Origin of the sequence: Brevibacillus soli (assembly GCF_044759095.2) — a bacterium.
Classification (GTDB): Bacteria; Bacillota; Bacilli; order Brevibacillales; family Brevibacillaceae; genus JBIYSM02.
The window spans coordinates 1-112,742 of sequence record NZ_JBIYSM020000008.1 but is presented as its reverse complement, the minus strand read 5'-3'; the positions used below and the strand labels follow the sequence as shown (position 1 = coordinate 112,742).

The window sequence follows — 112,742 nt, the reverse complement described above, 5'->3', positions numbered from 1 at the left end:
GAGTGAGGGCGTGACGCAGGAGGATAGGGTGAGCGGCCTACTGGATGGCCGTCCAAGCAGCAAGTGTGATGCGTAGGCAAATCCGCGCATCGTCAAGCACAAGCTGTGATGGCGAGGGAAATTAAGTACCGAAGTCCCTGATTTCACACTGCCAAGAAAAGCGTCTAGCGAGGAATGAGGTGCCCGTACCGCAAACCGACACAGGTAGGCGAGGAGAGAATCCTAAGGTGCGCGGGATAACTCTTGCTAAGGAACTCGGCAAAATGGCCCCGTAACTTCGGGAGAAGGGGCGCCCCGGTAGCGTGATGAGCGCGAGGGGGCCGCAGTGAAAAGGCCCAAGCGACTGTTTAGCAAAAACACAGGTCTCTGCGAAGCCGCAAGGCGAAGTATAGGGGCTGACGCCTGCCCGGTGCTGGAAGGTTAAGGGGATGGGTTAGCGCAAGCGAAGCTTTGAACCGAAGCCCCAGTAAACGGCGGCCGTAACTATAACGGTCCTAAGGTAGCGAAATTCCTTGTCGGGTAAGTTCCGACCCGCACGAAAGGCGTAACGACTTGGGCGCTGTCTCGGCAAGAGACCCGGTGAAATCATAATACCTGTGAAGATGCAGGTTACCCGCGACAAGACGGAAAGACCCCATGGAGCTTTACTGTAGCCTGGTATTGGAACTTTGTGCATCATGTACAGGATAGGTGGGAAGCTGAGAAGCAGGGGCGCCAGCCTCTGTGGAGCTGTCGGTGGGATACCACCCTTGATGTACGGAGTTTCTAACTCGTCGCCCTGATCGGGTGAGAGGACCATGCCAGGTGGGCAGTTTGACTGGGGCGGTCGCCTCCTAAAAGGTAACGGAGGCGCCCAAAGGTTCCCTCAGAATGGTCGGAAATCATTCGCAGAGTGTAAAGGCAGAAGGGAGCTTGACTGCGAGACCTACAAGTCGAGCAGGGACGAAAGTCGGGCTTAGTGATCCGGTGGTTCCGCATGGAAGGGCCATCGCTCAACGGATAAAAGCTACCCTGGGGATAACAGGCTTATCTCCCCCAAGAGTCCACATCGACGGGGAGGTTTGGCACCTCGATGTCGGCTCATCGCATCCTGGGGCTGAAGTAGGTCCCAAGGGTTGGGCTGTTCGCCCATTAAAGCGGTACGCGAGCTGGGTTCAGAACGTCGTGAGACAGTTCGGTCCCTATCTGTCGCGGGCGCAGGAAGTTTGAGGAGAGCTGTCCTTAGTACGAGAGGACCGGGATGGACGCACCGCTGGTGCACCAGTTGTTCCGCCAGGAGCACAGCTGGGTAGCTATGTGCGGACGGGATAAGCGCTGAAAGCATCTAAGCGTGAAGCCCCCTCCAAGATGAGACTTCCCACAGCGTCAAGCTGGTAAGACCCCTCATAGACGATGAGGTTGATAGGTTCGGTGTGGAAGCGCGGCAACGCGTGGAGCTGACGAATACTAATCGGTCGAGGACTTATCCACATTCCTTGTGCAAAACTTGCGTATCCAGTTTTGAAGGTTCAATTTCACTATTGCGGAGAGTTACCCAAGAGGCCGAAGGGGACGGTTTGCTAAACCGTTAGTATGCGCAAGCGTAGCGAGGGTTCGAATCCCTCACTCTCCGCCATTCATTGTGGCGGTGTAGCTCAGCTGGCTAGAGCGTTCGGTTCATACCCGAAAGGTCGGGGGTTCGATCCCCTCCACCGCTACCATAGGGGCATAGTTTAACGGTAGAACGAAGGTCTCCAAAACCTTTGGCGTGGGTTCGATTCCTACTGCCCCTGCCATTGTTTCAACTTGCATGTGGCGGTCGTGGCGAAGTGGTTAACGCATCGGATTGTGGCTCCGACATTCGTGGGTTCGATTCCCATCGATCGCCCCATTTATATGGGAGTATAGCCAAGTGGTAAGGCACGGGTCTGCAAAACCTTCACCCCCGGTTCGAATCCGGGTACTCCCTCCATTCTTGTCCCAGTAGCTCAGCTGGATAGAGCAACGGCCTTCTAAGCCGTCGGTCGGGAGTTCGAATCTCTCCTGGGACGCCATTTGTTACTTCATAAGCGGTCGTGGTGGAATTGGCAGACACACCATCTTGAGGGGGTGGCGGGGCGACCCGTGCGAGTTCGAGTCTCGCCGACCGCACCAGGAGAAATACGGCCCGTTGGTGAAGCGGTTTAACACAGCAGCCTTTCACGCTGTCATTCAGGGGTTCGAATCCCCTACGGGTCACCATTTTTGCCCCACAGCCAAACCAAGTGAAGCCTTTTAGAGAGAAAGGCTTTTTTTTCTGCTTATCGGTCGTTCAATCGAATAGAACCGATTAAAGGTGGGAAAGGTGATAGAAGCGCCTCATTTTTTTTCCCACTTTTGGATGATTGCGATAAGGCTTGCTTTGAGGTAAACTCACCAATGAGAGAGAAATAAGAGAGAAATTTTGGAAAATCACTAACCTGCCTCAATCATGCAAGATCGGGGATGCAGGTCGAGGAGAAGAACCCATGATTGCATTAAAAGAAGTCATTGAGGGATTATTCATCGGATTTAGTTCTACAGTAGGGATTGTGAGTACTTACCAAACACTGGTATCCTGTGGAGGGCTTTTCCGGAAAAAAGAAGAAATTACTCACCCACCACAGAAAACATTCGCTGTGCTGGTGGCAGCTCACAATGAAAGCGCCGTAATTGCGCCCCTGATTGAAAACCTGAAACAACTTGATTATCCACGCGAAATGTACGACATTTATGTCATATGCGATAATTGTACGGACAACACGGCTGAAATTGTCCGAGCCCACGGTGCATACGCATGCGAACGTTTTGATGCCTCCAAGCGAGGAAAGGGCTATGGAATCGAGTGGATGCTGGAAAACCTTTGGGCCATGCCGAAGCAGTATGATGCGGTGGTTATGTTTGACGCAGACAACCTGGTCGAGAAAAACTTTTTGCAAGTCATGAACGACCGACTTTGCAAGGGAGCACGTGTCATTCAAGCATACCTGGATTCAAAAAACCCGTTTGACTCCTGGATTACACTCTCCTACGCAGTCACCTACTGGTTCACCAACCGCATGTGGCAGCTGGCCCGCCACAATTTGGGACTGCCCAACACTCTGGGAGGTACCGGGCTGTGCATTGAAAGCAAGCTGTTGAAAGAGATGGGCTGGGGAGCAACCAGTTTGACGGAGGACCTGGAATTTGCCACGCGCTGCATTGAGCGGGGAATTTATCCGACCTGGGCTCACGATACCAAAGTATGGGATGAAAAGCCGATTGATCTGAAATCTTCCATGCGGCAGCGCTTGCGGTGGATGCAGGGACATTACGATGTAGCAGGGCGTTACGTCGGCTCGGTGTTGAAAAATGGTCTGAAGCAGCGTCGTCTCGGCATGCTCGACGCGGCGTTTTACCTGTTCCAGCCGATGTATGTCCTGATCGTGACCATGATGTCGCTCTTGTTCCTGGGACGTTTCTTTGAGTTTGAAGCCTTCATGCCGGCCGCTCAGATCCTTCCTTCCTGGCTGGTGTACAGTTCTACGGCGCTCTTTTATCTGTTGCCCGTGCTGGCGCTGTTCCTGGAGAAGGTGCCGCTCAAGGCGTATCTGGGACTCTTGCTGCTGCCCGTCTTTTTCCTCACCTGGCTGCCGATCTTCTTCTACGCGTTCTTTACCAAGAAGAATCAGGAGTGGAGCCACACGGTACACACGCGGGCTATTCGCATCGAGGAGATCCAACAGTAAAGTGGATGGAAAGCCACAGGAAAAGTCCTGTGGTTTTCTTGGTGTATAAGAATTTATAAATTTGGACATCCCATACAGCCGCTAGAAAAGTGTTCGGGGCCCCGCCCGGCGAAGAAAGGGACCCCACTCGGCACAGCGATAGCTAACGCCGAGTGGGTCGAGGATAGCTAAAGTCGGCTGGGTTTTCTTATTTTTTACGTTTGGCAATGCAGCAGGAAAACCTGTTATAATAGAATGATGCAAGAAAGGAGTTGAGTATTTCAATGAATCTTTCTGTGAAAGCACCATCCGCTGAGACCCCGCTCTTGTGGGGCGACAAGCGTTATCATACATGGAACTACCATCTGCGTCAGATGTTTCAGGAGAAAATCTTCAAAGTCCCGCTGGATGGCGGCTTTACCTGCCCCAACCGGGACGGGAAAGTAGCCATTGGCGGCTGCACCTTCTGCAGCGCGCGCGGTTCCGGTGATTTTGCCGGTGATCGTCGCATGGAACTGGAAAAGCAGTTCCACGACGTGAAGAACCGCATGCACCAAAAATGGCCGGAAGCCAAGTACATCGGATTCTTCCAGGCCTTTAGCAACACCTACGCACCGGTGGAAGAGCTGCGGGAGATGTATGAAGTCATCCTGAAGCAGGAGGGAGTCGTCGGCCTTTCCATTGCGACACGTCCGGACTGTTTGCCGGATGACGTCGTGGAATACCTCGCCGAACTGAACGAGCGGACCTATCTTTGGGTAGAATTGGGGCTGCAGACCATCCATGAGCGCACGGCACAGCTGATCAACCGCGCACACGACTACCAGTGCTACCTGGATGCGGTGGAAAAACTGCGCAAGCACAATATTCGCGTTTGTTCCCATATCATTTACGGCTTGCCGGGTGAGACGCATGAGGATATGATGGAAACGGCCAAAGCCGTCGCGCATCTGGACGTACAGGGCATCAAAATTCACTTGCTGCACCTGCTGCGCAAAACGCCTATGGTAAAGCAGTATGAAGCGGGCCTGCTGGAATTTTTGACCCAGGAAGAGTACACCAAGCTGGTGGTGGATACGCTGGAGATCCTCCCGCCGGAAATGATTGTTCACCGCGTGACAGGGGATGGTCCGCCGGATTTGCTCATGGGTCCGATGTGGAGCCGGAAGAAGTGGGAAGTACTGAACGGCATTGACGCCGAACTGGTGAAAAGGAACAGCTGGCAGGGCAAGTTTTATGTGCCCCAGGCATAAATCAACACAAAAGAAGGAGCCTTCTTCGGAGGCTCCTTTTGTCGTTTAGCTGTCGGAGAGGGAAGTGATGACAAATCCGCGTTGTTCCAGCTCTTTGCGGATGACATCCCGGCTGTCGTCGGATGTGTATTTGGTTAAGATACGCCGCACTCCGTGATGTTCCGAATCAAAGGAGACACAAGAGATGACGTTCGCATTGTGTGCGGAAAGGATGGACATGATCTCCTTTAAGAGCCCCTTTCCTTCATAGTGGGTGAGGATCATCCTCGTGCCCTTCACTCCCATGCCGAACGCCGATTCCAGCACCAGTTCCATGTCCTTCCGTTTGATGATGCCGATGAACTTTTGGTCGTGGTCCACAATGGGAACGAACGGGTAGCGAACGATAATCGGCAGGGCATCCTCATACAGGTTCTCCACGGTAAGCTTGGGAATGGTCCGATCTACCCCTTCCGCCAGTGGAAGTTCGATAAAATCCTGATAGGAACCGCGAAAGATTCCCTTTTCAAACAGCTCGAAAAGGCTGCGTTTGCTGAGCGCACCGTAAAACGAGCCGTCGTGATCCATGACGGGGATGCTGTACAGCTTTTTCTCCTTCATTAGTTCGAGGGCTTTGCTGATTTTATCGCTGGGATAAACGGTAGAAATGGCAGAAAGCGGCGAAAGACATTCCTTCAGAAACATAGGATACCCCCATTTGCTTGTCGTATCCCTATTATACGAAATGCAAACAATATATGGCAATTGAGACAATTCTATCTTCTGACAAGCTGTTTGCGGGCTCGCAGCGGATAGTTGGTGATAATGCCGTCCACTCCCATCCGGCGGCACTCTCTGATTCGTTCGGGATCGTCTACGGTCCAGACCATGACCTGAAGGCCGTTCGCCTTTGCCTGTTTGACCAATGAGGGAGTCAGTTCCTCATTCGGCACGTGCAATTGGTCGGCTTCATAGCGAATGGCCACCTCCCAGGGACGGCGCAGTGGACCCATGTACAAAAGACCAGTCTTTTGACGGGGATTCAGTTGCTTGATACGCCGCAGGCTGTCAAAGTTGAACGACGAGATGACTGTACGTCGGGTGAGGCGGTGTTTTCGCACGAGTGTTACCACCTTTTCTTCCAGCCCTGGTTGGGGGACGAACAAGTTCTTCAGCTCGATGTTGAAGCGGAGCGGGGTCAAAGCCAGCTCTTGCAGAACATCTGCCAGGGAGGGAATGCGCGCCTCGCTGAAGCGTTGACCAAATGGTTTGCCGGCATGAAACTGCCGCAATTCGTCAAGCGTAAAATCCTGAACCGAACCTCGGCCGTCAGTGGTTCGCTCCAGCCGATGATCATGAATCACGACCGCTTCTTCGTCCTGGGACAGCTGCACATCCAGTTCAATGCCGTCAGCCCGCTGACGCAATGCCCCGTGAAATGCTTCCATCGTGTTCTCCGGATAGTGGCCAGATGCGCCGCGATGGGCGTAAATGAGAGGGATCACGTGGGCTTCCTCCTTCCATATCGAAATGGCCTCTGAGAAGCCAGTTCCAAAGTCTGATTTGCTCGTTCGTTTTTGCCCTATTACATGAATATGTAATGAGCCCCTTTGTACGACCACGAAGAGGGGCTTCTCGTGAGCAGAGTTCCCTCTAACTTATGTGCCGAGGGGTGAATGGCTCTCGACGAATACCAGCTGATCTTTATACATTCTGGCAGATGACGCAGAGGAACAGCGTGCTACAATGGGAAAAAAGGCGCGGAAGGATGGAAAGAAGAATGACAGATGTGACAAGCATGTTGGAGGCGGGAGATCTGGTCGTCGACGAACGGAACCTGCGCGTAAAGCTGCATCAGTACGATCGGAACCAAATCCCTCGTTGGGACAAAGAAATGAGGCGTCTGGCGATAAAGTCAAATGCGACAAAGCTGATCGTCTACGCCAAAAAGCCGGACGTAGAGGCGTGGGCTTCACTTGGCTATCATCAGGAAGGAAAAATTGACGGATTCTTTAACGGGGAAAACGCACAGATGCTCTCCTGTTTCCTGACGGAAGAACGGGCAACATCGGCAGCCCCTCAACTCGCGGATGAAATTTTGCAAGTGAGTCTTGACAAGGCATCTTATCGACAGGAGAAAAGCCTGCCGGACGGCTGCGTCATGCGCCCGGCGACAGAAGCGGACGCAGAGGCCTTGGCTCGTTTGTACAAGCTTGTTTTTGCCACGTACCCCACGCCGATGGACGATCCCGCGTACGTGCGAAAGACCATGCTGGAAAGCACCCATTACTTCGTGATCGAAAACGGCGGAAACATCATTTGCGCCGCATCGGCGGAGGTTTCCGAACGGTTCGGTTCAGCGGAGTTGACAGATTGCGCCACCCATCCCGACCATTTGGGCAAAGGGCTGCTCCAGCCTTTGTTTGCCGCTCTGGAGGAAAAGATGGAGCAGTTGGGCATATACTACCTGTACACGTTGACGCGGGCGCAATCGGCGGGAATGAACGTTACCGCCGCCAAACAGGGGTATCAGTACCGGGGAAGGTTGATCAACAATTGCAGCATTTTCTCCGGGTATGAAGACATGAATATCTGGGTGAAGCCGCTGCGGTTGACCTGGGAATAGCAGAGGCATCAAGACGGGTACAACAATCGATGAAGACGAAACGCCATCAGGGCAAGCTGCAGCTGCCAACGCTGATGGGCGTCTTCCAGATTGCAGCCCGTCTTTTCTTCTATTTGTTCCAAACGGTATTTTAGCGTATGGCGATGAATATATAACGCTTGGGACGCCTTCAGTCCGTTGCAATTGTGTTCGAGGTAGGCATGAAGCGTCTCCAGCAGCTGTTGATTATGCTTCCGATCGTACTCGAGGAGCCTGTCCAATAGCGGATGCCACAGCGCCTGCAGGGTTTCCTGCTGTCGATGGTACGGATACAAAAATTGATACCCCTGCATCTCGGTGTAGGGAAGAAGAGCTGGAGCCCGGGTCAACAGCGGATAGGCTTGCAGGGCGTAAACGGCTTCGTCGGCGGCATCCGCCAACTGAGACAACAGGGAGCGGGGGCTGCTGATCCCGAGGTGCAAAGGCGCGTCCGGATAGAGCTTCAGCCACTGCGCCGCCAGCTGCTCCAACAGGGATTGGCTTCGTTTGTCCGCCGGCAGGACAAGTAACAGGGATTGTGCCCGCTCACGCAGGAGATATGGGTGATGGTGCCGGTCGCACAGACGTTTCAGGAGGGTGATGCAGGTCTGGTGCAGGACGGAAAGATTGGCATCTTCTTTGGCTGCGACGCGAACGGCAGCAATCAAATGACGGCCCGCAAGCGGATACCCGAGCAAGCGGCTCCGTGTTTCCAACTCGGAGTCGCTTATGCTTCGTCCGCTCAGGAGTTCTTCAACGAAGTCCCCTTTCAAGCGCCATTCCGTCGCGGCTACTGCCCGTTCCTTTGCGTATTCCAGCGCGCACAGAGTAGCGGCGTGCTGCAGGGCGACGTTGTCCAGCTCTTTCCACGAGCATTCAGGCTTGGTAAGCATCAGTGATCCGTAGTGCTCTCGAGCGGCGCGAATCGCGGCGGTCTGGGTGGACAGTTTTCCGCGGTCAAGGAGTTCTGCTCCCAATTGGATCGCTTCAAACCCGAGGGCATCCGTTATCGTGACGGCACCTCCGGTAAGCTGGGCCAGTTCGGAAGCGATGGCGGGAAGTCCCCCTTTTGACAGGGCTGCCTCAATCATCCGGTCGTGAATCGCTTGAGAATAGGCAAGCGTCTCGAACTGTCGATTGACGATCGGCTGCAGGATTGCTTTTGTAATGGTGGAAAAGTTCATCTCCAGCGGAATTTCGATGAGCGGCAGATTGTACCGGTTGGCCGCCTCGATACATGCTGACGGGATCTCCCGCAGGTAAAAGCCGGTATGCAGCGCCACCCCGCTCAGTTTGCGTTCGACGAGCGAGGGGATAAACTGCGACAGCTTTTGTTCGTCATCAGCCAGACCGAAGCCGGTGGTGATGAGGAACTCTCCCTCCTGCAGACGGGAGGTGTCCTCCAATACCTCCACGATGGTTACCCAGCGGATTTGATTGTCCAATCCGCTTTCCCCGGCGACCAGTCGCGTCTGTACCATATCGGGCAGCTGCAGGGCTTCGCGTATCGTGATCGTCATACCGTTCCTCCCCATGTCCAATCTCTTTTATACAAAATGTACAAAAGATTATGTCTCTTTTCCATCTTTTTTTGCCAGCCGGTCGAATGGCGCGGGAAACAAGGTCAGCTAGGATGGAGGTATAGAACAGGGTGAGGTGGCTGTCATGCAGAGAAGCTATGTCATAAAACCGGAATTGGGCAAAACATATCCGTTTGTCTCCCATGGAAAAGGGGTCTATCTCTATGACCAGGAGGGGAGACGGTACATCGACGGCTGCTCCGGCGCTGTTACGGCAAGCATCGGCCATGCTGTCGAGGAAGTGGCGGAGGCGATGTACGAGCAGGCAAAGCAGGTTTCCTTTGCCTATCGTTCCCAGTTCAGCAGTCAAGCGGTTGAGGAACTGGGCGCAAAACTGGCCGAGTGGGCACCGGGTTCGCTCAACTGGAGCTTTTTTGTCAGCAGCGGCTCGGAAGCGACAGAGACCGCACAGAAAATCGCCATTCAATACTGGCAGGAGCGGGGATTCCAGGGCAAAAACCGGATCATCTCCCGCTGGATGAGTTATCACGGCATTACCATGGGGGCTCTTTCCATGTCCGGACACGTGCTGCGCCGCAAGCGCTTCGTCCCGCTTCTGGAAGACTATCCGTCCATCTCCGCGCCGTATCCGTACCGCAGACCTGAGGGAATGGCGCTGGAGACGTATGCGATGCACTGTGCCAATGAGTTGGAGACAGCCCTCTTGCGGGTAGGTCCCGAGAACGTGGCGGCCTTTATTGCCGAACCGGTGATTGGTGCTTCGGGCGGGGCGGTCGTTCCGCCGGACGGATACTTTCAGCGCATTCGGGAAATCTGCGACAAGTATCAGGTGCTGTTTATCGCAGACGAAGTGATGACAGGCGTGGGGCGTACGGGCAAGCGATTCGGGGTCGACCACTGGGGCGTTCAGCCAGATCTGATGGCACTCGGAAAAGGGATGAGCGCCGGGTATACCCCGATGGCAGCCACGTTGGCGACAGAAGAAATCATCGACACCATCACGCGCGGCTCCGGACTGATCATGGCCGGACACACTTACAGCGCCAACCCGCAATCAGCGGCCACGTCTCTGGCCGTGCTGCGCTACGTCGAAAAGCACAATCTGGTGGAGCAGGCGGCGAAACACGGTGACTATCTGCTGCAGCAGCTGAAGAAACTGGCGGATGAGCTGCCGTTGATCGGGGAAGCGCGCGGCCTCGGGCTGTTGTGCGGCCTTGAATTTGTCAGAGACAAGCAGACGAAAGAACCGTACCCGCTGTCTATGGGGATCAGCAGCCGCGTCATCAAGCGCGCTTTTGAAAAAGGGCTCCTGGTCTACCCGGCGGTGGGCGGCCTGGAAGGAGTCGCGGGCGACGCCATCATCATCTCTCCGCCGCTTACCATCACCATCGCGGAGATTGACGAGCTGGTAGGGCTGCTGCGGGAAGCGGTACAGACCGTACAATCGGAGTTACATCAGGCACAGTCGCTGGCATAGAGGAGGGTTCAGGTTTGAGGAATCGGTTTGAAAAAGTCATATCACTGGAAGAAGCGCTTGACCACTTTCATGACGGCATGACATTGGCTGCCGGTGGATTCGGCGGGGTAGGAAATCCGCCTACGCTGATCCAGGGCATTCTCGACAAGGGCGTAAGGAACATTACCCTGATCAGCAATGACACGGCCTTTCCCCATATCGGCGTAGGCAAACTGGTCACAGAGCGGCGCGTGAAAAAGGTAATCGCCTCGCACATCGGATCAAACCCCAACGCAGGGGCGCAAATGACGGCCGGAGAGCTGGAAGTGGAGTTCTGTCCCCAGGGGATTCTCGCGGAGCGGGTACGCGCCGGCGGGGTAGGTCTGGGCGGCATCCTGTCCGACATCGGCCTTGGGACCATCGCGGAAAAAGGAAAGCAAAAGGTAACGGTGGACGGCAAGGAGTATTTGCTGGAAACACCGCTTACTGCCGATGTGGCCATCGTTCACGCGAAAAAGGCGGATCGCTTCGGAAACCTGGTATACGATACGAGCGGACGCAACTTTAATCCGCTTGTGGCGATGGCCGGCGACATCACCATCGTGGAGGCGGATGAAATCGTCGAGATCGGCGAGCTGAATCCCGAGGAGATCGTGACGCCAGGGGTTTTTGTCAACTATATCGTCCAAAGCGAAGGGGTGAACTGGCGATGGGCTTGGGAGAAGTAAGGGAGAGCGAGAACTACCGCGAGCGGATCGCCCGCCGAGCGGCACAGGAAATTGAAGACGGCATGATCATCAACCTGGGGATCGGCATCCCGACATTGGTGGCCGATTATATCCCCAAAGAAAAGCGGGTGATGTTTCACGCGGAAAACGGCATACTCGGAACAGGCCCAAGCCCGGCCAAAGGGGAAGAAAACCCGATGCTGTGCAATGCAGGCGGATTTCCGGTGACGCTGGCCACAGGCGCTTCCTTCTTTGACAGTGCGACCGCGTTTGCCATCATTCGCCGCGGGTTGCTGGACATGACCATCCTCGGTGTGCTGGAAGTCAGCCAGACGGGTGACATTGCCAACTGGATCGTACCAGGCAAACGCGTTCCGGGCATGGGCGGCGCGATGGAACTGGCGCAAAAAGCGAAGAAGGTAATGGTGCTGACCACCCATCTGGACAAAAACGGACGCTCCAAAATTGTGCGGGAGTGTTCCCTTCCGCTGACGGCCCATAAAGCGGCTGACCTGATCATCACCGACATGGCGGTGATGGAGGTAAAACCGGACGGACTGTACCTAAGAGAAGTGATGTACCCGTACACAGTGGGTGACGTGATCGGGGCAACGGAAGCAGAGCTTAGGATCGACGGCCAAGTCGCTGTTTTTGAATAATCACGAAGGAGGGGATGTCTTGATGACCGGCTGGAAGGAAAAGATCCAAGCGCAGATCAAAAAGGAAAGGGAAGCTGCTGTCGAACTGCTGCAGGCCTGGGTGAGAGAGAAAAGCGTGCAGGGGGAAGAACGCTCCATTCAGGAGAGTATTGCCAAAAGATTGGACGCGATGGGCATGGAGGTAGACTTGTGGGTGATGGAAGGCGAGGAGTTGACCCGGCATCCGTATTTCGTGTCCCCGCGAACCTCATTTGAGAACAGTCCGAATGTAGTAGGCGTGTGGAAAGGAACCGGAGGCGGCCGCTCCCTGATCCTCAACGGTCATGTGGACGTGGTGCCCGCCGGCGACCGCGCCCAATGGGAGCATGATCCGTTCAGTGGAGAAATTGTGGACGGCAAGCTGTACGGCCGGGGTGCGACCGACATGAAGGGAGGGAACCTCGCTTCCCTGTTGGCGATCCAAACGCTGCAGGCCCTTGGAGTTCGCCTGCAGGGCGACGTGATTTTTCAAAGCGTCGTAGAGGAAGAGAGCGGTGGGGCCGGCACGCTTGCGACGATTTTACGCGGATACAAGGCAGACGCGGCGCTGATTCCCGAACCCACCAACATGAAAATCTTCCCCAAGCAGCAAGGCTCGATGTGGTTCCGGCTGACCGTCAAGGGTCGTTCCGCACATGGCGGCACCCGCTACGAAGGCGTAAGCGCGATTGAAAAGAGCATGCTCGTCGTACAGGAAATCGCCCGTCTGGAGAAAGAGCGCAATGATCGAATCACCGACCCGCTCTATGCCAAGCTGCCCATCCCCATCCCGATCAACATCGGCGTGATTGAAGGAGGCAAGTGGCCGTCATCGGTGGCGGATCTGGTGAAGCTGGAGGGACGCATGGGAGTGGCGCCGGGGGAAGCGATGGACGACGCCAAAGCCGAGATGGATGCGGCTCTGAAACGCTTGGCGGAGCGGGATCCCTGGTTTGCCGAACACCCGGTGGAGCTGGAGTGGTTTGGTGCCAGGTGGGTACCAGGAGCGGTGGCGGAAGATCATCCGCTCATGGAGCTTTTGCAAAAGAGCTTTGAAAGCGTGACGGGCAAGCAGGCCGTCGTGGAGGCATCGCCATGGGGGACGGATGGGGGCTTGCTGACGGTGCTCGCCGACACCCCGGCGATCGTAGTGGGACCGGGTGTCACTCAGGTAGCTCACTACCCGAATGAATATATTGAACTGGACACTGTGTTTCAATGTGCCGAAATATTCGCACTTACCATGCTGGAGTGGTGCGGAATAGCGCAAGAGGGAGGCGTATCATCATGAGTCAAATGACAACCAGGTTCATCCAATTGAAAACGGCCGTACCCGGCCCGAAAGCCCAGGAGCTTTTGGCCCGCAAGGAAGAAAACGTACCGCGCGGACCTTTCAACACAGCGCCTACCTTTGTTGTCAAGGCACAGGGAGCGCTCCTGACCGACGTGGACGGCAACACCTTCATTGATTTCGCCGGTGCCATCGGTTCGATGAACGCCGGTCACTGCCCGCCAGCCGTCGTGGAAGCGCTGAAAGAGCAGCTTGATCAGTACATTCACACCTGCTTCCACGTCATGATGTACGAACCTTATGTGCAGTTGGCGGAGAAACTGAACCAAATCACGCCGGGTACGCATGCGAAAAAGACGTTTTTCCTCAACAGCGGAGCGGAAGCGGTAGAAAATGCGATCAAAATCGCCCGAAAGCACACCGGCCGGAAGGCGATCATCTCCTTTGAGCGGGGTTATCACGGCCGAACGCTTTTGGCGATGACGCTGACCAGCAAGGTCCGCCCGTACAAGTACCAGTTTGGCCCGTTCGCTCCGGAAGTGTACAAAATGAGTTATCCGTACTACTACCGCGCGCCGTACGGAGCGACTCCGGAAGAAGTGGACAGGGAAACGCTGCGTCGCTTTGAAGACTTTTTCCTCGGGGAAGTTGCGCCGGACGATGTCGCCGCTGTCATCATGGAGCCGGTACAAGGGGAAGGCGGTTTTGTCGTTCCGTCCAAACGCTTCGTACAAGGGGTCAAGGCGATTTGCGAGAAGCACGGCATCCTGTTTATCGCCGACGAGGTACAGACCGGATTCGGCCGCACCGGTAAAATGTTCGCCATCGAGCACTTTGACGTCGTGCCTGACTTGATCGTGATGTCCAAATCGATTGCGGCAGGGCTGCCGATCAGTGCCGTTACGGGGCGGGCGGAAATAATGGACGCGCCCAACCCGGGTGAAATCGGCGGTACCTACGGTGGAAGTCCGCTCGGCTGCGTGGCCGCACTGAAAGTGATTGAGATGATGGAACAACAGAATCTGCCGGAGCGCGGCCGGATCATCGGGGAGAGAATCCTGCAGCGTTTCCAGCAGTTCCGCGAAAAGTATGCGCAGGTGGGAGATGCCCGCGGTCTGGGGGCGATGTGCGCGATGGAGATCGTCAAGGACAAGACGACCAAGGAACCGGATAAGGAATTGACGGCCAAAATCGTGCAAGCCTGCAACCGCCGCGGTCTTGTCCTGCTCTCTGCCGGATTGCACAGCAACGTGATCCGCATCCTCTCTCCGCTGGTGATTACGGATGATCAACTGGAGGAAGGTTTGGCCGTCATGGAGAATGTGTTAGAAGAGCTGTGCACATCCAACCGATAAGGGGGAGGACTATTATGAAAAAAGCGTGCTACATTGGCGGAGAGTGGGTAGAAACGGCGGAGTACGCACCGCTGTATGCCCCGTTTAGCGGCGAGCAGATCGCCGAGATCCCGCTGGCTGATGCAAAGACGGTGGAAAAGGCCATCACAGCAGCCGAGGAAGCCGCTTCTGTCATGCGTCGCATGCCTGCACACCAACGGGCGAACATTTTGGAAAAAATATCCACCCTCTTGAACGAACGTCTGGAAGAGGCGGCAAAAATCATCGCGCTGGAGGCGGGCAAACCGATCAAAACGGCTCGCGGCGAGGTAATTCGGACCATACAGACGTACAAGTTTGCCGCAGAAGAGGCGAAGCGCATTCACGGCGAGACGCTTCCGCTTGATGCGGCCATCGGCGGAGAAGGACGGCTGGCTTACACGGTACGGGAACCGCTGGGCGTCATCGGAGCGATCACACCGTTCAACTTCCCGATGAATCTCGTCGCCCACAAAGTGGGACCGGCGCTTGCGGCAGGCAATACGATTGTGTTAAAACCGGCTTCCCAGACGCCGCTTTCCGCCTTTTTCCTGGCTGAAATTGCGGAACAGGCGGGACTGCCGGCTGGCGCGCTGAACGTGATCACCGGCAGCGGCGGCAAGGTCGGCGATCTTCTGGTGACGGATCCGCGGATCAAGGCGATCACCTTTACCGGCAGCCCTGCAGTCGGCATCGATATTCGCAATCGAGCCGGACTGAAGCGGGTAACCCTGGAGCTTGGCTCCAACTCTGCGGTGATTGTCGACCGTGACGTCAACCTGGAGGAGGTCATTCCGCGCTGCATTTTCGGCGCATTTGCGTACTCCGGTCAGGTGTGCATATCCGTCCAGCGCATCTATGTCGTGAAGGAACTGTACGAGACATTTGTGGAGCAATTTGTGGCGGAGACCCGCAAATTGCAGGGCGGTGATTCCCTGTCCGAGTCAACGGACTACTCCGCCATGATCAGTCCGAAAGAAACGGAGCGGGCTTTGGCCTGGATTGAAGAAGCGAAACAGCGCGGTGCCCGCGTCGAGTGCGGCGGAGAGACAGTGGGGCGCGTTCTGCAGCCTACCGTGCTGACCGGTGTTCCTGCGGATGCGAAGGTTTCCTGCCAGGAAGTATTCGGTCCGGTCGTATTGATAAATCCCGTTGACACGGTTGACGAAGCAATTGCACTGGTCAACGACTCCCGCTACGGTTTGCAGGCGGGTCTGTACACCAATAATCTCGCACTTGCGCTGCAGGCGGCGGAACAGCTGCACGTAGGCGGCGTGATGATCAACGACGTGCCGACGTTCCGGGTCGACCACATGCCGTACGGTGGGGTAAAAGAGAGCGGTATGGGACGGGAAGGCGTCAAATACGCTGTCGAAGAAATGACGGAGTTAAAGCTGGTTGTGATCAAACGCTAAGACACAAACAGGCCCGGTCTGCAGGAAAGGCCGGGCATCTTTTCTGTTACAGGTGAATTTTTTTAGCAAAAACCATTGCACAAGTAAGGGTTTTTATGCTATAGTAATTCTTGTCTGATACGCGGAGGGATACCGAAGTGGTCATAACGGGGCGGTCTTGAAAACCGTTAGGCGGCAACGTCACGGGGGTTCGAATCCCTCTCCCTCCGCCATACATAGAAGAGGCAAGCAGGTAGATGATCCTACCTGCTTTTTTGGTGTATATGAATTTATAAATTTGGACATCCCATACAGCCGCTAGAAAAGTGTTCGGGGCCCCCGCCCGGCGAAGAAAGGGACCCCACTCGGCACAGCGATAGCTAACGCCGAGTGGGTCGAGGATAGCTCATGCCGGGTGGGTTTTCTTGGTGTATAAGAATTTATAAATTTGGACATTCCATACAGCCGCTAGAAAAGTGTTCGGGGCCCCAGCCGACACCAGCGTTAGCTAAAATCGGCTGGGTTTTCTTATTTTCCAAGCTGTACGTATCAGGTGACAGTACGCTCAAAAAAGGAGTGATATCGCCGACGCAGCAGATGTGCAATTCATGCATGGCCCGGGTGCATGCCGTGTAGAAGAGTTTCCGCTCCCTCTCTCTCCCGTATTGGTATTGCGAAGCATTGTAGATGATAACCGCGTCGAATTCCACACCTTTTGCGAGATAGGAGGGAATGACCAGCGTACCAGCCTCGAACGAGACCGCCTCCTTTCCGATCAGTCGAAGCGGCGAATCGCCCCGCAATGCTTGGTATGCTTCTTGGCTTTCTGCAAAGGTTTTGCCGATGACGGCTATCGTTCGATGGCCGTCCGCTTGAAGAGAGCGGATGCGTTCTTTGATCCGGGCGGCGAGTTCCGTCATGTCTGCTGCTTGCGTTACGGTTGGTTTCCGCCCCTCCCGGTTAAAAGGCTCAATAGCGTCTCCTCCCGCAATCAGTCCACGCGTGAATACCACAATCGGCCGCGTGGAGCGATAGCTTCGCGTCAGGACGATTTTTTCTGTCTGTTCCTCCGGGTAAAGCGAGGATAGTTTTGCAAAATGGTTGCTGCTGGAATGGACGTATATCCCCTGATTAAGGTCGCCGAGCATCGTCATTTTACCGTTCGGAAACATCCGTCTGAGGAAAGCGATCTGAAAAGGCGAATAATCCTGCGCCTCATCGATAAAGACGTGACGCACGGAATGGTTGGTCCGGAATCCTTCCATCCGTTCTTTTAGGTAGAGATACGGTGTGGCATCTTCATACGCCAGCTCAGAGCGGTCCAGCCGTGCCACTGTCTGTTCGCAGATCTCCTCCCATGAGTCAGGCAAGTCGGTACGGTCGTTCGATGGATAAAGGCGATGGGCATCAGTGAACAGCTGCCGGTATAGGGCCGGGACGTCAATAAACTGAAGGCGCTTTACAACTGCTCTCAGCGGTTCGAAGTGCCTGTTTACGACAAGGGCGGCGAGCAGCTTTTGTTCGAGCGCAAAGTCGTCGAATGTATTTCCCCCAAGCCGTTTTCTTCTTCTCAGTTCCTCATACGCCTCCCGGTAGTCATCCTGGTCGAGCAGCTCGATTTCATCTTCAACCCATGGTTTTTTTCGCTCCAGGCTTGCCTGTTCCTCCAGTTGCGCAAGCAGCCATTTGGCCAGAAGGATCAATCGGTTGGGGATTCGCATGGAAGGATCCAGGGAATAGAACTGTTCTGCCATGCGTTCAGCTGAAAGGATGATTCTTCCGCGGAACGTTACGTCCCGAAAACGCATGCCTTCCCGTCCAAGCCATTCGATGTACCGATCGACCATCTGCATGAATGCAAGGGACGCCTTGAAGCGAATGCCTTCGATGCGTGGTGCATAACCGGATTCGTTTGCGGCGGTGAGCACATATTCGAGCTGCATGAACGGATCTTCGAGTCGGAAGGTTTTCCCCAGCCGCCGTTCCAGGTACTCCTGAAAGGTGGTCTGCTGCATGTTCTCTTCGCCAAGCTCTGGGAGAACGGTAGAGATGTAGCTGTTAAACAGCGGATTGGGGGAAAACAGCACGATCTGCTCCGCGTTCAGAGTTTTCCGGTAGCGGTACAGCAAATAGGCGACCCTCTGAAGCGCTGCGGATGTCTTGCCGCTTCCCGCCGCCCCCTCTACGATCAGCAAGTGACTTCGTTCGTTCCGAATGATGCGGTTTTGCTCTTTTTGTATCGTAGCCACAATACTTTTCATCTGCGAGCTGGCATGTCTGCCGAGCATCTCCTGCAGCAGTTCGTCGCCAATCGTTACGCCTGTGTCAAACATGCTTCGAATGCGGCCGTCACGGATGAGATACTGGCGCTTTAATTCCAATGTGCCGGTAACAGTGCCGCCGGGTGTTTCGTACTTCGCCGCTCCGGGCGGGCAGTCATAATACAGACTTGAAACCGGTGCGCGCCAGTCATGGATGAGGAAGTGTTCGTCGTTTTCATCGAGGAGAGAAGCGATTCCCAGATAGATGCGCTCGCTTTGTTTTTCGCCGGATTCCATGAAGTCAATTCGCCCAAAGTACGGGGACTGTTGTAGTTTGAACAGGGTTTTTAGCTGCTTCTCGGCATGCTGATGGCTGCGTTCCCGCTCCGACAGCACCTCCGCCTGCTGTTTGATGCTTGTGTATGTTTCGGTCGCTTCGTGTGCGTCGTCAAAATTGACAGTTACATCGTCCCAGAAATTTTTGCGTATTTCCACGATATCCGCTTGCAACCCGCCTGCCTGCTGCTGTAAAGACACAATTCGTCTGGCGATTACGTCCATCACCCGATCCACCCGTTGTTGCTCCTCAAGCCGATCCTGCTCGACTGCACTCATGGAATCGCTCCTTTTTCGCAAAAATCTTTTTTGGTTCAAAAGGTTTGACAACGCAAGAGAAATGTTATACAATTAAAATGGAATAAATATGTTTATTTGAAAACAATTGTAAAATCCACTTCTCATTGTAGCACAGGTATTGCCGGGATCACAACCTGCATAACGAAAAAAGAGGCCGATGGACATGGTTCATCGGCTTGTTTTTTGGCAGCAAGTCCTATTGGAAAAAAATTGATGCATTGGTATATTGATGGTAAGCGGGAAGAGAATCACAGACAGACTGGAGGCAACAAGTTTTTTAAAAATCTTGTTGGAGGGGTGTCTGATGAGCAAGCCTCGTTTTGCAACGTACCAACCTCACGAAGAATGTCTGGACATAAGCATGCCGGATCAACCGGATCTAAGCAATCTCCAGGAGTGTGTCGAGGAAGTGAAGATAGCTGCACTGGAGAAAAGTTCCGGCCCTGAAGACCCGACGGATTTCCATCTTTTGCGCGGCCGATTGGAAGCAGCGAGGGCCAAGCTTCCCCCGCTGTACCGGGAAGCTGTGTATCAACCGTACGTTCAAAAATTGGACGAGTTGGGTGAAGAGGGCTTCCAGCAAATCCTCCGGCGAGATCCCGGACGGCAAGGGATGGCACTGCTGATGCTCGATATTGCCCAGGCCATTTTGCAAAATGGCGAAGGATATGAAGATCGGGCTACGGATGGATATCAAGAAGTGGTAAGCGACCTGTATGACGGATTTTTGAGCGCGGAGGACAGATGGGGAGTAAAGCGTCCCGACAAGAGCGGCATTCCACCGCTCGTGAAGTGGGGTTACCCGGATTATGGTCCGTACACCTGGACCATCGAGGCCACTGAAGTCTTCGGTCTGCAGACAGCGATCGTAAACCTTCCGCCGGCACATGCCAAGCACGGACTTCTTGCCTGGGCCGCTCTTGGACATGAAACAACGGGACATGACATTTTACATGCCGACACCGGTCTGATCCAGGAGCTGGCGAAGAATGTCCGGGCGGCGTTAACGGAGCAAAACGCCAAGTACGGCTTGCCTGATTATTGGGCGTCACGGATTGACGAGACAGCTTCCGATATTTTGGGAATATTGAACATGGGCCCTGCGGCCGGCATCGGCCTGATCGGCTATTTTCGCGGTTTGCGGGCCGCTTACTCGGGAAGTCCTACTCTGAGCAACGTCGGTCCGGAGGATGCCCCTCATCCGGCCGATATCCTGAGGGGATATCTGGCTGCCGCAACGGTTCGGCTGCTGGAATTTGACGGAGCCGATGTCTGGGCTGACTTGATTGAAGCGGAGACGGACAAGGATCTTTCCGTGATTCGTTTGGGCCGGAAAATCGTAACTCCGGAAGAGGCGCGGCGATCGGCCAGTATCGTCGCCTCCGTCGTGGTACACGCCAAAATGCAAAGCCTGGACAACCATGCGCTCGGCGAGATACAAAACTGGTGCAACCAGGATGAGTCCATCGTTGCCCAACTGCGCGCACTGCTGAGTTCCGAGGGACCACTCTCGACTGACGACTACACACGCGGTTTTTACGCCGCGCACGTGGTGGCGGCCGCCGTGGTGGAGGCGGTCAGCAAAGGTGCTAGGATTCCGGTTATCTTTGAACGGATGCTTGCAGTTTTAAAATCGATGCACGACGCCAACCCATCCTGGGGTCCCCTGTACGTCGTCCATCCCGGAAACCTTTTGCCGGACACGGTATATTCGAAGATCGGCTAGTCTGGGCCGGAGCATGCGGATAACCCATCCGGTGCAGACGGTGCTTCCGGATGGGGGTCGCGAGAATGTTACTCTTAGGGTTCGCTCTTTAAGGACTCGAGCCAATCAGCGTAACACACATCGCAAAGAAGTTCGTCACGCTCCTGTTTTCCTTGGAAAAACGTGATCATGTGAGCGCTGTCCGTCTCGTGTTCACAGTAATGGCAGCGGTATTTTCCCATCCCGTTCCCTCCTTGAAGAGCCTAAATCAAGAGTAACGGTGAATATTCTCTCCCATTCGATCGGGAACATGCAAACACACCAACCACCTGTTCAGGAAGTTGGTGTGTTTGGCATTCGTTCAACGGACGGCGGCGACGGTCGGCCGTTCCTTTTTCAGCACGTCAAAGCGGTAGCCTTCTGCCTTCAAATACTCGATGATGGCCGGCAATGCTTTTGCCGTCGCCAGTTTGGTAGCGGAGTCGTGCATCAGGATGACGAGCTCCCGTTGATCGTTAGCCTGCCGTTTCACGTTGTCAATCGCGGCCGACGCTGTGTACTGGTTGCTTTTGGCATCGCCGTTGTCCACGTTCCAATCGATAAAGGTGTAGCCTCGTCGTTTTACTTCCGCCTTGATCTTTCGCATGATCGGTTCATGCTGGCTGTAGATGAGCGGATCCTGGTACTTTTTACTGATCGTGTTGGTGCTGCCCCCTGGAAAGCGGAATACGGTCGGTTTGATTCCCGTTGCCTTCTCGATGATTCGGTTGCCCTGTTCCAAATCTGTAAAAAATGAATCCATGTCCTTGTAGATGATCCGGTAGTCGTGCGAATAAGAATGACCGCCGATCACGTGCCCTTCAGCAACGGCTCGCTTCAAGACGGCTTCGTTTCCCGGCACGTTTTTGCCGACGACAAAAAAGGTTGCTTTTACTCCATGCTGTTTCAGTGTGTCCAACACCAGCCTGGTGACCGGGGAAGGACCGTCGTCGAACGTGAGGTAGGCTACTTTGTCCGTTGTCTTGTGAGGCGGTTTCGCTGCTGGAACGGGAGCAGGAACCGGTATCGCCACTGGGGCAGGATTCACTGCCTTGTCCGGTTTTCTCGGGGCCGTCTCGGTCGAAGCATGGACGGCCGGTTTCGGGTCATTCCGTGGTGTCAAGTTCGATGCGACAGCCGGTTTGTCGCGAATCGGCTGCGATGCCCGGTACGGCGTTTCCCCGTAAATCAGGTATGGTTTGCGCCGTTCCTTGAAAGCGGACAGTTCCTCAGCGTACAAAAGCTCCATCTGCTGCAGGGTGAGTCCGTTCGCCAATGCATTCCCGATCTTCCTTGTGCCCATGATCTTGTCGAACATCGCGAAGGTCTTGCCGCTTTGCGGGACAGGAAAACGGTTTAGCTTGTGAGCGTAGAAAAGAGCGTAGATGCCCGTCTTGGCCGGATTAAACGTATGCGGATTGACAATTTTCAGGCGGACGCCACCCAGGGCGCCTCGTTTTTCCGGAGTGAAGACAACGCCGGGTAAACCAGCCTGATTCAACAGCTCGGCGTATCGTTCGGGGTCAATCTCTTTGCCGCCGATCCACTTGAAATGGTCTGCCTGGACGACTCCCGTTCCTTCTCCCAGTCCCGTCGCCATGTAGCCAAATACGGACTCCATGTCAGGGATATCGGGTGAGACAGGAACCCAGGGCAGGCCGGTGTCTTCAAAGATCATGCTGCGCGTGTAGCCCTCCATCGGGATGACGGTTAGATCTGCTCCGATCTTGCGGTTGAAGAACAGGGACAGCTCCCCGATCGTCATTCCGTGAGCCATGGGCAGGGTATCCACTCCGACGAAGGAGCGGTACCCCTCTTCGAGAACGGGGCCTTCGACGATGTTCCCGCCAAGCGGATTGGGTCGATCCAGCACCAGGATCGGCTTGTGGTAATGTTTCGCTGCAATCATGCAGTCCTGAAGCGCGGAAAGGTAGGGGGAATTGCGTGCGCCGATGTCCTGGACGTCAAACAGGAGCAGGTCAATTTGCTGCAGCATATCTTTCGTTGGCATTCGCGTACCGTGTTCCGGAGCAAACAACGCTGTCAGATGGAACTTTTTGTTCTGGCGAAGCAGGTCCATTACAGGAATCCCTTGACTGTTCACCCCTGTTTGATTGGTTACGAGACCTACTTTTTTTCCTTCGAGGAGAGATAGAAAATGGCTGACAAGTACATCGTTTCCTGGTTGGATCATGGTTGAGTCGGCAAAGCTTCCAAACGGCGGAATAACGGTTAAGACAGCTGCGAGGACGAGGAGTGTAAGTAGCTTCTTCATGGGATTGTCAGGCCTCTTTCGTGCGTAGAATTTCATCGTAGTAAGTCTATTGTAACGATTTTGACTGTCAAAATGGTCATCTTTTTTTAAAAGGATCAATTCTTCGGAAACGGCTTGAAACAGGCAACATAGTATAGTAGATTAGTAGTCGTTGCCAAACTGTATGGAATGGAGTTGACGACATGTTCAAGAAATGGGCCGCTCTTGTTCTTGCGATTGCGCTCGTGCCGTCGGCAGCGACGGCTGCACCCGCAGCGACTGTTCAAGCGAACATCAAGGTGGTGTATCATCAAAAAGCGATTGCTTTCCCGGATCAAAAACCGGTTATTCGCGATCAACGCACCCTGGTACCGATCCGTCCGATCGCTGAAGGACTTGGCTTTGACGTGGATTGGAACACGCAAACCCGCACGGTTACCATTGTAAAGGGAGCCAACTCCGTAAAGCTGGTCGTTTCCCAAAAGATCGCCAAGCGCAACGGTGAGACCATCACACTGGACGTGCCTGCGCAAATCATTAACCAGCGTACCATGGTTCCGGTTCGCTTTATCGCAGAAGCGCTGAACTACGATGTAAACTGGGAGGCCGCTACGCAAACTGTCCTGATTACGGACAAGGCGGCTGCGACCAATCCAGGCACGGAACAATCAAGCGAACAAAAGCCGTCCGACAAACCTGCTGTTGCCCATCTGATTGACAAGGAATCTGTTTCTGCCAAAGCGGCCAGTTTTGCAGGTATCGGATTTATGGTGATTTCCGGGAAAGTTGATGCGGGTTCCAGCCTGGTGGTCGAGATCGACGATAAAAATTACGAAGCCAACGTCAAATCAGACGGTTCATTTGCCTTTGAGCTGGTGGAAAAAACCAGTGCGGAAACCTTTACGCTGAAAGCGACCAAAGGCAATGAAACGGATGTTTTTGAAGGAACATTCACGTTCAAGAACTAGTAGGAAAAACGTAACTCGAGTAAGGACACCTTCTTCACTCCAAAATAAGGGGTAAAGGAGGTGTTTTTCTTGAAAGGACTCGGAAGAAGCGCTCTTGCAGGAGCACTCGTTTTGGCGCTGGCGGCGGGGTGTGTACCCAACAAGCAGCAGGGGGCGGAAGACAGGGCGCCTAACAATCCAGCCAAGTTTGACACGTACGGAATCAATCTGAAAAACGACAACGTCGGTATGGACAAAGGCCCCGTTGCCATGTTGCGGCGAAAACAGCTGCAAAACCGGGAACCTCATCTGGTAGCTCAATTGGAACGACACGCAGAGCGAATTCCCGGGGTGGTCGACATCAAGGTGATTGCCTTTAAAGACAACCTGTTGATCGGTGTGCTTCCGTCTGAAACGCCCAAAGCGGATACCATCGATCCTACTCCCCGTATTCCTTATACACCCGGAAAGCCCAGCAGAATCTATAACGGACACACAGACAGACTGCAGATGCTGGTTGCAGGGGAAATGCGCAGCCGTTTGCAGGCGGAAACGGGGTACAATATTATGTATGTGTGCACCAACCGCGCCATATACGATCGCATTGCCGACCTGCACGAGCGGATCGTGCGTGGCGAAGCGGTGGCAGACGGAGAGTTTCAAAGCTTGCTGAACGATATCGGATACACCGTCAAGGGATTCGATTTGGTCGGATAAGAAGAGACCACCTGTAACAGGTGGGCTTTTTTTGGGTGTATAAGAATTTATAAAATTGGACATCCCATACAGCCGCTAGAAAAATGTTCGGGGCCCCGGCCGACACCAGCAATCGCTTAAGTCGGCTGGGTTTTCTTGTCATGCGTCAAAGGCAGGAATTTCAAGCGGAGAAATGGAATAGGGATGGGTGTGGATACCAACGAACAGGAGGGTAGGCGATGAGCGCAACCCGGATATACCTTTCCAAAATACAACCGCCGCGACAAAAATCGCATGTGCTTCGTCGTCCTTCTTTGGCTAAAAAATTTCGCCTGATGCTGTCTGCTCCCTTGTCCTTGCTGCATGCCGGACCAGGGTACGGCAAGTCCACCGCGTTCGCCACCTTCTTGGCTGACGAACACATGGATGCATGTTGGTATCAGATTGACGAACAGGACACAGAATTGTCTGTGTTTTTGCAATACATTGCAGAGAGCATACGCCGCCAGCACGCGGGATTCGGTTCGGAACTGCTGGCGGATCTGCAAACGATCAGGCAGGTGCCGACCCCCGAGGAAGTGGAGATGCTGGCCGAACGGTTTGCCCATGAGTGTTTGCGGGTAAACGGGGAACTCCTTCTCGTTCTCGATAATTACCAGTATGTTCAGTCATCTTTTTTTATCGATCAATGGATGCAGCTTGCCGTCCGGATTTTGCCCAACCACGTGAAGATGGTCGTCCTTTCCCGCTATCTGCCGCCTTGGCCGTGGCTTCCGCTGATGAAGGCGCGGGGGGAGTGCTTTGAATTGACTGTCGCCGACTTCGCCTTCACCAAGGAAGAGATGGAAGCGCTGTTTGCAGATGAGTACGATTTGGCGCTGTCGTCAGAAGAATGTGACATCATCGAAGAAGCGACGCTCGGATGGATCATGGCTGTTCGCGGGATCGGCGAAAAGCTCTCGCTGGGTGTCGAGCTGCCCAGGACCCTGATCGAACTGTCCCATCTGATCCACCTGCTGGAGGCGGAGGTGTTCGAAAAGCAGGAGCCGTTCATGCGCCAGTTCCTGCAGTCGACGGCCGTTTTCCAGAGCATTTCTTCTGACCACTGCCGCCATGTAGCGGGCAGCGAGGGAGAGTTTTGGCTGGAGGAGGCGGTACGGCGCAACCTGTTTCTCATCTCAATCGGTGATGGGATGTATCGGTATCACCCGCTGTTTCGCCGCTTGCTGTTAAGCAAACTGGCGGGCGATTCGGAGCGTTATGTGAAGCTGCATCAGATGGCGGCGCAGTTTTACTATCAGCACGGTGAAGAACAGCGGGCGTTCGAGCATTTGCGCTTGATTGAAAACTGGGAGCAGCTTGGAGAATGGCTCTTCCACGTGGCCGAACGACTCCTTCATACGGGAAAGCTCGACTTCTTGTATGAATGGAGTCAACAGCTGCCGGATGAGGTAAAAGAGAAGTTTCACTGGCTGTGGTTTTACCAGGCGGAAGTGGAGCGGTACCGCTGCCTGTATCCCAAAGCGTTCGCGTCCTACAGACGGTTTCACACCCTATCCGTACAAAAGCAGGACGTTATCGGACAGTGTCGCGGTTTGGAGGGACTGGCCAGGGTGCACCTGGACAGCGTGCAAGGATTGAAGGCGGAGGAGCTCTTAAAACAAGCGATCCAGCTGCTGGAGCCGCAAGACCATGAAATCGCGCCGCGGCTGTACCGGCTGCTTGCGGAAATTTACACCAACCGCGGCGACGCCAAGCAGGCAGCGTACTGGTACCAACGGAGCCAGGAACTGGAGCAGCTGACGGAAGTGGAACTGGAATCTCGCCTGCTGTTCCGCACAGGCCGATTGCAATCGGCGATCCACTTGTTGGAAAGCAAGTGGCAATCGGAGCAGCAGCAATCGATCCCGACGCTGACGCGCTCTTACCGGGAGACCACGCTCCTGTTGGCCTGGATTTACGGGATGAACGGAGAGTGGGAAAAAGGAATCGCTGCCGCAGAGACAGCGATCAGACAAGGGCAAGCGGCGCATTCGCCGTTTGTGGAGGCGTGCGGCTACGTTCGCAAGGCACATGCCGCTTTGATGAGCCAGGAGTACGCCCCTGAACAGATTCGCCTGAACTATCTGAAGGGGCTGCGCATGATGGAAGAGCTGCAGTCCACGCGGGGAAAAGCGGAAACTCTGCTGGGACTCACTCTTCTTCACGGCAGGGAAAAAGCGCTGGATCTGGCGCTCGCCTACGGACAGCGGGGGCTTCAGGAGACGGAAGCGATTCGCGACGATTGGCTGAACAGCCTCGTTCGCTTGGGAGTAGGCATCGCTTACGCATACAGCGGAAAAGACGAGCTTGCTCGCGTTGCATTCACGGAATGCGTGGAACGGCTGAGCCGCTGCGGTGACAGCTATGCCGTGGCGATCTGCCATCTCTGGTTGAGCTTTCTTGCCTATCGGCAGAAGCAGTGGGAGGAGTTTGTTCCCGCGGTGACGCATGCGCTGTCTGCCATTCAATCGGGCGAGTACAATTTCCTGCTGCAGCGTCCGACGATGTTGACGCCAAATGACGTCCAGAGGCTCATGCCCATTTTAATTGAGGCCCAAAAGCGTCAGATTCACCCCGATTACGTTTCGCAGCTGTTGACAGAGCTTGGCTTGCAAAACGTTTCCTTTCATCCCGGGTACACCCTCCGCATCCAGGCGCTCGGTCAGTTCCGCGTCTGGCTGGGTGAGCGGGAATTGAGCGACAAGGCGTGGCAACGGGGAAAAGCCAAACAGCTGTTACAGCTTCTGCTGACGAAGCGGCAGCACTTGTTGGCTCGTGAAGAGATCTTTTCCTATTTATGGGCGGAGAGCGACGAGGAGGCGGCCTCGCGTGATTTCAAAGTGGCGCTAAACGCGTTGAACAAGGCTTTGGAGCCCAACCGGGAGGCGAGAGCCAGTGCCTTTTTCATCCAGCGGCACGGCTCTTCCTACGGGTTTAACCTGGCCTCAGGCTATCATATTGACGTGGAGGAGTTTGAAAAACTGCTGACACTCGGCATGGCGGAGACGGAGCCGCGCCAGGCAGTTTCCCTCCTGGAAAAAGGGTTGGCTTACTACCAAGGGGAGTACCTGCCGGATTGCCGTTACGAGGACTGGTGCATGGAGGAACGTGAGCGCCTGCACATGATGTTTTTGCGCGGTGCAGAGAGATTGGCGCAAGCGTATCTCGACCTCGAGGAGTATGATGCAGCGATCCGCTGGTGTGAGGGAATCGTCCGCATAGATGACTGTTGGGAAGAAGCATACCGGATGCTGATGATCGCCTACTACCGGAAAAACAACCGCGCTCAGGCGATTCGCTGGTACGAAAAATGCGCAGCCAAGCTGCAGGAGCAATTGGGTGTCGAGCCTCTGCCGACAACGCTGGAGACCTACAGGCAGATCAAAGGCGACACGCCATGAAGAAAGATCGCTACGGCGATCTTTCTTTTTTTGCGATGTTGACGGAACGAGGGAGAAGGAGTAGACTTATTTTGTGCTGACCAGTCAGTATAAAAATGTTAAGGAGGACGGGAGTGATGGCTCGATCGAAAAAGGATCTGATTGCACAGGGAGCTTTGACCGCTTTTGCCCAGTATGGCTACAGTGACACGACGATGGACACGATTGCCGAGGTGGCGCAGGTGGCCAAGGGGACGCTGTATTACCACTTTTCCACCAAGGAGGAGCTGTTTTTATTTGTGATTGAAAAAGGCGTGAAGATGCTGATCGATTCCGTAAACAGCGCCATGCAGGACAGCAATCTCTCTGCAGATGAGCGTATGGTATGTGTACTGGATGAGCATCTTCGCTTCTTTTCCGAACACCAGGAGCTTTGCTTGCTTCTGCTGAGCTTTTTTACCGGCGACGAACAGCGTGATCAGGCAATCAGTACGCTTTTAGCCGGTTATTTTTCGACGATGGAAAAGTACCTGGCTGAACTCAAGGGACAAGGACACCTCAAACCGGATGCGGATGTCCGCACGCTGGCGTCGGCCATGTTCGGCATGACCGGCTTTACCGTATTGCGGAAACAGTTTCGTAAAGAGCCGGTAGACACAGAAGAGACGAGACAAACGCTGCGCAGCTTGCTGCACGGAGTATTGGGACGGAAAGAATGGTAAAAAAAGAGGAGGGAAAATCCATCATGAAACAACGCGCTTGGATGGGAGTAGCCGGATTTGTGGCGAGCATTGCGGTGCTGGGTACTTACTTGATGGGACCGGGAGCGGGAAGTGTGGCCGGGCAAAACACGGATCGCCTCTTTGGGGTAGTGGAAGGAACGGAAGTGGACCTGTCGTTCAAGATGGGTGGTTCCATCGCTGAGCTCAAGGTAAAAGAAGGTGACGAAGTAAAAGCGGGTCAGCTTGTGGCTACGCTGAACAACGAAGAGCTGCTGGCCAAGCGGGAACAGGCTCAGGCAGCGTATAAACTGGCTGTAGTTCGCATGGAACAGGCGAAAAAAGGAGTAGCGGTGACCGACCATTCGTCAAGCGCGCAGGTGGATCAGGCGCTGGCGGCAGTCAATGCCGCGCAGGCTCAATATGAAGCAAACAAGAACGGAGCACGCATGGAGGAAGTGGCGCAGCTGAAGGCCAAGCTGGAGGCGGCCCTGTCCGCAAAAGAGATCGCCCAAACCCAACTGGACCGGATGAAGACACTCTACCAGGAAGGAGCGGTTCCGCAGGTCAAAGTGGAAGAGGCCCAAATGCAATATGAAAAGGCGTTGGCCGAGTATACCGCGGCCGAGGAACAGTTGAAAATGGCGAAGACCGGCGCCCGGAAAGAACAACTGGACGCTGCCCAAGCGCAGCTGCAGCAGGCGACCGCCGCATACAAACAAGCTGTGGCAGCGCGCGGACAGGTCGGTTTGAAACAGCTGGACGTAAAATCGGCGGAAGCGGGTGTGCAGCAGGCAAAAGGGGCGCTGGACGAAATCGACGCCTACCTGAACAACACCAAACTGTTTTCACCTGTTGACGGGATTGTCAAGTCGGTGGCAGTGCAAAAAGGGGAACTGGTATCACAGGGCTTTACTGTGGTAACGATTCAAGCCAAAGCGGATCTCTTTGTGAAGTTCTACGTAAGTGAATTCGCCATTTCCCATCTAAAGGCGGGCGATAAGGTTTCCCTGTATGTACCGGCATTGAATCGCAATGTAGAAGCGCAGATCGCTTCCATCGCTCCGGCCGCCGATTTTGCCGTAAAAAAAGCGACGCAAGAGCTGGGCGATCGCGATATTCGCTCCTTTCAGGTGAAATTGAACCTGTCGGAGGGGGAACTTCGTCCGGGGCTTACCGTTGAATGGCCATTAGAGGGAGCTGGTGACGGTGAGTAATTTCACCCGGCTGTTTTGGCAGGAGTGGCACAGCATTTTTCGCAACAAAACGATTCGGATGGTGCTGTTGGTCGTCCCGGTTCTGTATTTTACCCTGTTCGGGTTTCTCTACAGCGAAAAAAAGGTGATGGAAATTCCCACGGTACTGGTAGACGCTGACCAGACGGAGTTAAGCCGGGAACTGCATCGTGCGTTTGAAGCGGATCAGACGTTTCACATCTCCGAGATTGTGGGAACAGAAGCGGAAGCCATGCGACTGATTGATGAGGGAAAAGCATACGTCGGCGTGATTATTCCTGCCAATCTGGAAAAAGACGTCAAGGCGGGACGGGAGGCAGAGGTGCTGACGATCATCGACGGCAGCAACATGATGATCTCCAACACGTCGGTTCGGGCAGCCAATACGGTCATCAAATCGGTATCCGCCGGCGTCACATTGAAGAAACTGGAAGCGCGGGGAGATTGGGGAGAAGAAGGAAAAACCCTGTTTACCGGAATCGATTACCGCTACCGGGTTCTGTACAATCCCGCTTTCAGCTACCTGTCCTTCATGGTTTTCGGTTTGGGTGGAACTGTCCTGCAGCAGGTGCTGTTTCTTGGAGTCGCCTTGTCCGTCACTCGGCAGAAAGAGGAGGGCACGTGGCTGGGATTGCTCTCCCAAAACGGCTTTGCCGTCCTCGCAGCAGGCAAACTGCTGCCCTATCTGCTGGTGGCCACGTTTAATCTGGTACTAACATTTACCTTGCTGTTAAAAGGTTTCGGGGTTCCGTATTACGGCAATCCTGCTCACGTGCTGCTGATCGGAACGGCTTTTAACATAGCGGTGCTGGCGATTGGCTTTGCCATCTCGTTCTTCTCCAAAGATCAGCTGCAGGCGACGCAGATCGCGATGCTGATCGCGGTGCCGTCCTTTATGTTGTCGGGCTTCACCTGGCCGTTCATGTCAATGCCGGACGGGATTGCGGCGATCGGTCAGTCTCTTCCGTTGACCTACTTCCTGCACGCTGTACGGGAAATTCTGTCAAAAGGCCACGGGCTATCCTTTATCGCGCATGACTTCGCGGTCCTGGGCTTCATGACCCTGCTTGGCTTGTTCGCAGCCTACCTCGCTTATCTGTCGCAGGCGAAGAAACGGACTGACCTGAGAGTGCATGAATCGACAAGCGTGTAGGGGATTTGCTGAAAAGAAAAGCTGAAAAGAAAAGCCTTGTTTTGCAGGAGAGCATTGCTTATACTAATCGGAAAAGGCGGATTCTTTTCAACTCAAGGGGGACATTATGTCAGGTACTCATCTGAAGCAGTTGTGTGAAGACACGTACACGAAGCTGAAAAAGGTAAGTATGGAGCTTGAGCGATTCTTGAATCAGGTGACGCTGTCCGGTCTGGTGGAGCAGTCGGGAGATCCTGAGGAGTACGAGGCGTATTACCGCAGCTACCTGTCTGATTTTCGGCACTTGCTGGTATACTGTGAGAACGCCTATGAAAAGCTGGGGGTTGCCCTGAGAAGGGCGCGTTTCAACGAAGAGTTTGCTGAAGAAGTGCTGTATCAGGTGTATCACATGTGCGTCAACAACTTCTACTATCCCAAAGGGGAAGTGTATGACGAGGATGGACGTTATTCCTACACCGGACAGGATGCGATTCTCTTCCGCAAAGAGGTTACCCCGGAACTCAAGCAACTGACCATTTCCCTGTCAAAGGTGTTTGAACAATTGCGCGATGATCTGCAATACTACGAGACCGATTACATTACGAAAAAACGGATGCATAAGGAACGAGCACAGGCGTAAAGCCTGTGCTCAATTTGTTGAGAAACCAAAGGTTTGTAGAGGGACCGATTTCTCCAGCTACCCGCGAGCTGTGACGACCTGCTAGCGCAGGGACGTGGGCGCGGGGATCAAGCAGTAGATTACACTCCGACTGGCTGACGGAGAAGGGCGGCCATTGTTGTTTCAACATCGAGCAACATGCTGTCTCGCTCGGCCTCGCTCACGTACGGCACACCGGCATAGTTTTTGTACGTTACGTCGTAGCCGATAAAGGACAGAGTCCCGTCCGCAATTTGCTTCTGTATCACTTGATCAAGTCCTTTTTCCCGCATTTTTGCATCGGATTCGCGGGTCGTGGTGAATACCACGGCCTGTTTGCCGGAAAGCAGGCCTATCGGTCCATTCGCTTCATAGCGGAAGGCGAAGTTGTTCGTAAACACTCGGTCAATGTATCCCTTCAGGATTGCCGGCGGAGCCCACCACCACACAGGGTAGATCATCACCAGCAGGTCCGCTTCCGTCAGCAGCTCCTGTTCTTCTGCGATGTCGGCAGAGACGTTTTTTTGTTCCACGTTTCGCATCTCTTCTGCGTCAAACACCGCTTTAAAATTCATCTTGTACAAGTCGCGAACCTTGTATTCGATTCCTGCCTGCTCGCAGGCTGTCGTCACGCGGTTCAGGATTTCATGATTGAAGCTGCTGGTGCCTTCATGGGCAAAAACGATGCAGGCTTTCATGGCTGTTCCTCCCTCTTAGTGTCTTACTGGAGTCCGAACCGAAGTCGGAGCAGGAACTTGTTTATCAATCCGCCAAGTCCTTTCGGCTGTTGATCGGGCAGATTGCGTGTTGCCGGGCTTGCCTGGCGCAATGCGCTGTTTACGTTAATCATGCCGTAACCGTAGTAGTTATCCCGGCCGGGATTCCCCAAATCGGTCGCAGACCGACGGATCAGCTGCATCACATCCGTGTTTTTCATGCCCGGCTGCACGGATCGGATGAGCGAGGCCAGCGCTGCCACGTGGGGGCAAGCCATGGATGTGCCGGACAGCGCGGCGTAGTCGCTGTAGATATAGGTACTGGGGATATCCACACCAGGCGCGGCTACATCCACGTATTCACCAAAGTTGGAGAAGTCAGCCCTTCGTCTCTCGTGATCGACGGCGGCGATCGACAGCACTTCCTTGTAAGCGGCTGGATAGCTTGGCTGGTTGGTGGCGTCGTTGCCGGATGCAGCCACCAGCACCACGTTTCGGTCAAATGCGTATCGGCACGCTTCCTGCAGCGCGGCGGAGGAGGTGTAGTTGCCGACACTGAGGTTGATTACCGCTGCGCCGTGATCTGTCGCCCAGTGAATCCCTTGGGCGATGTCGAAGGCGGTGCCGGAACCGTCCGCCCCGATTGCCTTGATCGGCATCAGCTTGCTGTACCACGACATACCGGCAATACCGTCGCCGTTGTTCGTTTTGGCGGCGATGACCCCGGCCACATGAGTCCCGTGGCCGTTGTCGTCTTGCGGAATCTTGTTGTCTGCAATCACGTTATACCCGCCCACCAGCTTTCCCTGGAATTCTGGGTGGTTAAGGTCAATACCCGTATCGACTACGGCGACGATTACATCACTTCGGCCTTGGGTTACCTCCCAGCTCTGCTCCATTCCGATCAGGGGCAGGTTCCACTGGTACACCTTGTAATAGGTGTCATTCGGCACCCGATTGGGAAGCAGGAGGAAGTTGGGTTCCGCATAGACGGAATCGGGATGCTCGGCAAAGCGTTTCATCAACTGCTTCGTGGTCAGGGACTTTGACTTGATCATCATCGCGTTGCCAAAATCCCGCTTGATTTTCCCGTCGACCTCCTTCAGGAGTTTGGCGACCTCCGCCGGAGCGGGACGGGGCGAGAAGCGTACCACCACCTCATGCTCCACGTAATGACTGCGATCGCGCTGATTGTGGCGAAGAGTCATGATGTGCGGGCGGCGTTCCAGGTTGCGTCGGGTGTCTTTTACCTGTTCCATAAAGTTGATGCGGGGGAGCTTTGCGTCCAAAGATGTAACGGAGGGATGAGGTTCCGGCCTTTCTTGCCGGTTGAGACGCTGTATGGGAATGACGACGAGACTCACCAAGACAACGGCGAGCACGATAGCGGAGAAGGTCTTCAAAACAACTCACTCCCTGCATGCTGATTAGCTATAGCGTGCTGCACGCAGGGAGTGTTTATGAAGGAAAAAGCTACTATTCGGTTGAAATGGTTGCCGGCTTCAACGAACGGCGGGGAAGCTTCCAGCGGTAAAACACGGAAAGCATGCGGAAAACCACAATGGCACAGAACAGAAAGTACAGGTGAAAAGGAGTCTGGATCCATTTCATTCCCACTGCCAGCCCTGCCACCATTGCCCAGACAGCGTAAATCTCTTCTTTCAATACGAGCGGTTTCCGTCCGGCCAGCACATCGCGAATGATCCCCCCGCCGATTCCTGTCATCACGGCGGCCACGATGGTCGCGCTGAGCGGGTATTTCATCTGAGTAGCGAAGATGGCTCCCTGGATCGCAAATGCGGAGAGCCCGACAGCGTCAAAAAACAGACCCCAGCGGTTCCAGTAGTGAATGTACTTGTAAGGCAGTACGAAAACAATCAGCATCGTCGCCAGTGCAATGGTAAACAGCGTCCCCTGTTCCCAGATGGTGGTCATGGGAATCCCCAGCAGGAGGTTGCGTACAACCCCTCCGCCAAAAGCGGTAGTCAGCCCCAAAACGATTACACCCAACAAGTCGTATTCCTCTTCCATGGCAACGACCGCGCCGCTGATCACGAACGCCACCGTGCCGATTACGTTAAACCAGTCCCACGACATAAAAAACAATCGTCCTCCTAACGAATCAGTCCAAGTTGTTGCAAACCGTAGCGGATTCCGCCTTCATTTACGTGAAGGGTCGTCATGTTGGCGACAGGCTTCACAGCATCGTGTGCATTGCCCATCGCCACGCCCATCCCGACAAAAGCAAGCATTTCGCGATCGTTCAGCCCGTCTCCGAAGGCTACCGCTTCTTCGGGAGCCAACCCGCAATGGCGAAGCAGCGCTTCGATACCGGATGCCTTTGAACCGCCCTGCGGCAAAATGTCCATCACCAGTCGATGCCAGCGTACGTAGGAGACGTCTTGGAATTGGTCCACGTACTGTGCTTCCTCCTGCTCTTCACAGTAAAGGAACGCCTGATGGATCGGCTGTTCATCCCAGTAACGGGGATGAAAGGCCGGAGGTTCCAGACGCAAATACTGGAACGATTCAATCACGTATGGATGTCGATCGACATTGGCATAGCAGGTGTCTCTGCTGAGATAAACCATCGGGTGTCCGTTTGCTGCAGCCATCTTCTCAAGCGCGGCGAGGCATTCCTTCGCCAGCGTCCTCTCGTAAATCAACTTGCCCTCATGGACGACGTAAGAGCCGTTAAATCCGACATAGGTGGTAATTCCCAATTGTTCGGCGATTGGCTGCAGATGAAACGGTGCCCGTCCGGTAGCAATGGCGACTTGAATGCCTCTCTCCTGCAGCTCACGGACCGCTGCAACCGTGTCGGCCGGTATGCGATGATCCGTGTTGAGCAAGGTGCCGTCGATGTCAAAAAAGACGATTTTGTAGCCCATGATTTCTCTTCTCCCATCTGTTTGTGAACAAAACAAAAGGAATGTCAGGGTGGCGACATTCCTCGTTTTCTCTCTGTGATTAGAATACAGCCTCTTCTGTTTCGCTGTCAAATACGTGGCATTTGTTCAAATCCATCCCGAGGGGCACCGACATTTTCGGTTTCAGGCCTTCACGGGCGTCGACGCGGGCAACCATTTGCGTATCGCCAATGTTGTTGAAGTAGACAAACAGCTCGGAGCCCATGTTTTCCACCACATCGATCTCGGCCGAAATGGTGCTCTTGTACGGGTTTGCCTCAATAAACTGATTGTCGCTGTAAATATCTTCCGGGCGAATGCCAAACGTAACCGGCTTGCCGACGTAGCCTTTTTCACGCAGAAGCTTTGCCTTGTCCTCGGGGAATTGAATCTCTATTCCTTTCCCCTCGAAGAGAAGCTTGCCGCCCTGTTCCACCACGCGGCCTTTGATGAAGTTCATCGCGGGGGAACCGATAAAGCTGGCAACAAACTGGTTGACCGGATGGTTGTAAATATCGGTCGGGGTGGCCACTTGTTGAATCACACCGTCTTTCATGACTACGATACGGTCACCCATGGTCATCGCTTCCGTCTGGTCGTGGGTTACGTAAATGACCGTGGTATTCAGGCGCTGGTGCAGTTTGGAGATTTCCGTACGCATCTGAACCCGCAGTTTCGCGTCCAGGTTGGACAACGGTTCGTCCATCAGGAACACCTGCGGTTCACGGACGATGGCGCGGCCAAGTGCGACGCGTTGACGCTGACCGCCGGAGAGCGCTTTCGGCTTGCGATCCAGCAGATGGGCGATGTCGAGGATACGGGCCGCTTCCTGAATGCGCTTGTCGATTTCATCCTTGGGAAATTTGCGCAGCTTCAAGCCAAATGCCATGTTTTCGTAAACGTTCATGTGCGGGTAGAGGGCGTAGCTTTGGAAAACCATCGCGATGTCCCGGTCTTTCGGGGCCACGTCGTTCACGCGACGGTCTCCGATGTACAGATCTCCCTCCGAGATTTCTTCCAGGCCGGCAATCATGCGCAGAGTTGTCGACTTTCCGCAGCCGGAAGGACCGACGAGAACGAGAAACTCGCGGTCTTGAATCTCCAGATGAAAGTCTTTTACGGCCGTCACATTATTGCCGTAGCGTTTGTACACGTGGTTCAGGGTTACTTTTGCCATGGTGTCAACACCCTCCTTGGTTTCATATAAAAAAAGCTGTCCCCAATTGCTTGCATCCTTATTGTAGCAAGCAACGGGAAAACAGCTCCATGGTGAAGTTGTACAAAATCGGTTAGTCGTTTTGCCGAAACAGGAGGGAAAGCTGCAGCAGGATGGCGTCGGAAAACTGGCGAGGGTCCAGTTTCGTCTGTTCCGTCAGCTTGTCCAGCCGATACAGGAGGGTATTGCGGTGCAGATACAGCCGGCGCGCCGTTTCGCTTACGTTTAACTGCTGGGAGAAGAACGTCTCCAGCGTCTCGAGCTGTTCACCCGTCAACGACGGAGCAGGCAGGATCGAGCGCAAGCCGTCACGCAAAGCGTTTACGACGGAGGGATCAAGCAGATCCGCCCAGCGCTCCAGCGGATACTGCCACGTGCCGGCCGCCATAACACGCGGACGATAGCGCTGCAGTGCTTTGGAAAGGGCGACAGCGTCACGCAGCGCATTCGCCAGGTGAGCGGGCTGATGGATGGGCGGAGCGGCGATTACCCGAACCGTGTCAACCGTCTCCGTTGAAAGCAGATCGTGCAGACTGGTTGCCAGTTCCAAAAGCGAAGCCGGCTCCTCTGCCTCAGAAAGGGCAGAGAGCGGAACGGCAAGCAGCAGGTAGACGGGTGTAAGAGGCAGGAGCATGACACCGGCAGCCGGGAAAAAATCCTGCAGGAGCTGCTGCCACATCTCGCTCCGGCAGATACTTTCCGCGCGAGTGCGTTCCAGGAGAAAGCAGGCGCGCTTCTCTCGCCAGGTGAACCTTGTCTCTATCTGTTTCGGAAGGGGAGTTTCGGCTCCGCTCAGCACCCCCTGCAGCCATCCCGTCAGCTGATCATGGAGCGGCGTTATTTGTTCAGGCTTTGTCAGAAGCAACGACAAAAGGGCCCGCGCGGACGCCGGCCAGCTTTTATTGGGGATCACCACGTGCAAAATTTCACCGTGTACCCTCAGGTGCTGCACAATTTCATAACCGTCTGCCTCATATTGTGCCAGGAGTTGTTCCCAGTCGTGCTCGGGGCAGCTCTTCACCTCGATCGGCAAGCGGGTTGCCTGCCGAATCTGTTCCACTTCTTTCTTCCATAGTTCCAAAACAGAGACCTCCGCTGCTCAGTCAACTGTTCCTATTATAGCTTATTCGATGGCCAAAGTGGGAGCCGCCTCTGACTGCGGGAAGGAATTCAGCTCGGAAGCAGACGAATGCTGCAGAGCTGATGCCGGAGCCAGTGTATGCACCGTAATCTCCGGGCGAGAGCGAAGGCGAATGTTCAGCCCGGTTTGCCCCAGGCCTTCACTGATGTAAAACGGGCGATTGTCGTAGAAATGCAGGCCTTTTACCATGTTCATTCTGGGCAGCTTGCCCATTTTGACAAGGTGATAGGGCTTGGGCCAGTGAATTTGTCCTCCATGGAAGTGACCGGACAACAAGTAGTCGTACTCGTAGTCTTTCATGTGCAAGACGACGTTCGGGTCGTGGGTAAGCACCAGCCGTACGCCTTCAGCGGCAACCCCTTTAAACGCTTTGGCAAGGTTGCTGCGGCGGGTGGCATAGTCGTCCACCCCAATCACATGCAGAGTTTGTCCGTTGTGCACGAGCGTCATGCTCTGGTTTACCAGCACGTGACAGCCAATTCGCTCCAATTCGCTTTTCAACTGGGCCAGCTTGTTGGGGCGAAGGACGTAATCGTGATTGCCGAAAACAACAAACGTACCCAATACCGGCTTGAGCTGCATCACAGTCTCCACATAGGAAACGGCCTTTGGGATGTTTCTGTGGCGATCCAGCAGGTCGCCGGTAATTGCGATCAAATCGATGGGCTGTCCGAAGTGATCCTCCACGATTCGCTCCGCCGGGACGGACAGGTTCTCCATATGCAGATCGGACAGGTGCAGGATCCGAAGCGGCAGCCATTTTTCTGTATCTTGAACACGCTCCGATGGACGAATGGCCACAGAGACGGTTTTCGTCGACAAATCAAACGTATTGCGATAAGCTCGAAGGAAAACGATAGCGACAAGCAACAGACACAACAGCCACATCCTTTGCTGTCACCTCTACTTTCTATAGCAAAATCGATCTCATTATACAAGATTTCATGACAGTTTTCTTATGAAGATACTGGGAGGAGGAATTTGACGGGAAACGAAGAAATATTACGAAAGTTGAATGAAAAAGAATCTTCAGTCTTTACGAGGAGAGTGGGAGAATGAAAGTGGAAATGATTCCTGTTGTCGAGGGTCAGTTCAACCTGAAAAACTACGAGGAAGCATACGCGAATTTTGACTGGGCAGAGGTAGAAAAGCAGTTCAGTTGGTATGAAACCGGCAAGGTGAACATGGCGTACGAAGCGATTGATCGCCACCTCCAGACAGAACGGAAGGACAAGATTGCCCTCCACTACAGTGACCAGACAAGAGAGGAGAGCTATACGTTCGCGCAGTTAAGCCAGCTGTCGAACCAGTTCGGCAACGTGCTGCGCAGCCTGGGGATCCAAAAAGGAGATCGCGTGTTCGTCTTCATGCCGCGTACGCCCGAGTTGTATGTAAGCGTTCTCGGCACCTTGAAGGTCGGTGCGATCGTCGGTCCCTTGTTTGAAGCGTTCATGGAAGCTGCAGTCCGTGACCGTCTGGAAGACAGTGAAGCGGTGGCAATCGTCACGACGCCTGCGCTGCTCCCGCGGGTCCCTGTAAAGGAACTGCCTGCTCTCAAGCACATCATTGTCGTCGGGGCGAAGGAAGAACTCGCTGAAGGCCAGTTGAGCTATGAAGCTCTGATGGGAGAGGCTTCGCCTGAACTGGAGATCGAATGGGTGGACCGTGAAGACGGAATGATCCTGCACTACACCTCCGGTTCGACGGGCAAACCAAAAGGAGTGCTGCATGTACACAATGCCATGATTCAGCACTACCAGACAGGAAAATGGATACTGGATCTCCAGGAGGATGACATCTACTGGTGCACAGCCGACCCCGGCTGGGTAACGGGTACGGCGTACGGCATTTTCGCTCCGTGGCTGAACGGAGCCACCAACGTCGTCCGCGGCGGCCGTTTCTCGCCGGAAGGTTGGTACCAAACCATCGAAAAGTACAAAGTGACCATATGGTACAGCGCCCCGACTTCATTCCGGATGCTGATGGGGGCGGGTGACGAGATCGTAAAGCAATATGACCTCTCTTCGCTGCGCCACGTGCTCAGTGTGGGCGAACCGCTCAACCCTGAAGTGGTTTACTGGGGGATGAAGGTATTCAACCAGCGTATTCACGACAACTGGTGGATGACGGAGACAGGCGGACAGATCATCTCCAACTACAAGTGCATGCCAATCAAGCCGGGTTCCATGGGCAAACCGTTCCCCGGCATCTACGCGGCGATCATTGACGACCACGGCAACGAACTGCCGCCGAACCGCATGGGCAACCTGGCGGTCCGAGTCGGATGGCCGTCCATGATGCGTCAGATCTGGAAGAACAAGGCGAAGTACGAAGAGTATTTCCGCTTCCCCGGCTGGTATGTTTCCGGCGACTCTGCTTACAAGGACGAAGATGGCTACTTCTGGTTCCAGGGACGCATCGATGACGTGATCAACACGGCTGGTGAGCGCGTCGGTCCGTTTGAGGTGGAGAGCAAGCTGGTCGAACACCCGGCGGTTGCCGAAGCCGGAGTCATCGGCAAACCGGACCCGGTTCGCGGCGAGATCATCAAGGCATTCATCTCCCTGCGGGCAGGCTACGAACCGAGCGACGAACTCATGGAAGAGATCAAGAAGTTCGTGAAGGAAGGATTTGCTGCACACGCCGCTCCGCGTGAGATCGAGTTCCGCGACAAGCTGCCGAAGACCCGTTCCGGCAAGATCATGCGCCGTGTTCTCAAGGCGTGGGAGCTTGGATTGCCGACGGGCGACCTCTCCACGATGGAAGACTAAATCACAAGCACTCTCCTGCTCAACTCGGCAGGAGAGTTTTTCTTTGGGCAAACACCCACGGGAAAACGGACACATACACTATCCATGGATGCAAGCAGGCAAAAACAAGGAGAGTGGTTTTTCGTGGGCAAACAAGAGAGAAACATTTATGCAGGCGGAAATACTGCGAAGGGGTATCAGCATTTTTATGACTCGGTCCTTAAGGGACTGGACCGTGTGTTGATTCTCATCGGGGGGACCGAGCAGGAGATTTCCAGGCTGATTGCAACCATTGGGAAAGAAATGTCCAACAGGTGCCTGGACGTGGAGTGGATCCATTCTCCTTTTGTCAACGATGAATATGATGGTGTTATGATTCCCGGCTTGAAAACGGGCGTCGTCAATGGAAACTACCCGCGGTCGATCCATCCAAAGGCTCCCGGCGTCATCGAAACGTTTGTCGATTTGACTCCAGCCATCCTGACGGAAAAACTTCAGGGACAAAAGACAAGGATCGTGGAACTGCATGAGCAAATCGCTCAATCCTGCCAAAAAGCGTATGATTCGTTTGCGCAGGCGCTGCAAATTCACGACGAGTGGGAGTATTTTTACATCAACGCGCTTGACCGCAAGAAAGCAAACGACGTAACAGAAGAACTGGGTCATATGCTGTTGGGAGAACACTCGCTTCCGAAAAAGGGGCGCTCCCGCCACATGTACTTCGGCGCGGCAACACCCAAAGGGCCGGTTGATCACATTCAAAGTCTTACAGCCAATCTCGAGAAGCGTTACTTTATAAAAGGCAGACCCGGATCAGGAAAGTCAACCATGCTGAAAAAGCTGGCCGCCGAAGCCGAACAGAAGGGATACGACGTAGAAGTGTACCACTGCGGCTTTGATCCGAACAGCCTTGACATGCTCGTGATCCCGGAACGGAGCGTCGCGATCTTTGACAGCACGGCACCGCATGAGTATTTTCCGTCAAGAGTCGGCGATGAGATCGTGGATATGTATGAACGGACGATTGAGCCGGGAACGGATGAGAAATTCGCCGTCGAGCTTGCCGAGATCAAAGAACGATATTCCGCAAAAATGAAGGAGGGAACCGGTTATCTTGCCGAAGCAAAGGGAATGCGTGATCAACTCTTTGCAATTTACAGCCAGGCCACCGATCCCAAGTTGTTGGAGACCATCGTTCATCATACGCTCGCGGAATGTATCAGGATGGCTGAAGCGGCCACAACCGAATAGGTCTGCTGCACAAAAACCCTGCTGGAACACCTCTGGCAGGGTTTCCCCGTGTTCGGAGCAGGTTCGGCGCTGGACGCCGAAGCATCCCCTGATCGCCATTCCGTTCGCAAGCTTGCTCGGCTTTTTGTTTCCCGTATGTGAATGTGCCATCATCCCGGTGGTTCGCCGCTTGATACAAAAAGGCATGCCGGTGCACGTCGGGATCGTCTTTCTGCTGGCGGGACCCGTCGTCAACCCGGTGGTGCTGACATCTACCTACATAGCGTTTCAGCGGCAGCCCGACCTGGCGATGTACAGGGGGCTTGGGGCGGTTGTCGTAGCGGTTCTCGCCGGTTTGGTGATGTGGGCAATCACCCGCGGCAATCCGCTTCGGATCGGCGTAGAGAGAGTGATTCGCCACGAGGCTACCCACTACGAAATGGTGCGGGGGCAGCTTGAACTGCGAACCGTTGACGGATATGACATGCTTGTCCTGAAAGCGGCGAAGATCGAACAGGTGAAGGCGCCGAAAGATCCGTATGTGTACTACAACTACGGAAACGCCGGGGAATAGAGAAAAGGGAAACAAAAACCCGCCTGAATGGAAATCAGGCGGGCTTTTGGCGTTTTCTATACGATTCATGCTGTTCGCCCATGCGGACTTTTCGTTGGGCGATCGTTTTGGCTACAACACCGTGGCGGGGAGAAAAGAGGAATGCGAGCAGGAAAAGGAACCCGGATACCGCTGTCATGGCGCCCGCAATGGAGCTGTCAAGCCAGGAGGCCAGCAGATAGCCAAGCACCGAACATAACACGCCAATCACGATGCTTAAAAGCAGCATGACGTGCAGACGGTCCGTCAGCAGGTAGGCGGTTGCGCTCGGTACGACCATCATGGCCACCACCAAAATGGCGCCTACGCTTTCAAACGCTGCCACGGTGGTCAGCGAGACAAGCGTCATCAACAGGTAGTGGAACAGGACAACCGGTATGCCGACGGCGGCAGCCATCGCCGGATCGAAACTGACCAGTTTAAACTGTTTGAAGAACAGGCCGACGATCAGCAGGCTGAACAGGAAGACGCCGCCCACACCCCATACGGCACGCGGTCCCAGATCCATTCCGCCGATCTGCCAGGTATCCCACGGCACGTAGGCGATTTCCCCGTACAGGACGCAATCCAGGTCGAGGTCAACCTGTTGGGTGTACAGCGAAACGAGCACCACACCCACGGAGAAGAGTGCGGTAAAGGTAACACCGATTGCCGCATCCGACTTTACCCCGCTCTGGTGCAGCAGTTGCACGATAAAAACGGTCAGCATCCCGATGATGGCGGCGCCGACCAGCATGGGCAAGGTTTCCCGGCTGCCGCTGAACAGAAAGGCGATCACGATGCCGGGGAGAATGGAGTGGCTGATGGCGTCTCCCAGCATGGCCATTCGGCGCAGGATCAGAAAGCAGCCCAAAAACCCGCAGGATGCCGCCACCAGTGCCCCCGTAAGGATGATCCAAAAGGTGTTCATAAGGAGAGCCCCCCTTGGTTGGTGGGATGAATGTGTCCGCTCACCAGCATGGTTTCACTTAATTTTGGCGTCAGATTGTACGCCTCCAGCTGCTTCAGCATTTGCTCCAGCACCTCTTCAGAGAGTTGGGGTACCAAAAGATCCCGATTTTGATCGATCGGCAGGGAATTGTACTGGTTTTCATTCATGTGGTAGACGTCCCACAGACGCTGGTTCAATACCAGTTGATGCGCCTGCCGCAGTCCTTCCGGTGTAAACGTCCACCCTTGCTTGCCGGAAGCGCTCAGTCGCTCGGTTACAAGCCCTTGACGCCGCAGGGATTGCATGGCCCGCCGAATCGAGTTGACACTTTTTCCGCTCTTTTCCACCAAGTTCTCCTCCTCATACCCGCGATGGAAAGCGGATGCTCCGCTGCTCAGGCTTTGTTCCATGCGCTCATAAAGTGCCTGCAGCACATCTTCCTGCAGCACCCGGTTTCGCAGCTGCAGGAAACGGAACAGGCGCGCAACCACCCCGCGACGGGGAGAGAAGAGGAGAGAGAAGACGAAAAAGCAGGTTGCGGCCAGGACGATGGTCGGTCCTGTGGGCAGGTTTTCCAGCTGTGTGCTGAACAAGGTGCCCAACGCACCGCTTAAGGCGCCGAACAAACCGGAGAGCACCACCATGACCCCCAGCTTATCCGTCCAGTAACGGGCGGTTACCGCAGGGGCGATCAGCATGGCGGCAACCAGCACGACGCCGACTGCCTGCAGGCCGATCACAACGGACATCAGTAACAGAAGCATCAGGAGGCCGTCCAGGAATCCCATGGGAAAGCCAAGTCCCCGCCCGAAGCCCGGATCAAAAGCAAGCAGCTTGAATTCTTTAAACAGGAGCGCCGTCATCAGGATCAGGACAGCGGAGACGATGATAATGGTCGTTACGTCCGATGAAACCAGTGATGCGGCCTGCCCGAACAGGAATTTGTCCAATCCGCTTTGGTTGCCGCTTGCGCTGTGTTGTATAAAGGTGAGAAGGACAATCCCGATGCCGAAAAATACGGAGAGCGTCAGGGCAAGGGATGTATCCTCCTTGATGCGGGTATGGCGGGAGATGGCCGTGATGCAGTAGGTGGCGAGCAATCCGGCCACGCCGGCGCCGATCAGAAACAACCCAATTGATTTCGAGCCGGTCAGCATGTAGACGAGGCAGACACCCGGCAATGCTGCATGAGCCAAAGCATCTCCGACCAGGGAACGGCCCCGCAAAAACGCGAAGCAGCCCAGCACGCCGCTGCTGATGCCGAGCAGGATGCAGCCGGTCAGCACCCATTGCGTGTTGGGGTCTTGCAAGGCGAGCCAGATATTCATCGGGCATCCTCCTCATCGACTGTCGAATCGGACGCGAGGAGGACTTGATTGCCAAAAATGTGCAGCCGCCCGCCATACGTTTTCTGCAGGTTTTCCGCTGTAAAGGTCTCTCTGGTCGGTCCAGCGGCAATGATGCGGCGATTCAGCAGGATCACCCAGTCAAAATATTCCTCCACCGTTTGCAGATCGTGGTGGACGACCAGCACGGTCTTTTTTTGCTGCTTCAATTCGTTGAGCAGTTGGATAATCGCCTTTTCCGTAGCCGCATCCACTCCGGCGAAGGGCTCATCCATGAAGTAGAGCTGTGCTTCCTGGGCCAGAGCCCTGGCCAAAAATACGCGCTGCTGCTGCCCGCCTGACAGCTGGCTGATCTGGCGGTCGGCGTACTCGGCCATGCCAACCTTGCGCAGGCATTCCAGAGCGAATTCTCGATCGGACTTGCCGGGGCGGCGAAACCACCCGAGCCGTCCGTAGCGACCCATCATGACCACATCGAGCGCATCGGTTGGAAAGTCCCAGTCCACTGATTCCCGCTGGGGTACATAACCAACCAGTTTGCGCTGCATTTTATACGGTTTGCCGTAGATGTCCGTCTGCCCGGACGCGACCGGAACCAAGCCCAGCACGGCTTTGATAAAGGTAGATTTACCGGCGCCGTTCGGGCCGATGATGCCGATCAGTTTACCCTCGGGAACCTCCACGTTTACGTTGCGGAGCACCGGTTTCTTCTGATAGGCGACGGTCAAGTCGCGAACTGCCAGCGGTGTACTAAGCGTCGCTGCCATTGCCATCACTCCTTCCTGACTACTGTAGGGCTTTCACGATCGTGTCAACGTTGTGTTTGACCATCCCGATATAAGTGCCTTCCGGTGTGCCGGGGGCGCCCATGGCATCGGAGAAGAGCTCGCCGCCGATGATGACGGTGTGGTTTTTCGCTGCTGCTCCCTGCACAACGGCTTCGATGGAGCGCTTGGGTACGGACGACTCGACGAAGACGGCTTTAATTTGGCGCGATACCAGTGTATCGACAAGACCTTGCACGTCTTTTAAGCCGTATTCGGACGCCGTGCTGATGCCTTGCAGGCCCATTACCTCCACATCGTAGGCGCGGCCGAAATAGTGGAAAGCGTCATGAGCGGTAACCAGTACGCGACGCTCTTTGGGGATGGTGGCGAGTTGGTTGCGAGCGTACTCGTCAAGTGCTTTCAACTCTTTCAGATACTTTTCAGCGTTGACCGTATAGGTATCCTTGTGTGCCGGATCGAATGCGGCGAGATCATCACGTACCTGTTCTACCGCTTTCATCCACAGGGATACATCGAACCAGACGTGCGGGTCCGGGCTGTTGGGTGCAGCGGGATCAGCCAGCAGCTGTTCCTTGGTCAAACGGGCAGTAACCGCTTTGACCGGCTTTTTCGCGCCGATTTTTTCGAAGATCTCCACCATTTTTCCTTCCAGGTGAAGCCCGGAATAAAAAATGATATCGGCGTCGTTGATACGCTTGATGTCTCCCTCGGACGCCTTGTACAGGTGAGGATCGACGCCGGAACCCATCAACTGAGTCACTTCGACGTGGTCTCCCCCTACCTGTTTCACAATGTCGGCTACCATCCCGGTGGTTGTCGTCACTTTCCATTTTCCGTTCGCAGTCCCGCCGGATTGTCCTTCACTGCTGCATCCTCCAAGCAGCAAGACAAAGGCAAGCAAGCCGACGGACCAGGTTTTCCAACCGTTGAAACGATGCAAAAAATACATCGTTTGTCCCTCCTCCAAACTTTTTATCTACACGCATTTTTGTTTCCCTAAGGCAACTTTATCACAAAATAATGACGCTGTGCAACACTATTTTACTTGTGGAAAAATGTTTCCTCGAGGCAAAAATAGCAGCCAGACGTCTCATGCGCGTTTATGTGATTCAGAGTATGAGGGAGAGTGTGCAACTGTTACCCGCCCATTTGTTTTTTCTCCAGGTGATGCCGTGCTGCATAGGCGGCCAGCTGCACCCGGTTCGTCAGTTGAAGTTTCTCCAGGATATTTTTGATGTGATTCTTTACCGTATTTTCCGCGATGATCAACTGGTCGCTGATCTCCCGGTTGGTTTTTCCTTCGCCGACGTACATGAGTATTTCTCTTTCCCTTGGCGTCAGCACGTCCGGACCAGGTTCATCTGGGATCTCCTGGCGGCGAAAATGATGCAGCAGACGGTTCGCCATTTCACGGGAGATATCGCTGTCTTCATCCAGCAAGGCATGCAGATAGGCAATCCAATCATCCGGCTCCAGGTTTTTCAGCAAATAACCCTGAGCCCCGAATTGGATGGCGGAAATGAGATCTGCCACGTCGTCGGAGACGCTGAGAATGACTACCTTGATGTGCGGATAGGCTTTCTTCACTTCACGAGTGGCTTCCAATCCGGTCCATTTCGGCATGTTGATATCCATCAAGACGAGATCGGGTTGCAGTTCCCCGCATAGCCGGTACGCTTCCTCTCCGTCGGAAGCTTCCCCGATGACACGAAAAGACGGATCCTGATCCAGCAGGCTGCGAATGGCCATCCTCGCCATGGGATGATCATCGGCAATCAGTACGCGGTATTCATTCATGTCCATTTCCTCCGTTTCCTGCAGCAAGGCGTATTTCCGTACCGCCAGCTGCTCGCGGCGCGATGGTGATGACCGCGCCCAGTTGCTTGGCTCGCTCCCTCATCATGGCAAGTCCGTATTTTTTAGACCTCTCGTCTGTTTCTCCAAGTCCCACTCCGTCATCCTGTATGACCAGCTCCCATCGTCTGTGTTCTTTGGTCGTCAAGCGAATCCAGGCATGACGGGCCTGAGCGTGTTTGCGAATGTTGGCGAACGCCTCCTGAATAATACCGAACAGCTGGACTTCCTCGGCGGGTGAAAAAAAGCCGTCTTTCACCGTCAGGTCTGGGGTAACATCCACTCCCGAAAGAGCGCTCCACTGTCCCAGCCACTTCTCCACGCGCTGCGGAAAGCTGCTTCCTTCTTCCGGAAGCGAGCGCAGGTTGAAGATCGCCTGTCGTACGTGATTATCGATGGCCGATACAGCGATGCGGGCGTCATCCAATTGTCCCTGTTTCAGCTTTACGTTGAGAAAAAACAGCGATTGGGCAATGCCGTCGTGAAGTTCCCGGGCCAGTCGTTCCCGTTCCTCGTACACGGCGCGACGAGCCTGTTCCACCACCAGTCTGGCGTTCATCCGTTCAATTTTCCGAAACATCCAGGTTGCAAACAGAAACGAAAGCAGCAGGGTTAACAACGTGATGTAGACGTTTCCCGTCTCCATTGACATGTATGACAGAAGAAAATCGTGACGGACAAATTCAAACCCGCCGATCACAATGGGCGGGAGCAGTACGGTTAGCCAATACAGCATGCGATACGTCATGTGAAATCCCTTCCTTGTCCAAGCAATCACTACTAGTATACCGAAGCGGACGGGCTGATGATATACTCGAAAAAGAGACAGATTTTCGTGTGAGAGGAGTAAAAATAAGATGGACAAACGAAGAACCGCTCTGACTGTCGCCGGTTCGGACAGCGGAGGCGGAGCAGGGATTCAAGCCGATCTGAAAACATTTCATCAATTTGGTGTATACGGCATGAGTGCCATTACTGCCATTACGGCGCAAAATACGCTCGGAGTGGCGGGCGTTTATCCGCTGCCCACAGAAGCCGTGATTCAGCAGATGAAGGAAGTGCTTCGCGACATCGGGGCCGACGCGGTGAAAACAGGCATGTTGTTTCATGCTGAGATTATTGAAGCGGTTGCGGAGGAAATTCGTGCGTTTCGCCTTCACAAGCTGGTCGTAGACCCGGTGATGGTGGCAAAAGGAGGAGCGAAGCTGCTGCTCGATGAGGCGATCCATGCCCTAAAGCGCCATCTGCTTCCGTTGGCCGAGATCGTCACCCCCAATCTGCCGGAAGCGGAGTGCCTGACCGGAATGACCATCCAAACGCCGGAGGAGATGAAGGAGGCTGCCAAAAAGATTCACGCCATGGGCGCCCGCCACGTATTCATCAAAGGAGGGCATCTCGACTCAGACGACATCGTCGATCTGCTCTTCGACGGTCAGTCATTCCACGAGTTTGGACACCCCCGCGTCCATACCAGACATACCCACGGCACAGGCTGCACCTTTTCCGCGGCGTTGACCGCAGAACTGGCAAAAGGTACGACCCTGCTTCAGGCGGCAGAACGGGCCAAGCGTTTTATTGTAGAAGCCATTGCTACTGCCCCTCAAATCGGCGGAGGCCACGGCCCGACCAATCACTGGGCTCGGATTGAATAGAAGTCAAGCACATGGCCCGGGCAGATCCCGGGTTTTTTTGTTTTTTTCACCAATCGCCCAATTCCTGCTTACCATAAAGGAAAAGGGTGAGAGGACGGAACGGATTACATGTGGACAAAGTGGGTTACCATACACGAATCCTACGGCCTGCCGCGAGCTGCGCAAGAGTGCAGGCGTTTTTTGGAAAACAAGGGCATTCGGGTGAGGCTTTTGTCCAGAAAGACAAAGCGAGCGGGCCACCTGTATGCCCTGCAAGTTCCAGTCGACCAGCAGCAGGTGGCAGAGGAACTGCTCCACGCTTACAAGAAAAGCTTGTATTGAGGAAAATTCACCGGGGATACTAGCGGCAAGGGGGAATTCGCATGGCAACCACCTTGTTGGAACGCCCGGAAACCGTGGAGCAGGCGGAAAGCCGCTCGAAACTGTTTGTACCTGACCTGGTGTTCGTTGAGCCCGCAGCGTTGGATTACCCGCTGGGGGAGGAGATTTACCAACGCTTTAGGCAGCAGGGTATTCCCATCCGGATGACCACCAGCCACAACCAGGTGCGCGGCATCCCCGGGGATACCGAGGTGGAGCAGTACCGCAACGCGAAGCGGACATTGGTCGTCGGCGTGCGCAAAACGTTGAAATTCGAGACGTCCAAGCCTTCAGCCGAATACGCCATTCCGCTGGCAACCGGCTGCGCCGCTCACTGCCACTACTGTTATCTGAATACGAACATCGGGACAAAGCCGTACATTCGCGTCTACGTAAACACGGACGAAATCCTGTCCCGGGCGGAAACGTACATTCGGGAACGGGCGCCGGAGATCACGCGGTTTGAAGCGGCCTGTACCTCCGACCCGATCAGCATCGAACACATCACCGGCAATCTGAAGCGGACCATCGAATTCATCGGACGGCAGAAATACGGCCGGCTGCGCTTTGTGAGCAAGTTTCACCATGTCGATTCGCTTCTGGATGCCGAGCATAACAAGCATACCCGTTTTCGCTTCAGCTTGAATGCGGATTACGTGATCAAGAACTTTGAGCCGGGAACGTCGACCTTTGAACAACGCATCGAAGCGGCCGGCAAGGTGGCGAAAGCCGGGTACCCGCTCGGGTTTATCATCGCCCCGCTGTACTGGTTTGAAGGCTGGGAGGAGGGCTATACGCACCTTTTGGAAAAGCTGAACCGCCAGTTGGTGCCGGAAGCGATGGAAGACTTGACGTTTGAGCTGATCCAGCACCGGTTTACCAAGATCGCGAAAAAGTTGATCCTCCAAAGGTACCCCAAGACGAAGCTGGAGATGAACGAGGGAGAGCGCAAGTACAAATGGGGGAAGTACGGAAAAGGGAAATACGTCTACCCCGACGTGAAGGCAAAAGCGCTGCAGGCTCACCTGGAAACGGAAATTGCGCGTCTGTTTCCAAAAGCGCGAATCGAGTACTTCACGTAAGGGAAATGGATTCCAAAGCTCGCTGCGCTGTTTGCTGGCGGGCTATTTCTATACAGGTACTTGGAAAGGGTGCTGGCCCCGCCTGGCGCAGCACTTGCTACTGCCGGGCGGGTTGTGTCGACCTGCTTCGAATCATTTCGACAAACATGGATAAGCATGTTACAATATTTCTTGCTCTGATTTCGTTGGAAAGGATTTGTACGCCATCATGAAGTCTATCTTAGTTACGGTCGAGGGACCGATCGGCATCGGCAAGACCTCGTTGTCGAGAGAAATCAGCAGGGCTTTCGGGTTGGAGCTGTTGGAAGAAATCGTGTACGAAAACCCGTTTTTAGGAAAATTTTATCAAAATATTGCAGAGTGGAGCTTCCAGTTGGAGATGTTTTTTCTCTGCAACCGCTACAAGCAGCTGCAGGATATCCGCAATCATTATCTGGCAAAAGGCACGTCCGTAGTGGCTGACTACAATATTTTTAAGAATACGATTTTTGCCAAACGGACACTGAGCGACGAGAACTTACCGAAGTATCTGAAAATTTACGATATCCTTACCAGCGACATTCCGCAGGCCAATTTGGTCATTTACCTGACAGCGTCCATCGATACCGTGATGAAGCGGATCGCCATGCGGGACCGGGATGTGGAACGCAACATGGATGTGACCTACATGGAAAACCTGATTGCAGACTATAACGAATTTATGCAGGAATTTGAACGGCATCACCCGGAAATCCCAGTCCTGAAGTTTCAGTGTGATGACCTGGATTTTGTACATAAACCGGAAGATCTGCGTTACGTGATGGGACAGATTGAGCCGATCATAAAAACGCTTACACAGCAAGAAATGCCGCAATCATCCAGCTAACTCATATCTTGGAAATAAGGAGTAACGTTCATGTCGGATTTTAAGAACAGTCATTTGCGAGAAAAATACGGAATCCCCAGCAACGCTGTCATCACCATCGGCGGAACGGTCGGTGTGGGCAAATCGACGTTTACCCGCGCTCTTGCTGACCTGCTCGGTTTTCGCGTCTCCGTGGAGAAAGTGGACAACAATCCCTATTTGAGCCGATTTTATCAGGATTTTTCGCGATGGAGCTTTCATCTGCAAATCTTCTTTTTGGCCGAGCGTTTCAAGGAACAAAAGCGGATGTTCGAATACGGCGGAGGGTTTGTGCAGGACCGTTCCATTTACGAGGATACCGGTATCTTCGCCAAGATGCTGTACGAGCAGGGGCATATGACGGAAGAAGACTACGCAACGTACACACAGCTGTTTGAAGCGATGGTCATGACGCCGTACTTCCCTCATCCAGACGTGCTCATCTATTTGGAGGGCAGCTTCGAGGATATCGTTTTGCGTGTAAAGGAGCGAGGGCGTCCCATGGAGCAGCAGACTCCGATTGGTTATTGGGAGGACTTGTACCATCGATATGAAAACTGGATCAATTCGTTCACGGCCTGTCCGGTATTGCGCATCAATATCAACGAATATGATGTCGTGGAGAACCAGGCCTCAGTGGAAGTGGTACTCTCCCGACTGGCCGAAAAGATTCAGCTTGTTCGTTCCGTACGCGGCTGACAGTCCCCAAACCTCAGGGAGCCTGATTCCCTGAGGTTTTTCCATACCGCAAGACATGTGCTCCTATGATAAGATAGTCCTTAGAGAGAAGCAATTCAGGGGGAATCACGATTGAAGAAATGGCTTGGGCTTCCAGGTATGCTCAGCTTGTGTCTGTTCATAATGGTTGGAATATTCGCGCTACAGGCAACGCCCTCGTACGCTCCGACACATCAGATTGAGCATGAGGCGCCCGAGGAGGAGCAGCTGGCGTTTGAACGTGTCGTCCAGCGTATTTTTATCGGGCAGGAAGATGAACGCGGCAGTTTTAAAGTGGTCGAGTTTGAGAGCGGCAAATTTCCCCAGAAGCCGATTCAGTTGGCCATCCACACCAGGAAAGCGTATGTTCATGTGGATGTTGCCACAAGCCAACCCCTGGAGCAGGTGGAACATTTCTTTTCTCAATTCAACGTCACCGGAAACGTGAAATACAGCTCAACCGTTCGGGAGATATCGGAGAACAATTACCAGCTGTCCATGCACTTTGACGAGATCCCCAAGCAATTTGCGCTTCAGTTCGGCCATCTCCCCAAAATCACGTTAAAGCGGATGGCGCCGCTTCAGGTAACCATCGGGCCAGAAGACGAAAACGGCGCGACGATGCTTTTGGCCGGAGAATTCGACATCTCCAGCACACTCTATGTGTCGGAAGGACAGGATGTGGTCAATCTGCGTTTTTCCGAGCCGATGGTGGAGGAAGATCAGATTGGTTTCTGGATACCGGACAGGTTCGGATCGTGGCAGGACCCGCAGACGTTCCAACTGCATCTGCGACGGGTTTACGACAAGACATTGAATCTGGTGTCGCTCTACTCCTTGAATGGCAACTACCTTCCGCCATCCTTTCAAGCATTTGAAGTGAAAAAAGTGCCTCCGCGTGACTGGGTCGATTTGGTTACGGGGAAAAAAGTAGGCTTTAGCCGGTTCGACTCTTTTTATGACGCTCTCGTTTTCTCTCCGAAGCGGGACAGGTACGTTGGATTGATCGACAGAGGGGGCAGTCAGGGAGACGGAGCCGGCCGCTATTTTGCCATCGTACTGGAACAGCAGGGGAAACCGCCGGTCGTGGTGGAACCGTACTTTTACAGCGATGTGCTGACACATGGGTCTTTGGTCCAGTGGCTTGACAACGAACGGTTCGCCTTCGCCACCTACTACGGCGCCTATGTGTACCACCTGGCCAATGGGGCAAAGCAGGAGTTGTATTACAATCAGTCCCATTCCGCGGAGGGAGCCATTCAGGAACTGGCGGTCGATCGGCTTCGTCACGAAATATATCTCCTGCTAAGCTACCTCAAGGTGGAAGACGGCGAAGAGACCTATCAGATGGACAAATGGACGTACGATGCCCATACACTCGTGCGTAAAAAGGAAGAGCCGTATTCGGAAACGTTTTTGACACCCAAGTCCAAGCTGCAGGAGCTGCCGATTCACGTGCGAAAAAACGGCGTGTATTACACAAAGGCAACCGATGCTCCGAAAAAGGTGCGAACGACGTTTGTCAGCCGCGAAGGGAGTACGTGGACAGTGGAGGGGCAGGTCGTGTGGGCTGATCATGACGGTCACGCGGTATTGATACGAGACCGCGATGCTGCCGGCAAGCCTATGGAAAAGATCAGCTGCTGGTGGGAGATCGGCAAAAAGCCGCAGCCGCTTCCTCAAGTGTTCGGTACGGTACAGCCGCTCGGGCCGTACGTCGTTTCCGACGATTCGATCCGCTACTACATGCTCGACCCGAAGCGGAAAAAGTGGAACGAACTGCCGTTGGCGGAAACGGACGTCTTGCTTCCGGTGCAGGAGGAGACAGCGTTGTACCGTCGCGATAAATAAGGTTCTCTCCCCCTAAGTGTCGGGGAGCGCTCTTGTTGATGCCGCCTGTGGTATAATAAGGGCATCATGGTTCCTAAAGGAGTTTGCTACATGGAAGAATGGTTTGAGAGAAGTTTTCGGGAGGATTACGTGCTTGTTTACAAGCATCGCGACGAAGCCTCCGCGGACGCAGAGATTGCCAACCTGCTGACCCGTTTGCCGATCAAGCGCACCGGCAGAGTGCTGGATCTGTGCTGCGGCAGCGGCCGACATTCGCGTGCGTTGGCCCGCCGAGGCTATGAAGTCGTAGGGGTTGACCTGTCCTCTGTGCTTCTTGAACTGGCGGAGGAACAGAACACGTTCCCCAATCTGCGTTATTACCGGTATGACATGAGGGAGATTCCCTTTGAAAACGAATTTGATATCGTCGTCAACCTGTTTACCAGCTTCGGCTATTTTTCCACCGATGCGGAAAACGCCAAGGTCATCGCGAATATGGCAAAAGCATTGAAACAGGGGGGAGAAGTGGTGATTGACTACCTCAACCCTGCGTATGTCAAGGCCAACCTCGTGTCCCATTCAACCAAGGAAGTATCTGGTCTGTATATTGAGGAAGAGCGCTGGCTGGAAGACGGCTTTGTGAAAAAACGTATCATGGTCAGGGACGCCGAGTCGCAAGAACCCCGTACATATGTGGAGCAGGTTCGCCTGTTTGAAGCGGAAACCATGTCAGAGATGCTGAAGCAGGCAGGGTTTGGCCGGTTGCAGGTGTTCGGCGACTACGACTTCAACCCCTATGCCGGCGAAACCTCGCCGCGTATGATTTTCTACGCGGTAAAAGAAGGCCTGGGACAAAGCTGATAAGCGTGACTAACCCCGATGGTTTCTGAATATGATGGTGATAACCATGAACGTTCATCCGACTAAAGGGGGACTTCGCGATGAGCAAACTTACGCTGGAGCAGGTAAAACTTTATTTGGGCAAAGTGCCCGGATGGAGGTTGGCAGAGGACCGAATGGCCTTATACCGTACCTATCATTGCAGTGATTTTCGCACGGCCATCAGTTTTGTGAATCGAGTGGCAGAACAGCTGGAGCAGGACAATCAGCACGTGGAGATCCGCATCTGCGGAAGCGCCGTCACCTTTACTTTGGCGACAGGAGAAGCAAAGGGACTGACGGGAAAGGACTTTGCACTTGCCCAAGCGATCAGCAAGGTAAGTTGACGGTTTGCGATAGCGGTGAGGAAAGAAGGAGAGTGGCAGAGATGGACATTCAAACACACGAACAATTGGTAACGCTGTTGGAGTCAGAGTACCGCGGGAAAGAGGCTGCGATTCTATTTACGCAATGGGACACAGACAGTGAGGACGAAGAGGTAACCCAATTCCGCGGACAGCTGGTGAGCGTGAAGCTTTGCGACAACGAATTTGGTGAAAAGGATCTGACGCTTTCCTTTGAGGTGGACGAGGAGCAAGTCGTGGAAGTGCTGATGGAGATCCCGGCGGAGGAAGCGGATCTCGGCTCGCTCGCAGAGAAACGTCTGCATATTTACGGCACGGAAGCGGAGATCGTGTTGGAAGCATGAGCCGCTTGCATCAATACCGGTATGTTGGCACGCCCGACCCGATGAACGAACGGGAAGCGTACCAGTGCAACAAATACCTGAAGCGAAAGAGGCTTAGCCTGCTTACAGTCGGCCGATTTCTCGTTGACGCGGAAGCGCTGCTCACCCCGATTCATCTGGACTGCTTCAACTGTCGCGCCGTTCATCGCGAGTCGTGCTGTAACGGTCAACCGTATGCTGTAGAGAGCTGGCAAATCCCCCTGCTCGAGCTGGAGGCGCTGAAAATCGCCGAACGATTTATGCCCGAACGAGAACAGGAACGGGTTCGTCAGGGGGGCATCTGGGAGCAGGGAAAGAGTGCAGGCACCATACGCGTTAAGCACGATAGCTGTGTGTTCTACAATGAGATTGACGGGAAACACGGCTGCTCCATTCATGCTCATGCGGAGCGCAGCGGTCAACCGGTCTATCCGATCAAGCCGTTCAGCTGTCAACTGTATCCGCTCGATCTCATCGAGGTGGGGGACCAGGTGTTGGTGACAGCACTGAACGAGGAGACGGCGCCGTTTTCCCGCTGGGGAACGGAGTACCTTGACCACTTTCTCTGTGCCAATCTAGACCGAAGGAGACTGGCGAAGCATCTCGATCCCTCCCTCTTCGCCGTAGAGGGCTATCGGCCGGCATACCAGTGGGGGGTTCCGTTTTTGCGCCATGTGTTGGGAGCGGAAGCGGCCGAGAGCGTGGAGCGGCTGCTGTCGGAGAAGTGGGCAAAGCAAGAAGCGTAGAAGAGCGCTGCGGTTCTTTTAGTTTGGATCAAATTTGGAACGCGATTTTCAATTGTGGTAAGATGTTGTGTATTGCCACTTGGAAGGAGCCCAGAGATGAAACCAATCACGACAAAAGAATCAAGAACCGTCCAGGCCTCCATCGTCCAACCCTCCGACACCAATTTTCACGGCACCATTTTCGGTGGAACAATGATGGCGTATATAGATGAAGTGGCAGCCATCGCTGCGATGCGACACTCGCGCAGACCCGTGGTGACTGCTTCCATTGACTCCATCGACTTTCTGTCACCTGCCAAAATGGGACATTCCGTCTGCCTGGAAGCGTTTGTTTCCTCTACCGGAAAAACGTCCATGGAGGTTTTTGTGAAAGTCATTTCCGAAAATCTGCTGACTGGTGAACGCACCTTGACGGCCACGTCGTTTCTTACGTTTGTGGCGCTCGGCGACGACGGCAAGCCTACTCCCGTTCCGCCAGTCGTTCCTGAAACGGATGAGGAGAAGTATCTGTTTGATACGGCAGAGGAGCGCAAGGCGATGCGCAAGGAACGCAAGCGCAGCACGGAGGCGTTCGTCAGCCAGCTGAATATAAAGAAAGGCATATAATGAAGGAATCCATCACGCAATTGTCCAAGTAATCTTCTGGCTGATCAATCGACGGAGAAGGAGTTGTTCGAATGAAATACCGTAGACTTGGAAAAACGGGCCTGAAGGTGTCCGTTGTCGGAGTGGGGACCTGGCAGTTTGGAGGGGAATGGGGGAAATCCTACACGCAGGAAGAAGTCGACCGGATCCTGGCGACCGCGAAGGAAACGGGCATTAACCTGATAGATACCGCAGAATGTTACGGGGATCACCTGTCCGAATCTTTTATCGGGAAGGCAATTCAGAATGAGAGGCAGGATTGGATTCTTGCGACCAAGTTCGGGCACAAGTTTCACGGACATCTGGATCGGGCCAACCACTGGTCCCCCAAGGATGTCCTGAAGCAGCTGGAGGATTCTTTGCAGGCGCTCCGGACTGATTACATCGACATTTATCAATTTCATTCAGGCGGGGACGAATTCTTTGACAATGATGATCTCTGGACGATGTTGGATAAGCAGGTTCAGGCAGGAAAGATCCGTCATCTGGGAATCTCGATCGGCAGCAATGACAACCTCCATCAGACGGATGCGGCAAGCCGAGTGAATGCGAAAGTGATTCAGGTTGTCTACAACCGCTTAGACCGAAAACCGGAGGAGCGCGTATTCCCTTCCTGTGAGAAGCAAGACCTTGGCGTACTTGCCCGTGTGCCTCTGGCGAGCGGTTATCTCAGCGGGAAATACAAGCCGGGCGCAGAATTTGAAGCCAATGATGTACGGAATCGACATGATCGGGAACAGCGCGAAGAAAAACTCCAACTCGTGGAGAAGATCAAGCGGACGGAGGTGCCGGAAGGCGTTAACATGGCAGAGTGGGCGCTGGCCTGGTGTCTCCAGCACCCGGCTGTCACCTGTGTGATTCCGGGATGCAAGGATGTGGACCAGGTGCAATCCAACGCACGGGCTGCAGATCTGGAGATGGTACGGGAAGATCATCCGCAGGCGTGGAAATAGGCTGAATAAAGAAAGGCTCATACATTTCTGTATAGATCAGGATGTAGGAGCCCGTTTTTATTATCGTATACGATCATGATCGAAACAGCGTTATTCCAAAAAACGATCCTTCCAGTCCGGGCGGGGAAGCAAGCAGTGTTCACGCTTGCCGAACCATTGGTAGCGGTTACGGGCTACCCAATCGTAGAGAGTATTGCGCAAGGGAGCGGGGATCAGGATGAAAGCGTAGAGAAGCGGCCAGATCCCCCGCAGCTTTCGGGTGACACGCAGAACTGCAGCCGATTTTGTATAGAGGCGGCCGTTGTCGATCAGCACGACGGAGCTGATTTCATCTGATGGGTAATGATAGTGTGCAAGCAGCCGCTTCCCGATGGAGGACTGCAGGGACGCAAAGCGAATGCTTCCCGAGCGGTCGCGAGGAAGGATAAACTGTACGGTTCCGCTGCAAAGATTGCATTCTCCATCGAACAGCAGAATGGTCCCCTGGGTGATGGGCTGCTTCATCAGCCATGCCTCCTCCTAGAGTGGTTAAAACGCCCAGTTGCCGCTTCGAAACAAGGGCTCTCTTTTCCCATCGGCAGTTTCCCCGTCAATATTCATCTCAGCCGATCCGATCATAAAATCCACGTGGGTGAGGCTGGTATTCAACCCTTTCTGCTCCAATTCTTCCCGGCCCATGCCCGCTCCTCCTTCGATGCAGACAGGGTAAGCGTTTCCGATAGCCAGATGGTTGGAAGCATTTTCATCATACAAAGATTCAAAGAAAATCAGATTGGATTGGGAGATGGCAGACTGGTGCGGAACCAATGCAACCTCTCCCAGGTAATGAGAGCCTTCGTCCGTTTCAATCAGCTCTTTTAACATGACATAACCCGATTCGGCAGAGAAATCCACAATACGCCCCTTTTCAAAGGTCAGGGAAAAGTTCTCAATCAGGTTGCCGTTATAGCTTAACGGTTTTGTACTGCGCACCACGCCGTTCACGCCTTCTTTTAACGGAGCGGTAAAGACTTCTTCCGTCGGCATGTTGGCCATGAAGGCGATCCCCTTTGCATTCACGTCGCCTCCCCCGATCCAGATGTGGTTCGGCGGCAGTTCGATGGACAGGTTGGTGCCGGGTGCTTCATAGTGCAGGTATTTGTATTGCTTTTCATTTAAGTAGGATACTTTCTCATTCAGATTCGCGTGATGTTCCTCCCATGCCTGGATCGGGTCCTCCTGATCGACGCGGGTGGCATGGAAGATGGCGTTCCACAGGGACTCCGTCCGCTCCGGTTCGGCAAGGTTCGGAAATACCATTTCTGCCCATGCCGAAGAAGCGACCGCGATCACCGACCAGCTTACCTGATTGGACATGGTATAATTTCTGAACGTATTCATCGCTTGTCCCGCCGCTTTTCTAGCTGTTGCCAGGCGCTGTGGATTAACGCCCTTCAGCAAGTTTGGATTGGGAGCGACAATGGACAGGAACGCGGCCCCGTCTTCCGCCATTTGTTCATACCCTTTTGCTTTCCACAAAGGGAACTCTTTAAACGCTTCATCGGGAGCTAGGTCGTATTTCATACGGGTCAGCTCATCGTCCGTCCATTCGATATGTACATTCTTTGCCCCGGCTTCATACGCTTTTCTCGCAACCTTTCGGACAAAATCAGCGGAGGAGAGAGGGGCTGTTACGACCAGGGTTTGTCCCGGCTGTATATTAACCCCGACCTTCACGGCCAATTGTGCGTAACGGTCAAGCATCTTTTCCAATGTCATTTGGAACCTCCTATAATAGTAGGGTAGGGAGATGCTATCATTATACCAGAGAAATTTTTTTATCGAAATTTTCCAATACGCAAGGAGACAAAAGAGAAATGAATGGACGAAAGCCATTATGGGAAGTTTTACTGGTTTCCACGAAACTTGGGTTAACCTCGTTTGGAGGTCCGATTGCGCATCTTGGATATTTTCATGAGGAATACATCCGACGTCGCCAGTGGATGGATGAGCGAAGTTATGCCGATTTGGTTGCCTTATGTCAGTTTCTGCCCGGCCCTGCAAGCAGTCAGGTGGGGATTGGCATAGGAGTGATGCGCGCAGGATTGTTGGGAGGCATTGCAGCCTGGATTGGGTTCACCCTTCCCTCCGTTATTGCCCTGGTCCTTTTCGCCTATCTCCTTCAAGGATTCGATCTGGGGAATGCCGGGTGGATTCATGGCTTGAAACTGGTGGCTGTGGCCATTGTCGCTCATGCCGTACTGGGTATGGGGCAAAAGCTTGCGCCTGATCGAAACAGAGCGACCATAGCCATTCTTGCCGCCACGATTGCGTTGTTATGGCAGACGGCAGTTAGTCAAGTGTTCATCATTGTTGCAGCAGGACTTGTTGGATTGTACCTTTACAGGGACCATCACATGACTGAACTGCCTGAGATTCGAGTTCCGATCCGGCGTTCCGTTGCGCTCATATGCCTCCTGTTATTTTTCGGCTTCCTATTTGTATTACCATTGCTTCGAAATGGCAATTCCATTCATTGGCTGGCTGTGTTTGACAGTTTTTACAGGGCAGGTTCCCTCGTTTTCGGCGGAGGGCACGTTGTTCTCCCGTTGCTGGAAAGAGAGGTAGTTCCTGCGGGATGGCTTGACAAAGATGACTTCCTTGCCGGTTATGGAGCCGCTCAAGCAGTGCCGGGACCATTATTTACGTTCGCCGCGTATTTGGGAGCGATGATGGGAGGATGGTTGGGAGCAGCCGTTGCCACAATCGGTATCTTTCTCCCTGCATTTTTGCTCGTCATCGGAACCTTGCCTTTTTGGGATTCTCTTCGAAGGAAACCAGCGATCCAAGGTGCACTTGCCGGGATTAACGCAGCCGTTGTAGGAATCTTGTTGGCTGCTCTTTATGATCCCATTTGGACCCGTTCGATTCAGGGACCGATCGATTTCGCGCTGGCTTCCATCTTGTTTCTCATGCTTGTTTTCTGGAAGACCCCTCCTTGGGTAGTGGTGATAACCGGCGCTTTAGGAGGAGTCCTCCTTCGTTTCATGTGACTGTGGTGGTCAGCACATGCTTGGCGGGTATACAACGCCTTGAAGCACCAGTTCCTCCGCCTTGGCAAGATCTGCGTACATCTCGCGGTCTTCCTGCAGGCGGGGAATGACTTTGCGCAGCTGATCGTAGGCCCACTGCGTTCCAGCGCCCAGCCGTCCCGTACCGAAGTCGATCGCTTGTGCTGCAGCCAAATACTCAATGGACAGGACTTTTGCCGAGTTGGCTACCACCGTTCGCAGTTTGCGGGCCGCCGTCGTTCCCATGCTGACGTGATCCTCCTGATTGGCGGAAGACGGGATGGAATCAACAGACGCAGGATGGCAGAGCACCTTGTTTTCCGATACGATGGAAGCTGCCACATATTGGGTGATCATAAAGCCGGAGTGGAGACCGCCTTTTTCAGTCAAAAAGCCGGGCAGCCCGCTCAGTTGCGGATTCACCAGTCGCTCCGTCCGTCGTTCGGAAATGTTGGCCAGTTCGGAGACGGCAATCGCCAGGAAATCAGCGACCAATGCCATCGGTTGACCGTGAAAATTGCCGCCGGAGATGATGTCGCCCGTCTCGGAGAAGAGCACGGGGTTGTCAGTCACGCTGTTGCACTCACGAGAAACTGCAGCCCACACATATTCCAGGGTATCTCGGGTTGCGCCGTGTACCTGGGGAATGCAGCGCAGGCTGTATGGATCCTGGACGCGCAGCTCGCCCTGTTCGGTCGTCCGTTCACTTCCTTGCAGATGGATCAGGAGACGTCTGGCTGATTCCTGCTGACCGGGATGGGGGCGGACGAGGTGTAGCTGCGGATCAAAGGCTTTCGGGATGCCGCGAAGCGCTTCCACAGTCATCGCAGCGATAACTTCTGCACTTTCCATAACGACCCGCGCATCGTACAGAGCGAGGCAGAGCTGGGCCGTCATTGCCTGCGTGCCGTTGATTAGGGCGAGACCTTCTTTTGCTTCCAACTGAACAGGCGGAAGCCCTACCGTCTGCAGGGCTTTCGCGCCAGGCATGCGTGTGCCGTTTACTTCCGCTTCTCCTTTGCCCAGCATCACCAGTACCATGTGGGCGAGCGGAGCCAGATCGCCGCTTGCCCCAAGCGAGCCCTGCTCCGGAATAATCGGGTGGACGCCTCGGTTGCACATCTCAATCAGCAGCTGCAGTGTTTCCAGGCGAATACCGGAAAAGCCTTTGGACAAAGCGTTAATGCGCAGCGCCATGATGGCACGCACCACTTCCGTCGGATAGGGCTGCCCCATGCCACAAGCATGACTCATGATCAGGTTTTCCTGCAGGCGGCTGACATCCTCTTTGGGAATGACAATGTCCGAGAATTTGCCGAATCCGGTGGTGATCCCGTAAACCACTTTTTGTTCGTGAACCATCTTCTCCACCATCTGCCGGGAGCGTTGAATCTTTTCGACTGCTTCCTCCGTCAATCCCAGCGCTGTCCGGTTGAGGGCAATCTCCACCACCTGTTTGATTGTGAGATGTTCGCCATCCAGCAAAATCATGGGTTGTTTCATCTTATTTTCCTCCTTTAGCAGAACAGAGTGCAAAAGGAAAGGGGTTAGGAATGATTTCCTAACCCCTCGATACCTACTCGTATATGGTTGCCATGACAGGCAAGACAAACGCCTCGCATTCGCTTCCACCGCTCTCTGTCTAGTCTGATAAATCAGAATAGCAATCATATCTATTGTAGTAGATCTTGATGATTAGTCAAGGGCGAGCTTGTTTTCGGCTTGGCATAAAAAACGGGCGCATCTCTTTTGGCCCGAATGGGCATTTGTCGTTTCTCGAGGGGGGTAAATGTCATACCATGTACTGTGTCATGTAACCCAGAAAGGAAGTGAGACAAGATGGAAAGACAGCGTAGAATGCCCAACATTCCGAAAATGCCGAAGGAAATGCCGATGCCGAAGGAAATGCCGAAGCCTGCTCCCATGATGCCATCGCCCAACATCCCGTCACCGAATATTCCGTCGCCGATGATGCCATCGCCCAACATCCCGTCACCGAATATTCCATCGCCGATGATGCCATCGCCCAACATTCCATCACCCAACATTCCATCTCCTTCGAGGCCGAGGAGAGAGCGGCCGCGGCCGCCAATGGCACCAAACCTGCCGATGCCAAACCTGCCGATGCCGAACAGGCCGATGCCGTACATGCCGATGCCAAATCCTATGCCGTCACCAAATCCTATGCCGTCACCCAACATGATGGCGCCCGCGCGACCGAGAATCGACATGTACATGATGAAGCTGCAATTCCACCTGGACCGGATGAACTATTACCGACACAAATGTGAAAGGTACCGCAGCCATCGCAGAAAATACAGCGAGTACATGAAGCACTATCTATTCCACAAGCGGAAAATGCGTGACTATCAAGACAGATGCTACCAAAGAGACAGCAGTTCATACAGTCGCGGCTCTTCCTCGTCCGGCGGTTGTGATTGCGACTGCCGCGGACGCGGCCGACGCAAAGGGGGTTCTTCTTCCTACTAACAGCATACGGCGAAGACGCCCTTCAGGTGAGTGGGCGTCTTTCTATTTCTCGGGGATCCGCTCCAGTTCCACTCCGCTTTCGGCCAATTCAGTACCATAGTGAGACGAACGGAAATGAAGTAATAGGACAAGCACTGGACAGACCGCTGCTTACACAAGACACGTCAAACCGGTATGCCTTGGTTACAACGCTGTGATACACTGCAGCTATCATAACTGCAAGGGCACGATATTCAAATGCAGGTGGATGAAGAGGAGGACCAAATAATCCGATTCCAAAGAAAACATTGATTTGCCTGGATAAGATACCATTTATCGCTTCCTAAACCATTCACGATACAATTCCTTACCGACATAGAAATTGAAAAACTCATACTCAGGTCGTTTTGAGCTTCAAGTTGAACGCGGTATTCCAACAATTCCAGTAAGCCCGAAATTGGGTGGAGTATATCTAGAGTATAGACAAAAATACAGAGAAAAGAAAAACATCGGAAAACCTAAAGGTCAGCTCTTTGAATATGACGAGAACTATATAAACGTAAATGAAAACGATCAATGGGTATTTGAGAAACAAAAGAAACTGGTCGAAACGCTCTTTGATAAGTGAGCGCCCCCGGTGCTTTTTCTTTTGGAGGTTTCTGACGTCTAGTGTGCCAATTCGTTGACCCGGATACGGGGGGGGTATTCTACGAAGAGTAAATCCTTCGGCGTCCATACGAGATCGTCAAGGTCTTTCGGCCAGCTGGTCGAAGCGCTAAATTTGTTATGATCAAAGCCAGCCAAAAGGCCAAGCGACGGTTGCGTAGACTGTCGCTGTCAGAGGCTGGTTTTTTGTTGAATATTGCATTTTACTCCAGTGAGGGTAGCAATCTCCTGCTGGGGGACAACGAGCGCGGACAGAAAGGCGTGCCGCTCACGATCAAAGAGCTGGCCCGAACCGCTGACTGCTCATATTCCCAGGCGAGGAAGATCGTCAGGACGTTCATTGAACAGCGGATTCTCCGGCGTGCTGAGATCGATGGCAGGACCGCTCTGGCAATCAACCCACTGTTCTTGCTGAACGGGAAGGCGGCAGACACATGGCTTCTGCAGCTCTTCCAGAATGAAATTGTGGAGGCGCGAGAATCCCGGGTGAGGAGGGAGGGGCGCCAGAAGGAGACACGCCGCAAAGCCTTGTCGCTGTAAGATGCAACAAAGTTTTGGGTAGCGATACAATACGTATACTTTTCGGGTGAAAAAGTAGTAGATTTGTAGCGCTTAAAAAACGCCTTCAATCCGATTCGGGTCAAGGGGTTCAGCCGATTTTTGGTGAGCATGCTGATGCAGGCATAGCCCAGTCGAATCACGGTCCGTTCCTTCTCCGGTCTTGCTTGCTGTGAAGCTCCTGCTTTCAATAGCATCTCCACCCGACGGTCAGAATGGACTGCATGAATGTTATCTTTCGGTGAGAAGATAAAGGGGAAATTGGTTAGTGGAGGAGAACAGGCAATGGCGGAACACTATTTATCCGAGCAGTACCGCGACGGACTGTCGGCCTTTGGGCAGATGATGCCCAATGTGATCAACGCGTACAATCAATTTACCAGTGAGTGCTTTGCTCCCGGTGAATTGTCATCCAGGCAGAAGCACCTGATGGCACTGGCAATTTCTCTTTTTTCCGGCAATGAACACTGTATCGTGTACCATCTGGAAGCGGCCTTGAGTGAAGGCGTGAGTGAGAAGGAGATTGCAGAAACAGTTGCTGTTGCCGGGGCCTACGGCGGCGGGACTACTTTTTCACACGGCGTCATTCTGATCAACGAGGTCATGGAGGAAAAAAAGCAAGGCATTCAATAAGGCAACGGAACCCTTCCTTCGGGGAGGGTTCTCAGGATGTAGAGAAAGCTATCATGATTACTACAAGGCGGTTTTTCCACCTACGCTCCGTACTTCGCCCTGCAAAGCAGTAAATCTGTCCGCTTGCGACGATCCGCAGGGGCAGCGCTAAAGTAGTGTCACTGCGAAGTTTTTTCAGAGTAGCGCTGCGTTCCCCCTGCGTCCACGTCGCTGCACGAAGATGGGCTGCATAAGTCGCTCGGCTAGAAAAACCGCCTCATCAAACACGATCCTCTTTATCGACAAGCTTAGAACCATTCCATAGCGGAGGGTTCTGAGCTTGTTGAGAAACGATCGTAATCAGGAGAAGCAGGTTTCCAGGCGGAGCGACTAGCGAAACCCATCCCAGCGGAGCGACGAAATTGCGGGAAACAGAAGCGTCACCTCTGAGAAACTGTGTAACGATGCGACTTTGGTGCTTCCCCGCGAATCGTTGCGGAGAGGACAGTCTTTTCAACACAGCAGGGTGTAGACCGGAGCGCAGATCGGAAACATGCTTCTCCCCAATGCAGCCACTTTTCGAAAACCTGATTACCCCTCCCCTGGCGGAGGGTTCTTTTTTTGGGAATAGCCTTCTATCCCTGACGTAGAATGTACTAATGCTGGTGAGTATCGACCATGTTCAGGGAGAAGGAGGAATGGCGGTGACGAATGATCGGCTTGACGCATGGAATTACTGCTGGATCAACGGTGAAAAACACACCCTTCCACAGATCATTCACGTAATCAATCCGGCTACGGGGGAGACGATTGGGAGGGTACCGCGCGGTGGTGCTGCGGAGACAGAACGTGCCATCGAAGCGGCGTCACAAGCGTTTCCCAAGTGGTCCAAGCTTCCGGCAAAAGCGAGAGCTGGATATTTGTTGGACTGGGCGGATCGGATCTCACGCGACCGCCAAGCTCTGGCGGAGCTGTTGACCATGGAGCAGGGCAAACCTCTGGCTGAGGCGCTTGACGAGATTGAGGGCTCAGCCGACTTTATCCGTTGGTATGCCGAAGAAGGCAAACGCGCCTATGGAGAGATCATCCCCGGTTCACGGGAGAAACAGCGGATTTCGGTGCTGAGGCAGCCCGTAGGTGTAGCCGGTTTGATCACGCCGTGGAATTACCCGGCAGCGATGGTGGCGCGCAAAGTGTCTCCTGCGCTCGCTGCCGGCTGCTCAGTCGTTTTGAAGCCGGCAAGGCAGACTCCGCAAATTGCCATCGCCCTGTTCGCGCACTTGATGGAAACAGGGATTCCCCGCGGGGTAGCCAATCTCGTTACCGGGGATGCCGGAGTGATCGGAGAAGCGCTGCTGTCCGATCGGCGGGTGCGGAAAATATCGTTCACCGGTTCGACAGAGGTAGGCAAACAACTGATGCGGCGGGCGGCAGATCAGGTGAAGAGATTGTCGCTGGAGCTTGGGGGCAATGCTCCGGTCATCGTATTCCCTGACGCCGATTTGGACGAGGCCGCCGAGAAAATCGTCAGCAACAAGTTTGAGAATGGCGGCCAGATGTGCAATGGAATCAACGTCATCTACGCACATCAGGAGGTGGCCGATCTCCTTACCGAAAAGATCGTCAGCAGGGTACGTGAGCTCCAGATCGGTCCGGGCACCGAACCGGGGGTGCAGGTGGGTCCGTTGATTGACATGGCCGCTGTGCAAAAAGTGGAGGAGCTGGTGAAGGCAGCTCGGGAAAAGGGAGCGCGTGTCCTGACGGGCGGCTATCGTCTGGCTGCTGGAGAGCGGCAAGGCGGAAGCTTCTTTGCCCCAACGGTGCTCGCCCATGTCACCCGTGAAATGTCTATCGCCCATGAAGAGATATTCGGGCCGGTCGCACCGGTTATCCGCTTTTCCGGAGAGGAGGAGGTACTTCGCTGGGCCAATGACACGCCGTACGGCTTGGCTGCCTATGTCTTCACACGCGATCTTGGCAGGGTGTATCGGATGAGCGAAGGTCTCGAGTTCGGCATGGTAGCCGTAAATGGGACATCGCTTAGCGTTCCTCAGGCGCCGTTCGGGGGCATCAAGGAGAGCGGAACGGGTCGGGAGGGCGGCCGCCACGGCCTGGATGAATACCTGGAAACCAAATACGTGACAATGATGCTGCCCGACTGAAAGGAAAGGAGGAACCCGAGATGGCAGAGAGCTATACAGGCTTACTCACGGTGGACGAATTGGAACGGGCCATGAGGCAAGGGGCAGTCGACAATTTGATGATCGCCATCATTGATATGCAGGGGCGCCTGATGGGAAAGCGATTGACGGCGGACTACTGCCTGCGCGGCGGCCTGCGTAAAGGAACGCATTTTTGCACCTATCTGCTCGGAACGGACATGGGGATGAATACACCGTCGGGCTACTCCCTGATGAACTGGGAGAGCGGCTACGGCGATTGGCTTGCCAAGCCAGACTGGTCCACGCTGCGTGTCATTCCCTGGCAGGAGAAAACAGCGCTGGTGCTCGCAGACGCGGTGGACGAGAAAACAGGCGAGCTCATTCCCATCGCTCCGCGCAGCGTGTTGAAACGGCAATTGCAAAAAGCAGCAGAATCAGGGTTTCGCCCGTACATGGCGAGTGAACTGGAATTTTACCTGTTCCGCCAGACTTATGAGGAGATCCATCATCAAGGATACGAACGCTTCCAGCCGGCCGGCCACTACAATGAAGACTACAACCTGCTGCAGGGAACAAGGAATGAAAAAATTTTTCGGAAGATTCGCAATCATATGGTGCAGGCTGGAATCCCGATTGAGTCCTCCAAGGGAGAGGCGTACACCGGCCAGCACGAGATCAATGTACTGTACGACGAAGCTCTTGTTTCCGCCGACCGCCATGTCATTTTCAAACACGGGGCAAAGGAAATCTGCATGCAGGAGGATTACGCCATCACCTTCATGGCGAAGCCGCATCATCAGTGGACCGGCTCAAGCGGACACCTGCACGTCAGCCTGCGGGATCTTGATGGAAAGCACAATCTGTTTTACGATCCCGAAGCTCAGCCGTACGGCATGTCCATGATCATGCAGCACTTTCTTGCAGGAGTCATTGCCTATGTGCGGGACTTCTCCCTTTTTTACGCGCCGACTGTCAACTCGTACAAACGCTACGCTCCGGACAGCTGGGCGCCGGTACACGCCGTCTGGAGCCACGACAACCGGACGTCCGGTCTGCGCATCGTCGGGGAAGAAAAAAGCTTGCGCATCGAGTCACGCATACCGGGTGCAGACATCAACCCCTATCTGGCCTATTCCGCCATGATTGGCTCCGGATTGCTGGGCATCCAGCAGAAGCTGCCGCTGCCGGAGGAGTGGAAAGGGAACGCCTACTCGGCAAGGGGCGTGCCGCGGGTGCCGTATTCGCTGTATGAAGCGATGGCGCTCTGGAAGGAGAGCGACGCGGTACGGGAAGTGCTTGGGGAACAAGCGGCGGAGCATTACTGGAACACGGCACGTGTGGAGCAGCAGGCATTTCAATCTGTTGTGACCTCTTGGGAACGGGCGCGTTATTTTGAACAAGGATAAGGATATGGAGGAATAACCATGCGATTGCAGGACAAAGTGTGCATCATTACGGGAGCGGGTAGCGGCATGGGACAGACGGCCGCAGAAATGTTTGCCAGGGAAGGAGCAAAGGTAGCGGTTTTTGAAATCAGTGAAAAGGCAGGGCAGCAGACGGTGGATCGTGTTCTCTCCGCCGGCGGGGACGCATCGTTTTTCCCCTGCAATGTAGCGGATGAGGAGAGCGTGAAGACCGCCGTGGAACAAACCGTGGAACGCTTCGGCAGGATTGACGTGTTGTACAACAACGCCGGGATCATGCCGGCAGAGGATCACTCTGTGATCGATACGTCCGTTGAGGTCTGGGATCAGGTGATGGCCGTGAACGTCCGCGGCATTTTTCTCACCTGCAAGCATGTGATACCGGAAATGATGAAACAGGGACGAGGCTCCATCATCAACATTGCTTCGTTCGTCGCCTTTATGGGCTGCAGCGTGCCCCAGGACGCCTATACCGCTTCCAAAGGAGCGGTTGTGTCACTGACCCGCTCACTTGCCATCCAATTCCGACCGAACGGGATCCGTGCCAATGCGATATGTCCCGGTCCGATCGAGACACCGCTTTTGACGGAATGGCTGGTGAAAGATGAGGAGGCGAAACGCATCCGGTTGAATCGGCAGCCATCTGGCCGCTTTGGGAGACCGGAGGACATCGTTTACTGCGCCATGTACCTGGCCTCCGACGAATCTGACTGGACCAACGGGGCCATGCTGCAGGTGGACGGCGGCATCACCTGCCATTACTTTTAAACGCGAGGGGGGAAAAGCATGCTGCTGGTCGGGGTGCTGTTAGTGTTTTTTACCATCGGTGTTGCCGTAGCCATTGGGTATCGGGCCAATGAAAGCGTTCGCCAGTTTGACGAGAGGCGTCATGAAAGCTTTCTCGGTTCCAAACAAAATACGAATTGAGGGGAGGGATCCGCATGGAACCGGATAAAAAGCGGCAGTTGCTGGAGGATAAAAGGGATTTGAACAAATTCGGTTACGCCCAGGAGCTGCTTCGCGACATGGGCGGTTTTTCGAACTTCGCGATCTCCTTTTCCATTATCTCCATCCTGACCGGAGCGGTCTCGCTCTACGGGCACGGTTTGACGTACGGCGGTCCCGGCATGATGGGACTGGGCTGGACCCTTGTTGCCTTGTTTGTCCTGTTGATTGCCGCTTCCATGGCGGAGTTGGCGTCCGCCATTCCCACAGCGGGTGCCTTGTACCATTGGGCGGCCATTCTCGCCAACAAGCGCTGGGGCTGGTATACCGCGTGGATCAACCTGATCGGTCAGATTGGAATCGTCGCCGGCATCGACTATTCGTTCGCCCTGTTCGCAGACCCGCTTCTGGCCAGCGCGTTCGGCTACACCTCCACGGATACGACGACGCTGATTTTGTTTGGGATTACTCTGCTGCTTCACGGCATCTTTAACCACATCGGTATCCGGCTGGTCGCGCGGTTGAATGACTTTTCCGCGTGGTACCACATCGGCGTGGTCATCATTCTGGTGGTCAGCCTTGCCTTTTTCACCAGGCACAACCTGCAACCGCTCGACTATCTGTTCCAGATGGGGCAGACCTTTTCCGACAAACCCTACGCCATCGCGTTTTTCATTGGACTTTTGCAGGCGCAGTGGACATTCACCGGCTACGACGCCTCCGCCCACACGATCGAAGAGACGATCCATCCGCGTGTGCGGGCAGCCTGGGGCATTTTTACTTCCGTTGCCTTTTCCTTTATCTTCGGATTTATCATGCTTGCCTTCGTCACGCTTTCCATCAAGGATGCCGCAGCTGCGAGCGGTTCGGACAACGCCTTTATTTACGTGATAAGCGAAGCGCTGGGCGGCACGTTCGGGACAGTCATTCTCTGGCTGGTCACCTTCGCCATGTGGTTTTGCGGCCTCTCTTCCGTCACGTCGTTTTCTCGCATGCTCTACGCATTTTCCCGCGACAAGGGCATGCCCTGGAGCCGGCACTGGGCCGAGATTTCCCGCAAATTTCGAACACCCGCCAAAGCCATCTGGCTGGTTGTCATTCTCTCGTTTGCGCTGGCACTCTTTGATTACATTCTCAAGCGCGCCAATCCCGACACCAGCTACACAACGCTGGCTTTCCTGACAGCGGTAAGCGTGGTAGGCTTGTACGTCGCTTACGGCATTCCGCTGTATCTGAAGCTGCGGGCGGAAGCCAAAGGCGTTTTTCAGCCCAAGCACTACGGACCCTGGAATCTCGGCAGCTGGAGCAAGCCGATCAATATCCTGAGCCTCATCTGGATTGGCTTCATTTGCATCGTCATGGTGATCCCGCCCAATCAGACAGCCGGTTACGCCCTGATCGGGATGTTCGTCCTTTTGCTCCTAATGGATCTGGCCTATTACAAGGATCGGTTCCTGGGTCCGCAGGCTGCACTCCAAATCTCGCGTGAAGAGATACTGCGGAAGGAAGCGGAGTTTGAGTGAACGTCAATATGACAACAAAATCTCAAAATCTCTCTCGTGCCATTCCCTTTCAATCCTAGTATACTTGTAATAGTCTGAATTTTTATGGGGGTGATGGCAGTCGTGCATGAACAATGGATCCTCGACATGCAAGACGTATCCTGGCAGCGTGAAGAACGAACCATTTTGCAGGACATCAACTGGCAGGTGGAAGCGGGGCAACACTGGTGCCTCGTCGGTTTGAACGGCTCAGGCAAAACCACACTGTTGAACATGATCAACGGCTACATATGGCCAACGACGGGAAGTGTGACGGTCTTTGGCGAGCGGTACGGCCAGACTGATGTGCGGGAGGTGCGGAAGCGGATCGGATGGGTCAGCCCATCAATGATGGAGCAGCTTCATGAACATGAAACAGCCGAGCGGATCGTATTAAGCGGCAAGCATGCCTCCATCGGTCTGTATGAGGAACCAGATGCAGCCGACGTGGAAAAAGCGTTGATGCTCATGCGGACATTTGACTGCGAAGCCCTGATGGAGCGCCCTTACCGCACCTTGTCCCAGGGGGAACGGCAAAAGGTCCTGATCGCCCGGGCGCTGATGGCTGACCCGCGGCTGTTGATTCTCGACGAGCCGTGTACCGGATTGGATCTGCTGGCGCGGGAACAACTGCTGGCCATGATCGGGCAGATTGCAAAACAGCCGGGAGGACCGACACTTCTGTATGTGACGCATCACATCGAAGAAATCCTGCCCTGTTTTACCCACACGATGCTGCTGAAAGCAGGCAGGATTTACCGCTCGGGCGACGCGCGCAGCGTATTGTCCAAAGAAGAACTGAGTCGTTTTTTCGGCATGCCGCTCAGCGTGCGTCGGATTGATGAACGTATCTGGATAACAGTGGAAAATGGTGCGTCTTTCACAGCTCATTCTTTCGTACAATAGTGTATAATGTTGATAAAGATTTTTCGGAAGGAGAGGAGAGATGGGAGATTGACCAACATGACGACAAGAATCGCCGACAGCATCTGGGCCATTCTCACGTATGAAGAAGCGTGGAAGAGTTACATCAACAGCTACGTGATCGCAAAAAACAACACGTTTCTTCTCATCGATTCTCACCTGCGAAAGCACCGTCCCTATTTTCAGCAGGCGCTTAGGCAGATTGGCGCGGTGGAAGAGAGGATCGAACAAGTTTATTTTACCCATCGCCACGCTGATCATATCGGAAACGCCGACTTGTTTCCGGCCCGCAACTGCTGGATTCATCTGGACGACTACTATGAATTGGATGACTTTTCCCAAAATTTGTTCGGACATACGTTTACCGGCAGCGGGGGCGACGTTCCGCACCTGCGGTTTCGCCAACTGCCCTTTCACACGGAAGGGTCAGTTGCTTTTTTCGACCCGGAGACGAGAGTTTGTTTTGTCGGCGACCACGTATGCTTTTTCGCAGCTCCTCTGGGAGAAGTCGTTGGCTATGGAGCGGAGCAACGGCAAGCGTATTTGCAGTTTGTCCAAAAATGGAAGCAGCAGGAACCTGAAAAAGCGAAGGCCTTTGCCGAAGGACTGGAGGTATTGCTCGAATGGCCCATCGAGCTGTTGGCCACTGGTCACGGTCCCATCTTACAGGGGGACATATCCACTTTTCTCAAACAGACGATTGAAATGGTACGGACCAAATAAAAAGCCTCACCCAGCTTGGGTAGAGGCTTTTGTCCATTCTTCCAGCCGTTTTTCGATTTCCGTTCGGCTCAAGTGCAACGTGCAGGACGGAGAAAGTGTCAGCAGCTGATTCAGATGGGAAACAGCCCGTTCAAAATTCCCTTTGGCGGCTTCAATTTCCGCCAGGCAGAAGAGTTTGAGCTGACGCTCCGAGCGCTTTTTGGCAATCAGTTCGAAAGCTTCCACGGCATGCTGGATATCGCCCAGGCGGGCATGGGCGCAGATGATAATGCCCAATGCGTTGACGAGCGAATGATCGCGGCGATATACGCGGAAAGCAATGTCCAGCGCATCGGTGTAACGGCCGCGGGTAAAGTAGACGATGGCCAGATTGTAGAAGAGGTAGTGAATCATCGCCTGGTTGAACAGCGAGGGGCGTTCCTTGCAGACGTTCAAGCCTTGGGCGATAAACTTTTCCGCCAGTTCGTAATTGCCGGCCATGATTTCGTGCGTCGACTTATCCAGCATCGCTACCGTTCGAGTGCGGTTTTTTCGATAGGAAGCGTCTAGCCAGCGCATCATCTTGTCGGGTTTTCGCTTGTACAAGTTGCCCATGTATTGAAAGCGAAACGGCCAGTGCAGGCGGATAAAGGCCACAAAAAGGACAGCCGCAACGCCTGAAAGCGTGGACGTGACGTTTAGGTCCAGGTATTTCAAAACGGATAACACCCTTTCTATCTGGTGTTTACCCTCATCTTAGCACAGAATTTGATAGGGTAATAGAGGCCCTCTCCTATTTCAGCGAGAGCGACTTGACCAGCCGGAGGGAAGAGAGTTGGTGTGCCTGCACAGCCCCTTTGGAAATCGTATAAAGCGTATCGCCGATGTAGAGGACTCGCTCGACGTTTTTGTCGCTCTCATACCAGCCGTCTCCGGCTTTCTTGAAGTCCTCTTCACTCAGATGCGTGATTTTCCCGCGAAGAGAGAAGCCGGATTGCAGATCCAGCCGGTAGATCATCGCTCCCTGGAACTGGAAAGTGCCGTATTCACGGGGACTGTTTTGCGCGGACGACGACTGACTGCGCTGCATCAAGGTGACGGGGAAGGCAAGAAGCTTCTTTTCTTTGGAAAAGAGCAGCGCTTTGTGATTGCGCAACAGCTCCGAGTCGGTTCCGCGGTCACCGATCAGCTCCTTGAATTTTTCCACCGGCCTGGAAACGTCTTTCACGTCGAATAACGCCACTTTCATCCCCTGGTAGAGCGCCATGTCTTTCTCTTCCACCGTATCCTTGCCGAAACCGATGATGTGATGTTCGTCGTACGGGTGGAGATAATCGCTGTAGCCCGGAATTTTCAGCGCTCCCAAAATTTTGGGATCCGTCGGCTGTTTCATGTCGAGAACGAACAGCGGGTCTACTTTTTTAAACGTCACCAGGTAGGCGCGGTCACCCATGAAACGCGCGGAGTAGATGCGCTCGCCGGGCGCCACGCCCTCCAGTTTGCCGGCGATCTTCAGACTGCTGTTCAGGACGTATACGTTATTTTTCGAGGTGTGTTCGCCGGTCCTCCACATGTCGCCGCTGGTGGTGGCGATCCGCAGGTGTCCCTTGTATTCATCCATGGAGAACTGGTTCAGGATGCGGCCGGGTACGACCCCTTTCCCTGAGTAGGTGACGGATCCGTCCTTCATGGCGAACCGGTAGATGTGCGTGTCAGATTGTGTTGGCGGTTGCCGGTCCCAGACGATGGAGATGCCAGCCTTTTCGCGGAAGGTTGGGACGATCACGTTGGTTGCGACGTACAGGTTTTCAAACGAAGCGTATACGTTTTCTCCCGCTCCCAGGTAGGCGCTTACCTGGAGGCCTTGCTTCGGTTTATCCAGGTTGATTCCGCCCACCAGCAGGTAGTCGGGCTTGAGCGCTTCGGGAAAATACCGGATCTTATCGTAGGCGATCGACTGGTAGCTCTCGCCAAGCGCACTGTCTCGGTAAACAGGTGCCGGATCTTCGGTGTCTCGTTCCATTATGGTGTAGAGGTCGATGTACTTGTTCGCGGCCAGATAGAGATTGGAGCCGATTTTGCGAGAGGAGAGGTACTGTCCTTCCAGCTCCAATTCGCGGGTTAATTTCGGATTGGATTTGTCCTTTAGATCGTACACCATCGCTTTTGTCGTTTTGTGCAGATGATAGCCCGCGATGGAAGGGTCGTAGCGGAACCGGTCGTGATCGGCGTGCCCGATGACGATCAGGCGGCTGTCGTCCACGTAAAGCTCCAGCGGATGGAACCGTTTTTCAGAAAAGGGCAGGCGGCTCACCACTTGCATGCTGTTAGCCGGGTAGGCCCTGATGATTCGTACCTCGTCGTTTGTCGCCTGATACAGGTAAGTACCGTCTGTTTTGATCACGTCTGCTTCGTCAACGCCTTTTACCTGCACGTTGGTGCTGGAGTAGTCGACCGCTGCCTCTTGAACCGATTTCGACTGGCTTGCAGCGGGAGCGCTCGCGGCCGGAGCGGACCCGGTTCGCATGTCTGCCAGGGTGGCGTAACGGATGGTATTTCCATTCTCCCACTCCTTTTTCAGCAGTTTTTTCAGGTTGTCATAGGAGCCGACAACCGGCAGCTGCTCCGAGTCTGCGGCAACCGCCTCTTCTTCCATCAGCGAAGAGGTCGTGAAGAAGACGGGAGCGACGGCGATGAGGATGGCGCAAATGAGAAACCATACCATGTGTTTCTTCAAAAACAATTCCCCCTTTGTCGAGTCTGTCTGTCTCATTGGACGGCAGAAAGCGGTGAACGTTTCAAGATGCTGCCCGATGCACCACTCACACGATAAATCTACGGACAGTCAACGGGGGGGTGTGGTATAATAGTAGGCGGTTTAAGGTACCTACGATGTACCCACTCGATCTAAAGGGGCGACATAGATGGATAAAATCAAGCAAAGCATTCTGGAACTGATTACCGAAACGTCTACCAATCTGCCGCCTGATGTGCGCCACGCCATCAATGCGGCGAAAGTGAAAGAAGATTTGGGCACTCGTTCCGCCCTCTCTCTTTCCACCATCGCGCAAAACATCAAAATGGCTGAAGAGAACGTATCGCCGATCTGTCAGGATACGGGAATGCCAACCTTTGAAATCAAGACACCGGTAGGCGTAAACCAACTGGTGATCAAGAAAGCGATTCACGAGGCGATTGCGGAAGCGACGAAAACCGGCAAACTGCGTCCCAACTCCGTAGACTCCCTGACCGGTGAGAACAGCGGGAACAACCTCGGTCCGGGTACGCCTGTGATCCACTTCGAACAGTGGGAAGAAGACGAAGTAGAAATCAAGCTGATCCTCAAAGGCGGCGGCTGTGAGAACAAAAACATTCAGTACTCCCTTCCCTGTGAGCTGGAAGGCCTGGGCAAGGCAGGCCGCGACCTCGACGGCATCCGCAAGTGCATTCTGCATGCCGTGTATCAGGCGCAAGGACAAGGATGCAGTGCGGGCTTCATCGGCGTCGGCATCGGCGGCGATCGTACCTCCGGGTATGCGCTGGCAAAGCACCAGCTGTTCCGCCGCGTCGATGATGTAAACCCGAATCCGACGCTGGCCGAACTGGAGAAGTATATCATGGAAACGGCCAATCAACTGGGCATCGGTACCATGGGCTTCGGCGGCAACTCCACACTGCTCGGCTGCAAAATCGGCGTGGAAAACCGACTGCCGGCAAGCTTCTTTGTCTCCGTAGCGTACAACTGCTGGGCGTTCCGTCGCCAGGGTGTTCGCATTAATCCGGAGACGGGCGAAATCACTCGTTACCTGTATAAAGACGAGCATGTAGAAATGGACATGACACCGGCAGTGGCAGAAAATTCCGGCGAGCGGCGTGAGGTAGTGCTGGAAGCGCCGATTACCGAGGAGCAAATCCGCAGCCTGAAGGTGGGCGATGTGGTGATCATCAACGGCCTGATGCACACCGGCCGCGATGCCCTGCACAAGTACCTGATGGATCACGACTGTCCGGTAGACCTCAATGGCGGCATTATCTACCACTGCGGTCCGGTCATGCTGAAGGACGAAGCCGGTGAATGGCATGTAAAAGCGGCAGGTCCGACCACCAGCATTCGTGAGGAACCGTATCAGGGCGACATCATCAAGAAATTTGGGATCCGCGCGGTCATCGGAAAAGGCGGCATGGGTGCCAAAACACTGAAAGCCCTGCAGGAGCACGGAGCCGTGTACCTGAACGCAATCGGCGGCGCGGCCCAATACTACGCCGATTGTATCGAGAAAGTGGAAGGCGTCGATTTCATGGAATTCGGCATTCCGGAAGCGATGTGGCACCTGCGCGTAAAAGGCTTTGCCGCCATCGTGACGATGGATTCGCACGGCAACAGCCTGCACGCTGACGTGGAAAAGAGCTCGAAGGAAAAGCTGGCCGAATTTGCCGAGCCGGTTTTCAAGTAAATCACCTCATGCCCCTGGCGTTAACGCCGGGGGTTTTTGCATTTTTTGGCAGCGATGGGTGTTTACCCATTGTTAAGTAATATGGGTATTGGTTTATTACATCCGGACAGGGGCGGGCATAGGTTAATATCGAATCTCTCAAGAGAAGGAGTGGTACAAGTGAACTACACAGTTCGACCTGGCGATACCCTCAACTCCATTGCTGCCCGTTTCGGCGTTCCTGTGCAGGAACTGATTCGAGTCAATAACATTCCCTATCCGTATTCCATCTTCGTCGGGCAAAACCTCTTCATCCCGGTACGTCCGACGCCTCCGGGGCCTCCGACGCCTCCGCGCGATGATGTCGACCGTAGGCTGGATCGTCTGGAGCGGCAAGTAGGAAACCTTGACCGTCGGGTTGACCGTCTGGAACAGCGGGTCAACCGTCTGGAAGAACGCGTCGACCGCCTGGAAGGGCGCCCGCGTCCTCGCTCATAACCATAGGTGGAGAAACAAGGGAGCCTGGCTCCCTTGTTTTTTTGCTTGAACATCACCTGAGTGAAGGATACGATAAAGAAAATACAGATGAGGGGGAGTTTTCATGAAGTGGAATGTCGCTCTGATCCAAATGGATGTGGCATTCGGCCGACCTGATGAAAACAGGGATACGGTGCGCCGTTATGTTGATCAGTTGGCCGCGTCCGAACAAAAGACGGATGTTGTCATTCTGCCGGAACTATGGGATACCGGCTATGATCTCGAACGTCTGGGCGAGATCGCGGATGATAACGGTGAACGCGCCAAAGCGCTGCTGAGCGAAGCGGCCAAGCGGCTGAACAGTTACGTTGTTGGCGGATCCGTCGCGGAACGGGTCGGAGATGAGGTGTACAACACCACGTTTGTGTTTGACCGTGCCGGTAATGAGATCGGAAGGTATTCAAAAGTTCACCTGTTCCGATTGATGGAAGAGGAGAAATACCTGGCAGAAGGAGAGCAGCCTGGCTTTTACGAGTTGGATGGTCAGAAAACTGGCTCCGTCATTTGTTATGATATCCGATTTCCCGAATGGATACGTACATACGCGCTGAACGGCACAAAAGTGCTGTTCGTGTCGGCGCAGTGGCCGCATCCCCGGCTGAATCATTGGCGGCAGCTGCTGATCGCACGAGCTATCGAAAACCAAATGTTCGTCGTCGCCTGCAACCGCGTAGGAGATGGCGGCAAAAGCACCTTCTGCGGGCACTCCGTTGTGGTCAATCCGTGGGGCGAGATCGTCGCGGAAGGAATGCAGCAGGAAGAACTGGTCCAAGCAGAAATTGACCTGTCCCTGGTGGATGAAGTGCGGGGACGCATACCGGTCTTTGCCGACCGCCGTACCGGACTCTATCGGCTTTAGGATAAAAAATGGGCGAAACATGCCGGGCTGGTTATTTTCCTTCCGCGCCCGATCGGCATAGGGTGATAGAGAGGAAATTGGCGAGGAGGTGCTGGTGTGTTTCGTTTGAACGGAAAGGACGTCCGCCATCATTTTGACGGGGTTCACGGCAAGGTCGTGCAAATGAGGGAACTGGTTGAAGTGCTTGATCAAATGTTCGACTCTTTCCATCAAGTAAACCAAATCAGCCGCACGATACTGGGGCCGCGCAAGCCGAGCCCGAAGCGGCTGGATCGTTTGAAGTAAAAGAAAAAAGGACGGAACTCCGTCCTTTTTTGGTATTTAGGAATTTATAAAATTGGACATCCCATACAGCCGCTAGGAAAGCATTTGGGTCCCCGCCCGGCGAAGAAAGGGACCCCACTCGGCACAGCGATAGCTAACGCCGAGTGGGTTGAGGATAGCTCATGCCGGGTGGGTTATTTTGCGTGTTACCGCATGATTTGCATGGCATATCGAACCATTTCCTTTACCATGCCGCCGCCCAGCTGACCGCCAATCCGTCCGGCGTCATGGGCGGTGAGGTTTCCGTTATACCCTTGCTGAAGGGGGATGTGCAAGGTCCGGGCGGCCTGGTATTTCGCCTGCTCCGGCACCAGCACGTTCTGCAAACGCGCTTTCAGCATGTCTAGTCCTTGGCGGGAATCGGGCACGAGGGGTCTTCTTCGTCTGCTCATGAGACAACACCTCCCACCGATAGTCTGCCCATCAGATGAGCGCTTTGCGCTCCTTAAAGTTGATGTCGGAGTAGTAGGTATTGGCAACGAGCAGATTTGGACCGGCACAGCTGGCGGCCGGGCAGTGGCAGTTGATTTTCTGATTGAGCGGGTGATTCTGCCAGCGATCAAACATGTCCTGCAAGACGTCTGTCTGGATGTTGCCGAGCGGTTCAACGTCACCGAAGTCGGTCACGGTCACATCGCCGGTAAACACATTCACGTTTAGTCGGTTGCGACCGTCCGGATCGTTGCGCAAGGTCACATTGCTGGCCTCGCGCAGGCGTGCAATCAGTTGACGGTCTTCCGCCAACGGACTGCAGGCGAAAAAGGGTAGTGTGCCAAACAGCATCCACAGGTTTTCATTGCGTTTGTCCAACAGCGAGTGAATTGCCTGGCGCAGCTGTTCGAGTGTCAATACCTGCAGGTCGCGGGCAAAATCGCTGGCATACATCGGATGGACTTCGTGTCGGCGGCAGCCCATTTCCTGGATCTGATCGTGAAGACGATCCAATTGTGTCCAGGTGCGGTGATTGATCATCGTCTCCGCGGAGACGAAGACACCGGCATCTGCCAGACGGCGCGCGTTTTCCTTCATCGTCCGGAAGAGGACCTCTGCCTGTTTCGACGAAACCGATTGTCTGCTTTTTGCGTATACAATATCACGGAACTCTTCAGGTGTCGACCAGTTCCAGGAGATATGCATCACGTCTATGTACGGTAAAATCAATTCATAACGGGAGAACGGCATCGTCATGTTGGAGTTGATTTGCGTTCGCAGTCCGCGCTTGGCCGCGTACTGAAGCAGAGGCAGAATCAGTTCTTTTACTGTACGCTCGCTATACATCGGCTCTCCGCCTGTTATACTGAGGGTAAGCAAGTCATCTGCTTCGTCCAGCCGCTTGACAATCAGGTCTACGGGTAAAATAGGGTCGTCTTTCATCCGTAACGTGTCTCCGACGGCACAGTGTTCACAACGCAAATTGCACAGGTTGGTCACTGTGAACTCGACGCTTGTCAGCTTGTAAGCCGGTGGTGCTGCGTTAAACAGCGGCTCCCATGGGTCGTGCTTCGGCGTAAGTGGTGTGGTTGGAACCATGCGGATCAATTTCTTGAAACCTCCTCATCATTGCGTACATTCACATTATTATAACGAGATTTGACAGGAAGGAGAATACCGGGCGACATGGTCATGGGGATTTCTTTTGGCAGAGGTGTCTTTTTTCACGATCGGAATGTGCTGGCCTGCGCGGAAGTGAAGCGCGGCGTCATTCACGTTTGGGCTGAAAAAATTACGTTGCAAACCATCGGAAAGTTGTGGGTGCGCGTCTGTTTTTCCCTTCCCTGGTACTATCACTTGTTTCATCTCGGTCTGCTTGGATATTTGGTTGCGGCATGGCTCGATGAGCGGTTGGCCGTCGTCAATCCCTGGTGGCTGGTCGTCTACCTTGCCGGTTTTCACTTCGTGTTCCCCCGCCAGTTAAAGCAGTTTCACGGGGCGGAGCACAAGGTCTTCAGCCATGGAGGAGCAAAGAATCTGGACGCCCTGGAGGAAATTCGCCGGGCAGACATCGTCAATGCCGGTTGTTCCACCAATTTGGTCATGTATTTTTTTGCCTCCTTTCTGCTGACCCTGCCGTTTGCAGGGCTGGAGTGGGGCGTAGCTGCAGGTATTGTGGGAACCCTTTTGGGCATGTGGGGGGAGAAGTACCTGCGTCGTTACGCCGGATTGCTCTACAAAGCATCCGCGTTTTGTCAGCGACATTTGACGACGAAAGAGCCGGACCGCATTCATCTGGAAACCGCCATTCGTTCCTACCAAATGTTTGAGCATGTCCGCAGCAGACTGAGTCAGGCAGCATAAATGAAAAACCGGCGTTTCCACTATGGATACGCCGATTTTTCGTTATTCATGCGCGAGACTCATTTCGTCTGATCTTTGGCCACTGCAAAAAAGGGAGTAAAGTGGTTGCAGGAAGATTTGACCAGTTCCTGGATGTTCCTCTGGAAGTTGCTGTTCAGGTCGCGCGTTTCTTTGATAAACGACTCGATTTTTTCCAGGTTGGCTTTGCGCGCCTCCTCTGATTGACTCAACAAGTCCTTCATTTGCGCTTGTGTCTGCTCCTGCAGGTAGCTGACGAAACCGGCGGTCGTCAGAGCGGTGTTGAAGATGGTTTCATTTGCTGCTTGAAACACGTGAAGTGCTGCTTGAAACAACTGTTCCTGGGCTTCCGGCGGCTGTTTGGACACACTCATTGCAATCTCCTCCTTAATTGGGAGCGTATTTTGCATATATGACTGAATTGCTCTTATGTGTAATTTACACCTATATGGTGTGGATGTCAATAAAAAAAGCTGCGCCACAGGCACAGCATTTTCAGTAGATAGAAATATATAAAATTGGACATCCAATACAGCAACGAGAAAAGGGTTCGGGGCCCCAGCCGACACCAGCGTTAGCTAAAGTCGGATGGGTTTTCTTAGGAGCGGTTAAGCGCCTGCTCTTCCAACTTCCGATACGTTTTTCCCTTGTCGACGTAGGATTGACGGATGCGCCGCAGTTCGGTAAAATCGTCTTCCGTCAACTCGCGCTTTACTTTTGCCGGGGAGCCGACAACCAAGGTCCGCGGGGGGATCTTCATGCCGGGGGGGACCAGTGCACCGGCACCTACCATGGCTTCCTCGCCGATTTCTGCACCGTCCATCACAATGGCCCCCATGCCGATCAAAGCTCCGCGGCGGATGATGCAGCTGTGAAGAATGACGTTGTGGCCGACTGTCACTTCGTCTTCGAGGATCAGCGGATTACCCGGACTTTGATGCAGCGTGCTGTTGTCCTGCACACTTACTCTCCTTCCGATGACGGTGGGGGCGATGTCGCCGCGAATTACCGTGTTGTACCAAATGCTCGTGTCGGCGCCAATCACTACGTCGCCAGAAATAACGACTCCACGGGCGATGAATGCGGACTCGTCGATTTGGGGCACTTTATCTTCAAAGGGCAGAATCAGCATATGGGTTCCTCCTTCCTAGTGGCGAAACTACGTCGATTTGCTCCCTTGCAAGCCACATCCAGGTGCCCGCAGGGTGCTTGTCCTGTTAGCCACATCTATTCTACTACAGGACGTCCATTAGAACAATTTGCTTGCGCTTCCAGTCAGTATGAGTTGACCAGGGCGAAGCAAATATGCTAAATTAAGACGTACCGATTCAATTGAATAGCAAGGAATGCGGGTAGTCGCTGTCGCGGCCGGCTTGCCGGCAGGCGATAGAGGAAAGTCCAGGCTCGCCCAGGCTGAGATGCCTGGAGTGTTCGCACCTGGTGCAAACCAGGGCAGCGAGGTTTCGACTTCGCTGACGGCGCGAAAAGGGTTCTCCCTGAGACCCGAGTACGCTGAAAGTGCCACAGAAACGCAGCTTCCCTGGCGACAGGGGAGATGGAACGCGGTAAACCCTGCGAGCGAGAAACCCAAATTTGGTAGGGGAACCGTCCCGAAGGAACTGAACGGAGGGATGGATGGCGTGTTGAGCGCCATAGATAGATGACTACCGCTCTTGGTGCGAGGGGATCGCCCCGCTTGCAGCACGGGAGACACAGAACCTGGCTTACAGCATTCCTTGCTATAACGAATAATCACAAAACCGCCTGATTCATCAGGCGGTTTTTTCTTGGCATATAGGAATTTATAAAATTGGACATCCCATACAGCCACTAGGAAAGTGTTCTGGGCCCCGCCCGGCGAAGCGTTAGCTCATGCCGGGTGGGTTTTCTTTGATACAATTTGGGCAGGTGTTTCAAGTAACGAAGGCGATGGCTTTATCGTCTAATCTGATAGAACCATGATTTTGAGTTCCGGAGGGGCCTATGGATAAACGAAAATGGATTCTGCAAGAGGCAAGCAGGTGGAGGGAAGAGGGCATCATTACGGAGGGGCAGCTGGAACAGCTTGTGTCTCGCTATCCCGAAGAGCCCAAGGCAAACGCGCTGCCGCTGTTTGCCGCCATCCTGATCGGATTGGGTGTGCTTACCTTCGTGGCATCCAACTGGCAGGAGATTGGCGCATTCTTTAGAATGGCCATCATTTTTTCTGCCATGACGGCAGCCTATGCCGGAGGAGAAGTTCTGCGCAGACAAGGATATGACCGGATTGGCCTGGCTCTGACCGCTGTCGGGATCATGATCTACGGGGCAGGCTTTTTTTTAATCGGACAGACGTATCATCTGTCGGCAAACCCGGTCAATGCCTTTTACCTCTGGCTGATCGGTGCCGTCGCCATGACCTGGCACTACCGAAGCCATTTTCTGGCGTTTTTGTCCGTATTGATCTGGTTTGTTTCAGCCCTCTACGGTGCGGACAGCGGTGATCGGGACGGACAGACGATGGCGGTGTTTTACCTCTTGTTCGCGTTCGGTATCGCTCCGCTGGCCTGGAAGTTCCGCTCCCGGTGGGTAACGATACCTGCGCTGTCTGTTCTTTATGTATACACCCTGTACGACGTGCGGCACATCGGGGAAGGACTGGTATTTCCCGCGGTGTTGATGGTTTTTCTGCTGGCCGCTCTCCTGCTTGAACGTTATCACGAACAGCTGGCTCAAACGCTGCGGGTGCTTGGCTATCTGGCTGTAATGATCCTCGGAATCATTGTCATTTTTACCGAGGATGAGTGGCTGCAAACCGTAACCAGGATGGATACTCTCCTGGCCGGGTGGGGCCTTTTTACCGCTGCGGCGTACGTGTTTCTCGCGATGAAACGCAGACGGCAGGAGCTTGCGGCAGACGTCATCCCGCTTGGTGGATTTTTACTTGCCTATCTGACCGCCTGGGTCGGTGAAGGATCACTGTCCGCCGGTGTTTTGATGATCGTCTCTCTGTTCCTGTTCTCCATCGGGTTGGTTCTGGGGGGAGAGCGTATGCGGGACATTGCGCGAATCAATACAGGCGCGATCTTTTTCGGGCTCACTTGTCTCGTCGGTTATGTGAATTTCGCCTGGGATTTTCTCGACAAATCGCTCTTTTTCCTGCTCGGCGGCGTCCTCCTGCTCGCCTTGAGCTTTTTCCTGGAACGACAGCGGAGAAAATGGGTACATGATGCGAGGAGGGATGGACAATGACGAAAAGACTGTTCCTGCACGTCGCCCTGCAAATCGTGCTGCTGTTGACCATCGTCGGCAAGTATCACTATATCGCCGGAACGGGGCAATTGATCACGTTGAAAACGGCTCCGGTGGATCCGCGTGACTTGTTTTACGGGGACTATGTCATCCTCAACTACGAAATCAGCCAGGTGGAACGCGGCTCCGTCAAGACGGATCTGCGGGAAGAGCGAAATGGGCCGTTCACCGTGTACGTTTTGGTAGAGAAGCGCAGTCACCCGTGGTACGAAGCGGCAGGAGTGTTCGAAAACAAACCGGTTCCGAACGAGAACCAAGCCGTTCTGCGGGCAAAGTTGAACGATTACGATCCAAAGTCGGAGATGCTGTACCTTTCGTACGGATTGGAACGCTACTACGTACCGGAGAATACCGGACGGGAATGGGAAGATCGTCGCGAAGAACTGACACTGGTAGACGTCCGGGTAACCGGCAGCGGTGAAGCAGTCATAGACCGGCTCCGCATGGAAAAGTAACTCGCAAGAAAAGCTCCTTTCTCCCTTGAAAAGATGGGGAGGAGGAGCTTTTTTGCCTTGATTCATGACTCGATGGTTACGTTGTACTCACGCAGCCACAAGTCCATCTGAGCCAGGTAGGCAAACAGCTGCGGAGTGCTCATCAGCTGGCCGAAAAACGGGATTCCGGAGGCGTGGGCGTCCGAAGCGGCGATTCTTCGGATGGTCGGTACGTCGATCAGCTGCAGGAGCGGCGAGGACGTGTCGTCAAGAACCTGTAGAAGCCAGCTTCGCGTTGCTTCGGCATAGGCAGGATTGTGCGTTTTCGGATAAGGGCTCTTTTTCCGATGCAGCACCTCGTCAGGCAGGATGCCTTGCAACGCCTTTCGCAAAATGCCTTTCTCCTGGTTGCCGTACGTTTTGATCGCCCATGGAATGTTCCAAACGTATTCCACCAGACGGTGGTCACAAAAAGGCACGCGGGCCTCCAGACTGGCGTACATGCTCATCCGGTCTTTTCGATCCAGGAGCGTGCTCATGAACCAGGTGATGTTCAGGTAAAACATTTCCCGACGACGCTCTTCCAGCGGGTCTTCCCCGGGGAGACGGGGGACTTGATCCAGTGTTTCCTGATAGCGCTGCGCGACGTACTCTTCCGGACGCACCCATTCCTTAAGCTCGGGAGAGAGCCAGCTGGCCCGTTCATGCGTGGCCCGCATCCAGGGGAACGTCCCGGCTTGTAAAGCCTCCTCACGGTAGAACCAGGGATAGCCGCCGAATACTTCATCGGCGCATTCACCGGAGAGTACGACCGTGGTCTCTTTTTTGATCTCCCGGCAGAACAAATAAAGGGAAGCGTCTACGTCGGCCATGCCTGGCAGGTCCCGGGCGTAGGTGGCCGTTCGCAAAGCTTCTACAAGGTCTGGCGTGTCAAAGAAAAATCCGCGATGACGGGTGCCGAGGAATTCGGACACCAGTTGGACGTAAGGGGCGTCTTCGTTTGGCTGAAACGCGTTGGCCTTAAAGTGCAGGTGGTTGTCGACGTAGTCGATGGAGTAGGAATCCATCGTGCCGCGTCCCTCTTTCTTATAAGTATCAGCGGCGATTGCTGTGATCGCGCTGGAATCGAGTCCCCCTGACAGCAATGTGGCAACCGGAACATCAGCCACAAGCTGGCGCTGGATGGAGTCGACCAGCAGCTGCCGTACTTTCGCCGCGGTGCCTTCTGCATCGTCCGTATGGGGTTTGCTCTCCAGCTGCCAGTATCGCTCCTGCCGGACGTCTTCGCGCGTCACTGTCAGGTGCACCCCCGGGAGTACTTCCCAAACGTCATGGAATACGCCGTGACCCGGAGTGCGGGCAGGTCCCATCACGAAAATCTCGGCCAAGCCTTCCCGCCGCAAGACAGGACGCACATCCGGATGGGCGAGCAGCGCTTTCAGCTCGGAGCCGAAGAGAAAGGCGCTGCCGCGCTGAGCAAAAAAGAGCGGCTTAACCCCCATCCGATCCCGGGCCAGAAACAGGGCCTGCTCACGTTCATCCCAGATGACAAAAGCAAAAATGCCGTTCAACCGCCGAACGCAGTCTCTGCCCCACTCCATGTAAGCGGTGAGAAGCACCTCCGTATCGGAGTGGGATTGAAAATGCCAGCCGCGGGTCAGCAGTTCGCGACGCAGGTCTTCCGTATTATACAATTCTCCGTTGTATATCAGGGTATAGCGAAAGCCGCCGCGCTGACGAATCATCGGTTGCTGACCACCCGCGGGGTCAACGACAACCAGTCGGCGGTGGCCAAAGGCGACCCGCGGGGTAAGCCAGTATCCCACCGCATCGGGACCGCGTTTTTCCAGTCTCCCTGTCATCGCTTCCAGTGTAGATTGCTCGCGGGAGAGATCCTTTTCCCAATCAATCCAGCCCGTTATACCGCACATGTGAAATCACCCTTCCGCAAGAGACATCCAATTCCTAGGCACATGGTATGCAAAAAAGGGAGGGGAATTGTATGTCCAGCAGGGAAAGCGCGAAAAAAGCGGAATGTATACAAAATTGAAAAGATTCGGGGGTGGAGCGGTGGAGAACCTGACACTGCTGCTCATAGAACGAATGGGCATCCTGCTGACCATCACGTTTATCCTCACACGCATCCCGCTGTTCCGGCAGCTTCTGGATCGGGAGGTACGCATCTGGACGTCCGTCTCATTCTCCATTCTCTTCGGCCTGTTTGGAATTGCCGGGACGTATGCCGGTGTAGTGGTCCGGGAACACGTATTCCTGCCTGCGTTTTGGATTTTTCCTCTCGCACCGGATGAGGCGGTGGCCAACTCCAGCCTGGTCGGAGTGGTGATCGGCGGTCTCTTGGGAGGGCCACTGGTCGGGATGGGAGCCGGCCTGATTACGGGTACTCACCTGTACGGTCTGGGCGGGTTTACCGCCTTTGCCGTCGGGCTGTCTGCGCCGATTACCGGGCTTTTGGCCGGTTTTGTCGCACGATTTTTTTCTGCGGAGAGAGTGATCTCGCCGTCAAAGGCATTATTCTTTGGGATGTTTGCTCCGATCATTCAGATGGCGTTGATTCTTATTTTTGCCCATCCGCCGGAAGCGGCTCGAACCGTTGTGAATTTCATCGGACTTCCCATGGTACTTACCAACAGCATATCCATCGCCATTTTTACCACCATGATTCGCGTAGCGCTCAAGGAGGAGGAACGCTCCGCCGCCAACGAAGCGGAGCGCGCCTTTAACATTGCCGAGCGGATCTTGCCGCATTTAAAGCAGGGACTGACGCCGCAGACGGCACGGGCAGCGGCCAACCTGCTGTACCGGGAGCTGAACGCCTCTGCTGTCGCGGTGACCAACCGGGAGCAAGTGCTGGCCCATGTCGGAGCGGGAGCCGATCACCATCTGGCCGGGGAGTTGCTGATAAGCCGACTGGGTAAAAGCGCGATTGCGCAAGGCGACATTCAAACAGGAGTGAGCCGGGAGCAGTTGTCCTGTCCGCGCAAGGATTGCCCGCTTCAGGCAGCCATTGTCGTGCCCATCCGCGAAGGGGGCAGCGTCGTTGGCCTGATCAAATTTTATTTCAAACGTCCGCAGCAGATCCGCAAAGTGGAAGAGGTCCTGGCCAAGGGCTTGAGTAACCTGATTTCCAACCAGTTGACGCTGGCGCTGGCGGAAAAGATGAGCGGTCTGATGAAGGACGCCGAACTGCGCATGCTGCAGGCCCAGATCCACCCGCATTTTTTGTTCAACACGCTCAATTCCATTGTCACCTTGATTCGCATCAATCCGGATCTGGCGCGTCATATGACCATTCAGCTCGGGGTGTTCATGCGGCACAATCTGAAGATGACATCCACCCAACTGGTCAGCATCGCGCAGGAAATGAACCACCTGAACGCTTTTCTGGACATCGTAAAAATCCGCTTCGCGGAGCAGCTTCACGTCCAATGCCAGGTAGAAGAAGGAGTGGAAGAGGTGATGATCCCCCCGGGCACCTTGCAGCCGCTGGTGGAAAACAGCATCCAGCACGGTTTGCGGGAAAAACCTCACGGCGGTCTGATCGCCATCTCTGTCAAACGGACAAAGGAACAGGTTGAGGTCGTCATTGAGGACAACGGTTCGGGAATATCCGAAGAATTGTTGGACCAGTTGGGACAAACTCCCGTGAAGAGCCGCGACGGCAACGGCATCGGCGTCCACAACGTCAATCAGCGGCTGGTCAGTTTGTTCGGACCACAAGCCCGCCTTCACTACGCAAACAGGGAAGAAGGCGGCTGTCGAATACGCTTTGCAATACCTACTGTGGCAAGGAGGGTGTAACCATATGCGCATCCGTGTGATGATCGCCGAGGATGAACACCTGGCGCGCGAGGAGCTGGCCTATCTGCTTCAGCAAGAGAACGACGTCGAGCTGCTCCCGTTTGCCAGCAACGGGAGGGAGCTGCTGCGGCTGGTGGAAGAGCACCAACCGGACGTCGTCTTTCTCGACATCAAGATGCCGGAGATGGAAGGGGTACAGGCTGCACGCATGCTTTCATCACGCAAGCAGCAGCCGCTTATCGTATTTTCAACCGCGTATGAAGATTACGCTTTGGAAGCATTTAAGCTGAACGCCGTCGATTACCTGCTGAAGCCCACGGAACCGCATCGCTTGCAGGAGACGCTGCAGCGGATTCGGAAGCGTTTTACGGATGGTTCAGCGTCAACGGCAAAAGTCTCCAAGCTTCTGATTGAAGAGAACAACCGCTTCGTGGTCATCGAGCCGTCTTCCATCATGTACGCCGTCCGCGACGATCGTGTTGTGCAGATTTACACCAAAGGCGATAGCTACACCGCCAGAATGACGCTGCAGCAATTGGAGGAGAAACTGCAGTCCCACTCTTTTTTTCGCACGCACAAAAGCTATTTGGTAAACCTCCAGTACGTAAGCGAACTGGTACCGTGGTTTAACGGCGCCTACAACATCATCATGAAAGGGCCCAAACGCATCCAGCTTCCCGTCTCCCGCTCCTACGCAAAAGACCTGATAAAGCGGCTGGAGGGGTAGTCCCCTTCACACATGTGCCATTTTTTGCCACTAGCACCTCACTTCCTGCATCTTGCGCCAAAAAAACACATTCGTGCAAATATTCAATATATAATTTGGAAAGCGTTTTCAAAATTGGAATGATGGGAGGAAACAAAGATGTCCAGCCCCAATCTGGCTGCCAATGAAGCGCGCAAAAGACAATCGACTGAAGCATCTGCCGCCACTCAGTTTGTCACGCAGGAAGAGTTGGAACAGGTCGAAAGGTCGTTTCGCGCGCAGCGTAAGCTCAGTTTTACGTTTGGCTTTTACTTTTTCCTCGTCACCCTGCTGATTCCGTTTCTCAGCGGTACATCGGAATGGTGGTACGGGAAGCCGTTTTTGTTTGGCCTCACCCTTAACTTCTGGTCTACTTTGCTCTTATTCCATGTGTTTTACTGGATTCTTGCGTACGTTTTCGTCAAAAAGGCAAACCGGATGGATGACGAAATCAAAAACCTGTAGCCGTTCGAAAAAAAGGGGGTACGACAATGATCAACATGTGGGCCATATCGATGGTGATCCTGCTGGTGCTGGTAACCATCGCCATTTCCATCTACACCAGGTCTTTCAACTCCAACACGGCAAATTTTTATCTGGCCGGCCGCAAAGTGGGCTTTATGACCAACGCGACAGCCATCTGCGGTGACTACTTTTCAGCCGCCTCCTTTCTCGGGGTAGCGGCAGCGGTGTACGCCTCCGGTGTAGACGGCATGTGGTACGCCATCGGGTTTGGTGCCGCTTTCGTGCCGGTCGTGCTGTTTCTCGCCAGCCCGCTGCGCAAATTCGGGGAGTATACGATTCCTGACTTTCTGTTCGCTCGCTTCGGCAAAAGCCATACGGCCCGCATCATCGGGGTCGTCATGGTGCAGCTGATCTGTATCTTCTATCTGGCGCCGCAGATGGTGGGGGCGGGCAGCACCTGGAACGTGCTGGTCGGCTACGGCCTGTTCGGCATGACGCCTTATCAGACCGGGGTCGTTGCCACTGTTGTCATCATGATGTTCTACGTAGCTCTGGGCGGCATGAAAGGAACCACACTGAACCAGATGATTCAATTCTGGGTGCTGTTTACGGCCATGTTCCTGGTCTTCATGCTGGTGTTAGTCAATGGCGTCGGCAGCTATGCGTCGCAAAACAAACCGCTTACCAATCCTACTACCACCACCGTCGCCAAGCTGATGCAAGGTGAGGAAGGCAAGCGCGTCTACGACAAGGCCAAAGCGACCATGAGTCCGGACGCATTTGCCAAAGTGGAGGAGACAGTGAAAGCGGGAGATCCCAACGCCAGCGTCACTGTCATCGTTCCGCAATCCAACAAACTGCATCCGGAACGTCCGATGGTGATTCAGGAGCCAGGTCACCGCTATGACTGGCTGAACCAGTTCTCCATGGTGCTGGCTTTGGTGCTTGGCACAATGGGGTTGCCGCACATCATGAACCGTTATTACACCAACCCGTCAGGAAAAATCGCCCGTTTAACCACCCTGTGGGTGTTGGCGTTTGTCGCTTTCTTCTACATCATGAGTTCCGTAGTCGGTTTGGGTGGCCGCAGATTTGTCACCGAACTGGCTGCATCAGATCCTGGCGTCGCAAAGCTGGCTCTGGACGGTGTTCTGCTCAAGTCTGACCAGATTATGCCGGTTTTGGGCAAGCTGCTGTTCGGCGAGTTCGGACTCGGTTATGTGGCTGCGGGCGCATTTGCCGCGATGTTCTCCACGGTGGGCGGCCTGCTGATCGCCTCGGCCGCTTCCTGGGGGCACGACATCTATGAAAACTACATCAACCCGCAGGCACCCGAGTGGAAGAAGGTATTGGTCGGGAAAATTGCTGTGGTTATCATGGCCCTTTTCTCGCTCTTCGTCGGACTCGGCATCCCCGCGATCGGTCTGGACAAAGCGTACCCGTCCCTGATCGCGATGATGGTCACCTGGGCCTTCGCCGTATCGGGCGGAGCGTTCGTACCGATGCTGATCAGTTCCATCTGGTGGAAAAAGACGACGCGCAACGGTGCGATCGCCGGCATGATTGTAGGGGGAGGCGGTTCCGTCTTCTTCATCCTGATGAACATTTTGAAGGAAACGGGCGTGCTCGCACCAGGCAGCTTTGCCGCTGCGCTGGGATCCCTGTCCTTCCCGTCCATCTTCGTTATCCCGTTGAGCTTTTTGGCCATCTACATCGTCAGCATCACGGACAAAAACAAGATGCCGTCCTATGTAAACGATATCTGGGCGCGCATCCACGGCTCCGACGAGTTGTCTGAGCGCATCCGCATGAAGATGCAGGAGGCGGACCAAAGAGCTTCCTAGAAAATGACTGAAGGTGAAGAGAGCGGTACAGGCCGCTCTCTTTTTGTGCTATGATATAGGAAAATTCCGAAAAAAGAAGGTGTTCGCATGAGCCAGTTCGACCGGACCCGTCTCTTACGCTCACCGCGATTTCACCAACTCATTCGTACGAAAAAGCGGCTTCTCATACCGCTCACCCTGTTTTTCCTGGCGTATACCCTTGCCTTGCCGATCTGCACCTCTTATTTTTCCGTCTGGATGAATTCTCCTGTATTCGGTGTCATCACTCTGGCGTGGGTATTTGCCTTTTCCCAGTTCCTCATGACGCTATTGTTGTCAATCGTGTACCTCGTCCAGGCCAAACGGTTTGACCGGATCGTGGACGACATGACCCGAGAGATTGAACAGGCAAAAGGAGAGGGTCCATGAACATGTCAGCGATCATTTTTTTTATTGCCGTCATTATCGGTACCCTGGCCATTACCTATTCGGCGGCCAAGCGAACTTCCAGCCCCAACGACTTTTACGCTGCGGGAAACCGCCTGACCGGTGTTCAGAACGGCATCGCGATCGCCGGGGATTACATGAGTGCCGCTTCCTTTCTGGGAATTACCGGAACGATTGCCATGTACGGCTTTGACGGTTTTTTTTATTCCATCGGATTTCTCGTCTCTTATCTGGTGCTGTTGTTTCTGATCGGGGAGCCGCTTCACAATCTGGGCACCTATACATTGGCTGACGCCATTGCCGTTCGCTTCGACAGCAAGTGGCTGCGTGGGATTGTGGCATTTACGGCCCTATTGATCACGATTTTCTACATGCTCGCCCAACTGGTCGGAGCTGGTGCGCTGATCCACTACCTCTTGGATGTGGAATATACCACGGCGGTTTTGGTCGTCGGCAGCCTGATGACGATTTACGTGGTCTTTGGCGGAATGGTGGCGACGTCGTGGGTGCAGATCATCAAAGCGATTTTGCTGATGACCGGTGCATTGATGGTCACCCTGATTGTACTGGCTCGTTTTCACTGGAACCTGCCTGCGATGTTTGCCCATGTCAGCACCATCACTCCGTTGGGAGAACGCTTCCTCTACCCGGGCAACCAGTTCCCACATCCGCTTGACACCCTCTCCCTGTACGTCGGCTTGATATTGGGAACGGCCGGCCTGCCGCACATCATCGTCCGCCTGTTTACCGTAAAAGATGCGGTGACGACCCGGAAATCGATCTTGACAGCTATATGGATTATCGGTGCGTTTTACCTGATGACCATCTTTCTCGGATTTGGCGCCAGCTCATTCGTTGCATGGGAGCAGCTGCAAAGCGCCGGTTACGGGGGGAACCTGACCTTGACGCTTCTTGCCGACAGACTGGGCGGCGAGTTTTTGATGGCGTACATATCCGCGGTTGCCTTTGCCACCATTCTTGCCGTAGTGACCGGCCTCGTCCTGTCCGCCTCGTCCGCCTTCGCTCACGACCTGTACAGCCATATCATCCGCAAAGGGAAGGCATCGGGACGGGAGCAGGTGTTTATGGCCAAATCTGCCTCCATCGCAGTTGGAACGATTTCCATTTTTCTGGCGATTGGCACAGAGAAAATGAACGTGGCGATTCTCGTCGCACTCACCTTTGCTGTAGCAGCTTCAGCAAACCTCCCGTTGCTGCTGTTTACCCTTTACTGGCGCCGGTTCACTGTTCAGGGAGCCATTGCCGGGGTACTCACCGGTATGCTCTCCTCCATCATTCTCGTTTGTGCCGGTCCGTACGTGATGGACCCCGAGCAGGGGGTCATCCAGGCGGAAGCTCTCTTTCCCCTGACCAATCCCGGCCTTATCTCCATCCCGTTAGGTTTTGCCGGAGCGGTGATCGGATCCTACCTGAGCAAACCGGAAAAAGGGGCGTTGGAGAAGTACGAGCGGGTTCTGTTTCAAGCGCATACCGGGATACGGTTGACTGGCAAACGCGCATAACACTCTTTTCCCCGTTCTTTTTTTCGTATTCCACGGCTTGCCATTCGTGATAAGATAGGAGGGGAGTACTAGGAGGAAAGAACGGTATGCGCTATATCAGTTTGGATCAGGTAGTGCCGGGGGATTCCTTGGCACGCAGCATCTATACCAGCGACGGACTTACCCTGCTGCAGGCAAACGTGCAGCTGACCGTCGGCATGATCAACAAGCTGCGCCGGTTTGGCGTCACCATGCTGAGCATCAAAGACCCGTACACGGAGGACGTGAAGGTGGAGGACGTCGTATCGGAGTCGACGCGCAAGGAGGCGATCAGCTGCTTGTCGGCTGCGATTCAGTGCGTGCAGACCGGGAAAGGAATCGACCTGCGAAGCATCCAGAAGTCGGTCAACAGCATCGTTGATGAGACGCTGCGGAATCGACGCGTCCTGCTTGATCTGGGAGAAATTCGGACAACCGATAACGCGTTGTTCATTCACTCTCTCAACGTCTGCATGATGGCGACGGTAATGGGCGTGGGACTGGGATACAACCACAACCAGTTAAAGGAGCTGGCCATCGGCGCTTTGCTGCACGACATCGGGAAGGCATCCAAAGACCAGGAGCTCTCTCCCTACAAAGAGAACAGTCTGGAGGGGCATCACACCTGGCAGGGGTTTAATCTGCTTCGGAAAAAGCACGAGATGAGTATTGTCTCCGCTCACATCGCCCTGCAGCACCACGAATGGGTGGATGGGAGCGGAATTCCTCGCGGGCTGACCGGTGCCGATATCCACGACTTTGCAAAGATTGTGGCCATCTGCAACTATTATGACAATCTGATCTCGCCGTTTACCGAAGAGGAGACATGCCATCCGTACGTGGCATGCGAGAAGATTATGGCTTTGGCGGAGAAGCGCTTTGATCACAAGATGATTATTCACTTCCTCCGTTCGATTGCCGTTTACCCGACAGGCTCCTCCCTGAAGTTGAGCACGGGAGAAGTGGGAGTCGTCATCGACCAAAACCGCGGTTTGCCGTCGCGGCCGGTGGTTCGCATCATTCGCAAGGAACGGCTGCGCCGTCAGCAGATGGAGGAGGATCACGAGATTCGTGACGTGGACTTAAGCGCGGAACCGACGGTTTTCATAACCGGCGTGCTGGAATAAATTCAGGGTTTTTTTTCGGCAGATTCAGGGAGTTTCCTTACATACACCAGCTTTCCGTTTTTCTACAATGGGTATTGCAACGAAGTTTTTCACGCAGCACCAAAATGTAGAGGAGAAAGCTGGTGTTTTTCTATGGGCAGTCTATTGGTTCCTATTGATGCATCTGTGCAGTCGATGCAAGCAGTCCGGTTCGCTCTTGCCTTGTCCGGAGGGGATTACAGCTTGACTCTGCTTCACGTCATTCCGCCGTTTCCGTCCCGACAGGCCGTTACACATCTGGGCAAGAAAACGGTCGAAGAGTTTCAGCTTGAGGAAGCAAAGGAAAGCTTGAAGGAAGTGTTGGAGCTGGTACAGCAGGAAAAGGTGCCGTTTAACCTGCAATACGAGTTTGGTGAGCCTCATGAAGTCATATCGAATTATGCCAGACAAGGTCATCAGGCGGTTGTCATGGGAACACATGGATACGGGCGAATGACGGGCTATCTCTTTAACAGCGTCAGCTATCCGACACTGCACGATGTTACCATTCCGGTATTTCTGGTACCGGAGGAAGCAGACATCCGGGCGACTTGGCGGAAGCTCGTCGTGGCTGTCGACGGTTCTGAACACTCCAAGCGGGCGGCCGTCCGGGCCATGCAGTTCGGCAAGGAAAAAGATGCCCGCTATCTGTTGTTGACGGTCATCACACCTCCTGCCATGTACGCGGGAGTTACCAACATCGGCTGGGTTGACCTGGATGGGCTTGAGACGTTGGGTGAAGAAATACTCCGGCCGTATGAAACGATGTTCATGGAACAACAGCTGCCGTATGATACGAAGGTGGTTGTGGGAGACCCGGCAACAGTCATAAAAGAAGTGGCGTTGAAAGAGGAAGCGGATGTGATTGTGTTGGGGCATCACGGTTTAAACGGGATTGTGGAAACCCTGATGGGCAGCGTGACGTACAAAGTGATTCACCGCACCCAAACACCGCTGCTTATCGTCAGAGAGTAAACAGAGATCCTGGAAAGGCCGTCCCACCTAGGGCGGCCTTTGTTCGTGTATAAGAATTTTTAAATTTGGACATCCCATACAGCCGCTAGAAAAGTGTTCGGGGCCCCGCCCGGCGAAAAAAGGGACCCCACTCGGCTCAGCAATAGCTACCGCCGAGTGGGGTGAGAAATAGCGAATGCCGGGTGGGTTTTCTTAATAAGAGTGAAAGCCAAGCGTAAGGGGACAATGTAGGATAGACAGAATCGGAAAGGGTGAACAGGATGCACATCGGGTGTCACGTCAGCATTCGACATGGATATCTGGAGGCTGCCAAGTCGGCCTCTGCGGTGGGCGCCCGTTCCTTTCAATACTTTCCCAAGAACCCTCGCAGCCTCTCCGTCAAGTCATATGACGCGCGTGACGCTGCCGCTTGCCGTATATACTGCCAGGAGCACCAACTCATCTCCATTGCCCATACCGCCTACCCCACCAATCTGGCGGTAGTTGAGCCGAAACTCTATGCCGCCACGGTCCAATCGGTTCGAAACGATTTGGAGATTGCCGATGCGTGCGGTTCAGCAGGTCTCGTTGTTCACTTCGGCCAATACAAGGGGACTGACCCGCTTCGCGGCTACCAGGCCATGATCCGCATGGTGAACGAGATTCTGGATGATTGGAACGGTGACGCTTGTCTATTGCTGGAGAACAACGCCGGGCAGGGAGGGAGAATGGGGACGACATTGGAGGAGCTCACTCAGGTGCAACAACTGCTGGCGGCTCCGGAAAAGGTCGGATTTTGTTTCGATACCTGCCACGCTTTTGCCAGCGGGATGTGGCGGGGAGACAATTGGGCCGCAGTGGCCCGCAAGATGAGGGAAAGCGGCTACTTTTCCAGACTGTTTGCTGTTCATCTGAACGATTCCGTTTACCCCACGGGCTCATACCGGGACAGGCACGCGACGATCGGAAAGGGGCAAATTGGTGCGGATGCGATCGCAGAGGTGCTGCGGACACCGGAGTTGGCTTTGTTGCCGATTGTCCTGGAGACGCCCAAACCGGCAGGGGGAACTCACCGCGAGGAAATCGCCTTCGTCAAGCAGTTGATTTCTTGTTGAATCGTGGTAGAGTGAAGAACGGTAGTGGATTTTCGTAAACGAGGTGCTGGAATGAAACGATGGGTCAAAGTAACGATTGAAGACTTCACTAAAATCAAGGAGAATCTGGACAACCCAGCCGATGTGGCCCTCTATGAAGCGGCCAATGGGAATACATACGAGGCGGTTATCGAACACGACGGCTATGCGGTCATCGATTTGCCGGATCACGAGTACATTGAGCTCGCACCAGGCGAATACCAGATCATGATCGAAGAATGGAAGACGGCTGGTAAGCTGGGCGAATTCACGCTTGAAACCAAGTCGGATCCTGCAGATGATAAATCCCTGCTGTACCGAACGGTCGATTCCGAAGGGCGAGAGGTGGAAGCGCCGCGCTCTCTGTCGAAGCAGGTGGTGGAGATGCTGGCGAAAACCTGGTTCGGCGGAAAGAAAGGGTAAGGCAATAAGAGCATGCTTCGAAGGATAACAGGTCCCGTTTTCAGGTAGTTCGCAACGAAAAGACATGAAATGGCGTGTAAACTGACCACAGTTTTGACACGCCATTTTTCTTGTTATGTAAAAATTGGATTTTTGAATTGTAATTTTTAAATGGAAAGAGGAGGGAAACGTCATCGAGTACAGTTCGTATTCAATTGTAGAAAAAAAAAGAAAACAAGGGGAATAGCAAAAGGACTTGGGCCGTTTGTCTGCAAACGAATGGCTCCTGTTACATCCAGGAGCCATCTTTTGAACATCTGCGGTGTAGGTTACATTTCTTCCGGAGCCTGCAGGCCGAGCAGGCGCAAGCCCTCTTTCAGCACGACCACGACGGCCGCCACCAGCTGAAGACGGGAAGCCTTGATGGCGTCTTCTTCGGCGAGAATGCGAACATTCGCATAGAATTTGTTGAATTGCTGAGCCAGATCGATCACATATTTGCCGATTTGGGACGGGTCGAAGTTTTCGCGAGCACGGTCGATCACTTCCGGGAAACTGTTCAGGAGTGTGATAACCGCCCACGCTTCCTTGCTGTCCAGTGAACCTTCTGCCAGTTTCACTTCACCCGGCTGGTAGCCGCCTTTGCGCAACAGCGAGCAGGCGCGAGCATGGGTGTACTGCACATACGGTCCGGTTTCGCCTTCGAAAGTGAGCATTTCTTCCCACGAGAAGTTGATATCGTTGAGGCGGAAGTTTTTCAGGTCGTGGAAAATAACCGCGCCGACGCCTACTTGACGGGCGACTGCTTCCTTGTTCACAAGCGTCGGATTCTTTTCCTCAATCACTTTCAGGACGTCCGCAATCGCCTGGGCAAGCACCTCTTCCAGAAGCACCACTTTGCCTTTGCGCGTGGACATCTTTTTGCCGTCTTTCAACATCATGCCAAACGGCACATGATACATTTCCTTCGCCCACTCAAAGCCCATTTTTTCCAGTACCTTATACAGCTGCTGGAAGTGAAGACGCTGTTCTCCTCCCACGACGTACAGCGCTTTTGCGAAGTCGTATGTCTCGTGACGGTAAAGCGCGGCAGCCAGGTCGCGGGTGGCATACAGGGTCGCACCGTCCGATTTTTTGATCAGGCAGGGCGGCATGTCGTACTCGTCGAGGGGAACCACCAGCGCCCCTTCCGATTCGACCAGGAGCCCTTTCTCCTCCAGCATGGCGACAACCCGATCCATCTTGTCATTGTAGAACGCTTCGCCGTGGAAGGAATCGAAGTGAACGCCCATCAGTTCGTAAATCTTCATGAATTCCTTCAGGGATTCGTCCCGGAACCACTGCCAGAGGCGCTTCGCTTCCTCGTCGCCGTCCTCCAGCTTTTTAAACCATTCGCGTCCCAGGTCTTCCAGCGTCGGGTCTTTTTCCGCTTCTTCGTGGAATCGGACGTACAACTGCAGCAGCTCCTTGATCGGTTCTGCCTTTACTTTTTCCTCGTCGCCCCACTTCTTGTAGGCGACAATCAGCTTGCCGAACTGGGTGCCCCAGTCGCCCAAGTGGTTGATGCGAACCGGCTTGTAGCCGTGCTTTTCCATGATGTTGGCGAGCGCGTTGCCGATCACCGTTGAGCGCAGATGGCCCATGGAAAACGGCTTGGCGATGTTGGGGGAAGAGAGGTCGATCGGCACGTGGCGGCCCTGCCCGATGTTGCGGTCGCCGTAGGCGCTGCCCTTTGCGAGAATGGTGCCGACGACTTCTTTCGCGACGCTTTGCTGGTCCAAAAAGACGTTGACGTACGGGCCGACCGCCTGCACCTGGCTGAGCGGCGCTCCAGAGATCTGTCCGGCCAGCTCACCGGCGATCATCGGAGGCGCTTTGCGCAGTGCCTTGGCAAGCTGAAAGCAGGGAAATGCAATATCTCCCATAGCAGGATTGGGAGGGGTTTCCAGCATGTCGCGAACTTTTTCTGCCGAGAATTCCTCCACTCCCAGGTTGACGAGAGCCGATGCAATTTTTTCGGCCACTTGTTGTTTGTAGCTCATTTTGGTCAAACATCCTTTCTTGTACAGGTGATTCAAAATAAAAAAACCCCTGCGTCTCATACGATAAAGAGACGAGAGGTTGTTGCTCCCGCGGTGCCACTCTTGTTGCTTCTGCCTGCGCGATCGGCAAGACAGAAACCGCTCCGCTGCTGTAACGGGCAGACCCGACGAACCCTACGCGGCTTCGGGAAAGGTGAACCGAAACGTTCAGGCCGTATCTCCGAGGTGCGCTTCCTCATCCGCTCCGCGCCGGGCTCTCACCGTCCCCGACTCGCTATGGCGTCCGACGAACAAGTACTCTCCTCATCAGCGATTTGCTTTCATTGCTTATTCTTGCATTATAGCGGACAGTTTCAGGGGGATGCAACTATTTGTCTTCCGGTTTTTTCATCAGCTCATCCAGTTCGGAGAAGAGCTGCCGGGTCAAGCGCTCCTTGTCGTCCGTTTCCATCCACTCCTGCTTGTACTGAAGGAGCTTGGCCAACATGGCTTGCTCCGTCTTCGCTGCCTCTTCCAGGTCGTGATTTTCACTGGGGTCAAACGGCATGATCCGGTCATCGGTGCCGCTGCGCAGATAGGTCGTCTTCCAGTGGTCGGGAAAACGGTATGGCTGCTCGCCGAACATCAGGCCCAGCACGTCGTCCGATTGAAGGGGAAGAAAATGGTGGTACTCGTCGCGCCGCCCTCCTTCGGAAAGGTTGATGTGGGTAAAAGAGTAGCGCAAATAGTGCTGCCCACTCTCGCGGTCCTTGACGAGGGAGTAGGTCTCAAAATCCGTTTGTTCCAGCTCCTTCAGGGTTTCCAGGCGCGAGAGGAATTCCTGTTTTTGCTGGGGAAATGACAGTTCCACGAAAGGTTTCGCTCCTTTGTTTCATGATCCTTTCATGATAGCATAAAAACGAAAAAGAAGCCTAGGATCTAGGCTCCTTTCAGGAAGTTCATCAGTCGCAGTTCGAGCACCCAACGATAACCAACAGGATAAACAGAACGAGCACCAGGGCGAAGTTGTCGTCGAAGATGCCGTTTCCGCAATAGGAAGTACTCAAGTTTGTTTTCCCTCCTTTCAGTTATGCTTTAGTCTATACACGAATGTCGGGATTGGATTGGGCGCATAACCATCCCGATGAAAATAGGCGGCTGGCTGACAAGTCACTTATCCGTTGACGAACCATATCTCCAGTGATAAGATACTTTCAAACATTACTGAAGATTTGCAAACCATTCCATCCACAACTTGATAAAGAACCACTCTTATCCAGAGAGGCAGAGGGACTGGCCCAATGAAGCCTCGGCAACCGGAACATCAGGTGCCAATTCCAGCAAAGCCAAGCGCTTTGAAAGATAAGAGGATGCGTCAGTCGTGTTTTATTCACGAACAAATCCTCTTCTCCAGACAGAAGAGGATTTTTTTTATTCCATCACAGGCGATTTTCTTTTCGTCAGACAAAGGAGTTTTCGGAATGAAGCCAACCCTGCACGAACAGCTGTCACGAAAAATATTAATCCTGGACGGGGCCATGGGGACGATGCTCCAGCAGGCGAACCTGACCGCTGAAGATTTCGGCGGCGAAGCGTTCGAAGGCTGCAACGAGCTTCTGAACCTGACACGTCCCGACCTCATCCGCTCGATTCATGAGACGTATCTGGAAGCGGGAGCGGATATCATTGAGACAAACACCTTCGGGTCAACGACCGTAGTGTTGGCGGAATATGACCTTTCTGAAAAGGACGAGGAAATCAACATGGCGGCTGCGCGGATCGCTCGCGAGGCGGCAGACGCCTACTCCACACCGGAGTGGCCGCGGTTCGTTGCCGGCTCGATGGGACCGACTACCAAGACCTTGTCACTGACCGGCGGCGTTACCTTCGAAGAGCTGGTTCACTCGTACTATCGGCAGGCCAGGGGACTGATTATCGGCGGAGTGGACCTGCTGCTCCTGGAAACGGCACAGGACACGCTGAACGTCAAGGCAGGGGGAATTGGCATCCGGCAGGCTTTTGACGAGCTGGGAGTGGAGCTGCCGGTAATGATTTCCGGCACGATTGAGCCGATGGGAACGACCCTGGCCGGGCAGAACATCGAATCGTTTTACGTCTCGCTGGAACATTTGAATCCGATCACCGTTGGATTAAACTGTGCCACCGGTCCGGAGTTCATGCGCGACCATCTGCGGACACTGGCCAACCTGGCTCAGTGCGGGGTTAGCTGTTATCCCAACGCCGGGTTGCCGGATGAAAACGGGCATTACCACGAATCGCCGCAGGCATTGGCGGCAAAATTGCGCGGCTTTGCCGAGCAGGGCTGGCTGAATGTCGCCGGCGGCTGCTGCGGCACGACACCGGAGCACATCCGGGCATTGGCCGAGGCATTAAAAGACTGCAAGCCGCGGGCAGCCTCAGCGCCTCGGGTGAGCGCCGTCTCCGGAATTGACGTGGTGTACGTGGAACAGGACAATCGACCGTTGCTGGTCGGTGAGCGGACCAACGTCATCGGGTCGAAAAAGTTTCGTGATTTGATTGCAGCCGGTCAGTACGAAGAAGCTTCCGACATCGCCCGTGCGCAGGTAAAGCGGGGAGCGCACATCATCGACATCTGCCTTGCCGATCCGGACCGCGATGAGTACGCGGACATGCAAAATTTTTTGCAATACGTGACCAAAAAGGTAAAAGCGCCGCTGATGATCGACTCGACCGACGCTCGAGTGATGGAGCTTGGATTGAAACATTCCCAGGGCAAGGCGATACTCAATTCGATCAACCTGGAGGACGGACTGCAGCGGTTTGAGGAAGTGGTCCCGCTGATTCACCGTTACGGAGCGGCTGTCGTCGTCGGCACCATTGACGAGACGGGCATGGCCGTTACCCGCGAGCGGAAGCTGGAGGTAGCAAAACGCTCCTACGACCTGCTGGTGAACACCTACGGCGTCAAACCCGAAGACATCATCTTCGACCCATTGGTTTTCCCGGTAGGGACGGGGGATGAACAATACATCGGATCTGCCCTGGAAACCGTGGAGGGCATACGCCAGATCAAGGAGGCGATGCCTTCCTGCAAAACCATTCTCGGAGTGAGCAACGTCTCGTTCGGTCTCCCGCCTGCGGGGCGGGAAGTGTTGAATGCCGTATTCCTCTATCACACGACCCTGGCCGGACTGGACTATGCCATTGTGAATACGGAGAAGCTGGAGCGCTACGCTTCTATTCCGGAAGAAGAGCGGAAATTGGCTGAGGCACTGCTGTTTGAGACAAATGAAGCGACGCTGGCTTCCTTTACGGAGTTCTACCGTCAGAAGAAGAAAGGTCCAAGCGTCGAAGTGTCGTCACTCAGTCTGGAGGAGCGGCTGGCGAGATACGTCGTGGAAGGCTCCAAGGACGGACTGATTGACGATCTGAAGCTTGCTTTGGAAACGTACACGCCGCTTGCAATCATCAACGGACCGCTGATGACAGGAATGGAGGAAGTTGGCCGCTTGTTCAACGCCAACCAGCTCATCGTCGCCGAGGTGCTGCAAAGTGCCGAGGTGATGAAGGCGTCTGTCTCCTTCCTCGAACCGTTTATGGAAAAATCTGAATCGGCGACGAAAGGAAAGATCCTTTTGGCAACCGTCAAAGGGGACGTGCATGACATCGGGAAAAACCTGGTGGAAATCATCCTTGCGAACAACGGGTACGAGGTGGTCAACTTAGGCATCAAGGTGCCGCCGGAACAGCTGATAGCCGCTTGCCGCCAGGAGAAACCGGACGCGATCGGGCTGTCCGGCCTGCTGGTAAAGTCGGCGCAGCAGATGGTGATTACCGCGCAGGATCTCCGTTCAGCCGGCATCGACGTCCCGCTTTTGGTCGGCGGAGCGGCACTGACCCGCAAGTTCACCTCCAACCGCATCGCACCGGAGTACCAGGGAATCGTCCTGTACGCCAAAGACGCGATGGACGGGCTCGATCTGGTGAATCGGCTGCAGAACCCTTCCGAACGGCAAAAGCTGCAGGAGAATCACCACACCGTAATGGAAGATGCTGCGGCAGTGTCCGTCCAAACCGAAGAACCCCCGTTGCGGCCCAAACGGTCTGGCGTCAGCCGCACCGTCCCCATCTACCTGCCGCCGGACTTGGAGCGTCACGTCCTGCGAAATTATCCAATCAGCCATCTGCAGCCTTATCTGAATCTGCGGATGCTGTTGGGCAAGCATCTGGGCGTTCGCGGCAATGTCGACAAGCTTCTGGAGAGCGGAGACCAAAAAGTGTCGGAGCTGTACGAAGTGGTGGAAGAACTGCTGAAAGAGGCAAAGCAGGAAGGGACCATTCAGGCCCATGGCATGTATCGGTTTTTCCCTGCACAGTCCGAGGGAGACGACATCATCGTCTACGATCCGCACGACCACGCCAAGGTATTGGAACGTTTCTCCTTTCCCCGCCAGGCGGAAGAGCCGTTTCTCTGCCTGTCAGATTTCCTTCGTCCGGTGGAAAGCGGCGAGATGGACTACGTCGGCTTTTTGGCAGTGACGGCGGGGCATGGTATTCGCGAGCGATCTACCCAGTGGAAAAACAACGGAGATTACCTGCGTTCACACGTGCTGCAGGCCGTCGCGCTGGAGCTGGCTGAGGCATTCGCTGAGCGGGTGCACCACGTTATGCGGGACACCTGGGGCTTCCCGGATCCGGTGGAGATGACCATGCTGGAGCGTTTTGGCGCCCGGTATCAAGGAATTCGCGTCTCCTTCGGTTACCCTGCATGCCCGAATCTGGAAGACCAGGCCAAACTGTTCCGTCTGCTCAAGCCGGAGGATATCGGTATTCAGTTGACAGACGGATTCATGATGGACCCGGAAGCGTCTGTATCCGCGATGGTGTTTGCTCATCCGGAAGCGCGCTACTTCAACGCTGGTCCGTCTGCTTTGGATCTGTAAGGGTTGGATCGATACAGAAGAAGTATTTATGTGGAGAGAAGGGATTGGTTTTGAGCAATCAACCGGATTTGCGGGATTTTTTACAGCAGCAGCTTTTGATCGGTGACGGAGCGATGGCGACACAGCTTTACCGAATGGGCGTGCCTGTCGGTGTCAGCTTCGAAGAGCTGTGTCTGTCCAATCCGAAACTGGTTCACCAGGTTCACAACGCATACTACCAGGCAGGTGCCCGCTTGCTGGAAACCAATACGTACGCCGCCAACCGCGACAGTTTGTCCCGCTACGGCCTGGAGCACAAGGTGACGCGGATCAACCGTGCCGCCGTGGCAATCGCCCGTGAGGCGGCACAGGGAGATGCGTTTGTTGTCGGCAGCGTCGGCTCCATCGTGGCCGGCCGTGTACGGCGTAAGGGGATGGACGAATTTCGCGACCAGTATGAGGAACAGGCTATCGCGCTTTTGCACGCAGGAGTGGATGGCATCATCCTGGAGACATTCCTGGATCTGGACGAACTGCTTCTAGCGCTGGAAGTGATCCGTCCGCTGACCAAATTGCCGATTATCAGCCAACTGGCTACGCTGGAGGTAGGGCGGACGCGGGACGGCCACACACTGACGGAGGCATTTTCGCAACTCATCCATGCGGGCGCTGACATTGTAGGATTAAACTGCCGCCTCGGGCCGGCGGAGATCCTGCGCTCGTTCGAATCTGTCCGCGTACCGGAGAAGGTCCTGCTGTCTGCTTTCCCCAATGCTGGCCGCCTCGGATTAAACGATGGAGAGTACGCCTACAAGTCGTCGCCCGAGTACTTTGCGGAAAGCGCCTTGCGCCTGCGCGAACAGGGAGTGCGACTGCTCGGCGGCTGCTGCGGAACCACGCCGGAACACGTCCGCGCCATGGCCGACGCCCTCAAGGGACTCGGTCCGCTGACCCGGGTGAACCCGGAGGATTCTGCGGTTACGAGGCCGTCCGTTTCGGTTCACAGCGTAAAAGAACGTCATACACCCAGCATCGTGGAGCGGGTCAAGCATTCGACCACGATTATCGTCGAGTTTGACCCGCCCAAAGATCTGGATACGGAAGATTTTCTGACCGGCTGCTGCGAGCTGCATAAAGCAGGGGCCGACGCCATCACCCTGGCGGACAACTCCCTGGCCAACGTTCGGATGAGCAACATGGCGCTTGGCGCTATCATGAAAAACACGTACGGAATCGATCCGCTTGTGCACCTTGCCTGCCGCGACCGCAACCTGATCGGCCAGCAGTCGCATCTGATGGGGCTTCACGCACTTGGCATCGATCAGATCCTCGTGGTCACTGGAGATCCGTCCCGATTTGGCGATCTGCCGGGAGCCAGTTCCGTCTTTGACGTTACATCGTTTGATTTGATCCGCATGGTGAAACAGTTGAATGAAGGCATTTCCTTCTCCGGCCGTCCGCTAAAGCAGAAGGCGCAGTTCATCGTCGGCGCTGCCTTCAACCCGCATGTGCGGCAGATGGAAGCGGCTGTGCAGCGGCTGGAGAAAAAGGTGGAGGCCGGGGCTGATTTCATCATGACGCAGCCCGTCTACGACAAAGAGACAATCAAGCTCATCCACGAATCGACCAAGCACATTGGCATACCGGTATTCATCGGCATCATGCCCCTCACCAGTTCCCGCAACGCCGAATTTTTGCACAATGAGGTGCCGGGCATCAAGCTGTCACAGGAAGCGCTGCAGCGGATGAAGCAGGTGCAGGGCGAAGCGGCGAAACTTGAGGGCATCAAGATGGCCAAGGAGCTGATTGATGCGGCGATACCGTATTTTAACGGCATTTACCTGATTACACCGTTCAATTACTACCGGATGAGCGTGGAACTGATCCAATACGTCCGCCAGCAGACCAGTTTGCAGCAGATGGCTTCCAAGTGAAAATGGTAAAGGCCCATTGCCATCAGGAATGGGCCTTTAGCTGTTTCAGCATAAATTCGGTTTTGCTTGCCTCTCCGGTGAGAAAAAACTGGACTTGGGAAAAATTCATGCGCTTGTAACAGCGATAGCGCAGGAAGCTCCCGAAGTTGTGCGGGAAGGCGAGATCCAGGTACAAGAGATGCATTTGTTTACGAGTAAGGGGATTGGCCCGAAGGTAGGCCTTCAGCAGGACTGCAAACATTGGTTCGCTCCATTCGCGCTGACGTTTCATGATCATGGAGAGAAGGCGGATGATGTCTTTGGAAGGGTAATCATACCTCACCTTCTCCCAGTCGATGACCGAAATATGACCCCCGTTCACGATCAAATTTTTGGGATGGTAGTCGCCATGACAGAGATAGTGGCGGTGAAGCGGATACCGTTTCAACTTGGCGTAGTATTTGGAGTGGGCCAGTTTTTTCTGTGCCTTTTTGCCGGCAGTCAGAAAAAACGGGATATGGTCGCAGATGTATTGAATTTTCGGGTCCTTTGACCGTTTGTGGGAGGAATACCACCTTTTCAGTGCACCCAGGCCCTCGTCATACTGATGGTGCCATTTTTTTGCTCCGTTACTCAGGTCACCGGATTTGCACGTAAAGCCGAGGGAAGCCGCATGAATGGTTCCCAGACAAGAAGCGGCCAACTCGATCCCTTCCGGTGAAACAAGAGAGCATGGTGTGCCGGGCACCCACTTCTGAAGGACGAACGGATGCCCTTCCCACTTCATGTATGGTGATTTTCGCTTCGTCCGTTTTGTTTTTGGTATGAGAATGTTTCGGCGGCGCATGTACTCTTCCACACAAAGGATGGACTGCTGCCTTTTTGCCGAAGTGTACAAACTTTTTCCCACAAAATGTCCCGCGTTGGTCTCCAGAAAAACCACCAGAGAGTCGTTGTCGTTTCGCAACTCCCGGTGGGAGTCTACGGAAAGGCCGTATTCTTCTTTCACTTTTTTGAAGAGCTGTTTCATCTTACCCACCTCTCAAAAAACCTTATTCCATATCATATTGAGAGGAGGGAGAGCTTGACACGCTTATCCGCGTGGACGCGAGAAAAGCGGATGCCAGCCCTTTTCCTGCAAAAACTGACTGAGCCGTTGAAACATGGCCAACCGTTCAGCCCGGGAGTAAGAAGCATTCGCTCCGCTGGTGGAAGGAATGACAAACAGGTAGCACCCCTGCCAGTCGTCTGTGGCAAAGGCAAGCTCCGGCTGAAGCCCAAGTGTCACAGGCTCCTTGTGTCTGCCCGTGGCATGACGATAGGCGGTGATGCCATTGAAGCAAATGACCCGCGGACGATAGGTTTGGACCATCTGTTTGAATTGGTCTCTACCGCAAGCAAAATCCCGGTCGGTCAATTCACCGGAGGAGCGGGTCGGTTTGGAAACCAGGTCGGTAATGCCATAGCCAAACTCCAGCAGCTTCGCCGTCTCTTCCGGTCGTAACTGATACGGCGTTAACCCTCCCTCGTAAAGCCCCTTCCAGAACAAATTGGCCGGGTTGGCGTAGTGATACCCCGCCGTCGCAGAAATTCGCCCCGGATTGATCCCGCAAAACAGCACGATGACGTCCCGCTTGATGTAGGTGGGGAGCCATTTCTCCCTGAAGTCCATCCATGTCCGCCCTCCTTTCCTTCCCACCATTATAACCGGAAAAAAGAAATGCCGCCCACACGTAGCGGCGGGAGGCACTTCTTTTGCAGTGCAGGCAAACACTTCCGATTACAGATTGTAAATCTCGGTATATTTTTTCTCCAGGTATTCCATCAGGTAAGAGGCGTTGGTCAGCTCTCCGGTGATGTCCTTCACGAGTTCGTTCGGGCTCTTCAGCTTGCCGTACTGGTGAATGTTTTCCTTCAGCCAAGCACGGATCGGGGCGAACTCGCCGTTTCGGATCAGCTCCTCGTAGTCGCTGATCTCCTTTTTCATGGCGTTTGCAAACTGAGCGGCATACACGTTACCCAACGAATAGGTCGGGAAGTAACCAAAGCTTCCGCCGGACCAGTGCACATCCTGCAGGACGCCTTCCCTGTCGTTTTCCGGCACGATGCCGAGATATTCCTTCATCTTGTCGTTCCAGATGGTCGGCAGATCGCCTACTTCCATTGTTTGCTCGATCAGGCCCTTCTCGATCTCGTAACGGATCATGATGTGCAGGTTGTAGGTGAGCTCGTCGGCCTCCACACGGATGAGCGACGGTGTAACCTGGTTGATTCCGCGGTAGAACTGCTCCACGGAAACGCCTTCGTATTGAACCGGGAATGCCTTCACCAGGTCGCTGTAGAAATGCGTCCAGAACGGCAGGCTGCGTCCCACCATGTTCTCCCAGTAACGGGATTGGGACTCGTGGATACCCATGGAGGTGCCGTCGCACAGCGGCGTACCCAGCAGTTCCGGATTCACGTTCTGCTCGTAGATGGCGTGTCCCGCTTCGTGGATGCAGCCGAACAGCGCCTGGCGGAAGTCGCTCGGATGAAAGCGGGTAGTAATGCGAACGTCGCCAGGTGCAAACGAGGTGCAGAATGGATGCACGCTGCGGTCAAGGCGACCGGCGTTAAAATCGTAACCGATTTTCTCCAGGATGAAGCGGCTGAAGGCTTCCTGCTCACTTTCCGGAAAATGCTTGGTGAGAAAGCTGATGTCCGGTTTATTCGGAGATTCGGCGATCGCGGAGACGAGCTTCACCGTTTTTTCTCGCAGGGTAGCGAACATCGCATCGAGCTGAGCTACAGTCATGCCGGGTTCGTACATATCCAAAAGGGTATCGTACTTGTTGCCGTTGTAGCCCCAGTACTCGACGAATTCCAGCTGCAGCTTCACGATTTTTTCCAGATACGGACGGAACATGGAAAAGTCGCTGTTGGCGCGGGCGTCCTCCCAGACTGTGCCTGCTTGCGCGGTCAGGATCACAAACTCCTGGAACTTCTCGGGAGGCAGCTTTTTGTTACGTTCAAATTCCTTTTTGCATTCCAATACGGTACCGCGGGTGATCGGATCGAGCGTTTCCAGCACGGCCGGTTCGCTCAACGCTTCCAGGTGCTCTTCCAGCTCCTTGGAGGTTGCCAGTGCAAACTGGTCGGCAGACAAAACGCCGATCAGCTCGGAGCGGGCATCCATTCCCTTGCGCGGAGCTTTCACGCGCATGTCCCAGTGCAGGATCGACAACGCCTGGTTGTAGCTTACCATTCTCTTGACGTACTCTCGGAAAGCGGAAACGCGTTTTTCTTGCGTAGTGGTCGTCATACAGGGCCTCCTTATGTATGTAATCAAAAAATTTTTATTAATTCCTATTATAACGTGCTGGGCAAAAAATGCCAGTTCAGTCTTGTGTGCAGCCTGCGTAATTTTCCTTTTACTCTGCCCCTTTTGTCTGTATAATCGTACTGAATCATAAAGTAACCCACACGGCGAAAGCTTACGCTGCGCCGGGCGGGGCCCCGATTCCTTTCTATGTTGCGAAATGGAATAAAGACGAGACAGTATGTGACAGGAGAATGAATATGAGTCAGAACAACCCGACATGGGCCAGTGAAATTGCCAAACGGCGCACTTTCGCGATCATCTCCCACCCGGACGCCGGGAAGACGACGATGACAGAAAAACTTTTGTACTACGGCGGTGCGATTCGCGAGGCAGGGATGGTAAAAGGAAGGAAAAATTCCAAACACGCTACCTCGGACTGGATGGAGATCGAGAAAAAACGGGGAATTTCCGTTACCTCCAGCGCCATGGATTTTGAATACAACGGGCATCACATCAATATTTTGGATACACCGGGCCACCAGGACTTCAGTGAAGATACGTACCGCACGTTGACCGCAGCCGACTCTGCGGTGATGATCATTGACGTAGCCAAAGGCGTAGAGGCCCAGACCATCAAGCTGTTTAAGGTTTGCCGGATGCGCGGCATTCCGATCTTTACCTTTATCAACAAGCTGGACCGTCACGGGAAGGACCCGTTCGAATTGTTGGAGGAAATCGAGCGCGTGCTGGGGATCCGCTCGTATCCGATGAACTGGCCGATCGGGATGGGCAGCCATTTTAACGGCGTCTATGACCGCATGAAAAAGCGGGTGGAGCTGTACGAAAACGGCTCTCACCATGAAAACATCAAGTTCTTTGAGGTGAGCGGTGCCGATGATCCGCTGATCGGCGAGCGCGTCGGAGGCGACCTTTGGCAGCAGCTTCAGGATGAGGTTTCCCTGCTTGACGTGGCAGGGGATGATTTTGACATGGAGCTGATCAACAAAGGGGAGCTGACCCCTGTCTTTTTCGGCAGTGCGATCAACAACTTCGGGGTTCAGACGTTTCTGGACAACTTTCTGCAAATGGCACCGGCCCCGTCGCCGAAGAAAAGCAGTATCGGCCTGATTGATCCGTACACCCATGCGTTTTCCGGCTTCATCTTTAAAATCCAGGCGAACATGAACCCGGCGCACCGCGACCGCGTGGCATTTTTGCGCATCTGCTCCGGCCGCTTTGAGCGGGGGATGTCAGTCAAACACGTCCGTCTCGGCAAAGACATCAAACTGGCCCAGCCGGTGCAGTTCATGGCACAGGACCGGGAGATCGTCGAGGAGTCGTACGCCGGTGATGTGATCGGTCTGTTTGACCCGGGAATTTTCCAGATCGGGGATACGCTCTGCGTCGGTCAGCCGTTCGAGTACGAAGAGATGCCGCACTTCTCGCCGGAGTTTTTCTCCAAGGTGACGGTAAAAGACGCGATGAAGCACAAGCAGTTCCAGAAAGGCATCATGCAGCTGACGGAAGAAGGAACCGTTCAGTTGTTCCGCACGTATCCGCTGGAGGAGCTGATCCTCGGCGTGGTCGGCGTGCTGCAGTTTGAGGTGCTGGAATACCGCTTGAAGGCGGAGTACGGCGTCGAGATCATGCTCCAGCGCATGCCGTATCAAATCGCCCGCTGGCTGGAAGGGGACAAGGCTGCGCTCGATGCATTGAAGCAGCGCACGGTCACCGACCGTTACGGGCGGCCGGTCATGCTGTTCGAAAGCGAGTACCAGCTGCGCATGGCGCAGGAAAAGTACACCAACGTGAAGTTCCACGAAAGTTCGCTAGGGTTGAAATCGATGCACTCTTAATCAAATGGAAACGCCTCCGTTCATTCGGGGGCTTTTTGGTATAAGAATTTAGAAATTTGGACATCCCATACAGCCGCTAGAAAAGTGTTCGGGGCCCCGCCCGGCGAAAAAAGGGACCCCACTCGGCTCAGCGATAGCTACCGCCGAGTGGGGTGAGAATAGCTATTGCCGGGTGGGTATTCTTACGTGGAAATTCCGCGGATCACCTGCGGTATTTGTCCCCTTCTCCCGGAGGGCAGACGCCATACATTGAAAGTATCACGGGAAAGGGGGGGGACGTTTGTCCAAAAAACAGGAGTACTCCCGAGTCTTCAATGTTTGCGCCTGTAAGGGGCAGAAGGGAGACAAAGGAAAACGAGGCCCAAGAGGATTCAAAGGTCCAAGGGGATTCAAGGGACCCAGAGGTCCGAGAGGGTTCAGAGGCTTCACAGGCTTTACGGAGCCAAGAGGGCCGCGCGGCTTTCAGGGACCGACCAGATCAGCCTCTGGGGTACCCAGCGGGGTCATTGTGATGTGGAGCGGTCTAACGGTGCCAAGCGGATGGCGGTTATGTGACGGGACGAATGGGACTCCCGATTTAACGGATCGTTTTCTTCGTGGGACCAATCTGGCGGGAATCGGCTCAACGGGTGGGAGTGATTCGAACACGCTGGCGGTTGGTCAACTGCCTGCGCATAACCACACGGGTACAACGGACATCGCTGGCGCCCATTTCCACATGGGAGTAACGGATTCGGGGGGAGCACATACGCATACCGGGACAACGTCAATGGACGGTTCTCATACGCATACCAGGACCGCACTGTCAGCAGGTGATCATGCCCATACCATACCCGTGCAGAATGTCATGCGTCAGGGTGGCAACGCTGGTTTCACTGCTGTTGGAGGCAACGACACACAAGGAACGTCCACAAACGGGGCCCATACTCACACACTCTCTATCGCTCCAGGAGGAAGTCATTCCCACACCTTAAATATCACAGCAGTGGATGGACATACCCATTCTTTCACCACAACCACGACCGGCACTCACACCCACACATTTACGACCGATAATACCGGAACTGGTGCTTCAATCGAAAACCGCCCGAGCTTTTACCAGCTGGCGTTTATCATGAAGGCATAGGTCCCCATGATTCACGGGGCCTTTTTTTAGTGTGAGCCTTTTGCAAAATTAGGTTTTCGTTAAAAAAATGAAGTTAATGATACGTAAGGTTGGAAATTCTACTTTTACAAGGTAAAGCCAAAAAGCGAGATGGGCATAAGGGCAGAATTTTCCTGGTTCCTTTTTTAAAAGAGTGTTATACCGCTTTTTTA

99 protein-coding genes, 9 tRNA genes, 1 rRNA gene, 1 other RNA gene, 1 riboswitch and 1 other annotated feature are annotated in these 112,742 nt (G+C 54.2%); of the genes, 74 read left to right on the top strand and 36 right to left on the bottom strand.

The window, feature by feature from the left end:
• The 11 genes from ACE99V_RS05385 to mnmL form a co-directional block, all read left to right on the top strand.
• Window positions 1-1,470 (top strand): 23S ribosomal RNA (locus tag ACE99V_RS05385); the annotation flags it as partial.
• Between the two features lie 54 nt (window positions 1,471-1,524).
• Window positions 1,525-1,615, top strand: a tRNA-Ser gene (locus ACE99V_RS05380).
• A gap of 8 nt (window positions 1,616-1,623) precedes the next feature.
• Window positions 1,624-1,700: transfer RNA gene (locus ACE99V_RS05375), tRNA-Met, on the top strand.
• A gap of 1 nt (window position 1,701) precedes the next feature.
• Window positions 1,702-1,775: transfer RNA gene (locus ACE99V_RS05370), tRNA-Trp, on the top strand.
• A gap of 19 nt (window positions 1,776-1,794) precedes the next feature.
• A tRNA-His gene (locus ACE99V_RS05365) sits at window positions 1,795-1,870 on the top strand.
• A gap of 7 nt (window positions 1,871-1,877) precedes the next feature.
• Window positions 1,878-1,951: transfer RNA gene (locus ACE99V_RS05360), tRNA-Cys, on the top strand.
• Window positions 1,952-1,956: 5 nt separating this feature from the next.
• Window positions 1,957-2,033: transfer RNA gene (locus tag ACE99V_RS05355), tRNA-Arg, on the top strand.
• 15 nt (window positions 2,034-2,048) lie between these two features.
• Window positions 2,049-2,133: transfer RNA gene (locus ACE99V_RS05350), tRNA-Leu, on the top strand.
• Between the two features lie 10 nt (window positions 2,134-2,143).
• Window positions 2,144-2,220, top strand: a tRNA-Glu gene (locus tag ACE99V_RS05345).
• Between the two features lie 266 nt (window positions 2,221-2,486).
• Window positions 2,487-3,725, top strand: a complete 1,239-nt coding sequence (locus ACE99V_RS05340) for a glycosyltransferase family 2 protein (protein WP_400490038.1) — start codon at window positions 2,487-2,489, stop codon at window positions 3,723-3,725.
• Between the two features lie 263 nt (window positions 3,726-3,988).
• Entirely contained in the window at window positions 3,989-4,957 is a 969-nt protein-coding gene (gene mnmL, locus ACE99V_RS05335) for a tRNA modification radical SAM protein MnmL/YtqA (RefSeq protein ID WP_400490040.1), read from the top strand.
• Window positions 4,958-5,002: 45 nt separating this feature from the next.
• Here the strand turns inward: mnmL and ACE99V_RS05330 are convergent, their stop codons facing one another.
• Entirely contained in the window at window positions 5,003-5,641 is a 639-nt protein-coding gene (locus ACE99V_RS05330) for a CBS domain-containing protein (protein ID WP_400490041.1), read from the bottom strand.
• 71 nt (window positions 5,642-5,712) lie between these two features.
• Window positions 5,713-6,441 (bottom strand): glycerophosphodiester phosphodiesterase, encoded by a 729-nt coding sequence (locus tag ACE99V_RS05325; protein WP_400490042.1) that lies wholly within the window; start codon window positions 6,439-6,441, stop codon window positions 5,713-5,715.
• 275 nt (window positions 6,442-6,716) lie between these two features.
• Here ACE99V_RS05325 and ablB point away from each other — a divergent pair, with 275 nt between their 5' ends.
• Window positions 6,717-7,562 (top strand): putative beta-lysine N-acetyltransferase, encoded by an 846-nt coding sequence (ablB, locus tag ACE99V_RS05320; protein ID WP_400490043.1) that lies wholly within the window; start codon window positions 6,717-6,719, stop codon window positions 7,560-7,562.
• Window positions 7,563-7,570: 8 nt separating this feature from the next.
• On the opposite strand, the gene ACE99V_RS05315 is transcribed toward ablB, so the two are convergent.
• The gene (locus tag ACE99V_RS05315; protein ID WP_400490044.1) at window positions 7,571-9,100 is read right to left on the bottom strand and encodes a PucR family transcriptional regulator; all 1,530 of its coding nucleotides are present in this window, start codon (window positions 9,098-9,100) and stop codon (window positions 7,571-7,573) included.
• A gap of 145 nt (window positions 9,101-9,245) precedes the next feature.
• On the opposite strand from ACE99V_RS05315, the gene ACE99V_RS05310 reads away from it, so the two are divergent.
• The 7 genes from ACE99V_RS05310 to ACE99V_RS05280 all read left to right on the top strand — a co-directional run bounded on the left by ACE99V_RS05310 (window position 9,246) and on the right by ACE99V_RS05280 (window position 16,273).
• Window positions 9,246-10,598, top strand: a complete 1,353-nt coding sequence (locus tag ACE99V_RS05310) for an aspartate aminotransferase family protein (protein WP_400490045.1) — start codon at window positions 9,246-9,248, stop codon at window positions 10,596-10,598.
• A gap of 14 nt (window positions 10,599-10,612) precedes the next feature.
• Window positions 10,613-11,305 (top strand): CoA transferase subunit A, encoded by a 693-nt coding sequence (locus ACE99V_RS05305; protein ID WP_400490046.1) that lies wholly within the window; start codon window positions 10,613-10,615, stop codon window positions 11,303-11,305.
• A complete protein-coding gene (locus ACE99V_RS05300) occupies window positions 11,287-11,964 on the top strand; it encodes a 3-oxoacid CoA-transferase subunit B (RefSeq protein WP_400490047.1) in 678 nt (225 codons plus the stop codon). The genes ACE99V_RS05305 and ACE99V_RS05300 overlap by 19 nt, the downstream gene beginning before the upstream one ends.
• Window positions 11,965-11,986: 22 nt before the next feature.
• On the top strand, window positions 11,987-13,273 hold the full coding sequence (locus tag ACE99V_RS05295; protein ID WP_400490138.1) for a peptidase: 1,287 nt from the start codon (window positions 11,987-11,989) through the stop codon (window positions 13,271-13,273).
• Window positions 13,270-14,628, top strand: a complete 1,359-nt coding sequence (gene gabT, locus ACE99V_RS05290; protein WP_400490048.1) for a 4-aminobutyrate--2-oxoglutarate transaminase — start codon at window positions 13,270-13,272, stop codon at window positions 14,626-14,628. The genes ACE99V_RS05295 and gabT overlap by 4 nt, the downstream gene beginning before the upstream one ends.
• Before the next feature lie 14 nt (window positions 14,629-14,642).
• On the top strand, window positions 14,643-16,061 hold the full coding sequence (locus tag ACE99V_RS05285) for an aldehyde dehydrogenase family protein (RefSeq protein ID WP_400490049.1): 1,419 nt from the start codon (window positions 14,643-14,645) through the stop codon (window positions 16,059-16,061).
• A 123-nt stretch (window positions 16,062-16,184) separates the two neighbouring features.
• Window positions 16,185-16,273, top strand: a tRNA-Ser gene (locus ACE99V_RS05280).
• Between the two features lie 207 nt (window positions 16,274-16,480).
• Here ACE99V_RS05280 and helD read toward each other — a convergent pair.
• Window positions 16,481-18,916 carry an RNA polymerase recycling motor HelD gene (gene helD, locus ACE99V_RS05275; protein WP_400490050.1) on the bottom strand — a complete coding sequence of 812 codons (2,436 nt, stop codon included), beginning with the start codon at window positions 18,914-18,916 and terminating at the stop codon, window positions 16,481-16,483.
• Window positions 18,917-19,241: 325 nt separating this feature from the next.
• On the opposite strand from helD, the gene ACE99V_RS05270 reads away from it, so the two are divergent.
• The gene (locus ACE99V_RS05270) at window positions 19,242-20,663 is read left to right on the top strand and encodes a hypothetical protein (RefSeq protein ID WP_400490051.1); all 1,422 of its coding nucleotides are present in this window, start codon (window positions 19,242-19,244) and stop codon (window positions 20,661-20,663) included.
• Window positions 20,664-20,737: 74 nt separating this feature from the next.
• On the opposite strand, the gene ACE99V_RS05265 is transcribed toward ACE99V_RS05270, so the two are convergent.
• Together ACE99V_RS05265 and ACE99V_RS05260 are read right to left on the bottom strand one after the other, a co-directional pair.
• A complete protein-coding gene (locus tag ACE99V_RS05265) occupies window positions 20,738-20,884 on the bottom strand; it encodes a hypothetical protein (protein ID WP_400490052.1) in 147 nt (48 codons plus the stop codon).
• A gap of 119 nt (window positions 20,885-21,003) precedes the next feature.
• Entirely contained in the window at window positions 21,004-22,956 is a 1,953-nt protein-coding gene (locus ACE99V_RS05260; RefSeq protein WP_400490053.1) for an exo-beta-N-acetylmuramidase NamZ domain-containing protein, read from the bottom strand.
• Between the two features lie 182 nt (window positions 22,957-23,138).
• Between ACE99V_RS05260 and ACE99V_RS05255 the strand changes: the two genes are divergently transcribed.
• The 7 genes from ACE99V_RS05255 to ACE99V_RS05225 all read left to right on the top strand — a co-directional run bounded on the left by ACE99V_RS05255 (window position 23,139) and on the right by ACE99V_RS05225 (window position 31,726).
• Window positions 23,139-23,903 carry a copper amine oxidase N-terminal domain-containing protein gene (locus ACE99V_RS05255; RefSeq protein WP_400490054.1) on the top strand — a complete coding sequence of 255 codons (765 nt, stop codon included), beginning with the start codon at window positions 23,139-23,141 and terminating at the stop codon, window positions 23,901-23,903.
• A 69-nt stretch (window positions 23,904-23,972) separates the two neighbouring features.
• The gene (locus tag ACE99V_RS05250; RefSeq protein WP_420998259.1) at window positions 23,973-24,599 is read left to right on the top strand and encodes a sporulation protein; all 627 of its coding nucleotides are present in this window, start codon (window positions 23,973-23,975) and stop codon (window positions 24,597-24,599) included.
• 218 nt (window positions 24,600-24,817) lie between these two features.
• The gene (locus tag ACE99V_RS05245) at window positions 24,818-28,021 is read left to right on the top strand and encodes an AfsR/SARP family transcriptional regulator (RefSeq protein WP_400490056.1); all 3,204 of its coding nucleotides are present in this window, start codon (window positions 24,818-24,820) and stop codon (window positions 28,019-28,021) included.
• Window positions 28,022-28,137: 116 nt separating this feature from the next.
• A complete protein-coding gene (locus ACE99V_RS05240) occupies window positions 28,138-28,722 on the top strand; it encodes a TetR/AcrR family transcriptional regulator (RefSeq protein ID WP_400490057.1) in 585 nt (194 codons plus the stop codon).
• Window positions 28,723-28,745: 23 nt separating this feature from the next.
• Window positions 28,746-29,936: an HlyD family secretion protein gene (locus ACE99V_RS05235; protein WP_400490058.1), complete on the top strand. Its 1,191-nt coding sequence runs from the start codon at window positions 28,746-28,748 to the stop codon at window positions 29,934-29,936.
• Window positions 29,929-31,107, top strand: a complete 1,179-nt coding sequence (locus ACE99V_RS05230) for an ABC transporter permease (RefSeq protein WP_400490059.1) — start codon at window positions 29,929-29,931, stop codon at window positions 31,105-31,107. Before ACE99V_RS05235 ends, ACE99V_RS05230 begins: the two co-directional genes overlap by 8 nt.
• A 106-nt stretch (window positions 31,108-31,213) precedes the next feature.
• Entirely contained in the window at window positions 31,214-31,726 is a 513-nt protein-coding gene (locus ACE99V_RS05225) for a DUF3907 family protein (protein ID WP_400490060.1), read from the top strand.
• Between the two features lie 119 nt (window positions 31,727-31,845).
• Here the strand turns inward: ACE99V_RS05225 and ACE99V_RS05220 are convergent, their stop codons facing one another.
• The 7 genes from ACE99V_RS05220 to ACE99V_RS05190 all read right to left on the bottom strand — a co-directional run bounded on the left by ACE99V_RS05220 (window position 31,846) and on the right by ACE99V_RS05190 (window position 38,614).
• A complete protein-coding gene (locus tag ACE99V_RS05220) occupies window positions 31,846-32,442 on the bottom strand; it encodes an NAD(P)H-dependent oxidoreductase (protein WP_400490061.1) in 597 nt (198 codons plus the stop codon).
• A 23-nt stretch (window positions 32,443-32,465) separates the two neighbouring features.
• Window positions 32,466-33,863 (bottom strand): S8 family peptidase, encoded by a 1,398-nt coding sequence (locus tag ACE99V_RS05215; protein ID WP_400490062.1) that lies wholly within the window; start codon window positions 33,861-33,863, stop codon window positions 32,466-32,468.
• A gap of 73 nt (window positions 33,864-33,936) precedes the next feature.
• Window positions 33,937-34,557 (bottom strand): trimeric intracellular cation channel family protein, encoded by a 621-nt coding sequence (locus tag ACE99V_RS05210; RefSeq protein WP_400490063.1) that lies wholly within the window; start codon window positions 34,555-34,557, stop codon window positions 33,937-33,939.
• A 17-nt stretch (window positions 34,558-34,574) separates the two neighbouring features.
• Entirely contained in the window at window positions 34,575-35,351 is a 777-nt protein-coding gene (locus ACE99V_RS05205) for a Cof-type HAD-IIB family hydrolase (RefSeq protein WP_400490064.1), read from the bottom strand.
• 79 nt (window positions 35,352-35,430) lie between these two features.
• Window positions 35,431-36,546: an ABC transporter ATP-binding protein gene (locus ACE99V_RS05200; RefSeq protein ID WP_400490065.1), complete on the bottom strand. Its 1,116-nt coding sequence runs from the start codon at window positions 36,544-36,546 to the stop codon at window positions 35,431-35,433.
• Between the two features lie 112 nt (window positions 36,547-36,658).
• Window positions 36,659-37,666, bottom strand: a complete 1,008-nt coding sequence (locus ACE99V_RS05195) for a PucR family transcriptional regulator (RefSeq protein ID WP_400490066.1) — start codon at window positions 37,664-37,666, stop codon at window positions 36,659-36,661.
• Between the two features lie 42 nt (window positions 37,667-37,708).
• Window positions 37,709-38,614, bottom strand: coding sequence for a metallophosphoesterase (locus ACE99V_RS05190; RefSeq protein ID WP_400490067.1), 906 nt, complete (start codon window positions 38,612-38,614; stop codon window positions 37,709-37,711).
• A gap of 167 nt (window positions 38,615-38,781) precedes the next feature.
• On the opposite strand from ACE99V_RS05190, the gene acsA reads away from it, so the two are divergent.
• The 3 genes from acsA (at window position 38,782) to ACE99V_RS05175 (ending at window position 42,280) form a co-directional block, all read left to right on the top strand.
• Window positions 38,782-40,497, top strand: coding sequence for an acetate--CoA ligase (acsA, locus tag ACE99V_RS05185; RefSeq protein WP_400490068.1), 1,716 nt, complete (start codon window positions 38,782-38,784; stop codon window positions 40,495-40,497).
• A 123-nt stretch (window positions 40,498-40,620) separates the two neighbouring features.
• A complete protein-coding gene (locus ACE99V_RS05180; RefSeq protein ID WP_400490069.1) occupies window positions 40,621-41,727 on the top strand; it encodes a PRK06851 family protein in 1,107 nt (368 codons plus the stop codon).
• Window positions 41,612-42,280, top strand: a complete 669-nt coding sequence (locus ACE99V_RS05175; RefSeq protein WP_400490139.1) for a permease — start codon at window positions 41,612-41,614, stop codon at window positions 42,278-42,280. Before ACE99V_RS05180 ends, ACE99V_RS05175 begins: the two co-directional genes overlap by 116 nt.
• Window positions 42,281-42,314: 34 nt before the next feature.
• Here ACE99V_RS05175 and ACE99V_RS05170 read toward each other — a convergent pair whose 3' ends face one another.
• The 6 genes from ACE99V_RS05170 to ACE99V_RS05145 form a co-directional block, all read right to left on the bottom strand.
• The gene (locus ACE99V_RS05170) at window positions 42,315-43,229 is read right to left on the bottom strand and encodes a metal ABC transporter permease (RefSeq protein WP_400490070.1); all 915 of its coding nucleotides are present in this window, start codon (window positions 43,227-43,229) and stop codon (window positions 42,315-42,317) included.
• Window positions 43,226-44,578: a metal ABC transporter permease gene (locus tag ACE99V_RS05165; protein ID WP_400490071.1), complete on the bottom strand. Its 1,353-nt coding sequence runs from the start codon at window positions 44,576-44,578 to the stop codon at window positions 43,226-43,228. Before ACE99V_RS05165 ends, ACE99V_RS05170 begins: the two co-directional genes overlap by 4 nt.
• Entirely contained in the window at window positions 44,575-45,363 is a 789-nt protein-coding gene (locus ACE99V_RS05160) for a metal ABC transporter ATP-binding protein (RefSeq protein ID WP_400490072.1), read from the bottom strand. The genes ACE99V_RS05165 and ACE99V_RS05160 overlap by 4 nt, the downstream gene beginning before the upstream one ends.
• A 19-nt stretch (window positions 45,364-45,382) precedes the next feature.
• A complete protein-coding gene (locus tag ACE99V_RS05155; RefSeq protein WP_400490073.1) occupies window positions 45,383-46,333 on the bottom strand; it encodes a metal ABC transporter solute-binding protein, Zn/Mn family in 951 nt (316 codons plus the stop codon).
• Window positions 46,334-46,521: 188 nt separating this feature from the next.
• Window positions 46,522-47,181: a response regulator gene (locus tag ACE99V_RS05150; RefSeq protein ID WP_400490074.1), complete on the bottom strand. Its 660-nt coding sequence runs from the start codon at window positions 47,179-47,181 to the stop codon at window positions 46,522-46,524.
• The gene (locus tag ACE99V_RS05145; protein ID WP_400490075.1) at window positions 47,174-47,986 is read right to left on the bottom strand and encodes a sensor histidine kinase; all 813 of its coding nucleotides are present in this window, start codon (window positions 47,984-47,986) and stop codon (window positions 47,174-47,176) included. Before ACE99V_RS05145 ends, ACE99V_RS05150 begins: the two co-directional genes overlap by 8 nt.
• 109 nt (window positions 47,987-48,095) lie before the next feature.
• Here ACE99V_RS05145 and thiD point away from each other — a divergent pair, with 109 nt between their 5' ends.
• The 12 genes from thiD (at window position 48,096) to ACE99V_RS05085 (ending at window position 57,712) form a co-directional block, all read left to right on the top strand.
• Window positions 48,096-48,890 carry a bifunctional hydroxymethylpyrimidine kinase/phosphomethylpyrimidine kinase gene (thiD, locus tag ACE99V_RS05140; protein WP_400490076.1) on the top strand — a complete coding sequence of 265 codons (795 nt, stop codon included), beginning with the start codon at window positions 48,096-48,098 and terminating at the stop codon, window positions 48,888-48,890.
• 108 nt (window positions 48,891-48,998) lie between these two features.
• Entirely contained in the window at window positions 48,999-49,211 is a 213-nt protein-coding gene (locus tag ACE99V_RS05135; protein ID WP_400490077.1) for a hypothetical protein, read from the top strand.
• A gap of 41 nt (window positions 49,212-49,252) precedes the next feature.
• On the top strand, window positions 49,253-50,332 hold the full coding sequence (splB, locus tag ACE99V_RS05130) for a spore photoproduct lyase (protein ID WP_400490078.1): 1,080 nt from the start codon (window positions 49,253-49,255) through the stop codon (window positions 50,330-50,332).
• A gap of 208 nt (window positions 50,333-50,540) precedes the next feature.
• On the top strand, window positions 50,541-51,197 hold the full coding sequence (locus ACE99V_RS05125) for a deoxynucleoside kinase (protein WP_400490079.1): 657 nt from the start codon (window positions 50,541-50,543) through the stop codon (window positions 51,195-51,197).
• Between the two features lie 30 nt (window positions 51,198-51,227).
• Window positions 51,228-51,914, top strand: coding sequence for a deoxynucleoside kinase (locus ACE99V_RS05120; protein ID WP_400490080.1), 687 nt, complete (start codon window positions 51,228-51,230; stop codon window positions 51,912-51,914).
• A 111-nt stretch (window positions 51,915-52,025) separates the two neighbouring features.
• On the top strand, window positions 52,026-53,783 hold the full coding sequence (locus ACE99V_RS05115) for a hypothetical protein (RefSeq protein ID WP_400490081.1): 1,758 nt from the start codon (window positions 52,026-52,028) through the stop codon (window positions 53,781-53,783).
• Window positions 53,784-53,873: 90 nt separating this feature from the next.
• Window positions 53,874-54,623, top strand: a complete 750-nt coding sequence (locus tag ACE99V_RS05110) for a class I SAM-dependent methyltransferase (RefSeq protein WP_400490082.1) — start codon at window positions 53,874-53,876, stop codon at window positions 54,621-54,623.
• An 80-nt stretch (window positions 54,624-54,703) separates the two neighbouring features.
• On the top strand, window positions 54,704-54,988 hold the full coding sequence (locus ACE99V_RS05105; RefSeq protein ID WP_400490083.1) for a 4a-hydroxytetrahydrobiopterin dehydratase: 285 nt from the start codon (window positions 54,704-54,706) through the stop codon (window positions 54,986-54,988).
• A 41-nt stretch (window positions 54,989-55,029) separates the two neighbouring features.
• Window positions 55,030-55,350: a hypothetical protein gene (locus tag ACE99V_RS05100; RefSeq protein ID WP_400490084.1), complete on the top strand. Its 321-nt coding sequence runs from the start codon at window positions 55,030-55,032 to the stop codon at window positions 55,348-55,350.
• Window positions 55,347-56,114 (top strand): DUF3109 family protein, encoded by a 768-nt coding sequence (locus ACE99V_RS05095; protein WP_400490085.1) that lies wholly within the window; start codon window positions 55,347-55,349, stop codon window positions 56,112-56,114. The genes ACE99V_RS05100 and ACE99V_RS05095 overlap by 4 nt, the downstream gene beginning before the upstream one ends.
• Before the next feature lie 96 nt (window positions 56,115-56,210).
• The gene (locus ACE99V_RS05090) at window positions 56,211-56,720 is read left to right on the top strand and encodes an acyl-CoA thioesterase (protein WP_400490086.1); all 510 of its coding nucleotides are present in this window, start codon (window positions 56,211-56,213) and stop codon (window positions 56,718-56,720) included.
• 71 nt (window positions 56,721-56,791) lie between these two features.
• Window positions 56,792-57,712: an aldo/keto reductase gene (locus ACE99V_RS05085; protein WP_400490087.1), complete on the top strand. Its 921-nt coding sequence runs from the start codon at window positions 56,792-56,794 to the stop codon at window positions 57,710-57,712.
• A 90-nt stretch (window positions 57,713-57,802) separates the two neighbouring features.
• Here ACE99V_RS05085 and ACE99V_RS05080 read toward each other — a convergent pair whose 3' ends face one another.
• Together ACE99V_RS05080 and ACE99V_RS05075 are read right to left on the bottom strand one after the other, a co-directional pair.
• Window positions 57,803-58,216, bottom strand: a complete 414-nt coding sequence (locus ACE99V_RS05080; protein WP_400490088.1) for a thiol-disulfide oxidoreductase DCC family protein — start codon at window positions 58,214-58,216, stop codon at window positions 57,803-57,805.
• Window positions 58,217-58,240: 24 nt separating this feature from the next.
• Window positions 58,241-59,470, bottom strand: a complete 1,230-nt coding sequence (locus ACE99V_RS05075; protein ID WP_400490089.1) for an aminopeptidase — start codon at window positions 59,468-59,470, stop codon at window positions 58,241-58,243.
• Window positions 59,471-59,568: 98 nt separating this feature from the next.
• On the opposite strand from ACE99V_RS05075, the gene ACE99V_RS05070 reads away from it, so the two are divergent.
• A complete protein-coding gene (locus ACE99V_RS05070) occupies window positions 59,569-60,744 on the top strand; it encodes a chromate transporter (RefSeq protein ID WP_400490090.1) in 1,176 nt (391 codons plus the stop codon).
• A gap of 9 nt (window positions 60,745-60,753) precedes the next feature.
• On the opposite strand, the gene hutH is transcribed toward ACE99V_RS05070, so the two are convergent.
• Together hutH and ACE99V_RS05060 are read right to left on the bottom strand one after the other, a co-directional pair.
• Window positions 60,754-62,265 (bottom strand): histidine ammonia-lyase, encoded by a 1,512-nt coding sequence (hutH, locus tag ACE99V_RS05065; RefSeq protein ID WP_400490091.1) that lies wholly within the window; start codon window positions 62,263-62,265, stop codon window positions 60,754-60,756.
• A gap of 170 nt (window positions 62,266-62,435) precedes the next feature.
• Window positions 62,436-62,999: a hypothetical protein gene (locus tag ACE99V_RS05060; protein WP_400490092.1), complete on the bottom strand. Its 564-nt coding sequence runs from the start codon at window positions 62,997-62,999 to the stop codon at window positions 62,436-62,438.
• Between the two features lie 1,084 nt (window positions 63,000-64,083).
• On the opposite strand from ACE99V_RS05060, the gene ACE99V_RS05055 reads away from it, so the two are divergent.
• The 9 genes from ACE99V_RS05055 (at window position 64,084) to ACE99V_RS05015 (ending at window position 72,786) form a co-directional block, all read left to right on the top strand.
• On the top strand, window positions 64,084-64,437 hold the full coding sequence (locus tag ACE99V_RS05055; RefSeq protein ID WP_400490093.1) for a hypothetical protein: 354 nt from the start codon (window positions 64,084-64,086) through the stop codon (window positions 64,435-64,437).
• A 303-nt stretch (window positions 64,438-64,740) separates the two neighbouring features.
• Complete coding sequence (locus ACE99V_RS05050) at window positions 64,741-65,088, top strand: carboxymuconolactone decarboxylase family protein (RefSeq protein ID WP_400490094.1); 348 nt, start codon at window positions 64,741-64,743, stop codon at window positions 65,086-65,088.
• Window positions 65,089-65,771: 683 nt separating this feature from the next.
• Entirely contained in the window at window positions 65,772-67,229 is a 1,458-nt protein-coding gene (locus tag ACE99V_RS05045) for an NAD-dependent succinate-semialdehyde dehydrogenase (RefSeq protein WP_400490095.1), read from the top strand.
• Between the two features lie 20 nt (window positions 67,230-67,249).
• Window positions 67,250-68,635, top strand: a complete 1,386-nt coding sequence (locus ACE99V_RS05040) for a glutamine synthetase family protein (protein WP_400490096.1) — start codon at window positions 67,250-67,252, stop codon at window positions 68,633-68,635.
• Window positions 68,636-68,653: 18 nt separating this feature from the next.
• On the top strand, window positions 68,654-69,421 hold the full coding sequence (locus ACE99V_RS05035; RefSeq protein WP_400490097.1) for an SDR family NAD(P)-dependent oxidoreductase: 768 nt from the start codon (window positions 68,654-68,656) through the stop codon (window positions 69,419-69,421).
• 18 nt (window positions 69,422-69,439) lie between these two features.
• The gene (locus ACE99V_RS05030; protein ID WP_400490098.1) at window positions 69,440-69,580 is read left to right on the top strand and encodes a hypothetical protein; all 141 of its coding nucleotides are present in this window, start codon (window positions 69,440-69,442) and stop codon (window positions 69,578-69,580) included.
• Between the two features lie 14 nt (window positions 69,581-69,594).
• The gene (locus tag ACE99V_RS05025; protein ID WP_400490099.1) at window positions 69,595-71,121 is read left to right on the top strand and encodes an amino acid permease; all 1,527 of its coding nucleotides are present in this window, start codon (window positions 69,595-69,597) and stop codon (window positions 71,119-71,121) included.
• A 126-nt stretch (window positions 71,122-71,247) separates the two neighbouring features.
• Complete coding sequence (locus ACE99V_RS05020; RefSeq protein WP_400490140.1) at window positions 71,248-72,045, top strand: ABC transporter ATP-binding protein; 798 nt, start codon at window positions 71,248-71,250, stop codon at window positions 72,043-72,045.
• A 48-nt stretch (window positions 72,046-72,093) separates the two neighbouring features.
• Window positions 72,094-72,786, top strand: a complete 693-nt coding sequence (locus ACE99V_RS05015; protein WP_400490100.1) for an MBL fold metallo-hydrolase — start codon at window positions 72,094-72,096, stop codon at window positions 72,784-72,786.
• Between the two features lie 6 nt (window positions 72,787-72,792).
• Here ACE99V_RS05015 and ACE99V_RS05010 read toward each other — a convergent pair whose 3' ends face one another.
• Both ACE99V_RS05010 and ACE99V_RS05005 read right to left on the bottom strand, forming a co-directional pair.
• Window positions 72,793-73,482, bottom strand: a complete 690-nt coding sequence (locus ACE99V_RS05010; RefSeq protein WP_400490101.1) for a tetratricopeptide repeat protein — start codon at window positions 73,480-73,482, stop codon at window positions 72,793-72,795.
• Between the two features lie 76 nt (window positions 73,483-73,558).
• Window positions 73,559-75,502 (bottom strand): beta-propeller domain-containing protein, encoded by a 1,944-nt coding sequence (locus tag ACE99V_RS05005; RefSeq protein ID WP_400490102.1) that lies wholly within the window; start codon window positions 75,500-75,502, stop codon window positions 73,559-73,561.
• A gap of 187 nt (window positions 75,503-75,689) precedes the next feature.
• Here ACE99V_RS05005 and ACE99V_RS05000 point away from each other — a divergent pair, with 187 nt between their 5' ends.
• From ACE99V_RS05000 to ACE99V_RS04985, 4 genes are all read left to right on the top strand, one after another.
• Window positions 75,690-77,219 carry a fumarate hydratase gene (locus ACE99V_RS05000; RefSeq protein WP_400490103.1) on the top strand — a complete coding sequence of 510 codons (1,530 nt, stop codon included), beginning with the start codon at window positions 75,690-75,692 and terminating at the stop codon, window positions 77,217-77,219.
• Window positions 77,220-77,378: 159 nt separating this feature from the next.
• Complete coding sequence (locus tag ACE99V_RS04995) at window positions 77,379-77,696, top strand: LysM peptidoglycan-binding domain-containing protein (RefSeq protein ID WP_400490104.1); 318 nt, start codon at window positions 77,379-77,381, stop codon at window positions 77,694-77,696.
• Window positions 77,697-77,799: 103 nt separating this feature from the next.
• Window positions 77,800-78,594 carry a carbon-nitrogen family hydrolase gene (locus ACE99V_RS04990; protein WP_400490105.1) on the top strand — a complete coding sequence of 265 codons (795 nt, stop codon included), beginning with the start codon at window positions 77,800-77,802 and terminating at the stop codon, window positions 78,592-78,594.
• Window positions 78,595-78,690: 96 nt separating this feature from the next.
• Entirely contained in the window at window positions 78,691-78,879 is a 189-nt protein-coding gene (locus tag ACE99V_RS04985; protein ID WP_400490106.1) for a hypothetical protein, read from the top strand.
• A 185-nt stretch (window positions 78,880-79,064) separates the two neighbouring features.
• Here ACE99V_RS04985 and ACE99V_RS04980 read toward each other — a convergent pair whose 3' ends face one another.
• Both ACE99V_RS04980 and yfkAB read right to left on the bottom strand, forming a co-directional pair.
• On the bottom strand, window positions 79,065-79,310 hold the full coding sequence (locus tag ACE99V_RS04980) for a small, acid-soluble spore protein, alpha/beta type (RefSeq protein WP_400490107.1): 246 nt from the start codon (window positions 79,308-79,310) through the stop codon (window positions 79,065-79,067).
• 31 nt (window positions 79,311-79,341) lie between these two features.
• Window positions 79,342-80,457, bottom strand: a complete 1,116-nt coding sequence (gene yfkAB / locus ACE99V_RS04975; protein WP_400490108.1) for a radical SAM/CxCxxxxC motif protein YfkAB — start codon at window positions 80,455-80,457, stop codon at window positions 79,342-79,344.
• Window positions 80,458-80,535: 78 nt separating this feature from the next.
• Between yfkAB and ACE99V_RS04970 the strand changes: the two genes are divergently transcribed.
• Window positions 80,536-81,213, top strand: coding sequence for a DUF1385 domain-containing protein (locus ACE99V_RS04970; protein ID WP_400490109.1), 678 nt, complete (start codon window positions 80,536-80,538; stop codon window positions 81,211-81,213).
• Between the two features lie 59 nt (window positions 81,214-81,272).
• Here ACE99V_RS04970 and ACE99V_RS04965 read toward each other — a convergent pair whose 3' ends face one another.
• Both ACE99V_RS04965 and ACE99V_RS04960 read right to left on the bottom strand, forming a co-directional pair.
• Window positions 81,273-81,605, bottom strand: a complete 333-nt coding sequence (locus ACE99V_RS04965) for a hypothetical protein (RefSeq protein ID WP_400490110.1) — start codon at window positions 81,603-81,605, stop codon at window positions 81,273-81,275.
• A 224-nt stretch (window positions 81,606-81,829) separates the two neighbouring features.
• Window positions 81,830-82,363, bottom strand: a complete 534-nt coding sequence (locus tag ACE99V_RS04960; RefSeq protein WP_400490111.1) for a gamma carbonic anhydrase — start codon at window positions 82,361-82,363, stop codon at window positions 81,830-81,832.
• Between the two features lie 212 nt (window positions 82,364-82,575).
• Here ACE99V_RS04960 and rnpB point away from each other — a divergent pair.
• The 3 genes from rnpB to ACE99V_RS04945 all read left to right on the top strand — a co-directional run bounded on the left by rnpB (window position 82,576) and on the right by ACE99V_RS04945 (window position 84,977).
• An RNA gene (gene rnpB, locus ACE99V_RS04955) (RNase P RNA component class B) lies at window positions 82,576-82,963 on the top strand.
• Window positions 82,964-83,214: 251 nt separating this feature from the next.
• A complete protein-coding gene (locus ACE99V_RS04950; RefSeq protein ID WP_400490112.1) occupies window positions 83,215-84,462 on the top strand; it encodes a DUF2157 domain-containing protein in 1,248 nt (415 codons plus the stop codon).
• On the top strand, window positions 84,459-84,977 hold the full coding sequence (locus ACE99V_RS04945) for a GDYXXLXY domain-containing protein (protein ID WP_400490113.1): 519 nt from the start codon (window positions 84,459-84,461) through the stop codon (window positions 84,975-84,977). Before ACE99V_RS04950 ends, ACE99V_RS04945 begins: the two co-directional genes overlap by 4 nt.
• A gap of 62 nt (window positions 84,978-85,039) precedes the next feature.
• Here ACE99V_RS04945 and asnB read toward each other — a convergent pair whose 3' ends face one another.
• Window positions 85,040-86,887 (bottom strand): asparagine synthase (glutamine-hydrolyzing), encoded by a 1,848-nt coding sequence (gene asnB, locus ACE99V_RS04940; protein ID WP_400490114.1) that lies wholly within the window; start codon window positions 86,885-86,887, stop codon window positions 85,040-85,042.
• 139 nt (window positions 86,888-87,026) lie between these two features.
• On the opposite strand from asnB, the gene ACE99V_RS04935 reads away from it, so the two are divergent.
• From ACE99V_RS04935 to ACE99V_RS04890, 10 genes are all read left to right on the top strand, one after another.
• Window positions 87,027-88,775: a LytS/YhcK type 5TM receptor domain-containing protein gene (locus ACE99V_RS04935; RefSeq protein ID WP_400490115.1), complete on the top strand. Its 1,749-nt coding sequence runs from the start codon at window positions 87,027-87,029 to the stop codon at window positions 88,773-88,775.
• 4 nt (window positions 88,776-88,779) lie between these two features.
• Entirely contained in the window at window positions 88,780-89,502 is a 723-nt protein-coding gene (locus tag ACE99V_RS04930; protein WP_400490117.1) for a LytR/AlgR family response regulator transcription factor, read from the top strand.
• A gap of 138 nt (window positions 89,503-89,640) precedes the next feature.
• Entirely contained in the window at window positions 89,641-89,985 is a 345-nt protein-coding gene (locus ACE99V_RS04925; RefSeq protein ID WP_400490118.1) for a DUF485 domain-containing protein, read from the top strand.
• Window positions 89,986-90,011: 26 nt separating this feature from the next.
• The gene (locus ACE99V_RS04920) at window positions 90,012-91,829 is read left to right on the top strand and encodes a solute symporter family protein (RefSeq protein WP_400490119.1); all 1,818 of its coding nucleotides are present in this window, start codon (window positions 90,012-90,014) and stop codon (window positions 91,827-91,829) included.
• An 87-nt stretch (window positions 91,830-91,916) separates the two neighbouring features.
• Window positions 91,917-92,237: a DUF485 domain-containing protein gene (locus ACE99V_RS04915; protein WP_400490120.1), complete on the top strand. Its 321-nt coding sequence runs from the start codon at window positions 91,917-91,919 to the stop codon at window positions 92,235-92,237.
• Window positions 92,234-93,778 carry a solute symporter family protein gene (locus ACE99V_RS04910; RefSeq protein ID WP_400490121.1) on the top strand — a complete coding sequence of 515 codons (1,545 nt, stop codon included), beginning with the start codon at window positions 92,234-92,236 and terminating at the stop codon, window positions 93,776-93,778. Before ACE99V_RS04915 ends, ACE99V_RS04910 begins: the two co-directional genes overlap by 4 nt.
• 86 nt (window positions 93,779-93,864) lie before the next feature.
• Window positions 93,865-94,923, top strand: coding sequence for an HD-GYP domain-containing protein (locus ACE99V_RS04905; RefSeq protein WP_400490122.1), 1,059 nt, complete (start codon window positions 93,865-93,867; stop codon window positions 94,921-94,923).
• 132 nt (window positions 94,924-95,055) lie between these two features.
• Window positions 95,056-95,916 (top strand): universal stress protein, encoded by an 861-nt coding sequence (locus ACE99V_RS04900; protein WP_400490123.1) that lies wholly within the window; start codon window positions 95,056-95,058, stop codon window positions 95,914-95,916.
• Between the two features lie 260 nt (window positions 95,917-96,176).
• Window positions 96,177-97,010, top strand: a complete 834-nt coding sequence (locus tag ACE99V_RS04895) for a deoxyribonuclease IV (protein ID WP_400490124.1) — start codon at window positions 96,177-96,179, stop codon at window positions 97,008-97,010.
• Window positions 97,011-97,061: 51 nt separating this feature from the next.
• The gene (locus ACE99V_RS04890) at window positions 97,062-97,451 is read left to right on the top strand and encodes a hypothetical protein (protein ID WP_400490126.1); all 390 of its coding nucleotides are present in this window, start codon (window positions 97,062-97,064) and stop codon (window positions 97,449-97,451) included.
• Window positions 97,452-97,759: 308 nt separating this feature from the next.
• Here the strand turns inward: ACE99V_RS04890 and argS are convergent, their stop codons facing one another.
• The 3 genes from argS to ACE99V_RS04875 all read right to left on the bottom strand — a co-directional run bounded on the left by argS (window position 97,760) and on the right by ACE99V_RS04875 (window position 100,518).
• Window positions 97,760-99,472: an arginine--tRNA ligase gene (gene argS, locus ACE99V_RS04885; protein ID WP_400490127.1), complete on the bottom strand. Its 1,713-nt coding sequence runs from the start codon at window positions 99,470-99,472 to the stop codon at window positions 97,760-97,762.
• A gap of 64 nt (window positions 99,473-99,536) precedes the next feature.
• Window positions 99,537-99,791 (bottom strand) — a binding site (T-box leader).
• Between the two features lie 48 nt (window positions 99,792-99,839).
• Window positions 99,840-100,322 (bottom strand): hypothetical protein, encoded by a 483-nt coding sequence (locus tag ACE99V_RS04880; protein WP_400490128.1) that lies wholly within the window; start codon window positions 100,320-100,322, stop codon window positions 99,840-99,842.
• A gap of 91 nt (window positions 100,323-100,413) precedes the next feature.
• Window positions 100,414-100,518, bottom strand: a complete 105-nt coding sequence (locus ACE99V_RS04875) for a YjcZ family sporulation protein (RefSeq protein ID WP_400490129.1) — start codon at window positions 100,516-100,518, stop codon at window positions 100,414-100,416.
• A 202-nt stretch (window positions 100,519-100,720) separates the two neighbouring features.
• Window positions 100,721-100,820, top strand: a riboswitch (SAM riboswitch).
• A gap of 112 nt (window positions 100,821-100,932) precedes the next feature.
• Between ACE99V_RS04875 and metH the strand changes: the two genes are divergently transcribed.
• Both metH and ACE99V_RS04865 read left to right on the top strand, forming a co-directional pair.
• On the top strand, window positions 100,933-104,376 hold the full coding sequence (gene metH / locus ACE99V_RS04870) for a methionine synthase (RefSeq protein ID WP_400490130.1): 3,444 nt from the start codon (window positions 100,933-100,935) through the stop codon (window positions 104,374-104,376).
• A gap of 50 nt (window positions 104,377-104,426) precedes the next feature.
• Window positions 104,427-106,289, top strand: a complete 1,863-nt coding sequence (locus ACE99V_RS04865) for a bifunctional homocysteine S-methyltransferase/methylenetetrahydrofolate reductase (protein ID WP_400490132.1) — start codon at window positions 104,427-104,429, stop codon at window positions 106,287-106,289.
• A 22-nt stretch (window positions 106,290-106,311) separates the two neighbouring features.
• Here ACE99V_RS04865 and ACE99V_RS04860 read toward each other — a convergent pair whose 3' ends face one another.
• From ACE99V_RS04860 to ACE99V_RS04850, 3 genes are all read right to left on the bottom strand, one after another.
• Window positions 106,312-107,298 carry a CotS family spore coat protein gene (locus ACE99V_RS04860; protein WP_400490133.1) on the bottom strand — a complete coding sequence of 329 codons (987 nt, stop codon included), beginning with the start codon at window positions 107,296-107,298 and terminating at the stop codon, window positions 106,312-106,314.
• A 63-nt stretch (window positions 107,299-107,361) separates the two neighbouring features.
• Window positions 107,362-107,940, bottom strand: coding sequence for a mismatch-specific DNA-glycosylase (locus tag ACE99V_RS04855; RefSeq protein ID WP_400490134.1), 579 nt, complete (start codon window positions 107,938-107,940; stop codon window positions 107,362-107,364).
• A 108-nt stretch (window positions 107,941-108,048) separates the two neighbouring features.
• Entirely contained in the window at window positions 108,049-109,569 is a 1,521-nt protein-coding gene (locus tag ACE99V_RS04850) for a carboxypeptidase M32 (RefSeq protein ID WP_400490135.1), read from the bottom strand.
• 257 nt (window positions 109,570-109,826) lie between these two features.
• Between ACE99V_RS04850 and ACE99V_RS04845 the strand changes: the two genes are divergently transcribed.
• Both ACE99V_RS04845 and ACE99V_RS04840 read left to right on the top strand, forming a co-directional pair.
• The gene (locus tag ACE99V_RS04845) at window positions 109,827-111,425 is read left to right on the top strand and encodes a peptide chain release factor 3 (RefSeq protein WP_400490136.1); all 1,599 of its coding nucleotides are present in this window, start codon (window positions 109,827-109,829) and stop codon (window positions 111,423-111,425) included.
• Window positions 111,426-111,936: 511 nt separating this feature from the next.
• The gene (locus tag ACE99V_RS04840; RefSeq protein ID WP_400490137.1) at window positions 111,937-112,551 is read left to right on the top strand and encodes a hypothetical protein; all 615 of its coding nucleotides are present in this window, start codon (window positions 111,937-111,939) and stop codon (window positions 112,549-112,551) included.
• The last annotated feature ends 191 nt before the right edge of the window (window positions 112,552-112,742 follow it).

Bases quoted from the DNA above. Each gene is read 5' to 3' on its own strand.
- ACE99V_RS05340 (WP_400490038.1), top strand. From the start codon at position 2,487: ATGATTGCATTAAAAGAAGTCATTGAGGGATTATTCATCGGATTTAGT.
- mnmL (WP_400490040.1), top strand. From the start codon at position 3,989: ATGAATCTTTCTGTGAAAGCACCATCCGCTGAGACCCCGCTCTTGTGG.
- ACE99V_RS05330 (WP_400490041.1), bottom strand. From the start codon at position 5,641: ATGTTTCTGAAGGAATGTCTTTCGCCGCTTTCTGCCATTTCTACCGTT.
- ablB (WP_400490043.1), top strand. From the start codon at position 6,717: ATGACAGATGTGACAAGCATGTTGGAGGCGGGAGATCTGGTCGTCGAC.
- ACE99V_RS05315 (WP_400490044.1), bottom strand. From the start codon at position 9,100: ATGACGATCACGATACGCGAAGCCCTGCAGCTGCCCGATATGGTACAG.
- ACE99V_RS05310 (WP_400490045.1), top strand. From the start codon at position 9,246: ATGCAGAGAAGCTATGTCATAAAACCGGAATTGGGCAAAACATATCCG.
- ACE99V_RS05300 (WP_400490047.1), top strand. From the start codon at position 11,287: ATGGGCTTGGGAGAAGTAAGGGAGAGCGAGAACTACCGCGAGCGGATC.
- ACE99V_RS05295 (WP_400490138.1), top strand. From the start codon at position 11,987: ATGACCGGCTGGAAGGAAAAGATCCAAGCGCAGATCAAAAAGGAAAGG.
- gabT (WP_400490048.1), top strand. From the start codon at position 13,270: ATGAGTCAAATGACAACCAGGTTCATCCAATTGAAAACGGCCGTACCC.
- ACE99V_RS05285 (WP_400490049.1), top strand. From the start codon at position 14,643: ATGAAAAAAGCGTGCTACATTGGCGGAGAGTGGGTAGAAACGGCGGAG.
- helD (WP_400490050.1), bottom strand. From the start codon at position 18,916: ATGAGTGCAGTCGAGCAGGATCGGCTTGAGGAGCAACAACGGGTGGAT.
- ACE99V_RS05270 (WP_400490051.1), top strand. From the start codon at position 19,242: ATGAGCAAGCCTCGTTTTGCAACGTACCAACCTCACGAAGAATGTCTG.
- ACE99V_RS05265 (WP_400490052.1), bottom strand. From the start codon at position 20,884: ATGGGAAAATACCGCTGCCATTACTGTGAACACGAGACGGACAGCGCT.
- ACE99V_RS05260 (WP_400490053.1), bottom strand. From the start codon at position 22,956: ATGAAGAAGCTACTTACACTCCTCGTCCTCGCAGCTGTCTTAACCGTT.
- ACE99V_RS05255 (WP_400490054.1), top strand. From the start codon at position 23,139: ATGTTCAAGAAATGGGCCGCTCTTGTTCTTGCGATTGCGCTCGTGCCG.
- ACE99V_RS05245 (WP_400490056.1), top strand. From the start codon at position 24,818: ATGAGCGCAACCCGGATATACCTTTCCAAAATACAACCGCCGCGACAA.
- ACE99V_RS05240 (WP_400490057.1), top strand. From the start codon at position 28,138: ATGGCTCGATCGAAAAAGGATCTGATTGCACAGGGAGCTTTGACCGCT.
- ACE99V_RS05235 (WP_400490058.1), top strand. From the start codon at position 28,746: ATGAAACAACGCGCTTGGATGGGAGTAGCCGGATTTGTGGCGAGCATT.
- ACE99V_RS05225 (WP_400490060.1), top strand. From the start codon at position 31,214: ATGTCAGGTACTCATCTGAAGCAGTTGTGTGAAGACACGTACACGAAG.
- ACE99V_RS05220 (WP_400490061.1), bottom strand. From the start codon at position 32,442: ATGAAAGCCTGCATCGTTTTTGCCCATGAAGGCACCAGCAGCTTCAAT.
- ACE99V_RS05210 (WP_400490063.1), bottom strand. From the start codon at position 34,557: ATGTCGTGGGACTGGTTTAACGTAATCGGCACGGTGGCGTTCGTGATC.
- ACE99V_RS05205 (WP_400490064.1), bottom strand. From the start codon at position 35,351: ATGGGCTACAAAATCGTCTTTTTTGACATCGACGGCACCTTGCTCAAC.
- ACE99V_RS05200 (WP_400490065.1), bottom strand. From the start codon at position 36,546: ATGGCAAAAGTAACCCTGAACCACGTGTACAAACGCTACGGCAATAAT.
- ACE99V_RS05190 (WP_400490067.1), bottom strand. From the start codon at position 38,614: ATGTGGCTGTTGTGTCTGTTGCTTGTCGCTATCGTTTTCCTTCGAGCT.
- acsA (WP_400490068.1), top strand. From the start codon at position 38,782: ATGAAAGTGGAAATGATTCCTGTTGTCGAGGGTCAGTTCAACCTGAAA.
- ACE99V_RS05170 (WP_400490070.1), bottom strand. From the start codon at position 43,229: ATGAACACCTTTTGGATCATCCTTACGGGGGCACTGGTGGCGGCATCC.
- ACE99V_RS05165 (WP_400490071.1), bottom strand. From the start codon at position 44,578: ATGAATATCTGGCTCGCCTTGCAAGACCCCAACACGCAATGGGTGCTG.
- ACE99V_RS05160 (WP_400490072.1), bottom strand. From the start codon at position 45,363: ATGGCAGCGACGCTTAGTACACCGCTGGCAGTTCGCGACTTGACCGTC.
- ACE99V_RS05155 (WP_400490073.1), bottom strand. From the start codon at position 46,333: ATGTATTTTTTGCATCGTTTCAACGGTTGGAAAACCTGGTCCGTCGGC.
- ACE99V_RS05150 (WP_400490074.1), bottom strand. From the start codon at position 47,181: ATGAATGAATACCGCGTACTGATTGCCGATGATCATCCCATGGCGAGG.
- ACE99V_RS05145 (WP_400490075.1), bottom strand. From the start codon at position 47,986: ATGACGTATCGCATGCTGTATTGGCTAACCGTACTGCTCCCGCCCATT.
- thiD (WP_400490076.1), top strand. From the start codon at position 48,096: ATGGACAAACGAAGAACCGCTCTGACTGTCGCCGGTTCGGACAGCGGA.
- ACE99V_RS05135 (WP_400490077.1), top strand. From the start codon at position 48,999: ATGTGGACAAAGTGGGTTACCATACACGAATCCTACGGCCTGCCGCGA.
- splB (WP_400490078.1), top strand. From the start codon at position 49,253: ATGGCAACCACCTTGTTGGAACGCCCGGAAACCGTGGAGCAGGCGGAA.
- ACE99V_RS05125 (WP_400490079.1), top strand. From the start codon at position 50,541: ATGAAGTCTATCTTAGTTACGGTCGAGGGACCGATCGGCATCGGCAAG.
- ACE99V_RS05120 (WP_400490080.1), top strand. From the start codon at position 51,228: ATGTCGGATTTTAAGAACAGTCATTTGCGAGAAAAATACGGAATCCCC.
- ACE99V_RS05110 (WP_400490082.1), top strand. From the start codon at position 53,874: ATGGAAGAATGGTTTGAGAGAAGTTTTCGGGAGGATTACGTGCTTGTT.
- ACE99V_RS05105 (WP_400490083.1), top strand. From the start codon at position 54,704: ATGAGCAAACTTACGCTGGAGCAGGTAAAACTTTATTTGGGCAAAGTG.
- ACE99V_RS05100 (WP_400490084.1), top strand. From the start codon at position 55,030: ATGGACATTCAAACACACGAACAATTGGTAACGCTGTTGGAGTCAGAG.
- ACE99V_RS05095 (WP_400490085.1), top strand. From the start codon at position 55,347: ATGAGCCGCTTGCATCAATACCGGTATGTTGGCACGCCCGACCCGATG.
- ACE99V_RS05090 (WP_400490086.1), top strand. From the start codon at position 56,211: ATGAAACCAATCACGACAAAAGAATCAAGAACCGTCCAGGCCTCCATC.
- ACE99V_RS05085 (WP_400490087.1), top strand. From the start codon at position 56,792: ATGAAATACCGTAGACTTGGAAAAACGGGCCTGAAGGTGTCCGTTGTC.
- ACE99V_RS05080 (WP_400490088.1), bottom strand. From the start codon at position 58,216: ATGAAGCAGCCCATCACCCAGGGGACCATTCTGCTGTTCGATGGAGAA.
- ACE99V_RS05075 (WP_400490089.1), bottom strand. From the start codon at position 59,470: ATGACATTGGAAAAGATGCTTGACCGTTACGCACAATTGGCCGTGAAG.
- ACE99V_RS05070 (WP_400490090.1), top strand. From the start codon at position 59,569: ATGAATGGACGAAAGCCATTATGGGAAGTTTTACTGGTTTCCACGAAA.
- hutH (WP_400490091.1), bottom strand. From the start codon at position 62,265: ATGAAACAACCCATGATTTTGCTGGATGGCGAACATCTCACAATCAAA.
- ACE99V_RS05060 (WP_400490092.1), bottom strand. From the start codon at position 62,999: ATGTACATGTCGATTCTCGGTCGCGCGGGCGCCATCATGTTGGGTGAC.
- ACE99V_RS05050 (WP_400490094.1), top strand. From the start codon at position 64,741: ATGGCGGAACACTATTTATCCGAGCAGTACCGCGACGGACTGTCGGCC.
- ACE99V_RS05040 (WP_400490096.1), top strand. From the start codon at position 67,250: ATGGCAGAGAGCTATACAGGCTTACTCACGGTGGACGAATTGGAACGG.
- ACE99V_RS05035 (WP_400490097.1), top strand. From the start codon at position 68,654: ATGCGATTGCAGGACAAAGTGTGCATCATTACGGGAGCGGGTAGCGGC.
- ACE99V_RS05030 (WP_400490098.1), top strand. From the start codon at position 69,440: ATGCTGCTGGTCGGGGTGCTGTTAGTGTTTTTTACCATCGGTGTTGCC.
- ACE99V_RS05025 (WP_400490099.1), top strand. From the start codon at position 69,595: ATGGAACCGGATAAAAAGCGGCAGTTGCTGGAGGATAAAAGGGATTTG.
- ACE99V_RS05020 (WP_400490140.1), top strand. From the start codon at position 71,248: ATGCAAGACGTATCCTGGCAGCGTGAAGAACGAACCATTTTGCAGGAC.
- ACE99V_RS05000 (WP_400490103.1), top strand. From the start codon at position 75,690: ATGGATAAAATCAAGCAAAGCATTCTGGAACTGATTACCGAAACGTCT.
- ACE99V_RS04990 (WP_400490105.1), top strand. From the start codon at position 77,800: ATGAAGTGGAATGTCGCTCTGATCCAAATGGATGTGGCATTCGGCCGA.
- ACE99V_RS04980 (WP_400490107.1), bottom strand. From the start codon at position 79,310: ATGAGCAGACGAAGAAGACCCCTCGTGCCCGATTCCCGCCAAGGACTA.
- ACE99V_RS04970 (WP_400490109.1), top strand. From the start codon at position 80,536: ATGGTCATGGGGATTTCTTTTGGCAGAGGTGTCTTTTTTCACGATCGG.
- ACE99V_RS04965 (WP_400490110.1), bottom strand. From the start codon at position 81,605: ATGAGTGTGTCCAAACAGCCGCCGGAAGCCCAGGAACAGTTGTTTCAA.
- ACE99V_RS04960 (WP_400490111.1), bottom strand. From the start codon at position 82,363: ATGCTGATTCTGCCCTTTGAAGATAAAGTGCCCCAAATCGACGAGTCC.
- ACE99V_RS04950 (WP_400490112.1), top strand. From the start codon at position 83,215: ATGGATAAACGAAAATGGATTCTGCAAGAGGCAAGCAGGTGGAGGGAA.
- ACE99V_RS04945 (WP_400490113.1), top strand. From the start codon at position 84,459: ATGACGAAAAGACTGTTCCTGCACGTCGCCCTGCAAATCGTGCTGCTG.
- asnB (WP_400490114.1), bottom strand. From the start codon at position 86,887: ATGTGCGGTATAACGGGCTGGATTGATTGGGAAAAGGATCTCTCCCGC.
- ACE99V_RS04930 (WP_400490117.1), top strand. From the start codon at position 88,780: ATGCGCATCCGTGTGATGATCGCCGAGGATGAACACCTGGCGCGCGAG.
- ACE99V_RS04925 (WP_400490118.1), top strand. From the start codon at position 89,641: ATGTCCAGCCCCAATCTGGCTGCCAATGAAGCGCGCAAAAGACAATCG.
- ACE99V_RS04920 (WP_400490119.1), top strand. From the start codon at position 90,012: ATGATCAACATGTGGGCCATATCGATGGTGATCCTGCTGGTGCTGGTA.
- ACE99V_RS04915 (WP_400490120.1), top strand. From the start codon at position 91,917: ATGAGCCAGTTCGACCGGACCCGTCTCTTACGCTCACCGCGATTTCAC.
- ACE99V_RS04910 (WP_400490121.1), top strand. From the start codon at position 92,234: ATGAACATGTCAGCGATCATTTTTTTTATTGCCGTCATTATCGGTACC.
- ACE99V_RS04905 (WP_400490122.1), top strand. From the start codon at position 93,865: ATGCGCTATATCAGTTTGGATCAGGTAGTGCCGGGGGATTCCTTGGCA.
- ACE99V_RS04900 (WP_400490123.1), top strand. From the start codon at position 95,056: ATGGGCAGTCTATTGGTTCCTATTGATGCATCTGTGCAGTCGATGCAA.
- ACE99V_RS04895 (WP_400490124.1), top strand. From the start codon at position 96,177: ATGCACATCGGGTGTCACGTCAGCATTCGACATGGATATCTGGAGGCT.
- ACE99V_RS04890 (WP_400490126.1), top strand. From the start codon at position 97,062: ATGAAACGATGGGTCAAAGTAACGATTGAAGACTTCACTAAAATCAAG.
- argS (WP_400490127.1), bottom strand. From the start codon at position 99,472: ATGAGCTACAAACAACAAGTGGCCGAAAAAATTGCATCGGCTCTCGTC.
- metH (WP_400490130.1), top strand. From the start codon at position 100,933: ATGAAGCCAACCCTGCACGAACAGCTGTCACGAAAAATATTAATCCTG.
- ACE99V_RS04860 (WP_400490133.1), bottom strand. From the start codon at position 107,298: ATGAAACAGCTCTTCAAAAAAGTGAAAGAAGAATACGGCCTTTCCGTA.
- ACE99V_RS04855 (WP_400490134.1), bottom strand. From the start codon at position 107,940: ATGGACTTCAGGGAGAAATGGCTCCCCACCTACATCAAGCGGGACGTC.
- ACE99V_RS04850 (WP_400490135.1), bottom strand. From the start codon at position 109,569: ATGACGACCACTACGCAAGAAAAACGCGTTTCCGCTTTCCGAGAGTAC.
- ACE99V_RS04845 (WP_400490136.1), top strand. From the start codon at position 109,827: ATGAGTCAGAACAACCCGACATGGGCCAGTGAAATTGCCAAACGGCGC.
- ACE99V_RS04840 (WP_400490137.1), top strand. From the start codon at position 111,937: ATGTGGAGCGGTCTAACGGTGCCAAGCGGATGGCGGTTATGTGACGGG.